Consider the following 107,670-nt stretch of genomic DNA (forward strand, 5'->3'; position numbering starts at 1 on the left):
TCGCTGGCGTTCTGCCGGTCAACCACCGGAGCCATGCGCTTGAGGCTTTCGAGCACCTGCTCCTGGGTGACCACGCCGTGGCGCAGCCAGTTGGCGATGTGCTGGCTGGAGATACGCAGGGTGGCGCGGTCTTCCATCAGGCCGACGTCATTGATGTCCGGCACTTTCGAACAGCCCACGCCCTGGTCGATCCAGCGCACCACGTAACCGAGAATGCCCTGGGCGTTGTTGTCCAGTTCGTTCTTGATCTGCTCCGGCGTCCAGCTCGGGTTGACCGCCAGCGGGATGGTCAGGATGTCATCCACCGAGGCGCGGGCACGCTTGGCCAGTTCGGCCTGGCGGGCGAATACGTCGACCTTGTGATAGTGCAGCGCGTGCAGCGCAGCGGCGGTCGGGGATGGAACCCAGGCAGTGTTGGCGCCGGCCAGTGGGTGAGCGATTTTCTGTTCGAGCATCGCTGCCATCAGGTCCGGCATCGCCCACATGCCCTTGCCGATTTGCGCGCGACCTTGCAGGCCGGTGCTCAGGCCGATATCGACGTTCCAGTTCTCGTAGGCGCCGATCCATTTCTCGGCCTTCATGTCGGCCTTGCGCACCATGGCGCCGGCCTCCATGGAGGTGTGGATTTCGTCGCCGGTGCGGTCGAGGAAGCCGGTGTTGATGAACACCACGCGCTCGCTGGCCGCCTTGATGCAGGCCTTGAGGTTGACCGTGGTGCGGCGCTCCTCGTCCATGATCCCGACTTTCAGGGTGTTGCGCGGCAGGTTCAGCACCTCTTCGATGCGGCCGAACAGCTCGTTGGTGAACGCCGCTTCTTCAGGGCCGTGCATCTTCGGCTTGACGATGTACATCGAGCCGGTGCGGCTGTTCTTGCGCGACGTGTTGCCGTTGAGGTTGTGGATCGACGCCAGGCTGGTGACCAGGCCGTCGAGGATGCCTTCCGGCACTTCGTTGCCATCCTTGTCGAAGATCGCATCGATGGTCATCAGGTGGCCGACGTTGCGCACGAACAGCAGCGAACGACCGTGCAGTTTCACCGGCTCGCCATTGACCCCGGTGTATTCGCGATCGGCGTTCATGGTGCGGGTGAAGGACTTGCCACCCTTGGAAACTTCTTCCGCCAGGTCGCCTTTCATCAGGCCGAGCCAGTTGCGGTAGATCACCACCTTGTCGTCGGCATCCACTGCGGCGACCGAGTCTTCGCAGTCCATGATGGTGGTCAGGGCCGCTTCCATCAGCAGGTCCTTGACCCCGGCGGCGTCGGTCTGGCCGACCGGGCTTGTGGCGTCGATCTGGATCTCGAAGTGCAGGCCGTTGTGCTTGAGCAGGATCGCGGTAGGGGCCGCAGCGTCGCCCTGGTAGCCGATCAGTTGCGCGTCGTTGCGCAGGCCGCTGTTGCTGCCGCCCTTGAGGCCGACCACCAGCTTGCCGCCGACGATCTTGTAGCTCACCGAGTCCACGTGGGAGCCGGCAGTCAGCGGCGCGGATTCATCGAGGAAGGCGCGGGCGAAGGCGATGACCTTGTCGCCGCGGACCTTGTTGTAGCCTTTGCCTTTTTCCGCACCATCGGCTTCGCTGATGGCATCGGTGCCGTACAGGGCGTCGTACAGCGAGCCCCAGCGAGCGTTGGAAGCGTTGAGGGCGAAGCGCGCATTCATCACCGGCACCACCAGCTGCGGGCCGGCCATGTGGGCGATCTCTTCATCGACGTTTTGCGTCGTGGCCTGGAAATCCGCCGCTTCTGGCAGCAGGTAACCGATGTCTTGCAAGAAGGCTTTATAAGCCACAGCGTCATGCGCCTGGCCGGCACGGGACTGGTGCCAGGCATCGATACGTGCCTGGAAGTCATCGCGTTTGGCGAGTAGGGCTTTGTTCTTCGGCGCCAGGTCGTGAATGACCTTGTCTGCACCGGCCCAGAACGAGTCGGCGGTGAGGCCGGTACCGGGAATGGCTTCGTTGTTCACGAAGTCGAACAGGACTCTGGCGACCTGCAGGCCACCGACTTGAACGTGCTCAGTCATTGCTTGCCTCACTCTGCTCAGCTATTTCGCTTTTCAGCTCTTCAAATTAACAATGAAGCCGGCGGCCATTTAAAGCACAACCCTGTTCTCCAGTACATGCCATCGCTGGCGGCTGGGTCCTTCCAATCAACGGCGGAGCCTTGCTGACGGGCTGTTGCGGGGGTTGCGATCAGGCCTTGGCGGACATCGTTCCAACGTTATGTAGTGCGCGCTGCGGCATACTACATGATGAACTGCGGTTGTGAAAATTAGACTAAAAGCGTCGTTCCGCGACTTTAAAGTGCAGTGCGGTCACGCAGGGGAATGCGATGTTCTCAAAAAGCCGGTGGATTGTTCCATATAAATACAAAAAGTTGTACACGATTTGTGTTTTGCCTTGCGCACCCTCGTAGGGGCTGGCTTGCCGGCGAATAGGCCTTCGGGGTTTGCGTCGGCCTTGCGGGCACATTCGCCGGCAAGCCAGCTCCTGCACAAGCTGCTGCCATATGGGCTGGAAGGCACGGGGAATGAGGCTGCCTATACTGGATCTTTCATTGCTCAAAGAGGGCTGCGCCATGGACCATCTCGTTCTCACGGTATTCGCCCCGGACAAGGCCGGCCAGGTCGAGCGCATTGCCCAGTGCATCGCCGAGCATGGCGGCAACTGGCTGGAAAGCCGCCTGTCACGCATGGCCGGGCAGTTCGCCGGGATCCTGCGGGTGGCAGTGCCGGCCGAAGCCTACGATGAACTGGTGGATGCCCTGCAAGGCTTGTCGGCCCAGGGCATTCGCGTGTTGATCGCCGAAAGCGGCGTGGAGCAGTCCTGCACCTGGAAACCCATTGCCATGGAACTGGTGGGCAACGACCGCCCGGGAATCGTGCGCGACATCACCCGGCTGCTGGCCGAGCAGGGGGTGAACCTGGAGCGCTTGGTGACCGAGGTGCGCCCAGCGCCCATGAGCAGCGAGCCGCTGTTCCACGCCGAGGCGATCCTTGCGGTGCCCCTGACCCTGTCCCTGGAAGTGCTGCAGGCGCGCCTGGAAACCCTGGCGGACGACTTGATGGTGGAATTGGTCCTGCGCAGCGAGCCCTGAGCCTTGTGAGGGTTATCCCAGTAAACCGTGCATGTGCCTGTGGATAACCTGTAGAGACCAGGCCCTGGCCCAGAGCCAGCGCGGCGTTGCGCCAGTTGATCAAAAAATCAGCAGTTTCAAGGGCTTGTGCACAAAGGGCGGGGATCAGGTTGTGGATAACCTTGGGAAGAACCGCTGCAAGCCACGAAGAGCGTGGCCTGCAGGGCTTTGTACGTTTATTGATCAGCGACGCCCGCGCAGGCTGAGCCAGGCATCCACGCTGTATACCGCCAGGCCGGCCCAGATAAACATGAAGGCCAGCAAGGTGCTGGAGGACAGGTGCTCGTCGAACAGCAGCACGGCCTGCAGCAGCACCAGGGTGGGAGCCAGGTACTGGAGGAAACCCAGGGTGGTGTAGGGCAGGTCCCGCGCGGCAGCGTTGAAGCACACCAGAGGTACCAGGGTCACCGGGCCGGCAGCCACCAGCCACCAGGCCTGGGAACTGCTCCAGAACTCGGCATGGGCACTGCTGGCATCGGGATGCAGCAGCAGCCAACCCAGAGCGATGGGCACCAGCATCCAGGTTTCCACCACCAGGCCGGGCAGGGCCTTGACCGGCGCCTGCTTGCGGATCAGCCCGTAGAAGCCGAAGCTCAGCGCCAGCATCAGCGAGACCCAGGGCAGGCTGCCTACCTGCCACACTTGCTGGGCCACGCCCACCGCCGCCAGGATTACCGCCAGCCACTGCATGCGCCGCAGGCGTTCGCCAAGAATCAGCATGCCCAGCAGCACGTTGACCAGTGGGTTGATGTAGTAGCCCAGGCTGGCTTCGAGCATGCGCCCGTTGTTCACCGACCAGACGTAGGTCAGCCAGTTGGCGGCGATCAGGGTGCCGCTCAGGGCCAGGATCGCCAGGCGCCTGGGGTTGTCCCGCAGTTCGCGCCACCAGCCGGGGTGCTTCCACACCATCAGCAGCAGGGCGCCGAACAGCGCCGACCAGAGCACCCGGTGGATGATGATCTCGACCGCGGGAACGCTGGCGATAGCTTTGAAATAGAGCGGGAACAGACCCCAGATGATGTAGGCGGTCAGACCCAGGATGTACCCGCGGCGCGGGTTGGCGGCTTGCATGCAGAATCCTTGCTTAGGCAGCTAACAAAGCCGCAATTGTAAGGACAATTGTCTAGACCTGTCCTGACTTTTACCCCGCTGCCCACTGTGGACGCCGGCTTGCCGACGAGGGCAATCTCTCGGGCCCTTTCGCTGGCAAGCCAGCTCCTACGGCTGGCGCCTTTGTGTGGGTACCGGCTTGTCGGCGAAGGTGCTTTCTCGGGTCCCCTTCGCTGGCAAGCCGGCTCCTGCAGGCCGGGTCAGAACAGCTTGAGGGGTTCTTCGTTGAGGGCCGCCAGCTGTTCGCGCAAGGCCAGCACCTGATCGCCCCAATAACGTTCGCTGCCGAACCAGGGGAAACTGTGGGGGAACGCCGGGTCGTCCCAGCGTCGTGCCAGCCAGGCGCTGTAGTGCATCAGGCGCAAGGCTCGCAGTGGTTCGATCAGGGCCAGCTCCCGCGGGTCGAAATCATGGAACTCGCTGTAGCCATCCATCAACTCGGACAACTGGCCCAGGCATTCCTGGCGGTCGCCGGCGAGCATCATCCACAGGTCCTGCACCGCCGGGCCCATGCGGCAGTCATCCAGGTCGACGATATGGAACATCTCGTCGCGGCACATCATGTTGCCGGGGTGGCAGTCGCCGTGCATCCGGATGTTCTGGTGTGGCGTGGCCTGGTAGACCTCTTCCACCCGCTTGAGCAGGTCCCGGGCCACCGACTCGTAGGCTGGCAGCAGGCTCTTGGGGATGAAGTTGCCCTGCAGCAGGGTTGCCAGGGAATCGTGACCGAAGTTCTTCACCCCCAGGGCTTCGCGGTGTTCGAACGGGCGGGTGGCACCCACCGCGTGCAGGCGGCCCAACAACTGGCCGAGACGGTAGAGCTGGTCCAGGTTGCCTGGCTCCGGGGCGCGGCCGCCGCGGCGGGGAAACAGGGCGAAACGAAAGCCCGCGTGTTCGAACAGGCTGGCGCCGTCGTGAATGATCGGCGCCACCACCGGCACGTCGCATTCGGCGAGTTCGAAGGTGAAGCGGTGTTCTTCCAGGATCGCTTCGTTGGTCCAGCGCTGGGGCCGGTAGAACTTGGCGATCAGTGGCTCGCTTTCGTCGATGCCGACTTGATAGACGCGATTTTCGTAGCTGTTGAGCGCCAGCACGCGGGCGTCGCTGAGAAAGCCGATGCTTTCAACGGCGTCCAGGACCAGATCGGGGGTCAGTGTTTCAAACGGGTGCGACATGCTTACTCCTGCGCGCAGCAGGCTGCCGCGTCCGGCCAAGCATGGTAACGCAGACGGGGAGCCAGCGGGGGAGGGTTTGCCGGTGGTTCGGCCGTGCGTCGGGTTCGCAACCCAGCCGGTTCCTGCGGGTGCAGAAGCCGGCCGGGCGCGAGGCGGGGTCAGGCGCCGATGACGCCGCCGTCTTCCCGGGTGATGGCCATGACCGAGGAGCGTGGCTTGCCGTTGGGCAGGTGTTCGGGGAAGGTCGAACCGCCGTTTTCCCCAGGGTGCTGGATACCCACGAACAGGGTCTTCTGGTCCGGGGCGAAGGCGATGCCGGTGACTTCGCAACCCACCGGCCCGACCATGAAACGGCGGATCTCACCGCTGTCCGGGTCGGCGCAGAGCATCTGGTTGTTGCCCATGCCGGCGAAGTCGCCGCTGTTGCTGTAGTCGCCGTCGGTGAGGATCCACAGGCGCCCGGCCTTGTCGAAACCCAGCCCGTCGGGGCTGTTGAACATATTCTGCGGGGTGATGTTGGACGACCCACCCTTGGGTTGGCCGGCGTGCACCCCCGGGTTGCCGGCCACTACGAACAGGTCCCAGGAAAAACTCATGGCACCATGGTCGTCGCCCCCGGTGCGCCAGCGCAGGATCTGCCCGTAGACGTTCTTCTCCCGCGGGTTTGGGCCGCCTACCGGCTGGCCGTCCTCGCCACGCTTGGAGTTGTTGGTCAGGGTGCAATAGACCTGGCCGTCCTTGGGGCTGACCACTATCCATTCCGGGCGGTCCATGCGCGTGGCCTGGACCACGCTGGCGGCCAGGCGAGCCTGGATCAGCACCTGGGCCTGGTCGGCGAAGCCGCTGCTGGCGTCGATGCCGTTCTTGCCGTGGGTCAGCTCGATCCACTGGCCCTGGCCCTTGGGGTGGTCCGGGTTGCCGTCGCCGGCATCGAAGCGCGCCACGTACAGGGTGCCGTGGTCCAGCAGGTCGCGGTTGGCCTTGGGGTTGCGGTGGTTGATCTTGTCGCGGCTGATGAACTTGTAGATGAATTCGCCACGCTCGTCGTCGCCCATGTAGACCACGGCGCGGCCGTCGCGGGTTTCGGCCAGGGCGGCGTTTTCGTGCTTGAAGCGACCCAGGGCGGTGCGCTTGACCGGGGTCGATTGCGGGTCGAACGGATCGATTTCCACCACCCAGCCGTGACGGTTGAGTTCGTTGGGGTTCTTCGCCAGGTCGAACCGCGGATCGTGCAGGTGCCAGTTGATCTCCTTGCTGGCCACCACGGCGCCGTAGCGCTTCTGCGCGGCGTCGAATTTCTGCTCGGCGTTGCTGCTGCCGAAGCAGTCGGTGAAGTTCTCTTCGCAGGTCAGGTAGGTGCCCCATGGGGTCTTGCCGTTGGCGCAGTTCTGGAAGGTGCCGAGGACTTTCCTGCCCTTGGGGTCGGCGCTGGTCTTGAGCAGATCGTGACCGGCTGCGGGGCCACTCAGGCGGATCGGCGTGTTGCCGTGGATCCGTCGGTTGTAGCGTGAGCCCTGGACGAACTGCCACTGGCCATTCTTGCGCTGCACTTCAATCACCGACACGCCTTCGCTGGCCTGGGCCTTGCGCACGTCTTCGGCGGATTGCGGCAAGCCGCCATGGGGGTAGAGGTAGCGGTAGTTGGTGTATTCGTTATTGATGGCCATCAGCGCGCGGTGGCGGTCGTCCGGGAAGGCGAACAGGCTCATGCCGTCGTTGTTGTCGCCAAACTGCACTTCCTGGGCCCGGGCGGTGCCATTGCCGCTGGGGTCGAAGGCCGGGCCGTTCTTGGCCAGGGGCTGGCCCCAACTGATCAGTACCGAGGACTTGTAGCCAGGTGGCAAGGTGATGCTGTCGCTGGTGGCGGCAGGGATGCCGGCAAAGCCCAGCAACTGGCTGGTGCCGGCGCTGACGCTGGCGGCCAGGGCGCTGCGGCTCAACAGGTTGCCGCCCAGGAACAGCGCTGCACCGCACAGGGCGCCGGCACCGATGAAACCGCGGCGGCTGAGGCCGACCAGCTGTTCCAGGTCGGTGGGTTGGTCTTCTTCTAGTAACAGGCTCATATCAGGCTCCCTGCAGGTTTTTGCAGCCACCTTAATGAGCCCCCATGACGAATATGTTGCAGTGAAATGGCGGTGGAGCCTTGGTCAGAGCGGGGTTCCGATCAGCACGTGGGACGGTGAGAACTGCACCTGGACGGTCGAGGACTCCTTCAACTCCAGGGTCTTGAGCAGCAACGGCTCGGCCAGGGCGCACAACGTCTGACCATTGGGCAGGGCAATTCGCACCTCGCAGGGGCCGTCCTCGGCGTCGAGAATCTGCTCGATCGTGCCCCTCAGGCAATTGTGTCCAGTTGTTACTTGGGCGCCCGCGGCTTGTACGTCCAGCCAGCCAGCCTTGATCAGTGCCACCACTTCGATCCCCGGCAGCAGTTCCAGGCGCAGGGTGCTGTCGTGGGTGATCTGCGCCTGGAGTTGCAGGCCCTCGGGCAGCTCCAGGACGATCAGGTCGTTGCAGCCCTGGCTTTCGACAGCCCGGACCCTGCCATGCAACTGATTGCGCGCGCTGGTGCGCAGCATCAGGCGGCTGAGCAAGTCGAGGTCGCTGGTGTCTTCCGCCGCTTCCAGTACCTGGGCCTGCAGAGCTTGCAGGCGCTGGTAAAGACGCAGCACTCGCTCGCCCTCGGCGGACAGCTTGGCGCCGCCGCCGCCCTTGCCGCCGACGCTGCGCTCCACCAGCGGGCTCTGGGCCAGGTTGTTCAGTTCGTCGATGGCATCCCAGGCTGCCTTGTAGCTCAGGCCGGCGCTTTTTGCCGCGCGGGTGATGGAGCCTTGTTCGGCGATGTGTTGCAGCAAGGCAATGCGTTGCGGGCGGCGGACGATGTGCTGGGTCAACAGAGTGGGCAAGGACATGGCGGGGGGCGCTTTGAACACTGGGGGTGGACTGGGAGTTTGCGGCTTGGGCGACGAGAGTCAAGTCAGTCGCCGGTGCCGGGGCTTGGGGTCCTGGCCAGGCAGTAGATATCCACCCGACGGGCACCGGCGTTGATCAGCAAACGGGCAAGGGCCTGGGCGGTGGCTCCGGTGGTCAGGACATCGTCCACCAGGGCCAGGTGTCGTCCTGCAACCTGGGCCTGATCTGCAAGGGCGAAGGCCTGGCGCAGGTTGCGCTGGCGGGCCCGGGCATCCAGGCCCTGCTGGGCGGGGGTGTCTTGGGTGCGCAGGAGGAGCTTGGGTTGCACCACCAATTGCAACGAAGCGCCCAGCCACTGGGCCAGCATGCCTGCCTGATTGAAGCCGCGCTGGCGCAGCCGCCTGCGGGACAGTGGCACCGGCAGCAGGCAATCAGGCCGTGGCAGGCCTTCATCGAAGCGATAGTGGAGGAACTGGCCGAGAAGTTCGGCCATCAGCCGGCCAAAAGGCCATTTTTCATGGTGCTTGAAACGGCTGATCAGGCTGTCCACCGGGAAATCGTAGCGCCAGGGTGCGATCACCCGCTGAAACGCCGGCGGCTCTTGCAGGCACTGGCCACAGGTGAGGCCGGGCCCAGGCAGGGGCAGGGCGCAGACTGAACACTGGGCGCCGAGCCAGGGCAGCTCGTCCAGGCAGGGAGCACACAGGGCCAGGGCCGAATCGCTGGGTTCGTCACACAATAAACATGCCTGATTGTTTTTTAACCAGATGTAAACCGGTCCTTTGTATCTGGGTTGACAGTGCATGACTCTTCCTTAAATATGCCGAACATCCGTGTCGCGGCTGTGGGCTTTCCTGTCCTGCGCCGCTTGCCAAGCATAATCAAGGAATCGCCCATGAGCGCCAGCACCACCGCCACCCTGCGTCATGACTGGACTTTGGCTGAAGTCAAAGCCCTGTTCGTCCAGCCTTTCAATGACTTGCTGTTCCAGGCGCAGACGGTGCACCGCGCGCATTTCGACGCCAATCGGGTCCAGGTTTCCACGCTGCTGTCGATCAAGACCGGCGCCTGCCCGGAAGATTGCAAATATTGTCCGCAGTCCGGTCACTACAACACCGGCCTGGAAAAGGAAAAGCTCCTTGAGGTGCAGAAGGTCCTGGAAGAGGCCGCCCGGGCCAAGGCCATCGGTTCTACCCGTTTCTGCATGGGCGCGGCCTGGAAGCACCCTTCGGCCAAGGACATGCCCTATGTGCTGGAGATGGTCAAAGGCGTGAAGGCCATGGGCCTGGAAACCTGCATGACCCTGGGCCGTCTCGATCAGGACCAGACCGAGGCGCTGGCCAAGGCCGGCCTGGACTACTACAACCACAACCTCGATACCTCGCCGGAGTTCTACGGCAACATCATCACCACCCGCACCTACAGCGAGCGCCTGCAGACCCTGGCCTATGTGCGTGACGCGGGCATGAAGATCTGTTCCGGCGGCATTCTCGGCATGGGCGAATCCCTGGATGACCGCGCCGGCCTGCTGATCCAGCTGGCCAACCTGCCGGAGCATCCGGAGTCGGTGCCGATCAACATGCTGGTGAAGGTGGCGGGTACGCCGCTGGAAAATGCCGAAGAGGTAGACCCCTTCGACTTTATCCGCATGCTCGCGGTGGCGCGGATTCTCATGCCGCAATCCCATGTGCGGCTATCGGCCGGCCGTGAGGCGATGAACGAGCAGATGCAGGCCCTGGCGTTCTTCGCCGGCGCCAACTCGATTTTCTATGGCGACAAGTTGCTGACCACCGCCAACCCGCAGGCCGACAAGGACATGCAGTTGTTCGCGCGCCTGGGCATCCAGCCCGAAGCCCGCGAAGAACACGCCGACGAGGTGCACCAGGCCGCCATCGAACAGGCCCTGGTGGAGCAGAAAAGCAGCGAGCAGTTCTACAACGCCGCCGTCTGACCTTCTGCCGTAGGAGCCGGTTTGCCGGCGAATCTCGCGAGCCTCATGGATTTCGCGTCGCCTGCTTCGCCGGCAAGCCAGCTCCTGGCGATGAACTGTCCGTAAGCCAATATCGAGGCCTGCATGTCTTTTGATCTCGCCGCGCGCCTTGCTGCCCGCCGTGCCGAACACCTCTATCGCCAGCGCCCGCTGCTGCAGAGCCCCCAGGGGCCGCAAGTGGTGGTCGACGGTCAGCCATTGCTGGCCTTTTGTAACAACGACTACCTGGGCCTGGCCAACCATCCGCAAGTGATCGAAGCCTGGCGCTCCGGTGCCAGCCGCTGGGGCGTGGGCGGCGGTGCTTCCCATCTGGTGATCGGCCACAGCACGCCCCATCACGCCCTGGAAGAGGCGCTGGCCGAACTCACTGGCCGCCCTCGGGCGCTGTTGTTTACCACCGGCTACATGGCCAACCTGGGGGCGGTGACGGCGCTGGTGGGGCAGGGCGATACGGTGCTGGAGGATCGTCTCAACCATGCGTCGCTGCTCGATGCGGGGCTGCTTTCCGGCGCGCGCTTCAACCGCTATCTGCACAACGATGCGCACAGCCTGGCCAAGCGTCTGGAAAAGGCCACCGGCAATACCCTGGTGGTCACCGATGGGGTGTTCAGCATGGACGGCGATGTCGCCGACCTGCCGGCCCTGGCTCGGGCAACCAAGGCCCGTGGCGCCTGGCTGATGGTGGACGATGCCCATGGTTTCGGGCCGCTGGGGGCCAATGGCGGCGGGCTGGTGGAGCATTTCGGCCTGGGGCTGGATGAGGTGCCGGTACTGGTGGGCACCCTGGGCAAGGCTTTCGGCACCGCCGGGGCCTTTGTCGCCGGCAGCGAGGATCTGATCGAAAGCCTGATCCAGTTTGCCCGGCCTTATATCTACACCACCAGCCAGCCGCCAGCCCTGGCCTGCGCCACCTTGAAAAGCCTGGAGCTGCTGCGCAGCGAGCATTGGCGGCGCGAGCACCTGGCGGCCTTGATCCGTCAATTCCGCCAGGGCGCCGAGCAGATCGGCCTGCAGCTGATGGACAGTTTCACCCCGATCCAGCCGATCCTGGTGGGCGACAGTGCTCGGGCCGTGCGCCTGTCGCAGATGCTGCGTGAACGGGGAGTCATGGTCAGCGCCATTCGCCCGCCTACCGTGCCGGCCGGCAGCGCGCGGCTGCGGGTGACCTTGTCCGCGGCCCACAGCGAGGCCCAGGTGCAGCTATTGTTAAGCGCGTTGGCAGACTGTTTCAGTGAACTGCAAGCGGAGCCGAGCCATGCGTGATCGACTGATTCTGTTGCCGGGCTGGGGCTTGGGCGTGTCGCCGCTGGAACCTCTGGCGGCGGCCTTGCAGGGGCTGGATGAACACTTGCGGGTGGAGATCGAGCCCTTGCCGGAGTTGACCTCCAGCGACCCGCAGGACTGGCTGGACGAACTCGATGACGCCGTGCCGGACAATGCCTGGCTGGGTGGCTGGTCCCTCGGCGGCATGCTGGCTTCGGAACTGGCGGCGCGCCGTGGTGAGCGCTGCTGCGGCCTGCTGACCCTGGCCAGCAATCCCAGTTTTGTCGCCCATGAACAATGGGCCAGTGCCATGGCCGGGGAAACCTTCGACGGCTTCCTGGCCGGCTGCGCGGCCGATCCGCGAACCACCCTCAAGCGTTTTGCCTTGCTCTGCGCCCAGGGCGCCGCGGACACGCGAGGCCTGTCGCGGTTGCTCCTGAGCGGCGCGCCGACCACGGCGCCGGCGGTGCTGATGGCCGGGCTGGAGCTGCTGGCGCAGTTGGATACCCGCGAAGCCTTGCAAGGCTTTCGCGGGCCGCAGTTGCACTTGTTTGCCGGGCTCGATGCTCTGGTGCCTGCCGAGGCGGCCGGTGAATTGCTGGCCTTGCTGCCGGATATTGAAGTTGGCCTGATTGAACACGCCAGCCACGGATTTCTCCTGGAGGACCCCCATGGAGTGGCGGGAGCGATCCAGGCTTTCTTGCATGAGTCCGGTGATGACTGATCTTTCTCTGACTGCCTTTCCCGGTCGCCTGCCTGACAAGCGCCAGGTCGCGGCTTCGTTCTCCCGCGCGGCGGCCAGCTACGACAGTGTTGCGGAGCTGCAGCGTGCGGTCGGGCAACAATTGCTCAGCCGTCTGCCCCCGGGCCTTGAGCCACGGTGCTGGCTGGACCTGGGCTGCGGCACCGGGCATTTCAGCCGGGTGCTGGGGCAGCGTTTCAGTGCTGCCCAGGGGCTGGCCCTGGATATTGCCGAGGGCATGCTCAATCACGCCCGGCCTTTGGGTGGCGCGGACCATTTCATCGCCGGGGACGCTGAACGCCTGCCGTTGCAAGGCGACAGTTGCCAATTGATCTTCTCCAGCCTGGCGGTGCAGTGGTGCGACGATTTCTCTGCCGTGCTCAGTGAAGCGATGCGGGTGCTCAAGCCGGGCGGCGTGCTGGCTTTTGCCAGCCTGTGCGTGGGTACTTTGCAGGAACTGCGCGATAGTTGGGCGCAGGTCGATGGCCAGGTTCACGTCAATCGCTTCCGTGAGTTCGAACGTTATCGACAGCTGTGTGAAGCCAGTGGCTTGCAAGTGCGCAGTCTGGAAAAGGCGCCCCATGTCCTGTATTACCCGGATGTGCGCAGCCTGACCCATGAGTTGAAAGCCCTGGGCGCGCACAACCTCAATCCCGGACGCCCGGGCGGCTTGACCGGACGGGCGCGGATCGCCGGGTTGATCGATGCCTACGAGGGTTCCCGACAGGCCAAGGGCCTGCCGGCGACTTATCAAGTGGTCTATGCCGTGCTGGAGAAACCGCTATGAGCCCTGCCTACTTCATTACGGGTACCGATACCGATGTGGGGAAAACCACCATTGCGGCCGGCTTGCTGCATGCGGCGCGTCTGGCCGGCCTGAGTACTGCTGCGGGCAAGCCGGTGGCTTCGGGTTGCGAGCTGACGGCCAAAGGCTTGCGCAACGCCGATGCCCTGGCATTGCAGGCGCAGTCTTCGTTGCCGTTGGCCTATGCAGAAGTGAATCCGGTTGCCTTCGAACCGGCCATCGCCCCTCATCTGGCAGCGCGAGAGGCCGGGGTGGCGCTGACCGTGCAGTCGCTGTTGACGCCCATGCGCCATCTGCTGGCCAAGGGCGCGGACTTCACGCTGATCGAAGGCGCGGGTGGTTGGCGGGTACCCCTGGCAGACCAGGACAATCTGTCGGATCTGGCCATGGCGCTGGGGCTGCCGGTGATCCTGGTGGTGGGCGTGCGTCTGGGTTGCATCAATCATGCGTTGCTGACGGCCGAAGCCATCGCTCAGGACGGCCTGCAACTGGCGGGGTGGGTGGCCAATATCATCGATCCAAAGACCTCTCGTCTGGAGGAAAACCTCGCAACCCTGGCCGAGCGCTTGCCGGCCCCGTGCCTGGGCAGGGTGCCGAAACTCAAGCCCGCCAGCGCCGAGGCGGTGGCCGAGCATTTGCAACTGGATCTGCTGGACTAGATTTTGCCTATTGCAAGGCATATTGCCATTAGTGTTTTTGACGGGTGTTTTCTTGACGGGTCTGCTTCAATGACACCTGTCACTCATTCTCAAGGTCGAGTTCTCCCATGCAAATCTCCGGGAACACCGCTTTCTACGCCGGGCTGAACGCTATCCAGACCGGGCAGAATCGCGTCGATCAAGCCGCCGGCCAGATTGCCAGCACTGCAGTTGAACGCTCTGCCGGCAGCCAGTCGTCGGATGTTCAGGTTGACCGCCTGCGCGCTGTGGATCGCAGCCAGGAATCGGATCTGGCCAGCAGCATGGTGGAGATGTCCATGGGCAAGATCCAGGCAGAACTGGGCGTCAATGTCGCCAAGGCCTCGGATGAAGTCCTCGGCACCCTGATCGATACCTACGCCTGATTACCCTCTGCAAAAGCCCGGCCTCCCAAAGAGACCGGGCTTTTTCATGCCTTTTCCGTTGATAGCGGCTCTCGCTGATTCCTTTCCCTGACTGATTGCCGGTGCGTCGGCTCCTACACTTCATGGCAGTGCCGTGGGTGTTCGCCTGCGTATGCATTTTGTTTCGATGACGAAAGGCATTGGCGCGACGCTTGACAAGATTTGGGCGTAAACGTATGTTTCAAACAACTGTTTGACCGCTATAAAAACTCAACGCGGTTGTTCATTCCCGGTTACATCAGCAGAGGTTTATCGCTATGCCTGACTACAAGGCCCCCTTGCGTGATATTCGCTTCGTTCGTGACGAGCTGCTCGGCTATGAGGCGCATTATCAGAGCCTCCCGGCTTGCCAGGACGCCACTCCGGACATGGTTGACGCCATTCTCGAGGAAGGTGCCAAGTTTTGTGAGCAGGTGCTGGCTCCGCTGAACCGTGTGGGCGACCTGGAAGGTTGCACCTGGAGTGAATCCGGCGTTAAGACCCCTACCGGCTTCAAGGAAGCCTACAAGCAATTCGTCGAAGGCGGCTGGCCAAGCCTGGCTCACGACGTTGAGCACGGTGGTCAGGGCCTGCCTGAATCCCTGGGCCTGGCGGTCAGCGAAATGGTTGGCGAAGCCAACTGGTCGTGGGGCATGTACCCTGGCCTGTCCCATGGCGCGATGAACACCATTTCCGAGCACGGTACTGCCGAGCAGCAAGAGGCCTACCTGACCAAGCTGGTGTCCGGCGAATGGACCGGCACCATGTGCCTGACCGAGCCGCACTGTGGCACCGACCTGGGCATGCTGCGCACCAAGGCCGAACCTCAGGCCGATGGTTCCTACAAAGTCACTGGCACCAAGATCTTCATCTCTGCCGGTGAACACGATATGGCCGACAACATCGTCCACATCGTTCTGGCCCGCCTGCCGGACGCACCGGCCGGTACCAAGGGTATTTCGCTGTTCATCGTGCCCAAGTTCCTGCCTAACGCTGATGGCAGCGTAGGTCAGCGCAACGCCGTGAGCTGTGGTTCCCTGGAACACAAGATGGGGATCCACGGTAACGCCACCTGCGTGATGAACTTCGACGCGGCCACCGGTTTCCTCATCGGCCCGGCGAACAAAGGCCTGAACTGCATGTTCACCTTCATGAACACCGCGCGCCTGGGTACCGCTCTGCAAGGCCTGGCCCATGCCGAAATCGGCTTCCAGGGCGGCCTGAAGTACGCTCGCGATCGCCTGCAAATGCGCTCCCTGACTGGCCCGAAAGCGCCGGACAAGGCTGCCGACCCGATCATCGTGCACCCTGACGTGCGCCGCATGCTGCTGACCATGAAGGCCTTCGCCGAAGGCAACCGGGCAATGGTCTACTTCACTGCCAAGCAGGTCGATATCGTCAAGTACGGTGTGGATGAAGAAGAGAAGAAGAAAGCCGACGCACTGCTGGCGTTCATGACTCCGATCGCCAAGGCGTTCATGACTGAAGTTGGTTTTGAATCCGCCAACCACGGTGTGCAGATCTATGGCGGCCACGGCTTCATCGCCGAGTGGGGCATGGAGCAGAACGTTCGCGACAGCCGTATCTCGATGCTGTACGAAGGCACCACCGGTATCCAGGCACTCGACCTGCTGGGCCGTAAAGTGCTGATGACTCAGGGCGAGGCTCTGAAAGGCTTTACCAAGATCGTCCACAAGTTCTGCCAGAACAACGAAGGCAACGAAGCCGTCAAGGAATTCGTCGCACCCCTGGCTGCACTGAACAAAGAATGGGGCGAGCTGACCATGAAGGTCGGTATGGCTGCCATGAAAGATCGCGAAGAAGTCGGCGCGGCCTCCGTGGACTACCTGATGTACTCCGGTTATGCCTGCCTGGCCTACTTCTGGGCCGACATGGCACGCCTGGCGGCTGAAAAGCTGGCAGCCGGCACCACCGAAGAGGCGTTCTACACCGCCAAGCTGCAGACTGCGCGTTTCTACTTCCAGCGCATCCTGCCGCGTACCCGCACTCACGTTGCAACCATGCTTTCGGGTGCCAACAACCTGATGGACATGAAGGAAGAAGACTTCGGCCTGGCTTACTAAGCCCGACCGCAGTGGTTCGAAAAGCCGTTCGCCCCTTGGGGCGAGCGGTTTTTTTATGCCCGCAGAATCTTCATGAAAATTCCCGACTAAATCGCTAAGCAGAAGCGATTTCCTGCCGTTAAAGAGATGGCAATGTGATGTCCATCACACCGCGTGTGCTTAACTTCAACAAATGAAGGCACAATGCCATTCATTGATCAGCCGGGTCGGAGTTTTACCCTTGCCGCGTTCTTTCGCTGTACGTTTCAGTCACTTTGTACCGTCTTTACTGCTTCTGCTTGCGGGGCTGGCGGCCGCCTACGTCAAGGACCTCAACGTCTTCTTCACCTCGCTGTTCAACGTGCTGCCAACCTTGGTGCTGTTGCTGGGCGGGGCGTATTGCGCGGTGTATCGGCGCCAGCGCGAACTGTTCTTGATGGTCACCGTGTACATCGCCTATTTCCTGCTGGACACCCAGACCGACTACTACCGGGACAACGGCAGGGTCCGGGAAGACGCGGCGGTGGTGTTCCATCTCTGCTGCCTGTTGCTGCCCCTGTTGTTCGGCCTGTTCGCTGCCTGGCAGGAGCGCACGCACCTGTTCCAGGACATGGTGGCGCGTTTTGCCGTGCTGCTGGCTTTCGGCAGTGTGGCTCTGGGGCTCGAGCAGAGTTACCCGCAGGCTCTGCTTAACTGGTTGGCGGAGATCCGCTGGCCGGCCCTGCATGGCAGTTGGATGAGTTTGATCCAGTTGTCGTATCCAGTGTTCTTCGCAGCCTTCCTGCTGCTGGCGATCCAGTACTGGCGCAGCCCGCGTCCGCTGCACGCGGCGCAGCTGGTGGGGCTTCTGGGGCTGTTCTGGATGCTGCCCAAGACCTTCATCCTGCCGTTCACCCTGAACATCATGTGCAGCCAGGTGATGCTGATGATCGCTGCTGCTGTCGCCCACGAGGCCTACCAGATGGCGTTCCGCGACGAGCTGACCGGCCTGCCGGGACGCCGCGCGCTTAACGAGCGCATGCAGCGCCTGGGGCGCAACTATGTGCTGGCGATGACCGACGTCGATCACTTCAAGAAATTCAATGACACCCACGGGCACGATGTGGGCGACCAGGTGTTGCGCCTGGTGGCCAGCAAGCTCTCGAAAGTCACCGGAGGCGGCCGGGCCTACCGTTACGGAGGCGAGGAGTTTGCCGTGGTGTTCGCCGGCAAGACCATGGACGAATGCATGCCGCATCTGGAGATGATTCGCGAGATCATCGCCACCTACAACATTCAATTGCGTAATCAGGACAACCGCCCTCAGGACGACCAGCAGGGTCGCCAGCGTCGCGGTGTCGCTGCCGCGTCCAGTGTCTCGGTGACCATCAGTATCGGCGTCGCCGAGCGGTTGGCAGAGCACCGGACTCCGGAGGAAGTGCTCAAGGCTGCAGACCAGGCGCTCTACAGCGCCAAGGGAGCGGGGCGTAACTGTGTCATTGCATTCGGGCAGAACCGCCGCGGTGCGGTGCGCATGGATACAGCTGCGGGTTGAGTGATGATGGCGCATTCAGCGCCTGCACAGTCATTGGCAGGCTGAGGGCGGCGGCAGTAGGTTGGTCTGATCTGCTGCCGGAGAAACCACCATGCCCGAGTATCAAGCCCCCTTGCGCGACATGCGCTTTCTGATCGATCACGTCTTCGACTTTCATGCCAGTTACGCGGCGTTGGGGGCCACTGACGCCAGCCCGGACATGGTCAGTGCCATCCTCGAGGAAGGCGCGAAATTCTGCGAAAACGTCCTGGCCCCGTTGAACCGTTCCGGTGACGAGGAAGGTTGCCACTTTGATAACGGCGTGGTCACCACGCCCAAGGGCTTCAAGCAGGCCTTCGCCCAGTACGTTGAAGGCGGCTGGCACGGGTTGGCCGCCGATCCGGCCTATGGCGGCCAGGGACTGCCCCACTCGCTGGGGCTGGTCATCAGCGAGATGGTGGGCTCCAGCAACACCTCCTGGGGCATGTACCCGGGCCTGACCCACGGTGCCATGTCGGCTATTCATGCCCACGGCAGCGCGGAACAGAAGCAGTTGTACCTGGGCAAGCTCACCGCCGGGCAATGGACCGGCACCATGTGCCTGACCGAAGCCCATTGCGGCACTGATCTTGGCATCATCAAGACTCGCGCGGTGCCCCAGGCAGACGGCAGCTATGCGGTGACGGGGAGCAAGATCTTCATCTCCGCCGGCGAGCACGACATGAGCGAGAACATCGTTCACCTGGTGTTGGCCAAGCTGCCGGACGCGCCGGCCGGAACCAAGGGTATTTCGCTGTTCATCGTGCCCAAGTTCCTGCCGGATGCGGCAGGTGAGGCCGGCGAGCGCAATGGCGTGAGCTGCGGCTCCATCGAGCACAAGATGGGGATCAAGGCGTCCGCGACCTGTGTACTGAACTTCGACGGTGCCAGGGGCTTTCTGATTGGTCAGGCCAACAAAGGCCTGAACTGCATGTTCACCATGATGAACCACGCCCGCCTGGGGACCGGAATGCAGGGCCTGTGTCTGGGTGAAACCAGCTTCCAGGGGGCGATCAGATACGCCAACGATCGTTTGCAGATGCGGTCGCTGACCGGCCCCAAGTCTCCGGACAAGGCGGCGGACCCGATCATCGTCCACCCTGATGTGCGGCGCATGCTGCTGACCATGAAGGCGTTCAACGAAGGCAACCGGGCCCTGGCCTACTTCACCGCCCAGTTGCTGGATGTGGCGCATCTGAGCCGCGATGAAGCCCAGCGCCAGGACGCCGAGAACCTCCTGGCGTTCCTCACCCCGATCTGCAAGGCCTTCATGACCGAGACCGGGCTGGAAGTGACCAACCACGGCATGCAGGTGTTCGGCGGTCATGGGTTTATTCGCGAATGGGGCATGGAGCAGTTGGTACGTGATTGCCGCATTGCTCCGATCTATGAAGGTACCAATGGCATCCAGGCCCTGGACCTGCTGGGCCGCAAGGTGCTGGGCAGCCAGGGCAAGCTGCTGCTGGGCTTTACCCGGATTGTGCACAAGTTCTGCAGCGCGCATGCCGAGCATCCGCAGCTCCAGGCTTATGTCGCGCAACTCGATGCCTTGAACCGTCAGTGGGGCGAGTTGACCACCAAGGTCGGCATGGCAGCCATGAACAACCCCGACGAAGTGGGGGCCGCGGCCTTGGATTACCTGATGTACAGCGGCTACATCGTCCTGGCCTATTTCTGGTTGCGCATGGCTCTGGCCGCACGGCAGCAACTGGACGCCGGGCAGGGCGACCAGGACTTCGCCACCGCCAAGCTGATCACCTGCGAGTTCTATTTCAAGCGCCTGCTGCCCCGTACGGGGGCTCATCGGGCGGCCATCGAGGCCGGCAGTGATTGCCTGATGAAGCTTCCCGCGCAGTTGTTCGCCTTGTAACTGCTAGGGCGGCACGAACAAAGCCCGCTGCTGCGGGTTTTTTCGTGCTGGGGAATATCTGTGACTAAAAATTACATAAAGGTCACTAGTTGACCCTATGTGTCGCAAAAGTTGTTCGGGTACACTCTGGTTTTCTAAATGGGTCCGTTTCGGCCCGCTTTTTTAGTTCTTGCGAGGTTTGCCATGGCTGACTACAAAGCGCCCTTGCGCGATATGCGCTTCGTCCTCAATGAAGTTTTCGAGGTCGCCAAACTCTGGGCCCAGTTGCCGGCTCTGGCTGAGACTGTGGATGTCGAGACGGTCGAGGCGATTCTGGAGGAAGCGGGCAAAGTCACCGCCAGAAGCATCGCTCCGCTGAGTCGCGGTGCCGACGAGGAAGGTTGCCACTGGGACAACACCGTGGTGACCACCCCTGAAGGTTTTCCACAGGCCTATCAGACCTACGCCGAAGGTGGCTGGGTCGGCGTGGGTGGCGATCCCGAGTTCGGCGGCATGGGCATGCCCAAGGCGGTATCGGCCCAGGTCGAGGAAATGGTCAACTCCGCGAGCCTGGCCTTTGGTCTGTACCCGATGCTGACTGCCGGGGCCTGCCTGTCGATCAACGCCCATGCCAGCGAAGAGCTGAAAGCCACCTACCTGCCGAACATGTATGCCGGTGTCTGGGCAGGCTCCATGTGCCTGACCGAGCCCCATGCCGGTACCGATCTGGGGATTATCCGCACCAAGGCCGAGCCTCGGGCCGACGGTTCCTATGCCATCAGCGGAACCAAGATCTTCATTACCGGTGGTGAGCACGACCTGACGGAAAACATCATTCACTTGGTGCTGGCCAAGCTGCCGGATGCGCCGGCTGGTCCCAAGGGTATTTCCCTGTTCCTGGTGCCCAAGTTCATGGTCAATGCCGATGGCAGCCTGGGCGAGCGCAACCCGGTGACCTGTGGTTCGATCGAGCACAAGATGGGCATCCAGGCTTCGGCCACGTGCGTGATGAACTTCGATCAGGCCATCGGTTACCTGGTGGGTGAACCGAACAAGGGCCTGGCGGCCATGTTCACCATGATGAACTACGAGCGTTTGGGGGTAGGTATCCAGGGGCTGGCCACTGGCGAGCGTTCCTACCAGAACGCTATTGAATATGCTCGTGATCGCCTGCAGAGCCGCTCGCCTACCGGCCCGCAAGCCAAGGACAAGGTAGCCGACCCGATCATTGTGCACCCGGATGTGCGGCGCATGCTGCTGACCATGAAGGCTGCAAACGAAGGCGGCCGGGCATTTTCCACCTACGTGGCGATGCAGTTGGATACCGCCAAGTTCAGCGAAGATCCGGATACCCGCAAGCGCGCGGAAAGCCTGGTGGCATTGCTGACCCCGGTGGCCAAGGCTTTCCTGACCGACCTGGGTCTGGAAACCACGGTTCATGGCCAGCAGATCTTCGGCGGCCATGGCTATATCCGTGAGTGGGGCCAGGAACAACTGGTGCGCGATGTACGGATTACCCAGATCTACGAGGGCACCAACGGTATCCAGGCTCTGGATCTGGTGGGACGCAAGATCGTCGGGAGCGGCGGTGCGTTCTATAAGCTGTTCGCCGACGAGATCCGCCATTTCACCGCTACGGCGGATGAGCAATGGGGGGAGTTCACCCGCCCGCTGAACGCGGCGCTGGACAATCTGGATGAGCTGACCGCCTGGGTATTGGACCGGTCCGCCAGCAACCCCAACGAAATCGGGGCAGCGTCGGTGGAATACCTGCAGGTATTTGGCTACACCGCCTACGCCTACATGTGGGCACTGATGGCCAAGGCTGCGTTGGGCAAGGAGCAGGAAGACGACTTCTATGCCAGCAAACTGGGGACGGCGCGGTTCTACTTCGCCCGCCTGCTGCCGCGTATCCACTCGCTTAGCGCCTCGGTCAAGGCCGGTAGCGAATCGCTGTTCCTGTTGCAGGCTGAGCAGTTTTAACCCGCAGGGGCGTTTGTAAGTCATCTCTTACATAACGTGCTGCTGATCGTCCATATCGGTAGATGACGGCTGAAGCTAATCTACTTCACATGGACGTCGCGCAGGAAGCGCAAAGCAACAACACGGACACGTAGGATTCCGCCAGGATGGTGGAGTGAAAAGGATGTCAGGGAAACAGTCTGCAAAGCCCCGCTTCGGCGGGGTTTTCTTTTGTCCGGGTTTTTTATTTTGGCGGGCTTATCCCGGCACCTCCACGGCGGAAGTTCCCCCCAGGCGCGGTTCCTGCGCATTCATCGAGTCTTCCAACAAACTGCGCAGCAGCTCCAGCGTCCCCTGTTGACGCTGCAGATCCCGGCAGACCAACCCCACCTTTAGCGGCACCCTGGGCTCGCTCAGTGGTTTCCACAACAGTTCCTTGTTGCCGTGCTGCTGTTGGGAGCGCCCGGGAAGCACGGTGGCCAGCCGTGTATGGGGCAGGCTGTCGAGAATCCCGGCCATGTTGTTCAGCTCCGCCTGCACCTGCGGGCGCCGCCCCAGATTGGCCAGTTGAGCCTGCCAGATCTGGCGGATCTGGAACTCCTCTCCCAACAACAGCATCGGCAACTCTGCTGCCTGGCTCATGGAGACCTTCTTGAACTCGCGCAGCGGATGCTGCTCCGGGATGACCAGAGTCAGTTCATCTTCGTACAGCGGTACCCCATGCAGACCTGGCTGGCGTGGCGGCAAGTAGCTGATGCCGATATCCAGCGAGCCATTGAGCAGGCGTCTTTCGATCTCCAGGCCGGTCAATTCATAGATCTGCACCACAAGATGGGGCTGGGCCTTGCGTACACGCTCAAGCATCTGCGGCACCAGGCTGGTATGCACGGTTTGCAGTACGCCGATCGCCAAGGTGCGCAGCGCCTGGCCCTTGAAGTTGCGCAAGGCTTCGCGGGCCTGTTGCAAGCCGTCGAGCAGGGGCAGGGCGTGGTTGTACAGCGTATGCGCCGCCAGTGTCGGCAACAGGCGTTTACTGCTGCGCTCGAACAGGCTGACGTCGAGGTTCTGTTCCAGCTGGCGGATCTGCTGGGAAAGCGCCGGTTGCGAGATCGACAGCCGTTCGGCGGCACGTCCCACATGACCTTCTTCATACACCGCGACGAAATAACGCAGCTGCTTAAAATCCATAAGTATTTCTTATCGAAAAAGCTTAAAAAACGAAATGGCCCGAAGCCCCTGAGGGGCCTAGTCTAGCGCCTATTCACAAGGCTTACAGGGCCACGAAGGGCGATGAATACCGTTTGCGTCGATGGTGTTTACATAGGCAAGGCAAAAAATCTCGGCCAGGGTCTGGTCAGCGACACTGACAAGTACCCGGTTGCCAACCGACTCTGGTTGTGGCCACAAGGCCTGGGCAGCGATGAGCACGGCGATCCGCGCTTTCACACCGGTCCCGAGCGCGCCTTGCATCATTACCCCGCTGAACACTATGACCACTGGCGCAAACGTTACCCACAGTTCGCCTGGTGCGCGCCGGCCTTCGGTGAAAACCTGTCCACCCGTGGCCTCACCGAAGAACAGGTGTGCCTGGGCGATCTGTTTCGCTGGGGCGGTGCGCTATTGCAGGTCAGCCAGCCGCGTTCGCCCTGCTATCGCCTGAGCCATCGCTGGGGCCTGGCCAATCTGCCGCAACAGGCCCAGGACAATGGTCGTTGCGGCTGGTTTTACCGGGTCCTCAAGCCAGGTTTCGTACAAGCGGATGAACCTTTTGAACTGATTCAGCGCAGTTACCCCGGCCTCACCGTGGCCTGGGCCCTGCGCTGTTTTTTCCAGGAACCTCTGGAGCATGCTGGCTTGAAAACCCTCATTGATTGCCCGGCGCTTTCCTCGCGCTGGCGTGATATCGCTATCAAGCGCATGCGTACTGGCCGGGTTGAAGACTGGTCCGCGCGCCTGCTGGGGCTGCCGCTGGAGGGCCTGCGGGCATGAATCTGTTCAACCTGCGCCGCACTGTGCCGAGCCTGGAAGATCTGGCCGCCGAGCCCTATGCAAACGCTTCGGCCCCGGCCTTTTCCAACGAGTGCCTGATGCCCAGTGTGCAGCGTCCCCAACCGGTCTTCGTGCGCGGCCAGGGCTCTTGGCTGTGGGACAGTGAAGACCGTACTTACCTGGATTTCACCCAGGCCGGGGCCGCCAACAGTCTTGGCCACAGCCCGTCGGTCCTGGTCGCCGCGCTTGCCGAGCAGGCGCAGTCGCTGATCAACCCGGGTTCCGGGTTCTACAATCGGGGCATGCTCAAGCTGGCCGATCGCCTGTGCCGCAGCACCGGCAGCGACCAGGCCTACCTGCTGAGCAGCGGCACTGAAGCTTGCGAGGCCGCAATCAAGCTGGCGCGTAAATGGGGGCAACTGCATCGTGGCGGCGCGGCTGGCATCATCACCGCCAGCCAGAGCTGCCATGGTCGTGGCTTTGCTGCGTTGTCGGCGGCTGGCAGCGGCGCTCCGGGCAATCGTTTCGGCCCCGGGCTGCCGGGTTTCAGCCAGGTGCCGTTCAACGATCTGCCGGCTTTGCACGCGGCGGTGGATGCGCAAACCGTGGCGATCATGCTGGAGCCGATCCAGAGTGAGGCTGGTGTCATTCCGGCGACCGAGCATTACCTCAAGGGTGTCGAGCGCCTGTGCCGTGAACTGGGCATCCTGCTGATTCTCGATGAGGTCCAGACTGGCATCGGCCGCTGCGGCACCCTGCTGGCCGAACAGCTGTATGGCGTGCGTGCCGACATCATCGCTCTGGGCAAGGGGCTCGGCGGTGGCGTGCCACTGGCGGCGCTGCTGGCACGGGGCAAGGCCTGCTGTTTCGAGGCGGGCGAGCTGGATGGCACTCACCATGGCAATGCGCTGATGACCTCGGCCGGCCTGGCGGTCCTGGACAGCTTGCAGGAGCATGGCTTTCTTCAGCAGGCGCGCCATAACGGCCAGTACCTGGGGCAGGAACTGACCCGCCTGGCGAGCCGGTATGCACAGGGCCAAGTGCGGGGGCAGGGTTTGTTCTGGGGCATGACCCTGGCGGATGAGTCCGCCGACGCGGTGGTCAAGGCCGCCTTGCATGAAGGCTTGCTGCTCAGCGCGCCGCAACCGGACTGCCTGCGTTTTACCCCGGCATTGAGTGTCAGCAAAGGCAATATCGACGAGATGCTCCTGCGCCTGGCTCGGGCTTTTTCCCGGGTGCGCACGGCGCAATTGCACTGTCGCAAGGGAGTGGCCGTCTGATGCGTGTACTGATCCTGCAACATTCGCCTGCCTCCGGGCCGGGGCGGATCAACCAGTGGCTGCTGGAGCGGGCGAGCGCCGTGCACATCTGCCATCTGTACGCCCAGGCACGTTTGCCGCGGCTCGACAGTTTCGACCTGCTGATCGCTCTGGGTGGGCCCATGAGTGTGCACGACGAGGCCCAGACTCCGTGGCTGGCTGCGGAAAAACGCCTGTTGCGCAAGGCCCTGTCTGCCGGCAAGCGCGTGCTGGGCATCGGCCTGGGTGGCCAGCTCCTGGCGCAGGCGCTGGGGGCGCAGGTTCGCCCCAGTGCAGCGCGGGAGATTGGCTGGTGGCCTGTGGAAAAGTACCCCAACGCCCAGGACTCGCCTCTGGGGCTGGCCTTGCCGGAACGTCTGATGGCCTTTCATTGGCACGGCGAAAGCTTCGATCTGCCCAAGGGCGCGTTGCCGCTCTATCGCTCGGCGGCCTGCGATCACCAGGGCTTTATCTGGCAGGAGCGGGCCATCGGCTTGCAATGCCTGTTGCAGAGCGACTTGCACAGCATCGAGGCACTTTTGCAGGCGCGCCCCAACGGTTGGCTGAGCGCTGAACACAGCGCCGAGCCCGATAGCGTCGAGGATCAACAGGCGATTCTCGCCGGAATCCCGCATTGCAGTGGTCTGGCACCCACTCTGTTCCGGGTGCTGGATTACCTTTCCGGGCCACATGCGACCTTACGTTGACTGACTTCCTGAACCGTCTCGCGGTATAACGCATCGCCCCGTGTCCGATTTTTCGCACGGGGCGTTTTTTTATCTCCAGCTTTTTCAAACCCCTTCTTTGTTCTTGCAACCTCCTTCAAGTACCGGCTCGTTGTACGGGCGCCATGGCCTTCAAGCTGTTGAGCGTGGTGCAGGAACATGGCCTCCAGATCCTCGCCCGAGTGGCAGCGCGGCCTCGAATTCGCTCTGAACCCTGGCGTATGGCCAAGGTCGATTGCAGGTAAGGCTCATTCGAGCCGATTGTTATCAGGAGCTGCCCATGGACTTGATCCGCATCATCTTTGCCATTCTCTTGCCGCCCCTGGGGGTCTTCCTGCAAGTGGGGTTTGGCGGCGCTTTCTGGCTGAACATCCTGCTGACCCTGTGCGGCTACATTCCGGGGATCGTGCATGCGGTGTACATCATCGCCAAACGCTGATGGTCTGCCCGTTCCAGGGGAACGGGCAGTAGCTGATCAGTGCTGTGCCTGCAACACTCGGCGGTAAAACCGCCACTCCTGCTCCAGGGCGTGGGCCTGGTTGCTGGCCTTGCGAAAGCCGTGGCGCTCATCGGGATAGTAGTGGGCCTCGGCGGCGATGCCCTGGTCCTGTAGTGCCTTGAGCATGTCGCGGGTCTGCTTGGGCACCACCACCGCATCCTGCTCGCCCTGGAAAAACACCACCGGCACACCGATGCTGCTGGCGTGGGCCAGGGGAGTACGGGCCAGATAACGTTCGCTGTCGCGTTCAGGATCGCCGATCAGCCAGTCCAGGTAGTCGCCTTCGAACTTGTGGGTGGCGCGGGCCAGGCTGATCGGATCGCTGACTCCGTAGAGGCTGGCCCCGGCGCAGAAGACCTTGGCGAAGGCCAGGGCGCAGAGGGTGGTGTAGCCCCCCGAGCTGCCGCCGCGTATGAATGCCTGTTGCGGATCGATCAGCCCCTGCTCATCCAGGTGGGCCACCACGGCGCAGGCGTCTTGCACATCCACCTCGCCCCAGCGCAGGTGCAGGGCCTGGCGATAGGCCCGGCCATATCCAGTGCTGCCGCGGTAGTTCAGGTCGGCTACGGCAAAGCCGCGCTGGGTCCAGAACTGGATACGCGGGTCGAGTATCGGGTAACAGGCCGAAGTCGGGCCGCCGTGGATGAACACCACCAGGGGCGGCCGGTTGACACCGTTCATGGCCGGGTAGAAGAAACCGTGGGCCTGGCCGTCGCCGCTGGGGTAGCACAGGGTCTGCGGGCGGCTGATGCGTTCCGCCGGCAGAGGGGCAATCCCTCCCGCCAGGACTTGGACCTGCCGGGTCTTGCGGTCTATGGCGATAACGGCCGAGGGGCTGACAGGCGAGGCCGCGATGCAGTACAGGTAGTGCTGGTCCAGCGCCAGGCTGCGGAAGCGGCTGTAGTTGCCGCTAAAGTCCTGCTGGAAACCGTCGTCCTGACGCAGCCCGAGGCGGCCAAAACCCTGCTCGGTCCAGCTGCCAAACCAGGCATCGCCGCCCAGGGGCAGCCAGGTGCAACCTCCCAGTTGCCAAGGCGCCGGGGCATGGTCCGCGGCGGTGCTGGGCAACGGCCGCAAACCATCGCTCGACTCGGTCCAGGGTTGCCAGAAACCGCCGCGATCGCTGAGACAATACAGATGATCGTGCTGGTCGAAGCGCGGCTGTTGCAGTGACTCTGGCTCGCCATCGCCCGCCACGCAGCGGGGATCCCCCCAGGTCCCGTTGCCCAGGCGCTCAGCAAGCATCAGGCGGGTGCTGGTCCAAGGTTGATGGGGCCGGTCCCACTCGATCCAGGCCAGGCGCAGACCATTGGGGCTGAGGTTAGGAGCGGCATAGAAGTCGGCCCCGGCAGCCAGTAGCCGGCGTTGACCGGTGATGCTGTCAATGCTCACCAGTTGGTGTTGTTCGGCGCACTCCTCGACGGCCAGCACCTGGCCAGCGTGGCATCGCAGGTCACCGTAGCGGCACGTGCCTTGAGTCAAGGCGCTGGGCGCTCCACCGGCCAGGGGCTGGCGATACAGCTGCTGGTCCGCCTCGTTGACGAACAGCAGGGCATCATCGCTGAGGCAGAAGGCGCCACCACCGTATTCATAGACCCTGCTGCGCACGCTGAAGCCGGTTGGCGTCAGGCAGTGGGCCTGGCCCTGATGCCACTGCCAGATTCGGCAGCGGCCGTCCTCGGGACGATATTCATTCCAGAACAGGCCGTGGGTCGTCAGTTGCAGTTCGGCAAAATCGACCCCGGCCGTAGTGGCCTGGCTGGCGCTGAAGGGCTCAACCCTTGGCGATGAGGCGGGAGTTTCGTTCATTGCGAAAAGCCAGTTGCTCGATGGTGTGGGTGGCCGTTTCAGATTCTTCACGGGCCTGGAGGATCATCCCATGGTGTGGCGATTTGCTGCACACCGGATCGGCATTGCTGGCATCTCCGGTGAGCATGAAGGCCTGGCAGCGGCAGCCGCCGAAGTCCTTTTCCTTCTCGTCGCAGGAGCGGCAGGGTTCGGGCATCCAGTCGTACCCGCGAAAGCGGTTGAAACCGAATGAGTCGTACCAGATGTGCTGCATGCTGTGGTCGCGCACATTGGGGAACTGCACCGGCATCTGCCGCGCGCCGTGGCAAGGCAGTGCGGTGCCGTCCGGAGTCACGGTGAGGAAGATGCTGCCCCAGCCATTCATGCAGGCCTTGGGGCGCTCCTCGTAGTAGTCCGGAGTGACGAAGATCAGCTTGCAGGGATGCCCTTGGGCTTCCAGCCTGGCGCGGTATTCGTTGGTGATGCGCTCGGCGCGCACCAGTTGTTCCTTGGTCGGCAGCAGGCCCACGCGGTTGAGCTGGGCCCAGCCGTAGAACTGGCAGGTGGCGAGCTCGACGAAATCGGCTTCCAGGGCGATGCACAGCTCGATGATGCGGTCGATCTTGTCGATGTTGTGCCGGTGGGTGACGAAGTTCAGCACCATCGGATAGCCGTGGGCCTTGACCGCACGGGCCATTTCCAGCTTCTGCGCGAAGGCTTTTTTCGAACCGGCCAGCAGGTTGTTCACCTGTTCGTCGCTGGCCTGGAAGCTGATCTGGATATGGTCCAGGCCGGCTTTCTTGAAGTCGCTGATCTTCTGCTCGGTGAGGCCGATGCCGGAGGTGATCAGGTTGGTATAGAAGCCCAGCTTGCGCGCCTCGCCGATCAGTTCGGCCAGGTCCTGGCGCACCAGCGGCTCGCCGCCGGAGAAACCCAGCTGCGCTGCACCCATTTCCCGCGCTTCGCGAAATACCTTGATCCACTGCTCGGTGCTCAGCTCCTTGCCCTGCTCGGCGAAGTCCAGGGGGTTGGAGCAGTAGGGGCACTGCAGCGGGCAGCGGTAGGTCAGCTCGGCCAGCAGCCACAGCGGCAGGCCAACTTCCGGTTTGCCGGGCAGAACCGCCGGTTCAGGCGAGTTCGATCCAGTGCTGAGCACGGGCGACCTCCATGAACTGCTCGATATCTTCACCGAGCTCGGCCACCCCCGGGAACTGGATTTCCAGCTCGCTGATGATCGCCGCCACGTCACGTTCGCCATCGATCAGGCCGCCAATCAGGGCGGCACTGTCGTTGAGCTTGATCATGCCCTCGGGGTACAGCAGGACGTGGCCCTTTTGCGCCGGTTCATACTGGAAGCGGTAGCCGGGGCGCCAGCGTGGGGTTTTACTGCGGTCGAAACTCATAGGGTGATCCCCTTATGCCAGACCCGCTGATCGGTGACGCTGTGATAGGGCGGGCGGTTCAGTTCATAGGCCATGCTCATGGCGTCGAGCATGCTCCAAAGGATGTCCAGTTTGAACTGGAGAATTTCCAGCATGCGTTCCTGGCCGGCACGGGTGGTGTAGTGCTGCAGGGTGATCGCCAGGCCGTGCTCGACATCGCGGCGGGCCTGGCCCAGGCGGGTGCGGAAGTACTCGTAGCCAGTGGGGTCGATCCATGGGTAATGCTGGGGCCAGCTGTCCAGGCGCGACTGGTGGATTTGCGGCGCGAACAGTTCGGTCAGCGAGCTGCTGGCCGCCTCCTGCCAACTGGCCCGGCGAGCAAAATTGACATAGGCGTCCACGGCAAAGCGCACACCGGGCAGCACCAGTTCCTGGGAGCGCAACTGGTCCGGATCCAGGCCCACGGCCTGGCCCAGGCGCAGCCAGGCCTCGATGCCGCCGTCCTCGCCCGGGGCGCCGTCATGGTCCAGCAGGCGCTGGATCCATTCGCGGCGAATCTCCCGGTCCGGACAGTTGGCGAGGATCGCCGCGTCCTTCATGGGGATGTTCACCTGGTAATAGAACCGGTTGGCGACCCAGCCCTGGATCTGCTCGCGGGTCGCCCGGCCTTCATACATCGCCACGTGATAAGGGTGATGGATGTGGTAGTAGGCGCCTTTGGCGCGCAGTGCCTGCTCGAATTCGGCGGCGGACAGCGGGGTGTCGGTCATGTGTGTTCTCCGGGGGGCAGCCCTTTCGCGGGCAAGCCAGCTCCTACGCAAAGGGACCAAGGCTCGTGGGGCGAGCTTGTGGGCGATTCGCCCTACAGCTCAATACTCATTCCGTCGTAAGCCACTTCCACCTTTCGGCGTACCAGTTCGGCACGTTCGGCGGAGTCTTCATCGAGTATCGGGTTGGTGTTGTTGATATGTATCAGCACCTTGCGCTGGCGGGGCAACTGTTCCAGCACTTCGAGCATGCCGCCGGGGCCGTTCTGCGCCAGGTGGCCCATTTCCCGGCCGGTACGGGTGCCCACGCCACGACGCTGCATTTCATCGTCTTCCCACAGGGTGCCGTCCACCAGCAGCACATCGCTGGCGGCCATGATCTCCAGGAGTGGCGCGTCGACCTTGCCCAGGCCCGGCGCGTAGAAGAGTTTGCCGCCGCTGCGCAGGTCTTCGACGATCAGGCCGATGTTGTCCCCCGGGTGCGGGTCGAAACGGTGGGGCGAATAGGGCGGCGCGGCGCTGCGCAAGGGCAGCGGCGTGAAGCGCAGGTTGGGGCAGGCGGGGATGCTGAAGCTCTGGTCCAGCTCGATGCGGTTCCAGCTCAGGCCGCCGTTCCAGTGGCTGAGCATCTTGAACAGCGGGAAACCGGTGCTCAGGTCTTCATGGACCATGTCGGTGCACCAGACCTGGTGCGGGCAGCCTTCACGCAGGCTGAGCAGGCCGGTGGTATGGTCGATCTGGCTGTCCATGAGGATGATGGCGCCGATGCCGGTGTCCCGCAGTGCGCGGCCCGGTTGCATGGGGGCGAAGCTTTGCAACTGCGCGCGGATATCCGGAGAGGCGTTGCACAGCACCCAGTTCACCCCGTCATCGGAAATCGCGATGGACGATTGAGTGCGCGCCTGGGCCCGCAGGCTACCGTCGCGAAATCCGGCGCAGTTCACACAGTTGCAGTTCCACTGCGGAAAACCACCGCCGGCGGCGGAACCTAGAATCTGGACAAACATGGACGCTCCCTGGGCTCAAGACTGAAAAAAGGACGGAGAACTGAAAATAAAAACGCCCCGGACGGGCCGAGGCGTTGCGCTGCGTTTCTGGCCAGAGGCAGAAATTAGCGGCTGGCGAAGTACATGGTGACTTCGAAGCCGATACGCAGGTCAGTGTAAGCAGGTTTGGACCAGGTCATAAAATTGCTCCTTTGAGGTGGGTGGGACGGGTGTTGCCTATACATATAGTCCACCTCCGGCGGGAGATGTTCAGATGCTTAGGAGGCTATCTTACTAAATTCCCACTAAAGGTTGCCCGCAATTCTGAAGAAAGCTCATTGCAGCGCTGGTAATGATCATTCTGCCACTTGCCAGGGTGCACCCGGGCACGGCCTGTTGGCCAGCGCGCTGCAGCCGCCGGCAGCCTCTCTGAGTTGGCGGGCGGCCTGGATCACGATGGCGGGCGTCAGGGCCTCTATGCAGCCTTGCAACTGCTGCAGGTAATCCGACGAGTGGCCGGCCAGTTTTGCCTGCCACAACAGCTCCATGGCCTGTTCCTGAGGCAGGGTCGCGGGCTGCAACTGTTGAGCCAGGGCCTGTCGCTGATCATTCCAGCTGGGCTCGTCGAGTGCCTGGAGTTGTTCGGGCAGGTGCTCAAGGAATTGTGCGATGTGCTGAAGTATCTCGGTGACTGTCGCGCCGGGGGATTGCACGCCGAACAACAGACCCGTCCGGCCGTTGCGCTGGCGAACGGCACTGAAGACGCCATAGCCCAGTTGCAGCTCCACCCGCAGGCGCTGATAGAACGGGGTCTGGCAGAGCTGGCCGAGCAGGCGCCATGCGGCTTCGTCGGCAAGGCTGGCGCTGGGCACGGGATAGAACAGCAGCAGGGCATGCTCACCGGCACTCCCGGGCAGGTTCTGCCACTGCTGGCCGGTGCCTGCTGGCACCGGCCAGCAGAGGGTGGCGTCCGCTGTGCCGGGCATCTGTTGCAGGGTTCGGCTCAAGGCTTCCTGGATGGCGGCTGGCAGCGCCAGGCCCAGACCGTCCCAGCGAGCGCTGGCCCAGAGTGCTTGCAAGGCCTCTGGGTCGGGCTGGGCCGGGCTGTCGGGCTGTGGCTGTTCGCTGAATGCCTTGAGCAATTGGCGGATCGGCAGCAGGGGCGCTTCAGCATTGACGCTTGCCTGCTCCTGCCAGAACGACTCGGCAGGTCGTCCCAGGGCTTTCAATGCTTGCAGTAGCACTGCGGGCATGGGGGACGGCAAACCGTGCAGTTTCAGCAGCCAGTCTTTGCCACAAGAGGTGAAGTTCAGCTCTACGCCGGCCTGGCGGGCATCGTCGCGCAATGTCGCCAGGCTGCGCAGCAACCGGGCATGCAAGCCCATCGGGGCAGGCGAGGCCAGTTGCCAGCGCAGAGTCAGGGCGCTACCAGAAGGATCTGCTGGCAGCGCCTGGCTGAAGCTCAGGGCCGAGCTTTCCTTGCGGCCCCGGGAGCGATCCTGGGCAAAGGTGCGCAGCCCGCGATGAGCGCTGGTCTGCCCACGAATCAACCCGGCCCGTGGTGCCTCGATCGTGCTGCGCAGAAAGGGGTTGGCAGGAGGCAGGCGCCAGTCGTGGCTGAAGTGGTCCACAGCCTGGGGTTGCAACTGCTTGAGCACCTGCTTGAGGGCGGCCAGCCCCGACTCATCCAGCCCATCGGCAGCTTGGCGGCTGTCGCGTCGGGACAGTTCCAGGGCGCTGGCAACTTCGATCTGGCGCTGTTGCAGCAAGGCATATTCTTCGCGCAACGGTGCCCAGTCGGCCTGGGCACTGAAGAACCCCAGCCACTCTGTCAGCAGCTCGCGTACCTGAACCGGGGCTGATGCCGCCACGCTGGTCAGATCGAACTCCAGGTGCAGCAGGGCCTGGCCGGCGAACTCATACAGGAGCGTTGCCTTGAGGCTGTGAGCCAGTTGGCGCTGCTGGAGTTCCGCCAGCAACCCGCCGGGCTTGGCCGATTGCAGCCAGGTGCAGAGAAAATCCACAGCGGCAGTAGCGCCCGCGGGCAGCCGCTCTAGAGCAAACAGCAGGTCCAGCCGCTGGCCGCTGAGTTGTTGGTAGGTCTGGTTGCCCGTGGCCATTAGGGCGGGAGGCGCTGTCTGCTCAAGGTGTTGACCGCTCGGCAGGCAACTGCCGTAGCGTTCCGCCAGGGCTCGGAGCTCCTCCAGTGGCTGCGGGCCGGCGAGGCTCAAGACCATTTGCCCGGCCTGGTAATACTCGCGATGGAACTGCTGCAAGGCCTGCTGGAAGGCGTTATTGGGCAGGTTCAGGCTGTAGCGGTTGCCGGCATGGAAGGCCCTTAGCGGGTGCGCGTCATTAAGACCGTCAAACAGTGCGAATTGACGCTGCGCTGTCGCATCCCGGGACCAGGCGATGAACTCGGCGTGCAGGACTTCCCGCTCCCGGTGTTGGTCCTCCAGGCTCATGCGCGGTTGAGCAAGCATCTCGCACAGACGTTCCAGGCCACCGGCAAAGGCGCTGGCCGGCAGCTCGAAAAAGAACTCGGTGGCACGTTCGCAGGTTCGCGCGTTCAGTTGCCCGCCCTGGGCCCGTACATAGGCCATCAGCCCCTGTTCGACAGGAAAGCGCTCGGTCCCGAGAAACAGCAGGTGTTCCAGAAAGTGCGCCAGGCCCGGCCAGGCCAGCGGTACATCGTGGCTGCCGGCAGCGACCCGCAATGTCGCGGCGCAGCGTTTCAAATGGGGAGCATGACGCAGGGAAACCTGCAGGCCGTTGGCCAGGGTTTCCAGTGGGGGCAGAGGGTGATTCGGCGCGGGCATGAGCACTTCCAGAACAGAGAAGCGCTCATGCTAGCGGATATCCCCGGATCAGCGCTTGCTCAGGTCGTCGTAAAGCTCGGGGCGGCGATCGGACAGGTAGCGGTTGAGTGCCCGGGATTCGCCCATCAGTTGGCGGTCCAGGGTGCCGATGATCAGGGCCTCGTCGAGACCGGCCAGGGCAATCCGGCTGCCGTCGGGGGCGGCGATGCTGCTCTGGCCGCAATAGCGGATCTGTTCTTCATGGCCACAGTAGTTGGCATAGGCCACGTAGCACTGGTTCTCGAAGGCCCGGGCACGGATCGTCACGTCGGCGACGAAGTCGTAGGGGATCATGTTGGCGGTCGGCACCAGAATCAGCTCCGCGCCTGCCAGGGCCAGGCGTCGTGCATTCTCCGGGAACTCGATGTCGTAGCAGATCAGAAAGCCGAGTTTCCAGCCGTCCAGTTCCACCAGGGGAAAGTCATCTTCGCCGGCGCTGAACATCGAGTGGTCGAGGTCACCGAACAGGTGGGTCTTGCGGTAGTTGCACAGGCGCTGCCCCTGGGCGTCGATCAACTGCACGGCGTTGTAGATCTGGCCGTCGGCGCTGCGCTCCGGGTAGCCATAGAGGATCGCCGTGCCGGCGGCCTGGGCTATGGCGGCGATGCGCTGGGCCGAAGGGCCGTCCTGGGCCTCGGCCAGAGCGCCCACCGCTTCCAGGCCGATGTTGTAGCCGCTGAGAAACATCTCCGGCAGCACCAACAGATCGGCATCGGTGGCTTCCATGGCCACCTGATGCAGGCGTTGCAGGTTGCCGGCCACATCCAGCGGCCGTGGCGGGCACTGATACAGGGCGACGCGCATGGTCTTCACTCCACTCACTGACAGACCGGCCACTGTAGCCGCTGTCGCAGGTTCGTACGACATCCCCGCAGGGCAAGCCTGCGGGGACGAGCGCCTGCCCGGCTGCCGGTTTCAGTCGGCCAGGGCAATCGGCCCGATCTCGTGGAACACATCCCCCGGGCCCGGGTTCTCGGCGTGGGTAGCGCCACCGAAGTGCTTCATGATCCCCCACACCGCGTTCAGCGAGGTCTGCACCGCGCCCTCGACCCAGGCCGGAGTCCAGGAGACATCGTCACCAGCGATGAAGATACCGCGCTGCTCGGCGGGCATGTCGTCCTGCATGAAGTGCGCGTACATCCGCTGGTTGTAGCGGTAGTGGCCCGGCAGCGCGCCCTTGAAGGCGCCGAGGAAATGCGGGTCGGCCTCCCAGGAGACGGTGATCGGGTCGCCGATGATACGGCTGGCGATATCCACCTTGGGGTAGATCTTCTTCAGCGCATCCAGGGCCAGCTTCACGCGTTTTTCCACCGGCTGTGGGAGCATCTTCAGGGCATCGCTCATCCACGAGTAGGACAGGCAGATCACCCCCGGCTTGCCGTCGCCGTTGTCGAACAGGTAGGTGCCGCGGGTCAGGCGGTCGGTGAGGGTCATGCTCATCAGGTCGCGACCGGTTTCCGGATCCTTGTCCTTCCAGAACGGCCGGTCGACCATGACGAAGGTCTTCGACGACTGCATGTAGCGGGTGCGGTCCAGGGCCATCCACATCTTTTGCGAGAACAGCGATTCCTCGCATTCGATCTGGGTGGTCAGCAGCCAGCTCTGGCAGGTGGTCAGCACCGCGGCGTATTCCCGGGTGTCGCCCCAGTTGTCGGTGACGCTGAAACGGCCATCGGCGGCCCGGGCAATGCGCTTGACCCCGGTACGCGGCGCGCCGTGGTGCAGCGAGCTGAGGCTGGTACCGGCCGGCCAGTGGGCACAACGCTCCGGCACGTGGCGCCAGATGCCCAGGGGCACCTGCTCGACGCCGCCCACCACCAGGTGCTGGTGGTCGTCGCAGTTGGTCATGACCACGCGGAAGATTTCCAGCATCGAGTTGGGGAAGTCCGAATCCCAGCCGCCGGTGCCGAAGCCCACCTGGCCGAACACCTCACGGTGATGGAACGACAGCTTGGCGAAGGCCTTGGAGGTGGCGACGAAGTCGTAGAAGGTGCGGTCGTCCCACAGCGGCACCAGGGTGTTCCACAGTTCCTTGAGGCGCGGCACGTCGCGGTCACGGATTGCCTGCTGGATTTCGCTGAAGCGCGAACCATCTTCCAGGGCATCGGCCCAGGCATCGGCGACTTCCTGGAACAGCGCCGGCAGGTCGGCGAGTTTCTGGGCGTAGTGGGTCTGGCCTTCGAGGTCGATGACGGTACTGCCCGAGGCCGGGGTCAGCGGGTTGGGAAAGGGCTTGGTTTCAAGGCCGAGCTTGTCGACGTAATGGTAGAAGGCCGTGGACGACACCGGAAAGCGCATGCCACCCAGCTCGGCGATGACCCCCTCGGCTCCCTCAAAGGCCTGGGAGCGCAGGCGGCCGCCCATTTTCGAGGCTTCATAGACCACTGGCTTGAGGCCCAGCTTCATCAGCTCGTAGGCCGCCACCAGCCCGGCGATACCGGCGCCGACAATCGCCACTTCGGTGCCGTGCCGTGCCTGGGGAATGCTGCCCAGGCCGGCAGGATGCTCGATCCAGTCGTCGAAGGCGAAAGGGAAGTCCGGGCCGAAAATGGTGATCGGCTTCTTACCGTCTGCAGGATGGCGATTGTTCTTGTTCATGGCTGACCTTGGCGGGCGGCTCAGCAGAGTGCTGAGTATAGGAAAAGATGGCAGCCATTCTAGAGAGGGTGAAACACGTAAATAAGACGCAAACTGTCGTCGTTATGCTCGGTTATTTATCGTTATGACGAATTTGTGCGTCAGATTGACTGATTGGCAGGGCGCGCCTTACAGCGCGTGCCCGCGATCGATCTTGCTGCTGAGGATGATCGAGGTGGTGGTTTTCTCCACGCCGTCAACGCTGCCGATCTGGTCCAGCAACTGGTCCAGCTGTTCCGGTGAGTCGGTGCGCAGCCAGGCCACATAGTCGAATTCGCCGCTGACCGCACACAGTTGCTGGACCTGCGCCATGCCGCTCAGGCGCCGCAGCACTTCCTTGCCAGAGCGCGGCTGGACCTTGATGCCGACATACGCCTGCAAGCCGCCATCGACTACCCGCTGCCCCAGGCGCACGCCATATCCGGTAATGACCCGGGTCTTTTCCAGGCGGGCCAGGCGCGAGGTAACGGTGGTGCGGGCGATACCCAACTGCCGGGCCAGCATCGCCACGCTTTCGCGGGCGTTGATCTGCAAGGCTGCGATCAATTGACGGTCGACTTCGTCAAGAACGGGAGGGCGGCTATCGGACAAGGTGGGCTCCAGCACGGCTATCGGGGGAGCGCACATGTTACAGGCTCCCGTGAACACCCGCCGCAGCTCCCTGAGAACATGGCGCAAGCGACAGCTACGCTCTGCAAGTCGGGAATTTTTTTGAAACAAATGACCTGCGACAGATTGTCATAAGTAACTGGTTAGTACATTCTCGCCGTCAGGTTTTGAAGATGGGAGAGTTTTTAAGATGAAAAACACGGGGGCTGCCGCCGGCAGCAAATGGTTGCTCGGGGGGCTGGGTATCCTGATTGCCCTGATTGGGCTGGGCCTGGCCGCAGGCGGGGGTTACCTCCTGAGCCTGGGCGGCAGTGCCTATTTCCTGTTGATGGGCCTGGCGATGCTGGTGTCCGGGCTGTTGATCGCGCGGCGCAACCCGCGTGGTGCCTGGCTGTATGGGGTGGCCCTGGTGCTGACGGCGATCTGGGCGGTCTGGGATGCGGGCCTGGAATACTGGCCGCTGGTCTCGCGGGTACTGACCTTCGCCGTGATCGGCCTGGTGGTGGCGCTGATCTACCCGACCCTGGTGCGTGCCTCCGGAGCCCATGCCGGGCGCGGTGCCTATGGCCTGGCTGGGCTGTTGGGGATCGGTGTGGTCGCGACCCTGGCCTACATGTTCGTGCCGACCCATGTGGTCAAGGCGGACAAGGTGCCAGCGGTCCAGCCGGTGGCTCCCGGGACGGAACAGAAAGACTGGGCCCACTGGGGCAATACCACTGCGGGCAACCGCTTCGCCGCACTGGACCAGATCAACAAGGGCAACATCGACCAGTTGCAGGTGGCCTGGACCTTCCGCACCGGTGACCTGCCCGAAAGCAACGGCGCTGGTGCCGAAGACCAGAACACACCCCTGCAGATCGGCGATACCGTCTACACCTGCACCGCCTACGGCAAGGTGTTCGCCCTGGACGCCGACACCGGCGCCGAGCGCTGGAAGTTCGACCCTCAGGGCTACGCGCCAAACTGGCAGCGCTGCCGCGGCCTGGGGTATTTCGACGCCTCTGCCACCCCGGTAGCCGATGCTTCGGTGCCTGCTGCTCCGGCGGCCTGCACCAAGCGCCTGTTCCTGCCGACCGGTGATGCGCGCCTGATCGCGATCAACGCTGAAACCGGCAAGCCCTGTGAAGACTTTGGCAACCAGGGCACGGTCGATCTGAAAACCGACATGGGCGAGATCAAGCCGGGCTACTACCAGCAGACTTCGACACCGTTGGTGGCGGGCACCGTGGTGATCGTCGGCGGCCGGGTGGCGGACAACTTCTCCACCGGCGAACCGCCGGGCGTGGTTCGGGCTTTCGATGTGCGCAGCGGCGAGCTGATGTGGGCCTGGGACCCGGGCAACCCGGCCACCACCAAGCGCCCGCCGGCGGGTGAAACCTACACCCGTGGCACGCCCAACGTCTGGTCGGCAATGTCCTATGACGCCAAGCTGGGCCTGGTGTACCTGCCCACTGGCAACGCCACCCCGGATTTCTTCGGCGGCCAGCGCACCGAGTTCGACGACAAGTGGAACTCCTCCATCGTCGCCATCGACGTGAAGACCGGCCAGGTTCGCTGGCACTTCCAGACCACCCATCACGACCTCTGGGACTTCGACCTGCCGGCACAGCCGCTGCTGTACGACATTCCGGACGACAAGGGCGGTGTGCAACCGGCGCTGGCCCAGGTCACCAAGCAGGGCGAGATATTCCTGCTCAACCGTGAGACCGGCAAGCCGATTGCCCGGGTGGAAGAGCGCCCCGTGCCCCAGGGCAATGTGCCGGGCGAGCGGTATTCGCCGACCCAGCCGTTCTCGGTGGAAATGCCGTCGATCGGCAACCAGACCCTGACCGAGTCCGACATGTGGGGCGCGACCCCCTTCGACCAGCTGATGTGCCGTATCCAGTTCAAGGGCATGCGCCATGAGGGTGTGTACACCCCGCCGGGCCTGGATCATGCGTTGCAGTTTCCGGGCTCCCTGGGCGGCATGAACTGGGGCAGCGTGTCGGTGGACCCCACCAGCAACTACATGTTCGTCAACGATATGCGCCTGGGCCTGGCCAACTACATGATTCCCCGGGACCAGATCGCCGCCGGTGCCAGTGGCATCGAGATGGGCGTGGTGCCCCAGGAAGGCACGCCGTTCGGCGCCATGCGCCAGCGCTTCCTCTCGGCGGCGGGCATTCCCTGCCAGAAGCCGCCGTTCGGCACCATGTCGGCCATCGACCTGAAGACCCGCAAGCTGGTATGGCAAGTGCCGGTGGGTACCGTGCAGGACACCGGCCCGCTGGGGATCCGCATGCACCTGCCGATCCCGATTGGTATGCCGACCCTGGGCGCGTCCCTGGCTACCCAATCCGGTCTGCTGTTCTTCGCCGGTACCCAGGATTTCTACCTGCGGGCCTTCGATACCGGCAATGGCAATGAGATCTGGAAGGCGCGCCTGCCCGTAGGCAGCCAGTCAGGCCCCATGACCTACGTGTCGCCCAAGACCGGTCGCCAGTACATCCTGCTCACCGCTGGCGGTGCGCGGCAGTCGACGGATCGTGGCGACTACGTGATTGCTTACGCGTTGCCCAAGAAATAAGCGCAGCCTGGCAGCAGCATGAAAAAACCGCGCAATGCGCGGCTTTTTCATGGCCGCAGGGAACGGGCTTCAGCCCCCTTGCGATTTGGGGAAGGCGGGGCATGTTCCGGAAGGGCGTTGGTGGTTGACTGCAGGGGAGTGTAAATAAGAACTGTCTTAGATACTGTTTGTGGGTATTTTGCTAAAAAGCCGCCTTTTCCAGACCCCGAAATAGTGGGAATGAATAAGGATGTCGGCATGACGTACAGGCTGTCTCTTTCAGGCTTTCAGGATGCGGTCGAACATTTCCACACGGTGATCGAGGCCCTGGCCTTCTATGAAAGCCTTCAGGAGAGGGAGGGGGATGCACCTGGCGCAGGCCGTGCAGAATTGCACTGCCTGCAAAGGAATACCTTCGTCGTCCTGCTTCCGGGAATCAGTGTGCAAACCGTCACCGAAGAACTGGAAACCGTGTGGGAGTGGGCGCCGGAAGATCGCCTGAAGATTCGCCCCATGTTGAAAGAGCGCTATCGGACCAAGACTTGATGAGGTTTGCTTTTCAAGCAACAGACACATAAAAGCCGCGCATTGCGCGGCTTTCTTGTTTGGTGGGCCCACACGGACTTGAACCGTGGACCAAAGGATTATGAGTCCTCTGCTCTAACCAACTGAGCTATAGGCCCTCAGTAGGCGCCGGATTATAGCGATGGTTTCTCGGCTGTGCTATCCGAAAAATCGGAAACTCGGATTCGCAGGAAGGTCGTACAGAACTCCTCGGCTTCAAGGGGCAGGCTGACGATATAACCCTGGATCTGTTCGCAGCCTTCCAGGGTGAGGAAGGTCTGCTGCTCCTGGTTTTCCACGCCTTCGGCAATCACCGTGAACTGCATGCTGCGCCCCAGGGCGATGATGGCGCGGACAATCGCCACGTCGTGGGGGTCGTCCGGCAGCCCGCGGACAAAGGACTGGTCGATCTTGAGAAAATCCAGGGGCAGGCGCTTGAGGTAGCTGAGGGACGAGTAGCCGGTGCCGAAGTCGTCGATGGCCAGTTGCACGCCCAGGCGCTTGAGCTGATGCAGCACTTCCAGGGCTTCTTCGGCCTGGCTCATGATGAAATTCTCGGTGATCTCCAGCTGTAGCATTCCGGGCTGCAGGTCATAGTCGCGCAGCAGTTGCTCGATGCGCCCCAGCAGGTTGGGCTGGCGCAACTGGGCGCCGGCGAGGTTCACCGACAGCGGGCCGAAATCCTCAAAGCGCCGGTTCCAGTTGTTGAGTTGCAGGCAGGCCTGTTCCAGTACCCAGTCGCCGATCAGCAGGATCATGCCGTTTTCTTCGGCCAGGGGAATGAAGTGCTCTGGGGGCACATCGCCGAAAGTGGGGTGATGCCAGCGGATCAGGGCTTCGGCGCCCACCAGCTCGTGGTTGCTGAGGCTGATCTTGGGTTGGAAATACAGTGACAGCTCGTTGCGCTCTATGGCTCGCCGCAGCTCGTGCTCCAGGGCTACCCGTTCGCTGGCCTGGGCGGTCAGGTCGCGGGTGTAGCGCTCCACGCGGTTGCGGCCCTTGGCCTTGGAGCGATACATGGCGGCGTCGGCGTTCTTGATCAGGGTGGCGACATCGCAGCCGTCCTTGGGGTACAGGCTGGTGCCGATGCTGGCACTGATGAAGAACTCGTGTTCGCCGGCCTGGAAGGGGGCGGTAAAGCAGTTCAGCAGCTTGGTGGCGATGTGATCGGCATCGCTGGCCTGGTGCAGACCCGGCAGCAGGATGATGAATTCGTCGCCACCCAGGCGGGCCACGGTGTCGATATCCCTCAGCTGTTCCTTCAGACGCACGGCGATGCCCTTGAGCAGCAGGTCGCCCACCGGGTGGCCGAGGCTGTCGTTGATGTGCTTGAACCGGTCCAGGTCGAGGAACAGCACCGCGCCCTGGCTGCCGTTGTCCTGTTGGTTATTGAGGGCACTGAGCAGCCGGCTTTCGAACAGGGTGCGATTCGGCAGGCCGGTCAGGGGGTCGTGGTGAGCCTGGTAGTCGAGCCTCGCCTGGGCGTGCTTGAGGCTGGAAATATCGGCGAACACCGCGACGAAATGGGTGATCTGGTTTTCCCGGTTGCGCACCGCATTGATGGTCAGCCAGTTGGGATAAAGCTCACCGTTCTTGCGCCTGTTGGAGATCTCACCCTGCCAGTGGCCCTCCAGGGTCAACTGATGCCACATCGCGGCGTAGAAGGCGCTGTCATGCAGGCCCGAGGCAAGCAGGCGCGGAGTGTGGCCCAGGGCTTCGCGTTCGCTGTAGCCGGTGATTTCGCTGAAGGCGCGATTGACTGCGCTGATGCGCTGCTGGGTATCGGTGATCATCACGCCTTCGGCCGTGCTTTCGAATACGGTCGCCGCCTGTTGCAGCTTCTCCTGCATCAGGCGTCGGTCTGTGATGTCCCGGGCGATGGTCAGCATGCAGTCGTCACCGCCGATGGGCAGTGGCCGGCTCGACAGCTCGCAGAGGCGGATCTGGCCATCGTTGCGCCGGATATGGCAGTTGAAGTCGCGGACGAAACCATCGCGCTGCAGCAGGTCGAGCATCTGCTTGCGCTCATTGAGATTGACCCAGATGCCCAGGTCCAGGGTCGAGCGGTCCAGCGACATGGCGCTGTTGAAGCCGGTGATGCGACTGAAGCCTTCGTTGACCTCGATCAGTAGCCCGTCGCGCTGACGGGTCAGCAGCAGGCCATCGGGGGAGGCATGGAAGGCCTTGGCGAACTTCTCCTCGGAGGTCTGCAGTTGTTGCTGGGTCTCCTTGAGTTGGCTGATGTCGCGTACCACTACCACCAGCGCCGGCGTGGTGTCGAGGTCGAAGGGCTCGGCGGAGATCAGGCCGGTGAACAACTGGCCGTTATGCCGGCGAAAGGGCATTTCCAGATTGCGGATGCTGCCGGCCTGCAAGCGTTGCAGCAGCCCCGGCCCGACCCCGGGGATGCCCCAGATATTCAGCTCGGTGGCGGTCTGGCCAACCACGCTTTGCGCGCTCAGGCCGATCTGCTCCTCGAAGGCCTTGTTGACTTCCAGCAGGCAGCCGTCGGACAGCCGGGCAATCACCAGGATGTCCGGACATTGCTGGAACACCGAGGCGAACTTCTGTTCGGACAGGCGCAGGGCCTCTTCGGTGTGCTTGGTCTCGCTGATGTCGATCATCAGCCCGCGCATCACCGGTTCGTGGCCATGCTCGATCAGGCTGACGATGTCGCGCACCCAGAGGCAGCGACCGTCGGCGGCGATCACCCGGTAATCGAGGCTGTGATCCCGCCCGGCCTGCACTTCGTGGTCGCAGAAGGCCTGGGCCCGGGTCAGGTCCGCGGGGTGGATGATGTTGCGCCAGAAACCGGGTATCAGCCAATGGGCCAAGGGATAGCCCAGCAGGGCTTCGGCATGGGGCGAGACATAGCTGTAGGTAAAGTCGCTGATGCGCGCTTCCCAGGCAATCGCGGACAGGCTTTCCACCAGGCTGCGGTAGTGGTATTCGCTGCTGCGCAGTTCCTGTTCCAGGGCGACCCGCCGGGAAATTTCCGAGCTCAAGCGGCGGTTGATACGGATCACCACCGCCAGCACGGTCACCAGCAGCAGTAGACCGGGCAGGCCATACATCAGGACATCCGACCAGAAGGTCCTGTGGTCGAGCACGCTGCCCACCCAGTGTTGCTGGATGGTGCTGATTTCCTCGGGGCTGAGGTCGGCGAGCACCTTGTCGAGAATGCTTACCAGGACCTTGTTTTCCCGCGGGACGCCCATCGCCAACTGATAGCGATAGGGGGTTTCGCCGCTGACGTAGAGACCGTCGAGCTTGAGCTGACGCAGGCTCCAGACACTGGAGGCGAGGTCGCCGACCACGGCGTCCACTTCGTCGGTGGCCAGGGCCTGCAGCGCCGAGCTGACATTGGGCATGGCCACCAGGTTCAGGTCCGGGTGGTGGGTGCGCAACAGTTCGTGAGGGGCGTAGTTTTCCACCACCGCTATCTTGAGGCCGTACAGTTCCTTGAGGTTGTGGGGTTGCGCGCCGCCTTCATGGGCGAGGATGACGATGGGGAAGTCCAGGTAAGGCCGGGTGAAGGCCATGTAGCTCTGGCGTTCGGGGGTCGACATGATCCCGGGCAGCAGGTCCAGCTTGCCCTGCTTGGCGTCCTCTAGCACCGCGGTCCAGCTGGCGGGCTCGACGGGCTTGAGGTTTACGGACAGGCGTTCCTGGATCAGGTGGATGTAGTCCGCGGCCAGGCCCTGGTAGCGGCCTTCTTCATCCCGATACTCGAAAGGCGGCCATGACGCGTCCACACCCAGGCGCAGTTCCGGGTGAGTCTTGAGCCAGCTACGTTCTTCGTCGGTGAGAGTCAGCGCGCCAGCCGTTGCGGTCCAGGTGAGCAGCGCCAGCAGGAGCATGGCCGACAGTCTGGGCATAACCGTCTCGTTATGGCACGGGGAATGTTTCGAGTGTAGACCGGCTATGGGGCGGGGAAGGAAAGAAGGACGGGCTGCAAAAAGCAAAACCCCCAGCTGGGCTGGGGGTCTTGGGCTTACTCGTCGAGGAAGGAGCGCAGATGCTCGCTTCGCGTCGGGTGGCGCAGCTTGCGCAGCGCCTTGGCTTCGATCTGGCGGATCCGCTCACGGGTCACATCGAACTGCTTACCGACTTCCTCGAGGGTATGGTCGGTATTCATGTCGATGCCGAAGCGCATGCGCAGTACCTTGGCTTCACGGGCAGTGAGGCCGGAGAGTACTTCGCGAGTTGCTTCCTTGAGGCTCTCAACCGTGGCGACATCGATTGGCGACTGCATGGTCGAGTCTTCGATGAAGTCGCCCAGATGGGAGTCTTCGTCATCACCGATCGGAGTTTCCATGGAGATCGGCTCTTTGGCGATCTTCAATACCTTGCGGATCTTGTCCTCAGGCATTTCCATGCGTTCGCCCAGCTCTTCCGGAGTCGGTTCGCGACCCATTTCCTGCAGCATCTGCCGGGAAATACGGTTGAGCTTGTTGATCGTCTCGATCATGTGCACCGGAATACGGATGGTGCGGGCCTGGTCGGCGATCGAGCGAGTGATCGCCTGACGGATCCACCAGGTGGCATAAGTCGAGAACTTGTAGCCGCGACGGTATTCGAACTTGTCCACCGCCTTCATCAAGCCGATGTTGCCTTCCTGGATCAGGTCGAGGAACTGCAGGCCACGGTTGGTGTACTTCTTGGCAATGGAGATCACCAGACGCAGGTTGGCTTCAACCATCTCTTTCTTCGCGCGGCGGGCCTTGGCCTCACCGATCGACATGCGACGGTTGATGTCCTTGATCTCGGCGATCTTCAAGCCGGTTTCGACTTCAAGAGCGGTCAGTTTCTGCTGGCAACGGATGATGTCCGGCTGCAGGCGGGCGATGGCTTCGGCGTACTTGCTCTTGCCTTTGGCCAGGGCGTCGGTCCAGCTTTCATCCACTTCGTTGCCCGGGAACTGGCGCAGGAAGTCGGCACGTGGCATGCGGGCATCACGCACGCAGAGCTGCATGATGGCGCGTTCCTGCTGGCGCAGGCGATCCAGGGCACTGCGTACACGTTCAACCAGGCCTTCGAATTGCTTCGGAACCAGTTTGATCGGCATGAACAGTTCAGCCAGGGCCAGCATTTCGGCGATGGCTTGCTTGTTCTCGCGGCCGTGTTTCTTCAGCGCCTTGCGGGTGACTTCCATCTGGTCGGCGACGGCGCCAAAGCGCTGTGCGGCGACGACCGGATCCGGACCGCTTTCGGCTTCTTCTTCGTCTTCGGTCGCTTCCGCTTCTTCGTCTTCGCTGTCGTCATCCGCTTTCGCGGTCTTGGTGTCGACAGGCGGTGGCACTTCGGCGGCAGGCGGCGTAATGCCGTCATCCGGGTCGATGTACCCGCTGAGAACGTCGGACAGGCGTCCACCTTCGGTGGTGACGCGAGTGTACTCGGAGAGGATGTGATCAACCGTGCCAGGGAAGTGCGCGATTGCGCCCATCACTTCACGGATACCCTCTTCGATACGCTTGGCGATTTCGATTTCGCCTTCACGTGTGAGCAGCTCTACCGTGCCCATTTCGCGCATGTACATGCGCACTGGGTCGGTAGTGCGACCAATGTCGGTTTCCACAGCCGCCAACGCTGCGGCGGCTTCTTCAGCTGCTGCTTCGTCGGTATCGGCTTCGGCCAACAAAAGGGCATCCGCATCCGGAGCACTCTCGAATACGTTGATCCCCATGTCGTTGATCATGCGGATGATGTCTTCCACCTGTTCCGGATCTGAAATATCCTCCGGCAGGTGGTCGTTGACCTCCGCGTAAGTCAGGTAACCCTGCTCACGTCCACGGCTGATCAACTCTTTGAGGCGAGACTGCTGTTGCGCTTTTCCGGACATAACACCCTATCCACTGAAGGTCTTGGCGGGCAAAAAACAAGCCGAGGATTATACCCGAGCTATGACCTCACGCGCCAGTTGAGGTCGGGTTTGATGCGGGAACATTGCGTTTTAGAAGCTCAACCAGCTGTTTTTTCTCTTCGCTGCTGAGCTCGCTTTGACGCGATTTCCTGAGAAGTTGCTCTAAAACACGCTCGCGTTGGCGAGCTGACAAACTATTAATGGTGTCGAAAAACTGTTGTTCAAGGTTATCTCCGTCGATCAGCCATTCTTTTTCCGCCAGTGCGGTGAGCAGATGCCCTTGCTGGGTGCCGTGCCAGCGCGCCATCAATTGATGAATAGAGCGTAGCTTAGGATTTTTCTGCACGGCTTCGATCAGAGCCACCAGCAACTGGGTATTGGTGTTGTCGTCATCGGCAAAATGCCCGGCATCTTCAACTTTTTCTGCCAGTTGCGGGTGATGCAGCAAAGTGCGCAAGGCTGAAAGGGTCGGCGGTTCCACTGCAGCGGGAATGCGCGGGCCGCGTGGCTGGTCGCGATCGCCCTGGCGCTTGCCCTTGCCGTTCTTGTCCCAGGGTTTGTTTTCCCATTTCTTGCCGCCGGCATTTTTCTTCGGCGTCCACTCTTGTTGTGGGGCGTACGCCTCCTGATGCGGCTCATGGTAGTCGGCATAATCCGGCATTGCGTCGTAATCGATGCCTGCGTCGTAGGCGGGTGGCGCTTCGGGCGGTGCGCTGTGGGCCAGTTGGTTGACCGTTTCGTTGGTCAGGCCGGTGATTTCGCTCAGGCGCTGGCGCATCAGGGTGCGCAGGTTGGCCCCGGGGATTTTCTCGATCAGGGGCGCGGCCAGGGTCGCCAGATGGGCCTTGCCTTCCAGTGAGCGCGGGTCGGCTTCATCGATCAGTTGCTGGAAAAAGTAATCGGCCAGCGGCTGTGCGTGCTGGTTGATTCGAGCGCGGAAGGCATCGGTGCCTTCGGAGCGGACCAGGGTGTCCGGATCTTCGCCTTCGGGAAGGAACAGAAAGCGCGCGCGGCGCCCGTCCTGCAAGCAGGTCAGGGTCGCCTCCAGGGCGCGCCAGGCGGCCTTGCGTCCAGCCTGGTCACCGTCGAAGCAGAACAGTACGTTGGGTACGATGCGGAACAGGCGCTTGAGGTGTTCTTCGCTGGTGGCGGTACCCAGGGTGGCCACGGCGTTGCGCAGGCCTTGCTGGGCCAGGGCGATGACGTCCATGTAGCCCTCGACAACGATGATTTCGTCGAGGTTGCGGTTGTTCTTGCGGGCTTCGAACAGGCCGTAGAGTTCCTGGCCCTTGTGAAAGACCGGGGTCTCCGGAGAGTTCAGGTATTTGGGCTTGTCGTCCCCCAGAACCCGGCCGCCGAAGGCGATGATCCGACCGCGAGTGTCGCGGATCGGGAACATTACCCGGTCGCGAAAGCGGTCATAGCGCTTGCCGGTCTCGGCGTTCTCGATCAGCAGGCCGGCATCGATCATGGCTTTCTGCTGCAGGGTGTCGCTGCTCAGGTGTTTGAACAGGTTGTCCCAGCCAGGCGGAGCGAAGCCCAGGCCGAAGTCCCGGGCGATCTCGCCGGTAAGGCCGCGCCCCTTCAGGTAGTCGACCGCAGCCTTGCGCGCTGGATGGCTTTTCAGGGCCTGGCGGTAGTAGTCGGCGGCGGCGGTGAGCAGCGGATACAGCGGTGAGTCGGTGGGTTGCCGAGGCTTGCGCTGGCCGCGGCTGCTCTCTTCGCGGGGGATTTCCATGCCAGCCGCCTTCGCCAGTTCCTCGACGGCCTGGGGAAAGTCCAGGTTGTCGTGGTCCATGATGAAGCCGAGGGCGTTCCCGCCTGCGCCGCAGCCGAAGCAGTAGTAGAACTGCTTGTCGGGGCTGACGCTGAAGGAGGGGGTCTTTTCCTTGTGGAAGGGGCAGCAGGCGGTGTAGTTCTTGCCGGCTTTCTTGATTTGCAGGCGCGAACTGACGACATCGACGATGTCGGTGCGGTTCAGAAGGTCGTCAATAAAGCTCTGGGGAATAAGCCCGGCCATGGCGTTCTCGTCATCACTGCGCGCAAAGATAGCCCTGGCGACACTGTCGAAAGTTCAGGTGGCGGCCAAGCGTGAGGTTACGCGGCTCGACCCTGGTTTTCGGCGTGATCGCAGTCGGGAAGTGTATCTGCCGAACGTCCACTGACGTTAGTTTCAATCAGTATTCGACTATTTGAAGGTGTTGCGCTGAGTCCGACAGTGGCTTTGGGCTGGCCTCGGATAGCTCATTAAGCGGGCGCTGGAGAAGGGCGCCTTGGGCTGATCGTCTGTAGGAATCAGATAAGGGTGTGCTCGTCAGTAGCCTTGGAAGGCTCGTCAGAAAAGACGTGCACCGCTGGCAAGAAGCCAGGTCTGACGTGGTGAAGCAGAATCGTCTGGGTCGCATGGGCGGCTTCGACGGTGAAGCATCAAGCGTATTCCGCAAATGCCATTAGCCCGGCTGAGGGCCGGGCTTGGCAGAAGCTTGCAACGAACGTCTGTGTATTAGTACAGACGTACGGCGCGGCGCTGTTCGCGCTGAACTTTCTTGGCGTGACGCTTAACAGCAGCAGCTGCTTTGCGCTTACGCTCAGAAGTCGGCTTCTCGTAAAATTCGCGGCTACGAACTTCAGCCAGAACACCGGCTTTTTCGCAGGAGCGCTTGAAACGACGCAGAGCTACGTCGAAGGGTTCGTTCTCTTTAACTTTGACGGCTGGCATCCAGAGCTACCTTCATTCATTACCGGGGTCAACGTTCTCGTCGCAAAAATCGCGGCTGAGGTCGTCGGTTTTTAAGGGTTGCGGATGTTAACCCCTCAACGCTCGGAATGCAAAGCCTCTGATCGAAAACCGCTGGTCGGGCGCGGGAGTGGCGACTATTATGCGCGCCTTCGAATTCAGCCTCTACAAGGCGCAAACCCATGCTAGTACTGGGATTAGAAACGTCCTGCGACGAAACCGGCGTCGCGTTATACGACAGTGAGCGGGGCCTGCTGGCCGACGCGCTGTTCAGCCAGATCGACCTGCATCGCGCCTACGGTGGCGTGGTGCCGGAGCTGGCCTCCCGGGATCACGTCAAGCGCATGCTGCCCTTGATCCGCCAGGTGCTGGCCGAGGCCGACTGCGTGCCTACCGAGATCGACGCGATTGCCTACACCGCTGGCCCCGGCCTTGTCGGTGCCTTGCTGGTGGGGGCTTCCTGCGCCCAGGCGCTGGCCTTTGCCTGGGGCATTCCAGCCCTGGGCGTGCACCATATGGAGGGCCACCTGCTGGCGCCGATGCTGGAGGAGCAACCTCCGCAATTCCCGTTCGTCGCTTTGTTGGTGTCCGGTGGTCATACCCAGTTGGTTCGGGTCGATGGTATCGGCCAATACGAGTTGTTGGGCGAGACCCTGGATGACGCCGCAGGCGAGGCATTCGACAAGACGGCGAAGATGATCGGCCTGAATTATCCGGGCGGCCCCGAGATTGCGCGCCTGGCGACTCAGGGCGTAGCGGGGCGCTTTGTCTTTCCGCGGCCGATGACCGATCGCCCGGGGCTGGATTTCAGCTTCAGCGGCTTGAAAACCTTCGCTTTGAACACCTGGCAGCAGTGCGTCAGCGCTGGAGACGACGGCGAGCAAACCCGTTGCGACATCTCCCTCGCGTTCCAGCAGGCGGTGGTGGAGACTCTGACCATCAAATGCAAGCGTGCCTTGAAGCAGACCGGTCTCAAACGTCTGGTTATTGCGGGAGGTGTAAGTGCCAACAAGGCATTGCGCGCTTCGCTGGAAAAGATGTTGGCTGAAATGAAGGGCAATGTGTTCTACGCCCGTCCCGAGTTCTGCACCGACAACGGAGCGATGATCGCCTTTGCCGGTTGCCAGCGCTTGCAGGCCGGGCAGCAGGAAAGCCTGGCGATCAGCGTACAGGCGCGTTGGCCGATGGAGCAGTTGTCAGCTCTCTGATTTCATGCGGGGAGGCTCGGGCACATCTGAGGGATTCAAAAATGCCGTTCGCGCCCGGCAAACAGGTCGCGTAAATTGCCGCGGTGGCGCCAGACGATCAGCAGTGTCAGCACGCTCATCGGCAATAGCGCCTCCGGTTTCTGCCAGGCCAGCAGTGGCAAGGTCAGGGGGGTGGCGATCAGTGCGGCCAGTGAACTGGTACGAGTGAGATAGAAGGTCAGCGCCCAGGCGGCGATGGCCAGCAGCGCGGCCGGGGGGTAGAGCCCCAGCAGCATGCCGGCGGCGGTGGCGACACCCTTGCCGCCGCGGAAGCGGAAGTACAGTGGAAACAGATGGCCGAGGACGGCATAGAGCCCCACCCAGGCCTGTTGTTGCAGGGACAAGCCCGCGAGGTGGGCGATCAGCACAGGCACCAGGCCTTTGCACAGATCTCCCAGCAGGGTCAGGACTGCGAGCTTCTTGCCGGCCAGGCGCAGCATGTTGGTGGCGCCGGCATTACCCGAGCCACTCATTCGCGGGTCGGGATTACCCGTAAGGCGGCTGAGCAAAATGGCGAAGGACAGAGAGCCGAGCAGGTAGGCGAAAATCGCCAGTAACCAAAACATGCTAACTATTCCGGGCGAGGAAGCCCTGATTCTAACGGCGCATTGCGCCCTTGTCGTGCTGCGGAGAAGAGTGCTTGGACAGAGTGTTTATCGAAGGGCTGGAAGTGGACACCGTGATTGGTGCCTACGACTGGGAGCGCGGCATCCGACAGTGCCTGCGTCTTGATCTGAGCTTTGCCTGGGACAATCGCCCGGCAGCTGCTGGAGATGATCTGACGCTGGCATTGGACTATGCCAGTGTCTCCACCCGGATCCAGGCGTTTGCCGAGCATGCCCAGTACCAGTTGGTGGAAACCTTTGCCGAGCGCCTTGCCGAGGTTCTGATGAATGAATTTCACATCCCTTGGTTGCGCTTGAAACTGACCAAGCCTGGCGCCGTCCCGGCTGCCTCGGGTGTGGGTGTGGAGATCGAGCGCGGATGTCGCTGACTCAGGTGTATCTGGGGCTCGGTAGCAATATCGAGCGTGAAGTTCATCTTCGGGCCGGGCTCGATGCCCTGGCCGGTTTTCTGGTGGATATGCGTTGCTCGCCGGTGTTCGAAAGCCAGCCGGTGGGAATCAAGAGCGGCCCGTTCTTCAACCTGGTGGTGACGGCTTTTACCGACTTGCCTCTGATCGAGCTGGACCGGCGCCTGAAGTTCATCGAGGCCGATAACGGCCGTTATGCCCCTGATCGTAGAGGCCTGCCGCTGGATATCGATGTATTGCTCTACGGTGAACTGACCGGCAATTTCGATGGCCTGATCCTGCCCCGGGCAGAGATTCTGAAGAACGCCTTCGTGCTGTGGCCGCTGTCGCTGATGGCGCCCGAGCGGGTGCATCCGCTGGCGGGCAAGAGCCTCGGGGCGCTCTGGGCCGAGGCGCAGATCGATCAGGTGCTGGCCCCGGTCGCCTTCGAATGGCGGGGCATGCAACTGACCCCTCCAGACCTGTAGCTACCCTCGGCTAATCGCGGACCCGGCGGGGCGGTCCGCGACTCACTCAAGGCGCGTGCTGTTCCTTGTAGGCCTTGATGGCCTTCAGTCGTTCCAGCCTTAGTGCCTCGCCCAGTTGCGGCCCCTTGAACCCCTGTTCCAGCAAGGGTTGAACCGCCACCTTGCGCGCCGCCTCGGCGGCTCCTCGCAGGTAATCGGCCTGCGGATAAGGCCGCGACTCCAGCCCAAGACGGCCGCGAGCATCCATTTCGCATGCCGCTATGAACTCTTCGAAACGCTGTGGGCGTCGGAACACGTCGAAACTTTGCAATAGTTCCAGGAGTGTCGAGGCCTTGAGTTCCAGCGCCTTGTGGCCGTGGGTATGGTACTGGCCCACCAGCAGTGCCAGCTCCTGGCATTCCCGGGGCGCCTTGAAGCGTTCATTGACCGCCTTGATCAGTTCCAGGCCTGTGCGTTCATGGCCAATGTGCCGTGGCCACTCCTCCTCGGGTGTCAGGCCCTTGCCCAGGTCGTGGAGCAGGCAGGCCCAGCGCACGCTGAGGGGTTGCTGATGCAACGCGGCTTGCAGCAGAACGCTGAGGGTGTGCGCGCCGGTGTCTATCTCCGGGTGGTGGACCGGGGGCTGAGGTACGCCGAACAGTGCGTCGATTTCGGGCATCAGCACCGCCAGCGCGCCGCAGTCGCGCAATACCTGGATAAAGACCTGGGGCTGATCCTCCATCAGGGCGCGAGATATCTCTTTCCAGCTGCGTTCGGCCGTCAGGGCCTGAAGCTCACCGGATTCACTGAGTTCGCGCATCAGCTCGAGTGTCTCTGGCGCCACGCGAAAACCCAGCCCGGCGTAGCGGGCGGCGAAGCGGGCGACCCGCAGTACTCGCAGGGGATCTTCGGCGAATGCCGGGGAAACGTGGCGCAATAGCCGCTCTTCAAGGTCCTTCTGACCGTTGTAGGGATCGGTGAGGCGGCCCTGTTCATCTTCGGCCATGGCGTTGATGGTCAGGTCGCGACGGATCAGGTCCTCTTCCAGGGTGACTTCCGGGCTGGCATGGAAGGTGAAACCGCCATAACCCCGCCCACTCTTGCGCTCGGTACGGGCCAGGGCATATTCCTCGCCGCTCTTGGGGTGCAGGAACACCGGGAAGTCCGCGCCCACGGGGCGAAAGCCCTTGGCGAGCATCTCCTCTGCGCTGGCACCCACTACCACCCAGTCGATATCGGTAACCGGCCTGCCGAGCAGGCGGTCGCGCACGGCGCCGCCGACTTTGTAAATCCGCATAAAAAAACCTCCGTTAGCGCGACAGGATAACCCTTGTATCGCGCATCCGGAGGCTTGTTATCGGGCTTAAAGGTGGATAACCGCCAGGTCCAGGCGACCGTAGTCGTTTTCGTTGTGATCACTCTTTGGCGGTACGTGGTGGGTTTTCATCACCTGGTCGCCCTGCAGGGTTTCCAGGTGAATGTCGAAGCCCCAGAGGCGGTGCAGGTGCTTGAGCACTTCGTCGGTGGAATCCCCCAGGGGTTTACGGTCGTGTTGCTGATGACGCAGGGTCAAGGAGCGGTCGCCCCGGCGGTCGATGCTCCAGATCTGCACGTTGGGTTCGCGGTTACCCAGGTTGTATTGCGCGGCCAGGGTTTCACGGATGATCCGATAGCCGCTTTCATCATGGATTGCCGGTACCAGCAGGTCGTCCTTCTGGTCGTCGTCCATGATGCTGAACAGCTTGAGATCGCGGATGACCTTGGGCGACAGGTACTGCAGGATGAAGCTCTCGTCCTTGAAGCTGCTCATGGCGAACTTGATGCTCGACAGCCAGTCGGTGCCGGCCAGTTCCGGGAACCAGCGTCGGTCCTCTTCCGTGGGCTCCTCGCAGATGCGTCGGATATCGCGGTACATGGCAAAGCCCAGGGCATAGGGGTTGATGCCGTTGTAGTAGGGGCTGTCGAAGCCTGGCTGGAATACCACGCTGGTATGGGAGGTGAGGAATTCCATCATGAAGCCATCGGTGACCAGGCCTTCGTCGTACAGATCATTCATCAAGGTGTAGTGCCAGAAGGTAGCCCAGCCTTCGTTCATCACCTGGGTCTGGCGTTGCGGGTAGAAGTACTGGGCGATCTTGCGCACGATGCGCACGATCTCGCGTTGCCAGGGCTCCAGCAGTGGCGCGTGTTTTTCGATGAAATAGAGGATGTTTTCCTGAGGTTCGGCGGGGAAGCGCGCATTGTCCTTGTCGCTGTACTTGTCCGCGCCCTTGGGAATGGTGCGCCACAGGTCGTTGATCTGTTTCTGCAGGTGTTCCTCCCGGTCTTTCTGCCGGCGCCGTTCTTCTTCGGCGGAAATCGGGTAGGGCCGCTTGTAGCGGTCGACACCGTAGTTCATCAAGGCATGGCAGGAGTCCAGCAGATCTTCCACGGCATCGATGCCATGGCGCTCCTCGCATTGCATGATGTACTGCTTGGCGAACACCAGGTAGTCGATGATCGAGCTGGCATCGGTCCAGGTGCGGAACAGGTAGTTGCCCTTGAAGAAGCTGTTGTGGCCATAGCAGGCGTGAGCCACCACCAGCGCCTGCATGCAGATGGTGTTCTCTTCCATCAGATAGGCAATGCAAGGGTCGGAGTTGATGACGATTTCGTAGGCCAGGCCCATCTGGCCCCGGCTGTAGGATTTTTCGGTGCTGAGGAAGTGCTTGCCGTAGGACCAGTGGTGATAGCCCAGGGGCATGCCCACCGAGGCATAGGCGTCCATCATCTGCTCGGCGGTGATCACTTCGATCTGGTTGGGATAGGTGTCCAGGGCATAGCGGGCCGCGATACGGCTGATTTCACGGTCGTAGGCCTGGATCAGCTCGAAGGTCCATTCCGAGCCGGTGGAGATGGGTTGGCGCTTCTGCTCTCTGGCGGTCATGTCACTAACCTGCGCTGGAAGAGTTCACGGAAGACCGGATAGATGTCTCCGGCCGAAACCAGTTGCTGCTGGGCGAATGTATCGGAAAAGGCCTCGGCGATGCGTTCGTACTCGAACCACAGGGCCTGGTGCTCGCGCGGGGTGATTTCCACGTATGTGTAGTACTGCACGAACGGCATGATCTGGTTGATCAGGATGTCGCGGCAGATCGGCGAGTCGTCGTTCCAGTTGTCGCCATCGGAGGCCTGGGCGGCGTAGATGTTCCACTCGTTGCTCGGGTAGCGTTCGGCCATGATCTCCTGCATCAGCTTCAGGGCGCTGGAGACGATGGTGCCGCCGGTTTCCCGTGAATAGAAGAACTCCTCTTCGTCCACTTCCCGGGCACTGGTGTGGTGGCGGATGAACACGACGTCGATCTTGTCGTAATTGCGCTTGAGGAACAGGTACAGAAGGATGAAGAAACGCTTGGCGATGTCCTTGGTGGCCTGGGTCATGGAGCCGGAAACGTCCATCAGGCAGAACATCACCGCCTTGGAGCTGGGGTTGGGCTGTTTCACCAGCAGGTTGTACTTGAGGTCGAAGGTGTCGAGGAAGGGCACGCGGTGAATCCGGGCACTCAGGCGCTCGATTTCCGCCTCAAGCTCCTGGATATCGCCGAAATTGTCCGGTTCTTCCCGCTTCAGGCGCGCCAGTTCTTCCTTGGCTTCGCGCAGCTTGGCCCGGCTGCTGCCGGACAAGGCAATGCGCCGCGCGTGGGCCGACCGCAAGGTACGGATGATATTGATCCGAGCCGGGTTGCCTTCGTTGCTGATCCCGGCTCGTACGGTCTTGAAGGTGTCGGTTCCGGTCAGGTTGCGTTTCACCAGGTTGGGCAGTTCCAGGTCCTCGAACATGAATTCGAGGAATTCCTCCTGGGTGATCTGGAACACGAACTCGTCCATGCCTTCGCCGGAATTGCCGGCCTTGCCCCGGCCGCCACCGCCCCCACCGCCGCCTTGAGGCCTGGCAATGTGCTCGCCGGCAGTGAACTCCTTGTTGCCTGGGTGAACCACGGTCTGCTTGCCGCCACGGCCATGGTGCAGCACCGGCTCGTCGATATCCCGCCCGGGAATGCTGATTTGCTCGCCATGCTCCATGTCGGTGATGGAGCGCCGGCTAACCGCCTCTTCGACGGCCTTTTTAATGTGGTCACGGTAGCGCCGCAGAAACCGCTGGCGGTTTACCGTGCTCTTGTTCTTGCCATTGAGACGTCGGTCGATCACATAGCTCATGGGCCCCTCCGGGGAGCTTCAAGACATAAGCTTCAAGCGGTAGGCAGCGTTGCAGCAGAGCCCGCAAGGACTCTACGGCAAGGTGCCCGCAGCTTGGGGCTAGAAGCTTGCAGCTGCTTTACTGCGACTTTCTGACCCGCAGATACCATTCGGATAGCAGCCGTACCTGTTTGTCGGTGTAGCCGCGCTCGACCATTCGTGTGACGAAGTCGTTGTGCTTCTGCTGATCCTCCTTGCTCGCCTTGGCGTTGAAGCTGATGACCGGCAACAGGTCCTCGGTGTTGGAGAACATTTTCTTCTCGATGACCACCCGCAGCTTCTCGTAGCTGAGCCAGGTGGGGTTCTTGCCGTTGTTGTTGGCCCGGGCGCGCAGGACGAAATTGACGATTTCGTTGCGGAAATCTTTCGGGTTGCTGATCCCGGCCGGTTTTTCGATCTTTTCCAGTTCCTCGTTGAGGGCCACGCGATTGAGGATTTCGCCGGTCTCCGGATCGCGGTATTCCTGATCCTGGATCCAGAAGTCCGCATAGAGCACGTAGCGGTCGAAGATGTTCTGGCCGTACTCGCTGTAGGACTCGAGGTAGGCGGTCTGGATCTCCTTGCCGATGAATTCGATGTAGCGCGGTGCCAGGTATTCCTTGAGGAAGCGCAGGTAGCGCTCGCGGGTTTCTGCCTGGAACTGCTCTTGCTCGATCTGCTGTTCCAGCACGTACAGCAGGTGCACCGGGTTCGCCGCCACTTCGTGAGGGTCGAAGTTGAAGACCTTCGACAGGATCTTGAAGGCAAAGCGAGTCGACAACCCGTTCATCCCCTCATCGACGCCAGCGCTGTCACGGTATTCCTGGATCGACTTGGCCTTGGGATCGGTGTCCTTGAGGTTTTCGCCGTCATACACCCGCATCTTCGAGTAGATGTTGGAGTTCTCCGGCTCCTTGAGGCGCGAAAGCACGGTGAACTGCGCCAGCATCTTCAGGGTGTCGGGGGCGCAGTGGGCCTTGGCCAGGGAGCTGTTGAACAGCAGCTTGTCGTAGATCTTCACCTCATCGGTGACCCGCAGGCAGTACGGCACCTTGACGATATAGATCCGGTCGATGAAGGCTTCGTTGTTCTTGTTGTTGCGGAAGGTGTGCCATTCCGACTCGTTGGAGTGGGCCAGCAGAATGCCGGTAAACGGAATCGCCCCCAGGCCCTCGGTGCTGTTGTAGTTGCCTTCCTGGGTCGCGGTCAGCAATGGGTGCAGCACCTTGATCGGTGCCTTGAACATTTCGACGAACTCCATCAGGCCCTGGTTGGCCCGGCACAACGCCCCGGAGTAGCTGTAGGCGTCGGCGTCGTTCTGGGGGAATTCTTCCAGCTTGCGGATATCCACCTTGCCCACGAGGGCCGAGATGTCCTGGTTGTTCTCATCCCCAGGCTCGGTCTTGGCCACGGCAATCTGGTTGAGGATCGACGGATAGAGTTTCACCACCCGGAACTGGCTGATGTCGCCGCCGAACTCCGACAGGCGCTTGGTGGCCCAGGGCGACATGATGGTGTTGAGGTAACGCCGTGGAATGCCGAAGTCTTCTTCGAGAATCGCGCCATCTTCCGTGGCGTTGAACAGGCCCAGCGGTGATTCGAAGACCGGAGAACCCTTGATGGCGTAGAAGGGCACTTTCTCGATCAGTTGCTTGAGTTTCTCGGCGAGGGAGGATTTACCACCGCCCACCGGCCCCAGCAGATAGAGGATCTGTTTCTTTTCTTCCAGGCCCTGAGCGGCATGACGGAAGTAGGAGACGATCTGATCGATGCATTCTTCCATGCCATGGAAGTCTTCGAACGCCGGATAGCGGCGAATCACTTTGTTGGAGAAGATTCGCGACAGCCTCGAATTGGTCGAGGTATCCAGCAATTCGGGCTCGCCGATGGCCAGCAGCAGGCGCTCGGCGGCCGAGGCGTAGGCGCTTCGATCCTTCTTGCACAGCTCCAGGTATTCCTGCAGCGAAAACTCTTCCTGGCGTGTGGATTCGAAGCGTTGTTGGAAGTGGCTAAAAATACTCATGACGTCACCTCGCTCGATACGTGGAGCCGGCGTCGGATCAGTCAGTCAAGTGCTGGCATGCAGCTGAGTTTCCAGCTGCTGTTTACCCCCCAGAACACTTTCAAAGCTATCGACCTTGAAAGCTAGTACCGATGACCCGCTCGCCGGTGTACCGGCTCTCCCCTGATTTGGATGGCCTGAGGCTAAGGATAGTTCGGAATCCGGGAGGTCAAGGCGAGATGGGGAATTAGTTGCCCGCTACCGTTCGTCTGGTACTGCGTCAGCCCGCGTCGTACGCGGGCTAGAGCGTCGGAAAAAAATTATTCAGGGTTGCCCTGAGCGGTTTCCGCTGGATAAGTGCTGCGCCACAGTTCGAAGCCGCCATCCAGGCTGTAGACATCGGAAAAACCCTGGCTGACCAGGTAGGCCGCCGCGCTCTGGCTCGAGTTTCCGTGGTAGCAAACCACCACTAGCGGAGCGTCGAGGTCAGCAGCACGGATGAAGTCGGAAATGGAGTGATTGTCCAGGTGTTGCGAGCCACTGATGTGGTTCAGCGCGTAGGTTTGCGGATCGCGGATATCCACCACCACGGCACCTTGCTCGCGCAGTGCCTGGGCCTGTTCTGGGGGGATGCGTTTGAATTCGCTCATGGCGGGCTCCTGGAGCTTGATAATCAGCGCCGGCTAGCGCTTTGCCGGTGCCGGCAGGGGTTCGGGGGAAAGAGCGGCGGTGCGGCCCTGGGCATCGCAGTCGCAGGTCAGGCGTACGCCGCTATCGACATTCAGCAGGGTCATGGCCCCGCCCCAGACGCAGCCGCTGTCCAGGGCGAAGATGCCGGGCTCGTTGCAATGGCCTTCCAGGGCTGCCCAGTGGCCGAAGATGATCTTCAGGTCCCGGGTCTTGCGCTCCTTGTGGCTGAACCAGGGGGCGTAGCCCGGAGGCGCGGTGTCCAGGCCCTCCTTGCTCTTGAGGTCCAGCTTGCCGTCGCTGGTACAGAAGCGCATGCGGGTGAAGTAGTTGGTGATGACCCGCAGGCGGGTCACGCCTTTGAGATCACTGTCCCATTTCGCTGGATCATTGCCATACATGCCGTCTAGGAAGGGGTCGAAGAGGTTGTCGTCGCGCAACGCTTCTTCGACCTCGGCGGCACATTTCTGGGCTTTCTTCAGCGACCACTGGGGGGCTATGCCGGCGTGCACCATGGCGATGTTGCGGGCTTCGTCGTAATGCATCAGCTTCTGCTGGCGCAGCCACTGCAAGAGCTCCTCGCAATCGGGAGCCTCCAGGATCTCGCGCAGAGTGTCGGATTTCTTCAGGCGCTCGACGTTGCGCCAGACGGCCAGCAGGTGCAGGTCGTGATTGCCCAGCACGCAGACCAGCGAGTCGCGGATCGAATACAGGTAGCGCAGGGTTTCCAGCGACTGCGGGCCACGGTTGACCAGGTCGCCCACCAGCCACAGGCGATCCCGTGCGGGATCGAAGGCTACTTGTTCAAGCAGGCATTGCAGAGGTTCCAGGCAGCCTTGCAGGTCGCCGACGGCGTAGGTCGCCATCAGTGCAAGGCTCCGGGCACGGCCAGGCGGAAGGGCGCAATGACGGCGTCGAACTGTTTGCCATCCTCGGCGAGCATCTGATAGCTGCCCTGCATGTTGCCAACCCGGGTGGTCATTACCGTGCCGCTGCTGTAGGTGTGGCTTTTGCCTGCGGCGATCAGCGGTTGCTGGCCCACCACGCCGGCACCACGGACCTCTTCGACATGCCCGTCGCCATCGGTGATCACCCAGTGCCGGGACAGCAGCTTGGCTGGAAGCGAGCCATTGTTCTGCACGGTGATGGTGTAGGCGAAAGCGAAGCGGTTCTGCTCGGGTTGCGATTGGTCTGCCAGAAAGCGAGTTACGACGCTGACGTCGACCTGGTAACGAGGATCGGACATGCAAGAGGCCTTTAAAGCAAAGCGGGACGCGGGACAGGACTGATGGAGGTCAGTCTAGGTCAAGTATCGGGTAGTAGACCAGACATCCTGTCTGGCGTCCTACCCGATATCAGCCGAGGGCGTTTCAGTCGGTGGCGGGCTTGGGCTGGTTCGCCAGCTGATCGGCCAGGCGCACGAAGGCGGCCAGGTCCAGTTGCTCGGGACGCAGGCTGCCGTCGACGCCGGCGGCCTCGATCTCGGCGCTGCTGAGCAGTGCCTTGAGGGTGTTGCGCAGGGTCTTGCGGCGCTGGTTGAAGGCTTCGCGGACGATGCGCTCGAGCAGGCGATGATCCTTGGCCGGGTGGGGCAGTACGGCGTGGGGCACCAGGCGCACGATCGCCGAGTCGACTTTTGGCGGCGGATTGAAGGCGCCCGGGCCGACGTTGAACAGGTGCTCCACACGGCAGTGATACTGGACCATGATCGAAAGACGGCCCCAATCACCACCGCCAGGGCCGGCAGCCAGGCGTTCGACCACTTCCTTTTGCAGCATGAAGTGCATGTCGCGGATCAGTCCGGCGTTCTGCAGCAGGTGGAAGATCAGCGGAGTAGAGATGTTGTAGGGCAGGTTGCCGACCACCCGCAGGCTGCCTGGCGCTGCGCCCAGGGTGTTGAAGTCGAACTTCAGGGCGTCGCCCTGGTGCAGGTTGAAGTTGCTCTTGCCGGCGAACTGCTGGTTGAGGATCGGGATCAGGTCCTTGTCCAGTTCCACCACGTCCAGCTGGGCGCCGCTGCCCAGCAGGCCTTCGGTCAGGGCGCCCTGGCCCGGGCCGATTTCCAGCATGCGGTCCTCGGGCTTGGCGTGGATGGACCGCAGGATGCGGTCGATGACGCCAGCGTCATGCAGGAAGTTCTGGCCGAAGCGCTTGCGCGCCCGGTGTTGGTATTGCTCGGTCATATACGGTTCTCGGCCATCTGGTAGGCGGTTTCCAGGGCGACCTGCAGGCTGCCGGTGTCGATCTTGCCGCTGCCGGCCAGGTCCAGGGCGGTGCCGTGGTCGACGGAGGTGCGGATGATCGGCAAGCCGAGCGTCACGTTGACGGCCGCACCGAAGCCTTTGTATTTCAGCACAGGCAAGCCTTGGTCGTGGTACATCGCCAGCACTGCGTCGCAGTGCTCCAGATATTTGGGGGTAAACAGAGTGTCGGCAGGCAACGGACCGCGCAGGTCCATGCCTTCGGTGCGCAGGCGCTCTAGGGTAGGTTCGATGATGTCGATTTCTTCGCGGCCCAGGTGACCGCCTTCACCGGCGTGGGGGTTGAGCCCGCAGACCAGGATGCGTGGCCGGGCGATGCCGAACTTGTGCTGCAGGTCGGCATGCAGGATCCGCGTGACCCGCTCCAGGCGCTCGACAGTGATGGCGTCGGCGATTTCCCGCAAGGGCAGGTGGGTGGTTACCAGCGCCACGCGCAGGCCGTGGGTGGCCAGCATCATCACCACTTGCTCGGTGTGGGTCAGGTCGGCGAGGAATTCGGTATGGCCGGAAAAGGCGATCCCGGAGTCGTTGATCACGCCTTTGTGCACGGGGGCGGTGATCATGCCGGCAAAGTGCCCGTCCAGGCAGCCCTGGCCGGCGCGGGTCAGGGTTTGCAGGACAAAAGCCGCATTGGCCTGGTCCAGCTGGCCGCTGATCACTGGTTTGGCCAGGGGCGTGTCCCAGACATACAGGCTGTTCGCCGGGGCGGGCTCAGTCGGCAGTTGCTCCAGGGTTACCGGCAGCAGATCGACGGTCACGCCCAGTTGCGCGGCCCGCTCTAGGAGCAGGTCGCGGCTGGTAATGGCAATCAGGGGGTGAGGCTGGGGTTGCGAAGCGAGCAGCAGGCACAGGTCAGGACCTATACCCGCCGGTTCGCCGGGTGTCAGAGCGAAACGTCTGGGTTTCACTGTGCGGCCTGTTCAGCGCCGGGCAGCTTGATTTCGACGTAGGCCTCGTCACGGATCTGCCGCAACCAGGTCTGCAGCTCTTCGTCGTACTTGCGGTTACGCAGGACGGTCATGGCTTGCTGTTCGCGGGCCTGGCTGGTGCTGTCGGTGGCGCGACGGCCAAGGACTTCCAGTACGTGCCAGCCGTAAGGGCTCTTGAAGGGCTTGGACAGTTGACCTTGTGGGGTCTTGGCCATCACTTCGCGGAATTCCGGCACCAGGGCGTTCGGGTCGATCCAGTTGAGGTCGCCGCCGTTGAGGGCGGAGCCTGGGTCTTCCGAGTAGCTTTTCGCCAGTTCGGCGAAGTCTTCGCCGGCCTCGATGCGATCGTAGAGTTTCTGCGCCAGGCGCTTGGTCTCTTCTTCGCTGCGAATTTCGCTTGGCTTGATCAGGATGTGACGCACGTGCACTTCGTCACGCACCTGATTGCCGCCGCCACGCTTGTCCAGCAGCTTGAGGATGATGAAGCCGCCAGGGGTACGGGCCGGTTGGGTAATGTCGCCCACGGCCATGGCGCTCAGTTCGCGATCGAATGGAGGGGGCAGTTGAGCCGCTTTGCGCCAGCCCATGTCGCCGCCTTCCAGAGCGTTGTCGCTGCCGGAGCGGGCGATTGCCAGCTGGGCGAAGTCTGCACCCTGCTTGAGCTGCTGGTACACCTCCATGGCCTGGCGGGCAGCACTCTGAATGGCTTCGGAGTTGGCGCTTTCCGGGGTCGGGATCAGGATGTTGGCCAGGTGCAGTTCTTCGGAGAGCTGCATCTTGCCCAGGTCCGAGGCCAGGAAGTTCTTCACTTCCTGTTCCGATACCTGGATGCGTTCGGCCACACGGCGCTGGCGCACGCGGCTGATGATCATCTCGCGGCGAACCTGGTCACGGGCGTCCTCATAAGAGAGACCATCGTGGGCCAGGGCGGCACGGAATTGCTCGATGCTCATGCTGTTGCGCTGGGCAATGGTGCCGATCGCCTGGTTCAGTTCTTCATCGGTGATGCGGATGCCGGAGCGTTCGCCAATCTGCAGTTGCAGGTTTTCAACGATCAGGCGTTCCAGAACCTGTTGCTCCAGGACGCTGGTAGGCGGTACACCACCGCCACGCTTGGCGATGGTTTGCTGGACTTCGTGAACCCGTTGGTCCAACTGGCTCTGCATGACCACGTCGTTGTCGACGATGGCCACGACCTTGTCGATGGACTGTACTGCGGCGCTGGCCGCAGTACTCAGGAACAGCGCGCCCAGCATCAGCGGGCGCAGACAATCAGAAAGCTTGGTCTTCACGTTCACGATAACCTTGGATGCCTTTGTCGAGGAAGCTCTCTACTTTGGTGCCCATGACGCCACCGAGACCCTTCAGAACAATTTGGAGGAAGATGCCGCGGTCGCCTTTTTCGTTCTCCGGAGCGTTCTGACTGAACTCGTCATACTTGACCCAGTAACGGCTGATCAGGCGCAGTTTCCAGCAGCAGTTGTCGTATTCGAAACCACCGAAGGCCTCGAGCGTGCGGTTACGGTTGTAGTCGTACTGCCAACGGCTGATGGCGTTCCATTGCGGCACGATCGGCCAGATCACCGAGAAGTCATGCTGCTGGATCTTGTAGTAGTCCTTCACGTAGCCAGGCTGGCCTGGAGTGCCGTAGTCGCCACCCATTTTCCAGGTACCGCTGTTCTGGTCGTAGCGAATCTGGTCGTTACGATAGCGATAGCCGGCGTTGACCACCTTGTTCGGGTTGTCTTCAGGCTGATAGTGGAACATCGCACTGCCGGAACGCGGGCTGTGGCTGTCCGGATCCCAGTTGTAGTCGGCAGTCGCACGCCAGTCGCGGTTGTAGCGATATTCGTACTCAAGTGCGTAAGGCGAGACGTTCGAGGTGGCGTCCGCGCGGGTACGGTAATCGATGCCCGGGAGCTGGACGGTACGGTCCTTGAAGTACAGAGCCTGGCCGACGCTGATGCGCTGGCGTTGGAAACCGTTGTCTTCGATCCAGCGGCTGGTCACACCCAAGGACAGCTTGTTCTCGTCGCCGACACGGTCAGAGCCGGAAAAGCGGTTGTCGCGGAACAAGGAGGCGTAGTTGAACGTGGGCTCGCCAGTATCGAATACCGGGATGTCTTTCTGATCCTCTTCAGGAACGTAGAGGTAGAACGCGCGTGGTTCCAGGGTTTGACGATAGTTCTTGCCAAACCATTGGGTGTTGCGGTCGAAGTACAGGCCACCGTCGAGGCTGGCAATCGGAACGCTGCGATTTTGTGAACGGTTATAGGTTTCCCCTACAAGCAGGCTGTCCTTACCCTTTTGGTCCAGATCAAGATTGTACTGGGTGTACATGTACTTCAAGGATGGCGTCAGGTAACCGTAGCTCCAGTTCAGCGGCAGGCTGACACCAGGCTTGAGATTCAGGCGATCACCATTCGAACGGGCCAGGCCTGCAACGTTCTCGTCCAAGCGTGTATTACCGATCGGGAAACCGCTGCTGTCGAATGGGCCACCATCCTTATCAAAATAGCGGCCTTTTAGCAGATCCCGCTCAAAGCGCACCAGCTCGGTCTCATAGGTGAAGTCCAGACCTTGCGGATGGTATGGCAGCGCACCGTTGAAGGTGATCTGCGGCAGGCGGTTGTACGGAGTGATGTTGGCCACGCTGGCCAGCTCGTACGCCTGTACGTTCAGGCGTGCGGTGTAGCTGTCGCCACGGTAGGTCACGGCACCTTGCTGGTTGACGTAATCGGTGGACTTCACGCCGATCTGGTCGGTCTGCAGGTCCTGGAAGTAGTACGGATCGCTGATCTTGGTGTAGTCGACTTCGGTCATCAGGCGCGAATCAAGCCCGCCCTTGTGCTGCCAGTTGAGCATGTAGCGGGTTTTTTCGTAGTCGGTCTGCTTCTTGCGATCGGTGTCGTCGTCGTTGAGGTAGGCCGCGCCGAACTGACCTTCGCTGCTTTTGGTCAGGTAGCGGAACTCGCCTTCCATCAACAGGCCGCGCTTGGCCATGTAGCGTGGGTACAACGTGGCGTCGTAGTTGGGCGCCAGGTTGAAGTAGTACGGGGTCACCAGCATGAAGCCGGTATCGCTGCCGGTACTGAAGCTAGGCGGCAGGAAGCCGGACTGGCGACGATCGTCGATCGGGAAGTAGATATACGGGGTGTAGAGCACCGGAATATCTTTGACCCGAAGGGTCACGTTGGTCGCGGTACCGAAGCCGGTGGCCGGGTTCAAGGTGATGTTGTTGCCCTTGAGCTGCCAGGCGTTGCTGTTCGGCTCGCACGTGGTGTACGTACCATCCTTGAGGCGGATGATGGCGTTTTCCGCACGCTTGGCGTACAGCGCATTACCGCGGACGCGGGATTTGTGCAGTACGTACTCGGCGTTGTCGACCTTGGCTTCACCGGTATCCAGCTGGATGTCGGCGTGGTCGCCCACCAGCAGCGCGCCATTGTCGCGCACGCGTACGTTGCCGCTCAGTTCGCCGCGGTTCTCGGCCTGGTACAGGCTGGCCTCGTCGGCCTCGACCTGCATGCTGCCCTGGCGCATGACCACGTCACCGGCCAGGGTCGCCACCTGTTCTTCCTGCTGATAGCGGGAAGCCTTGGCGCCGATAAAGGTCGGAGCGTCACTTTTATTCGTCTTGTCATTCATGCCAGGACGAATCGGTTCGATATAGGAACCAGAGCAGTAAGGACCGGTCTCGGCCAATTGAGCGGCGGTGAGCTTCTCACGCGGTACCCAGTCGAGGTGGCTGTAGTCCGCACTGCGGGACTTCAGGCCACGGCCCTTGGCCTCGGTCACCAGCTTCGACTTGTCGCCGCTGGCTTCTTCGCCCGTAGCATCGGCTGCCGTGGCAACGCTGGAGCTGACCGAGTTGGCGTCGTGGACCGGGCGCGGCGGCAGTTGGGCGGCGCTGGTTTTCGGCGCACAGGCCCAGCCACCCGAAGCAGAGACTGAGCAGTCATACTGTTCCGCGGCGACCACGAAGGAAGTGGCTAGAGGTTGCAGGGCCAGCAAACTGCCAGTAACCAGCAACGGAAATTTTTTACGAAACGCGGGGGATTTCAATGCCATCTTATTAGTCCGGGCTTCCTGCGTGCCATCTGCCCGCGGTGTGGGCCGCACGCCTCTCGATGGTCTGAAAAAGATGCTGGATAATAAAGCATGACCCGCTTGACGGCTAGCGCCGTCGGAGACCCTTGTAATGCCTGACCAAGATGTACGCTTGCAACACCTGAAAGTTTGGCTCGATGAGCAGTTGGCGATTGTTTATGCAGCACAGGGCTGGGGTGAAGTGCCCCCGGCAACATTGACCGCAGCCAGCAGCGACGCGAGTTTCCGTCGTTATTTCCGTTGGCAGGGCGCGGGTCGCAGCTTCGTGGTGATGGACGCTCCGCCCCCCCAGGAAAACTGCAAACCCTTCGTGGATATCGCCCGTTTACTGGCGACTTGCGGCATCAACGTGCCGAAAATTTATGCAGAAGATTTGCCTCGCGGCTTCCTGTTGCTCAATGACCTGGGCAATCAGACCTACCTGGACGTGATCAACGAACATAATGCCGACGCACTGTTCGAGGATGCATTCCAGGCTTTGCTGGCCTTCCAGCAGTTGCCGATGGACGCGCCCCTGCCCAGTTACGACGTAGCCCTGCTGCGCCGTGAGCTGGAGCTGTTCCCCGAGTGGTACATCGGCCGTGAGCTGGGCATCAGCCTGAGTCCGCAGCAGCGCGAGCAATGGCAGCGTGCCAGCGACCTGCTGATCGACAGCGCCCTGGCGCAACCCAAGGTGCTGGTGCACCGCGACTATATGCCACGCAACCTGATGCACAGCGAGCCGAACCCCGGCGTGCTGGACTTCCAGGATGCGGTCTACGGCCCGGTGACCTATGACGTGACCTGTCTGTTCAAGGATGCCTTCCTCAGCTGGCCGGAGTCCCGGGTACAAGGCTGGCTGAGCCAGTACTGGCACCAGGCGCGGGCGCGGGGTATCCCGGTGCAGGACGACTTTGACGAGTTTCTGCGGGCCAGCGACCTGATGGGCGTGCAGCGTCACCTCAAGGTGATCGGTATCTTCTCGCGGATTTGCCACCGCGATGGCAAACCACGCTACCTGGCCGACGTGCCGCGCTTCTTTGCTTATATAGAGGCGGTGACGTCCCGACGCCCCGAGCTTGCAGAGCTGTCGCAACTGCTGCTCAGCCTGCGCCAGCCGGCGGGAGCCCATGCATGAAGGCGATGATCCTGGCAGCCGGCAAGGGCGAGCGCATGCGCCCCCTGACCCTGACCACTCCCAAACCCTTGCTGCCTGTAGCGGGCATGCCGCTGATCGAGTACCACCTGCGGGCCCTGGCGGCGGCAGGTTTTCGCGACATCGTCATCAACCATGCCTGGCTCGGCCAGCAGATCGAGGATGCCCTCGGCGATGGCCAGCGCTGGGGCCTGAACATTCAGTATTCGGCCGAAGGCCAGCCGCTGGAAACCGGCGGCGGGATTTTCCAGGCATTGCCCTTGTTGGGGGACGCGCCGTTCCTGGTGGTCAATGGCGATATCTGGACCGACTACGATTTTGCCGCCCTGCGCCGGCCCCTGGCCGGGCTGGCTCATTTGGTGATGGTGGACAACCCGCCGCACCACCCCAGTGGTGGCGACTTCTGCCTGGTAAACGGCCAGTTGCACGACCGCCAGCCAGGCGCAGCGGCGCTCACGTTCAGCGGCATATCGGTGCTGCATCCGCGGTTATTCCAGGGTTGTGTTGCCGGTCCGTTCAAGCTGGCGCCGCTATTGCGCGAAGCCATGGCCCAAGGCCAGGTCAGTGGCGAACATATGCAGGGGCACTGGGTCGATGTCGGCACCGTCGAGCGTCTGGCCCAAGTTGAACACTTGCTGCAAGCGAGTCGCTGATATGTGGTGGCCAGGGACTCTGATCGGAGCCGGAGCTGGATTTGCAATCGCCAGTATTCCGGGGGCCATGCTCGGTGCGTTGCTGGGGCAGGCGCTGGACCGGCGTCTGCAACTGCACAGCTGGGCGCAGGTGCGTGAACGCCTGGGCGGCCGCCCGGCGTTGCGCAATGATGAATTGCTGTTCGTGCTGCTGGGGCGGCTGGCCAAGAGTGATGGCCGGGTGATGGACGGGCATATCCAGCAGGCGCGCCAGGAAATGCGCTCGCTGGAGATGAACGATGCGGCCCAGCGCCGGGCGATTGCCGCGTTCAATCGCGGCAAGTCGGGCAATGACCGTCTGCGCGGCTATCTGCGTCGCCTCGCGGCCCAGCCCCATGCCGCCGAAGGCGTGCTGCGGGCCTGTTGGCGCATGGTCTGGGCCGACGGCCGGGTCGGGCCGGCGGAGCGCGAACTGATCCAGCTCTGGGGCAAATGGCTGGGCTGGACCCGTGAGCAGGTGCAGGCGCTGGCGCAGGACTACGGTCCGGCGAGGAAGTCACTGGCCGAAGGCGCCCTGACTTATCAAGAGGCGCTGCGCCTGTTGGGGGTTGCAGCTACCAGCGAGCCGGCGCAGATCAAGCGGGCCTATCGGCGCCTGCTCAGCCGCCATCACCCGGACAAGATCGCCGGCAACGGCGCCAGCGAGGCACAGGTGCGTGAGGCTACGGAAAAGACCCGGGAGCTGCACAGCGCCTATGCCCTGATACGCCAGCGCCGGGAATTCCGCTGAGGGTGCAGGCCGCGATTGCCGCTGCGGCAGTCGCGGCCTGTGAGCTCAGCTATCGGTGTTCTGAGGGTTCAACCAACCGCGTACCCGGCGAAACAGCTGCTCTTGCTGGGCGGTGTTGTTGCCGGGCAGGGCCTTGAGGGGAATCTGGCTGAAGTTCGAGTGCTTCAGGCGCTTGCTCGCTTGCAGTCGCTCCAGGGCGGCTTTTTGCGCCAGAGGCTTGTCGACATAGAAGAAGTCGGCAGTGGCCAGCTTCAACGTAGGCGTGATCTCCACCAGTTGCGGTTTGCCATTGGCCGGGGACTGGGCTGCTACCATCACCAGCTTCTGTACCTGGGCCGGCTGTTTCTCGCTGAGGTAGCGTGCGGCCCAGTAGGCACCCGTACCATGACCCAGGAGCACGATACTGCGGGCATTCTGCTGTTCGGCAAAGGCCAGGGCAGCATCGACACGGGTGAAGATGCGCTCGGCATCCGCCTTGACCTGCTCTTCCGTGCTTTCTGCTACTACCCGGTCGGCCACGTCGGCTTCGCCGCCAGCGACCTGCTCGATCGGCTTGGCCTCGGTGCTGGCATCCTTGGCGGTGTTGGCCTTGTCCGTAGGGGCCGGTGCGGCTTCGACCACCCGTGGTTGCGCGGCCTCGCTGAGCATGTCGGGCAGGGTCAGGCTCAGGCTGGCCCACTCGGTGTCCGGCAATTTGTTGCGCAAAGGTGCAATGGCTTGCGGCCAGTCAGCGGTTTCACCCGCTCCCGGGAGGATAATCACCACGCCCTTGGGGTCGCTGGTGTTGGCCGGCTTCCACAGGGCCAGGAAGGTATCGCCGCCGGCTTGCAACTGCTGCTGTTCCAGGGCGGGCAACTGGCGCTCCAGGGCGGCGGCGTCTTCCTGGCTACGCTCAGGCAGGGGTTGGCGTTGCGCCGGTTGTTCCTCGGGAGTCTTGGTTTCTGGAGCCGGGTCGGCAGCTTGCACAGAAAAGGTCCAGGGCAGGATCAGCGACAGGCACAATGCGGGCAGTGCCGAGCGGTGGACAAGGGGCATCGGATATTCCAGGCCAGAAGTAATTCCGGCAGCCTAATGGGTTGGTCAGTATTTGTCAGGGTGTGAGACTTCAGATGATGCGTTTTCGCTGCCTTCTGCTTATCGGCTGTCTGTGCCTTCCCTTGATAGGCCGTGCGGCCCCGGCGCCCCAGGTGCCGACTGCGCCCTTGAGCCTGGAACAGCGCCAGTGGCTGGCGCAGCACCCCGAGTTGCGGGTTGGGCTGGTGCTGCAGGCGCCGTTCGCCCAGTACGACCGGCGCCTGCAACGGCTGTCCGGGGCCAATGTCGAGTTGATGCAAGCCCTGGCCAAGGCGCTGAACATCGAGCTCAGCTGGCGCAACTTCCCTGACCAGGCACAGCTGGAGCGGGCCCTGCGCGACGGCGAGGTGGACATGGCCCCGGGCCTGACCCAGACCCCGGCCGGTCTGCGCCTGTGGTTGTTCAGCGACCCCTATATGCGCGTGCCGCAGCTGGTGGTCGGGGAGCGCAAGGGCGCAGGTGCGGTGGAGCTGGAAAAACTCGACAGCCAGGCCCGGGTCGCCGTGCGCATGCCCAGTGCGGTGGCCGATTACCTGCGCCTGACTTACCCCAACCTCAACCTGCAAGGGGTGCCGCTGGAGCGCCAGGCCCTGCAGTTGCTGCTGAGCCAGCAGGCCCGCTACGCGGTGGTGGACGAGGCTCAGCTCAGTCGCCTTTCGGGGGAGGCGGAGTTCGCCGGGCTGGCCGTGGTGGGGGATATCGGCCTGCCGCAATTGCTGCGGGTAGCCACCCGCCGCGATTGGCCGGAACTGGCGAGCATTGTCGAAGCGGCCTTGCATGCGATCCCGGCCAAGGAGCTGGAGCAGCTCCATGGCCGCTGGCTGCAGCCCAAGTACCCGCGGCTTGGCGAGTCCCCCGGAGTCTGGCAGAACCTCAGCCTGCTGTTGGTGATCCTGCTGCTGGCGAGTCTGGCGATCGTCTTCTGGCAGCGCCGCCAGCAGCGCAGCCTGGAGCAGCGCCTGCTGGCGGCGCGGGAGGACATCGCCTTGCGTGCCGCCAGCGAGGAAGCCCTGCGCCTGACCCAGTTCTCCATCGATCAGAGCACCGTGGGCATTCTCTGGGTCAATTGGGACAGCCATGTGCGCTACGCCAACCGGGCAGCCGAAGAGATGCTCGGTTACCCGGCGGGCGGGGTGATCGACCGGCCGCTGATCGATTTCGAGCCCAACCTGCATATGGATCGCTGGCTCAACCTGTGGAAGCGGGCCCGGGCCAGCGAGGAGGGCGTGCAAAGTTTCGAGACCCAGTGTGTGCGCGCCGATGGCAGCATCCTGCCGGCGGACGTGTCCCTGAGCTTCCTGCGCTTTCGCGACAGCGAATACCTGGTGGTTTACCTCAATGACGTGACCGAGCGCCGTCGCGCGCTGGCGGCCCTGCGCGAAAGCGAGGCGCGTCTGCAGGGGATTGCAGCCAACGTGCCGGGCCTGGTGTTCCGCCTGGAGCGGGCGCCGGTCACCGGGCAGATCGACTTTGCCTATATCAGCGAAGGCAGCGAGACCCTGGTGGGCTACTCGCCAGCAGTGCTGGCCCACCGGGACAAGGGCCTGCGCAGCCTGGTGCACCCGGACGACAAGGCCAGCTATCACCAGACCCAGGACCAGGCCCTGGACACCGACAGCGACTGGTCCTGGCAGGGTCGCATCCTCACTCGCCAGGGCCAGCAGCGCTGGGCCGAGATCAAGGCCATCACCCGGCGCCTGGATGACGGCGCGTTTGTCTGGGACGGCATTGTCTGGGACATCAGCGAAAGCAAGCGCATCGAGCTGGAACTGGCCAGCTCCCGTGAACAGTTGCGGGAGCTGTCGGCACACCTGGAAAGCGTGCGCGAAGAGGAAAAGGCCCGCATTGCCCGGGAAGTCCATGACGAACTGGGGCAGATGCTGACTGTGCTCAAGCTGGAAACGTCCATGTGTGAGCTGGCCTATGCCCAGCTCGACCCGGGCCTGCATGAACGCCTCAACAGCATGAAGCGCCTGATCGCCCAGCTGTTCCAGCTGGTGCGGGATGTGGCTACCGCACTGCGGCCGCCAATCCTCGATGCGGGCATCGCCTCGGCCATCGAATGGCAGGCCCGCCGGTTCGAGGCCCGCACCCAGATCCCCTGCCTGGTCCAGGTGCCGGACAACCTGCCGCGCTTGAGCGACGCCAAGGCCGTCGGCCTGTTCCGTATCCTCCAGGAGGCCCTGACCAATGTCATGCGCCATGCCCAGGCGCATACTGTGGAACTCACCCTGACCCTGGAAGCACACGAGCTGTGCATGAGCATCAGCGATGACGGCCTGGGCTTCGACACCGCTTCGGCGCGCCCGACGTCCTTTGGCCTGGTAGGCATGCGCGAGCGGGTGCTGATCATGGGCGGGAGCCTGTCGCTGCACAGTGAGCGGGGCGAAGGCACCACCCTGAGTGTCCGGGTGCCCCTGGACCAAGAACAATAACGAGGAGACGCGCGTGATCCGTGTACTGGTAGCCGAAGACCACACCATCGTTCGCGAAGGCATCAAGCAACTGATTGGCCTGGCCAAGGACCTGGTCGTGGTGGGCGAGGCGAGCAACGGCGAGCAGTTGCTGGAGACCCTGCGTCAGGTGCCCTGCGAAGTGGTGCTGCTGGATATCTCCATGCCCGGGGTGAACGGCCTGGAGGCCATTCCGCGGATCCGTGCCCTGAGCAACCCGCCGGCGATCCTGGTGCTGTCGATGCACGACGAGGCGCAGATGGCCGCCCGGGCGCTGAAGATCGGCGCTGCCGGCTACGCCACCAAGGACAGTGATCCGTCGCTGCTGCTGACGGCCATTCGCAAGGTGGCATCCGGCGGCCGCTATATCGACCCGGACCTGGCTGACCGCATGGTCTTCGAGGTCGGCCTGACCGATACCCGGCCCTTGCATTCGCTGCTTTCCGAGCGTGAATTCTCGGTTTTCGAGCGCCTGGCCCAGGGCGCCAATGTCAACGACATTGCCCAGCAACTGGCCCTGAGCAGCAAGACCATCAGTACCCACAAGGCGCGGCTGATGCAGAAACTCAACATCACCTCCCTGGCCGAACTGGTGAAATACGCCATGGAGCACAAGCTGCTCTGACACCCTCTGCGGTGCTCTCCCGCCCCTTGGGGGAGGGCACTTATCCATTTGCGACATTCCGCGCTTTCAGGCTTTCGCCGTTTCTTGCCGCTTGCAGCCTGCCGTTTGCCTCCGCCCTTATCCAATCGCGCCATTCTTGTAGGGCAATCCCTACACGCAACCTTCCAGAGGGCTGAGGCGAATCTCTCCTGGCCCCCGATTTGCGCGCTCTGCAGGCTCCTCTAGGCTTGTTCCACAGCCGTCTAAAACAAAAGGTGCGGGTATGAGCGAGGTCGTTTCAAGTGCTGGGGCCAACGATGTTCTGGTCAGCTTTCGTGGTGTGCAGAAGAGCTACGACGGCGAGAACCTGATCGTCAAAGACCTCAACCTGGAAATTCGCAAAGGCGAGTTCCTCACCCTGCTGGGGCCGTCCGGTTCCGGCAAGACCACCAGCCTGATGATGCTGGCCGGTTTCGAAACCCCGACCGCCGGCGAGATCCAGCTGGCCGGGCGCTCGATCAACAATGTGCCGCCGCACAAGCGCGACATCGGCATGGTGTTCCAGAACTACGCGCTGTTCCCCCACATGACCGTGGCCGAGAACCTGGCCTTTCCGCTGTCGGTGCGCGGCCTCGGCAAGACCGACATCAGCGAGCGGGTCAAGCGGGTGCTGAGCATGGTCCAGCTCGACGCTTTCGCCCAGCGCTACCCGGCCCAGCTGTCCGGCGGCCAGCAGCAGCGGGTGGCCCTGGCCCGGGCCCTGGTGTTCGAGCCACAGCTGGTGCTGATGGACGAACCCCTTGGTGCCCTCGACAAGCAACTGCGCGAACACATGCAGATGGAGATCAAGCACCTGCACCAGCGCCTGGGCGTGACCGTGGTCTATGTGACCCACGACCAGGGCGAAGCCCTGACCATGTCCGACCGGGTGGCGGTGTTCCACCAGGGCGAGATCCAGCAGATCGCGCCGCCGCGCACTCTCTACGAAGAGCCGAAGAACACCTTCGTCGCCAACTTCATCGGCGAGAACAACCGCCTCAACGGCCGCCTGCACAGCCACAACGGCGAGCGTTGCGTGGTGGAGCTGGGGCGTGGCGAGAAGGTCGAGGCGCTGGCGGTGAATGTCGGCCAGGTCGGCGGCCCGGTGACCCTGTCCATCCGCCCGGAGCGGGTGAGCCTCAACGGTTCCAGCGAAAGCTGCGTCAACCGCTTCTCCGGCCGGGTGGCGGAATTCATCTATCTGGGCGACCACGTCCGGGTGCGCCTGGAAGTCTGCGGCAAGAGCGACTTCTTCGTGAAACAGCCGATTGCCGAGCTCGATCCTGCGCTGGCAGTAGGTGACGTGGTGCCGCTTGGCTGGCAAGTCGAGCACGTTCGCGCGCTCGACCCGCTTCTAGAGGCGAATTGATCGCCCCCTGCAACACCAACCTGCACGTGGAGAACACAATAAATGTTGAGATCCCTGAAATTCACCGCCCTGGCACTGGGCATGATGGGTGCGGCGCACGCCATGGCGGCGGGCCCGGACCTGACCGTGGTGTCCTTTGGCGGGGCGAACAAGGCGGCCCAGGTCAAGGCCTTCTATGCCCCTTGGGAAGCGGCGGGCAAGGGCAAGATCATCGCCGGCGAATACAACGGCGAAATGGCCAAGATCAAGGCCATGGTCGACACCAAGAGTGTGTCCTGGGACCTGGTAGAAGTGGAGTCCCCGGAACTGTCCCGCGGTTGCGACGAGGACATGTTCGAGCAACTGGACCCGGCGCTGTTCGGTAACAGCGAAGACTACGTCAAGGGCGCGATCCAGCCGTGCGGCGTGGGCTTTTTCGTCTGGTCCACGGTACTGGCCTACAACGCCGACAAGCTGAAAACCGCTCCGAGCAGTTGGGCTGATTTTTGGGACGTCAAACAGTTCCCGGGCAAGCGCGGCCTGCGCAAGGGCGCCAAGTACACCCTGGAGTTCGCCCTGATGGCCGACGGCGTCGCGCCCAAGGACGTGTACAAGGTCCTGGCCGGCAAGGATGGCCAGGACCGTGCCTTCAAGAAACTCGATGAACTCAAGCCCTACATTCAGTGGTGGGAAGCCGGCGCCCAGCCGCCGCAGTACCTGGCTTCCGGCGACGTGGTCATGAGCTCGGCCTACAACGGCCGGATCGCCGCGGTGCAGAAGGAAAGCAACCTGAAAGTGGTGTGGAACGGCGGCATCTACGACTTCGACGCCTGGGCCATTCCCAAAGGCCTGGACAAGGCTCGCGCCGAAGCGGCGAAGAAGTTCATCGCCTACTCGGTGCAACCGCAGCAGCAGAAGACCTATTCGGAGAATATCGCCTACGGCCCGGCCAACACTCAGGCCGTGCCGCTGCTGGCCAAGGACATCCTCAAGGACATGCCGACCACTCCGGAAAACATCGCCAACCAGGTGCAGATCGACGTCAGCTTCTGGGCTGACAACGGTGAGCAACTGGAACAGCGCTTCAACGCCTGGGCAGCCAAGTAACCACCCCCTGCCGTTGTAGGAGCGAGCTTGCTCGCGAAGGCGTCATCAGCATCAACCTTGATGTTGAAGCACAGCCTTCGATGCGCGGCCAAGCCCGCTCCTGCCGCCTGGTGGTTTGTATTCGAAAGATCGATTCGCGGAGTTTGTCATGACCATCACCGTTCCCCTGAACGCGGTCACCGGCCCGACCCTCAAGCAGCGGCTGGCCCGTGCCGAGCGGGTCAACCGCTGGAAGGCCCAGGCGCTGATCGCGCCCCTAGTGCTGTTTCTGCTGCTGGTGTTCCTGGTACCGATCGTGGCGCTGCTGTACAAGAGCGTCGGCAACCCGGAAGTGGTCGGCGGCATGCCGCGTACTGTGGCGGCCGTGAGTGCCTGGGACGGTCGTGGCCTGCCCGCTGAAGGGGCCTACAAGGCGTTGAGCGAAGACCTGGCGGACGCCCGCAAGAATCAGACCCTGGGCGACCTGTCCAAGCGCCTGAACATGGAGTTGGCCGGCTACCGCAGCCTGCTGACCAAGACCGCTCGCGCCCTGCCGTTCAAGGCCGAGCCCGAATCCTATAAAGAAGCCATGGAAAGCCTGGATGAGCGCTGGGGCGACCCGGCCTACTGGCAGGCGATCCGCCGCAACACCAGCAGCCTGACCCCGTACTACCTGCTGGCGGCGGTGGACCATCGCATCGACGACCTGGGCGAACTGGCGCCGGCCACCCCGGACCAGTCCATCTACCTGGACATCTTCGCCCGCACCTTCTGGATGGGCCTGGTGATCACCGCCATCTGCCTGGCCCTGGCCTATCCCCTGGCGTACCTGCTGGCCAACCTGCCGGCGCGCAAGAGCAACCTCCTGATGATCCTGGTGCTGCTGCCGTTCTGGACCTCGATCCTGGTGCGAGTGGCGGCGTGGATCGTGCTGCTGCAATCGGGTGGCCTGATCAACAGCGCGCTGCTGGCCATGGGGGTGATCGACAAGCCCCTGGAACTGGTGTTCAACCGTACCGGGGTCTACATCTCCATGGTGCACATCCTGTTGCCGTTCATGATCCTGCCGATCTACAGCGTGATGAAAGGCATCTCGCCGACCTACATGCGTGCGGCGATCTCCCTGGGCTGCCATCCGTTCGCCAGCTTCTGGCGGGTGTATTTCCCGCAGACCTACGCCGGGGTCGGCGCCGGTTGCCTGCTGGTGTTCATCCTGGCGATTGGTTACTACATCACCCCGGCATTGCTGGGCAGCCCGAACGACCAGATGGTCAGCTACTTCGTCGCCTTCTATACCAACACCAGCATCAACTGGGGCATGGCCACGGCCCTGGGCGGCCTGCTGTTGCTGGCGACCATCGTGCTCTATCTGATTTACAGCTGGCTGGTGGGCGCAAGCCGCCTGCGCCTGAGCTAAGGAGAGAATCGAAATGCTGAGCCCCTACATGTCGCCCGTCGAACGGGTCTGGTTCTACAGCTTGCGGATTCTCTGCGGCTTGATCCTGTTGTTCCTGGTGTTGCCGGTGCTGGTGATCATCCCGCTGTCGTTCAACTCCGGCAGTTTCCTGGTGTACCCGCTGCAGGGCTTTTCGCTGCACTGGTACCAGGACTTCTTCGCCTCTGCCGAGTGGATGCGCGCGCTGAAGAACAGCGTCATCGTGGCGCCGGCCGCAACCTTGCTGGCCATGGTCTTCGGCACCCTGGCGGCCATCGGCCTGACCCGCGGTGATTTCCCCGGCAAGGCGCTGGTGATGGCCCTGGTGATTTCGCCGATGGTGGTACCGGTAGTGATCATCGGTGTGGCCAGCTACCTGTTCTTCGCCCCGCTGGGCATGGGCAACAGTTTCTTTTCGCTGATCATCGTGCACGCGGTGCTTGGGGTGCCTTTCGTGATCATCACCGTGTCGGCAACCCTGCAGGGCTTCAACCACAACCTGGTGCGGGCCGCGGCCAGTTTGGGCGCCTCGCCGCTGACCACATTCCGCCGGGTGACCTTGCCGTTGATCGCCCCCGGGGTCATCAGTGGCGCGCTGTTCGCCTTCGCCACCTCGTTCGATGAGGTGGTGGTGACCCTGTTCCTCGCCGGCCCGGAGCAGGCCACCCTGCCGCGGCAGATGTTCAGCGGCATCCGCGAGAACCTCAGCCCGACCATCGCCGCTGCGGCCACGTTGCTGATCGCCTTCTCGGTGATCCTGCTGCTGACCCTGGAATGGCTGCGTGGGCGCAGCGAGAAACTGCGCACGGCTCAGGCCTGAGCCCCTCGGGCGGCCTTGTACTAAGGTCTGGGCCGCCCCGTCCCCTCTGCTTGTCGTTCACCCGTAAACTGCGCGCTTCCCATGCTTACTGTGGAGTCGCGGGTGAACTTCAACGATGCCAGTTTCGAAGAGCTGCTCAATGCGCTGCATGACGGCGTCTACATCACCGATGGCCAGGGCCAGACCCTCAAGGTCAACCAGGCCTACGAGCGCCTCACCGGCCTGAACGGCGCCGAGCTGCTGGGGCGGCCGATGCAGGAGCTGGTGAAGAGCGGGGTGATTTCCCAGTCCGCTTCACTACGGGTACTGCAGGACGGTCGGCCGGTGTCGGTGATGCAGAGCCTCAGCCACGGCAAGAAGTTGCTGGTCAGTGCCACGCCGATCCTCGCCGCCGACCAGAGCATTCGCTATGTGGTCAGCACCGTGCGCGACATGACCGAGCTGCTGCGCATCAAGCGCGAGCGCGACGAGTTGCAGCAGCTCAAGCAGCTGCGCACCAGCACTGCGCGGCTGCATGCGGGCCAGCGTGACGACCTGTTGCAATCACCGCTGATGGCCGACCAGGAGGTTTCCGGGCGGGTCTTTGCCCAGGCCCGGCAAGTGGCCGACTGCGACGTGAAGGTGCTGTTGCAGGGGGAGACGGGTGTGGGTAAAACCCTAGTGGCGCAATTTATCCACAACGCCAGTGCTCGTGCCCGCGAACCGTTCCTGGCCCTCAACTGCGGGGCGCTGCCGGAGAACCTGATCGAGGCCGAGCTGTTTGGCTATGCCCCGGGTGCCTTCACCGGTGCCGGCAGCAAGGGCAAGCGCGGGCTGCTGGAACTGGCACACAACGGTACGCTGTTTCTCGACGAGATCGGCGATCTGCCCCTGGCGGTGCAGGTCAAGCTGCTCAAGGTCATCGAAGAGAACCGCTTCATTCCGGTGGGCGGCCTGGAGCTCAAGGAGGTGGATGTGCGCATCATCAGCGCCACCCATCACGACCTCAAGCAGCGGGTGGCCGAGGGCAAGTTCCGCGCCGACCTGTATTACCGCCTGAATGTGGTGCCCATCGCGATCCCGGCCCTGCGCGAGCGCAGCGAGGAAATCGGCCCCTTGCTGGAGTACTACCTGGAGCACTTCAACCAGCGCTATCAGCGTGAGGTGCAGTGGAGCCTGGAGGCCCTGGAACTGCTGGGCGAGTATGCCTGGCCGGGGAACATCCGCGAGCTGATCAACGTGGTGGAGCGCCTGGTGGTGACCTGCTCCGGCCAGGTGATAGAGGCCCTGGACCTGCCGGAGGACCTGATCGAGCAACAGGCCCGCAACACCGATGACAGCCGCCTGCCGCTGCGCAAGGTGCTGGAGAACGCCGAGCGCCAGGCGATTCGCGCGGCCCTGCAACTGCACAAGACCACCCGCCTGGCCGCCAAGGCGCTGGGGGTGAGCCAGGCCACGGTGGTGCAGAAGATGAAGCGCTGGGAACACTCTGATTAGGATTCTGATCAGAGCTGCCTGCAGCGATCAGCAATTCAATCGCGACGGCCCGGTCATTCCCCTGGATTTCCTTCCAGAGCCTTGTAGATCAAGGCTTTGCGTATCTTGGCACAGCTTTCGCTCTACAGCCTGCGAGCCCATTCGAGAGTGGCCGCCTGACGGCGCTCTTGCCACAACAATTAAACAAGGCCGAGCTGATGAGTATCTCTGCGTTCAAGATTGCCAACAAACTGATTACCGGCCAGGGCGCCATCGAACAGCTGGACGCCGAACTGGCGCGCCTGCAGATCAGCAACCCGCTGATCGTCACCGATGCGATCCTGGTCAAGTCCGGCACCGTCGATCTGGCCCTGGCCCACCTGGGCGGGCGCGCCTACCGGATCTTCGACGAGGTCCAGCCGGAGCCGGAAATCGCCATAGTCCAGGCCTGCACCCAGGCTTACCGGGCCGGTGGCCACGATGGCCTGATCGGCCTGGGCGGCGGCAGCGCCATTGATATCGCCAAGGCGGTGGCCGCGTTCGCCGGCCATGAAGGCGCGCTGGAAGAGCTGTTCGGGGTGGATCAGGTGCAGCGCAAGGGGCCGCCGCTGATTGCCATTCCTACCACTGCGGGCACCGGTTCGGAGGTGACCAACGTGGCGATCCTCTCGGACAAGGTGGCCCAGTTGAAAAAGGGCATCGTCAGCGATTACCTGCTGCCGGACGTAGCGCTGGTGAGCCCGGTGATGACCCTGACCTGCCCGCGCAGCGTTACCGCCGCCAGTGGCGCCGACGCGCTGGTGCATGCGGTGGAGTCCTACCTGTCGCTCAACGGTTCGCCGATCACCGACTCCCTGGCCCTGGGCGCGATCCGCCTGATCGTCAGGGCGCTGCCCAAGGCCTACGCCAACCCGGCCAACCTGCAGGCCCGGGAAGACATGGCCACCGCCAGCCTGATGGCCGGCATGGCCTTCGGCAATGCCGGAGTCGGTGCAGTGCATGCCCTGGCCTATCCCCTGGGCGGGCGCTTCAATATCGCCCACGGGGTGAGCAACGCGCTGCTACTGCCCTACGTCATGGCCTGGAACAAGATGGCCTGTGTCGAGCGCTTTCGCGATATCGCCCAGGCCATGGACCTGCCGATCGCCGGGCTCAGTGATGGCCAGGCCGCAGAGCAGGCGGTCCAGGCCATGGCTGCGCTGTGCGCTGCGGTGGACATCCCCACGGGCATGCGCAGCTTCGGTGTGCCCGAGGACGCGATCCCGGCCATGGCCGTGGAAGCGGCGGGTATCCAGCGGCTGATGCGCAACAACCCGCGCCAACTGAGCCCCGGCGATATCGAGCAGATCTACCGGGCTGCCTATTGATCGATCCTTGCCCGTGCCAACTGGCGCGGGCCGCTTTACACCGCCACCAATACCAATAAGACAGGTGCAGTTGATGCCAACGCCTTCCGACACTCGGCACGAAACGCCGTACATCGCCCTTGGCCCGTTCAAGGTGCGTTTGCCCTTTATCCACTACAAATTCGAGCTGCCGGACTACCTGCAAGGCTTGCTGATGTGCGCCGTCGACCTGGCGGCCATTCCACTGATGACCGAGTTCCTCGGCATGCCCTTCGAGATGGCCCTGGCCGTGGTCATGCTCAACGGCCTGTTGTACCTGGCCCACCACCTGCTGGGCGACCCCGTGGTGCCCGGCTGGATCACCCCGGCGGTGCCGCTGCTGATGGCCTATTGCGCGCAGTTTCCCGTGGGCCCGGAGCGTGTCCACGCGCTGATTGCCTTCCAGCTGATGCTCGGGGTGTTCTCCATCGCCCTGGGGGCCACCGGCATGGCGCGCAAGGTGGTGGGCTTCGTGCCCTCGGCGATCAAGTCGGGAATCATTGTCGGCGCCGGGCTCAGTGCGGTGACCGCGGTGTTCCAGGTGGGCGGCAAGTTCGACAGTTTTCCCTGGACCATTTCCATCGCCATCGGCATTGCCTTCTACCTGATCTTTTCCCAGCACTTTGCCCAGCTCAAGCTGCGCAACCGCTTCTGGTGGAACTTCGCCAAGCTGGGCATCCTGCCGATCATCCTGCTGGCGGTAGTGCTGGCGCCGCTGTTCGGTGAAGCGCCGTGGCCGACCATCCAGTGGGGCCTGAGCAAGCCGGACTTCATCGGCCTGTGGAACAACTACACGGTGTTCGGCCTGGGCATGCCGCCGCTGTCGATGTTCATCAGCGCGCTGCCGACCATGCTCGCGGTGTACATCATCGTCTTTGGCGATGTGCTCAGCGCCAAGGTGCTGCTGGACGAGGCCGAGCAGATCCGCACCGACGAAAAGGTCGACTACGACCCGGACCGCTCGCACCTGATCTTCGGCGGGCGCAACGCGTTCATGAGCATCTTCGGTCCGGACATTGCCATGTGCGGGCCGAAATGGGCGGCGATGCTGGTGGTGGTGATCGAGCGCTTCAAGGGCGGGCCCAAGGCCATGAAGTCGATTTATGGCGGCATGGGTTCGTTCCGCTGGGGCACCAACACCGGCTTGCTGTTGTTGCCGGTAGTGACCCTGGTGCAGCCGATTCTCGGGGTCGCGCTGGCGCTGACCTTGCTGATCCAGGGCTACGTCAGCGTGCGCCTGGGCATTCTCGAGGCCCGTAGCCAGCGTGACCTGGGCATCGCAGGGGTGATCGGTGCAGTGCTGGCGATCAAGGGCGCCAGTTGGGGCTTTGCCATTGGCGTGGTGCTGTGCCTGCTGATCTACGGCAAGAACTTCTTCAAGGGCGAGAACGACCGGACTTTCAGCAAGGACCTGGGCGCCGCGGACGCAACTGCCGTCCCGGATGCCCAGCCAGGGCCCCAGGCCAAGCCCGCCCGGGCGGTGGAAAGCGAGGTGGCCTGAGCCTTCGCGGGTAACGTGAGCACTGTCGTGATGCCGATCGGGCATCGCGACAGCCCGGTTGCGCAATCCCCAGCTACGCTTGTGCCGGCTCCCACCTTTATATAAGAGGCTGCGCACATGAGTATTTCCTCTTTCAAGATCGCCCATAAATTGCTGACCGGCAGCACCGCCATCGAGCAACTGGCTGCCGAGCTGACCCGCCTGGATGTCGATAACCCGCTGATCGTCACCGATACTGCCCTGCTCAGGTCCGGCACGGTGGAGCTGGCGCTGGCCCACCTGGGGGAGCGCAGTTACGAAGTCTTCGACCGGGTGCAGCCCGATCCGGAAATCGCCATCGTCGAGGACTGCATGCAGGTGTACCGCGAGGGCGGGCATGACGGGCTGATCGGCCTGGGCGGCGGCAGCGCCATCGATATTGCCAAGAGTGTCGGGGCCTATGCCGGCTATCACGGCGCCCTGGAGGACCTGTTCGGCATCGACCAGGTGCCGCGCAAGGGGCCGCCGCTGATCGCCATTCCCACCACCGCAGGCACTGGTTCGGAAGTGACCAATGTGGCGATCCTCTCGGACCGGGTCGCGCAATTGAAGAAAGGCATCATCAGCGACTACCTGCTGCCGGACGTGGCCCTGGTCAGCCCGCAGATGACCCTGACCTGTCCACCGCGTGTCACCGCGGCCAGCGGCGTCGATGCCCTGGCGCATGCCATTGAGGCTTACCTGTCCCTCAATGCTTCCGCGATCACCGACTCCCTGGCCATCGGCGCCATCAAGCTGATCGTCAAGGCTTTGCCCAAGGCCTTTGCCAACCCGGCCCACCTGCAGGCCCGGGAGGACATGGCCACCGCCAGCCTGATGGCCGGCATGGCCTTCGGCAATGCCGGGGTCGGTGCGGTGCATGCGATGGCCTATCCCCTGGGCGGACGCTTTCATATGTCCCACGGGGTCAGCAATGCCTTGCTGCTGCCCTATGTCATGACCTGGAACAAGATGGCCTGCGTCGAGCGTATGCAGGATATCGCCGAGGCCATGGGGGTAAAGACCGCGCACCTGAGCGCCAGCGAGGCGGCCGACCGGGCAGTGGAGGCCATGGCAGCGTTGTGTGCGGCGGTGGAAATTCCCAGCGGCTTGCGCAGCTTCGGCGTGCCCGAGGATGCGATCCCGGCCATGGCCGTCGAGGCCGCGGGTATCGAGCGCTTGATGCGCAACAACCCGCGCCGGCTGAGCCCCGCCGATATCGAGAAGATCTATCGCGCGGCCTACTGATCATCGCGGTTACGGTGTGCGCTCCAAAGCATGAGGTATACAATGCGCGCCATCGTGATTCTGCTCAAAAAAGGTGCGTCATGCAGCCCTTCGCTATTGCTCCGTCGATTCTCTCCGCCGACTTCGCCCGTCTGGGCGAGGAAGTGGACAATGTCCTGGCCGCCGGCGCCGACATCGTGCATTTCGATGTCATGGACAACCACTATGTGCCGAACCTGACCATCGGCCCGATGGTCTGCGCTGCGCTGCGCAAGTACGGGATCACCGCGCCGATCGATGCACACCTGATGGTCACTCCGGTGGACCGCATCATCGGTGACTTCATCGAAGCGGGCGCCACCTATATCACCTTCCACCCCGAAGCCACGCTGCATGTGGACCGTTCCCTGCAGATGATCCGCGAAGGCGGTTGCAAGGCCGGCCTGGTGTTCAACCCGGCAACTCCGCTGGACGTGCTCAAGTACGTGATGGACAAGGTCGACATGGTGCTGCTGATGAGTGTCAACCCGGGCTTTGGCGGGCAGAAGTTCATTCCGGGCACCCTCGACAAGCTGCGTGAGGCTCGTGCCTTGATCGATGCCTCCGGGCGGGATATCCGCCTGGAAATCGACGGTGGGGTGAACGTGGGCAACATCCGCGAAATCGCTGCCGCAGGCGCCGATACCTTTGTGGCAGGCTCGGCGATCTTCAATGCGCCGAACTATCAGGAAGTCATCGAGAAGATGCGTGCCGAACTGGCGTTGGCGCGACCATGAGCGCCTTTGAGCAGCTGTTCCAGGGGCGCCTGCCACGGCTGGTGATGTTCGACCTGGATGGCACCCTGGTCGATTCGGTACCGGACCTTGCGGCCGCCGTGGATCAGATGCTGCTCAAGCTGGGGCGCAAGCCTGCCGGTGTCGAGGCGGTGCGTGAGTGGGTTGGCAACGGTGCGCCCATGCTGGTGCGCCGGGCCCTGGCCAACAGCCTGGAGGCCCAGGGTGTCGACGATGTCGAGGCCGAGTATGCGCTGGAGCTGTTCAATACCGCCTACGAGGACAGCCACGAGTTGACCGTGGTCTATCCCGGTGCGCGCGAGACTCTCAAGTGGCTGCACAAGCAGGGCGTGGAAATGGCCCTGATTACCAACAAGCCCGAGCGTTTCGTGGCCCCCTTGCTGGACCAGATGAAAATCGGTCGGTATTTCCGCTGGATCATCGGCGGCGATACCCTGCCGCAGAAGAAACCCGACCCGGCGGCGCTGTTCTTTGTGATGAAGATGGCCAGCGTGCCGGCCTCGCAATCACTGTTCGTCGGCGATTCGCGCAGTGACGTGCTGGCAGCCAAGGCGGCGGGGGTCAAGTGCGTCGCCCTGAGCTACGGCTACAACCACGGCCGGCCGATTGCCGAGGAGTCGCCGGCGCTGGTGATCGACAACCTGCGGGCGCTGATCCCCGGTTGCTTAGAACCTGCCGCTGAGATAACGTTGCCCGACGCTGTTCCATCCCATTCTGGAAACTCCATCGTGGTGGTCACTCGCAAACTCTGGATGAAAGTCATCAAGGCCCTGGCCCGCTGGCGTTGGCGCGCCTGATTTTTGTCTGGCCGGCCCCGCCGGCACGTTTGCATACCTGACTGTTAGACCCTCAAGCCACGAGGCACCCCATGATTCGCGAAGAATTCCTGCGTTTGGCCGCAGCCGGTTACAACCGTATCCCGCTGGCCTGCGAAACCCTTGCCGACTTCGATACCCCGCTGTCGATCTACCTGAAACTGGCCGACCAGCCCAACTCCTATCTGCTGGAGTCGGTGCAGGGCGGTGAGAAGTGGGGGCGTTACTCGATCATCGGCCTGCCGTGCCGCACTGTGCTGCGGGTGCACGGCTTCCAGGTCAGCGTGACCCATGATGGCGTGGAGATCGAAAGTCACGAAGTGGCCGACCCGCTGGCCTTCGTCGAGGAATTCAAAGCCCGCTACAACGTCCCGACCATTGCCGGCCTGCCGCGTTTCAACGGTGGCCTGGTGGGCTATTTCGGCTATGACTGCGTGCGTTATGTCGAGCCGCGCCTGGGCCCGTGCCCGAACCCGGATCCGATTGGTGTGCCGGATATCCTGTTGATGGTCTCCGACGCGGTAGTGGTGTTCGACAACCTGGCGGGCAAGGTGCACGCCATCGTGCTGGCCGACCCTGGCCAGGACAACGCCTTCGAAGCCGGCCAGGCACGTTTGCAGGAATTGCTGGCGCAACTGCGCCAGCCGATCACTCCGCGTCCGGGCCTGGATTTCAGCAAGCAGCTGGCCGCCGATCCGCTGTTCCGCTCCAGCTTTACCCAGGCTGACTATGAGCGGGCCGTGGACACCATCAAGGAATACATCCTGGCCGGTGACTGCATGCAGGTGGTGCCGTCCCAACGCATGTCCATCGATTTTTCGGCGGCGCCCATCGACCTGTACCGGGCGCTGCGCTGCTTCAACCCGACCCCTTACATGTACTTCTTCAACTTCGGTGATTTCCATGTAGTGGGCAGCTCGCCGGAAGTGCTGGTGCGGGTCGAAGACAACCTGATCACTGTGCGGCCGATTGCCGGTACCCGCCCGCGGGGCGCCTCCGAGGAAGCGGACCTGGCCCTGGAGCAGGACCTGCTGTCGGACGCCAAGGAGATCGCCGAGCACCTGATGCTGATCGACCTGGGACGCAACGACACCGGTCGGGTCTCGGAAATCGGTTCGGTGAAACTCACCGAAAAGATGGTCATCGAGCGCTATTCCAACGTAATGCACATCGTTTCCAACGTCACCGGCCAGCTCAAGGCCGGGCTGACGGCCATGGATGCGCTGCGGGCGATCCTGCCGGCGGGCACTCTGTCCGGCGCACCGAAAATCCGTGCGATGGAAATCATCGACGAGCTGGAACCGGTCAAGCGTGGGATCTATGGCGGCGCCGTGGGTTACTTCGCCTGGAACGGCAACATGGACACCGCCATTGCCATTCGCACGGCGGTGATCAAGAACGGCGAGCTGCATGTACAGGCCGGCGGCGGGATTGTTGCCGACTCGGTGCCGACCCTGGAGTGGGAAGAGACGCTGAACAAGCGTCGCGCAATGTTCCGTGCCGTGGCACTGGCGGAACAGACCCCTGCATCCAAGGCTTGAGGAGTTGCTGTCGTTGATTGGTTTTATGAGGATCCTGATGTCTATCAGGTCCTCATGAAATCCAGTGCTGTGGTGTATATCAATCGAGCGCGGGAGCGATAAGCGCCCATTTGCTGCGCTGATGAAGGCCCCGAGCATTGCGCCCTAAGGTCTTAGGCCTGCCTGATATTTTCCTGCGGTTTTTCGAAGGCAACGAACAGTTGGTCTGCGGTGATAGTGCCAAGGTCCAGGCGCATGTTGGCTTCAAGCATGGCGAACAGGCGGGTGAATACATCGAATACCTTGCAATGTTCTTCCATGCCTGAGAACGGGTTGTCGATCTTCTCGGCGATCAGCGAGCTTTCCTGTACGGCGTCATAGACCTCACGCAAGGTGATATCGCTGGCTGGGCGTGCGAGGGTCAGGCCGCCGTGGGCGCCGCGCCATGACTTCAGAATATTGGCTTTGACCATCAACGACACGAGACTGCGTACCCGGGTGGGATGAGTCTTGACCCACTTGGCAATGGTCTCGGTACGCAACCTCTGCGGCGCGTTGGCCGCTACGAACGAGAGGATGTATGAGGCGGTGATCAGGCGGGTCGACTGACTCATCTAGTTTGAATTCTCTCTTCAGTGGTAGGGCAGTAGCGACATTCCGATCTGCCCCTTCGAACCGATAGTACTGACAAAACCCCGCCTAGCAAGAGCCTCGCTCGTAAAGAAAAGGGGATTGGCAGCGACCTGTTTTTGAGCTTAATGTATTTGTCACGATGACAATTACAAATATTTTGCATCAGTGCGTGCGAGGTCGGCTGAATCCTTTTCTCTGCGGTTCAACAGAGGCAATGCCATGAGCGATAACAACAACAAAATAACTCAAGCGATGCACGACAGCGGCCTGCCGCGTCGGGATTTTCTCAAATACAGCGCAGCGGCGGTTGCCGTGGCCGGGGCGTTTTCAATGGGCTTGCCGCAACGCGGCTGGGCCGGGGAGGCCACCCCGAAAGCGGGCGGCGTGCTACGCATGGGCCTGGCCGGTGGCAGTACTACCGATTCTCGTGATCCAGGTTCATGGAGCGACACCTTTACCTTTGTCGGTTTCTCGGCGGTGTACAACACCCTGAGCGAAATCGGCGTCGATGGTACGGCGATCCCCGAGCTTGCCGAGCGCTGGGAATCCAGCCCCGATGCACGCATCTGGACCTTCACATTGCGCCAGGGGGTGACCTTCCATAACGGCAAGACTCTGGATGCCGGCGATGTGGTCGCCTCAATCGGGCATCACCTGGGCGACAAGTCCACCTCGGCGGCCAAGACCGTGCTCGGCGATGTTGCCAAGGTCAGCGCCCAGGGCAATGACACCGTGGTGTTCGAACTGCATTCGGGCAATGCCGACTTCGCCTACGTGGTGGCCGATTATCACCTGGTGATCATGCCCGCCAAGGACGGCGCCGCCGACTGGCAGGCAGGGATCGGCACCGGCGGTTATCGCCTCAAGGGCTTCGAACCCGGCGTGCGCATGGACCTTGAGCGCAGCCCGGATTACTGGAAAGCCGGCCGCGCGCATTTCGCCAGCGCCGAGTTGCTGGCCATCGCCGATGGCGCCGCGCGGGTCAACGCCCTGGTCACCGGCCAGGTCGATGTGATCAACAAGGTCGATCTCAAGACTGTCGCCTTGCTCAAGCGCAACCCCAATCTGGTCATCGAAGAGACCAAGGGCGCCCAGCACTACACCTTCCCGATGCTGACCGACAGCCAGCAGTTCCAGGACAACAACATCCGTCTGGCGCTCAAGCACGCGATCAACCGCGAAACCCTGCTGGCCTCGGTGCTTTATGGCTATGGCCAGATTGGCAACGACCACCCGATCCAGCCCGGTAGTCGCTTCATCAACAGCGCCCTGGAGCAGCGTGGCTATGACCCGGACAAGGCGCGTTTCTACCTGCGCCAGGCCGGGGTCGATTCGCTCAAGGTGCGCCTGCAGGCCTCCGATGCCGCTTACACCGGAGCGGTGGATGCCTCGGTACTGTTCAAGGAGCAGGCACGCCAGGCCGGTATCGACATCGACGTGGTGCGCGAACCTGCCGACGGCTTTTTTTCCAATGTGTGGATGAAGCAGCCCTTCACCACCTCGTTCTGGTACAGCAGCCTGACCGCCGACCGCATGTTCAGCATCGGCTACGCCAAGGGCGCGGCATGGAACGAGACGCACTGGGACAACGCCCGTTTCAACCAGCTGCTCAACGCCGCTCGCGGCGAGATGAACGCGCCGCTGCGCCAGGAGATGTACAACGAAATGCAGGCCCTGTGCCGTGACGAGGGCGGGGCGATCGTGCCGCTGTTCGCAAGCTCCGTGGCCGCACGCTCCAAGCGCGTGGCCCACGGCGGGCTGACCGCGCCCTACGGCGAGCTCGATGGCCTGCGCTTGATCGAGCGCTGGTGGCAGGCGTAAGCCCGACACTTTTTGCACCTTTCTTCGTTGATCCTGTTCGAGGAGCTGTACGGTGAATAGCCTTTGCAAACTATTGCTCCAGCGCCTGGCCCTGGGCCTGTTGTCGCTGTTGGCGGTGTCGGTGATCATCTTCCTGGCCGTTGGCATGCTCCCGGGCGATGTCGCCCAGGCCATGCTCGGCCAGGCGGCAACTCCCGAGACCGTCGCTGCCTTCCGTGCCCAACTGGGCCTGGACCTGCCGCCGCTGACCCGCTTCGGCCACTGGGCCTGGCAACTGCTGCACGGTGACCTGGGCCTGTCGCTGGCCAACCAGCGGCCGATTGCCGAGCTGATCGGCACGCGCCTGGGCAACACCTTTACCCTGGCCTTGCTGGCGGCGCTGGTGTCGGTGCCGGTAGCCTTGCTGCTGGGCATGCTCGCGGCGCTGTACCGCAACAGTTGGTTCGACCGCCTGCTCAACACCAGCGCCCTGAGCGCGGTGTCGTTCCCGGAGTTTTTCGTCGCCTATATCCTGATCCTGGTGTTCGCGGTCAAGCTCAACTGGTTGCCGAGTATCTCCAACCTGGCCCCGGGGGCATCGTTCGCCGAGGTGCTGGAGCGCTCGCTACTGCCGGTGCTGACCCTGAGCCTGGTGGTGGTCGCGCAAATGATGCGCATGACCCGCGCGGCCTTGATCAACGTGCTGGCCAGCCCCTATATCGAGATGGCCCGGCTCAAGGGCGTCAGCCAAGCGCGGATCATCTTCCACCACGCCTTGCCCAATGCCCTGGCACCGATCATCAACGTGGTGGCACTGAACCTGGCCTACCTGGTGGTCGGCGTGGTGGTGGTCGAGGTGGTGTTCGTCTATCCGGGGCTCGGCCAGTTACTGGTCGACTCGGTGTCCAAGCGCGATATCCCGGTGGTGCAGGCCTGCAGCCTGATCTTCGCCGCCACCTACATCCTGCTCAATACCACGGCCGACGTGCTGTCGATTGCCAGCAACCCACGCCTGATGCATCCGAAGGGGTAAGCCATGAGCCTGATCAAAGCGTTGTTACGGGCGCCCATGAGCGCCCAGTTCGGCCTGCTGGTGATTGTTGCCTACATCCTGGTGGCGCTGTTCGCGCCGTTGCTGGCGCCGTATGGCGAGACTGAAGTGGTCGGCGAAGGTTTTGCGCCCTGGGGCGGGCAGTTCCTGCTGGGTACCGATAACCTGGGCCGCGACATGTTCAGCCGCCTGGTGTATGGCGCGCGCAACACCCTGGGGATTGCCTTCCTGACCACGCTACTGGCCTTTGCCGTCGGCGGTTTCTGCGGGCTGCTAGCGGCGATCAGGGGCGGCTGGATCGACCAGGGCCTGTCGCGGCTGGTGGATATCCTCATGGCCATCCCGCAGCTGATCTTTGCCTTGCTGATCCTCAGCGTGGTCGGCACCAACGCCACCTCGCTGGTGCTGGTGATCGCGCTGCTGGATGCCACCCGGGTGTTTCGCCTGTCACGGGCGGTGGCGATGACCGTGGTGGTCCAGGACTTCGTCGAGGCCGCCCGGCTGCGTGGCGAAGGGCTGTGGTGGCTGGTCAGCCGCGAGGTGCTGCCCAATGCCGCCGCGCCGCTGATTGCCGAGTTCGGCCTGCGTTTTTGCTTTGTGTTTCTGTTCATCAGTGCGTTGTCGTTCCTGGGCCTGGGCATCCAGCCGCCGACCGCCGACTGGGGCAGCATGGTCCGCGACAATGCCGTGCTGATCACCTTCGGCGATATCAGCCCGCTGCTGCCGGCCCTGGCAGTGGCGCTGATCACCGTCAGCGTCAACTTTGTCGTGGACTGGGTGCTGCATCTATCCAGCGGCCTGAAGGAGTGCTGAGCATGACCGTTCATTCAAGTGACAAGCCGCTACTGGAGATCCACGACCTGCGTATTGAAGGCCATTATCAGGGCGCTTGGCACCCGCTGATCAAAGGCATCGACTTGAGCCTGCAGCGGGGCGAAGTACTGGGCCTGATTGGTGAATCGGGGGCGGGCAAGTCGACTCTGGGTCTGGCCTCCATGGGTTATGTGCGCGACGGTTGCCGTATCACGGGTGGCTCGGTGCGCTTCGATGGCCAGGAACTGGTGGGCGCCAAGCCCGAAGCCCTGCGCAAGCTGCGCGGCCTGCGTATCGCCTATGTCGCGCAAAGCGCGGCGGCCTCGTTCAACCCCGCGCACCGGCTGATCGACCAGCATGTCGAAACCGCGGTAAGGAACGCTGGTATCGACCGTGCCAAGGCACAAGCCGAAGCAGTGGAGCTCTACCGCATACTGCGTCTGCCCAACCCCGAGCAGATCGGCCAGCGCTACCCGCACCAGGTCTCCGGCGGTCAGTTGCAACGGGTGATGACCGCCATGGCCATGGCCTGCCACCCGGACCTGATCATCTTCGACGAACCGACCACGGCGCTGGATGTCACCACCCAGATCGAAGTGCTGGTGGCGATTCGCGATGCGGTGAAAACCTACGGGAGCGCCGCCTTGTACATCAGCCACGACCTGGCAGTGGTGGCGCAAATGGCCGACCGCATCATGGTTCTGCGTCACGGCAAGCTGGTGGAGGAGGCCGACACCCGGACCATGCTCGACGCCCCACAGCAGGATTACACCAGATCGCTTTGGGCAGTGCGTAGCTTGCGCACCGAACCCAAGCCGTGCCCACCGCAGGCAACACCGCTGCTGGAGGTACGCAAGGCCAGCGCCAGCTACGGCCATCAGCCGGTGCTGCATGATGTCTCGCTCAAGCTCTATCGTGGCCAGACCCTGGCGGTGATCGGCGAGTCGGGCAGCGGCAAGAGCTCTACGGCACGCTTGATCACCGGGTTGTTGCCGCCGACCAGCGGCCAGGTGTTGTATGACGGAAAAGCGCTGCCAGCTGATTATCGCCAGCGCAGCAAGGAGCAATTGCGCCGATTGCAGATGATTTACCAGATCCCCGACACCGCGCTCAACCCGCGCCAGCGCATCGTCGACATCATCGGCCGGCCGCTGAGTTTCTACCTCGGCCTCAAGGGCCAGGCGCTGCGCCAGCGGGTCGCCGAGCTATTGGAGATGATCGAGCTGGACCCGGCGTTGTACATGGATCGCCAGCCCCGCGAACTGTCTGGCGGGCAGAAGCAGCGGATCTGTATCGCCCGGGCTCTGGCGGCCGAGCCGCAACTGATCATCTGCGACGAAGTCACCTCGGCCCTCGACCAACTGGTGGCCGAAGGCGTTCTGAAGCTGCTCAACCGCATCCAGCAGCAACTGGGCGTGGCCTACTTGTTCATCACACACGACGTCGCCACCGTGCGCGCCATTGCCGACGAGGTACTGGTGATGCAGCGTGGGAAGGTGGTCGATCACGGCTGCCGGGAGGAGATCTTTACCCCGCCGTACCGCGACTACACCGGCTTGTTGTTCTCCAGTGAGCCAGAAATGGATCCGGACTGGCTCGACCATTTGCTGGAGAAAAGGGCGCTGGTTTCCTGACTTGGCCATGGCAAGAAAAGCGCCCCTTTGATCAAGTGGCCGTGCTTCTGGGGCCAGAAGAGGCGGAACGCCCCTTGAGCCGCACGGCTAAGAAGGCGCAAACAGGCTGCCACCACCTTAAAGAGCGCCGTTTCGGTGATGGACTTGTGGCGTTTAAAGGGCCTCCAAGCCATCTGCCGAGGCGGGCTGCGTAACGCGGTGCGCATGTCGTGCCCCCGCCTTTGCAGTGCGCGGCGTGCACGGGACCGGCCATGCATTGCGCTCCAACGGAGTGGGGCAGGTATCAACCAGCGGAGTGAGTGCCGCAAGACCCAGCGGCAAATTGCAATCGACGCAGCCCCTTGATGAACGGTACAATCGCGCCTCGAAGCTCGGCTGCGGAACGCCGTCGAGTGCTCAATTACGGTTAGGTCCTATGCTTTGCATTGCAACGATTCGTTTTAGTCAGTGGTGGCGCTTCCAATAGGAAGCGGCACGTCGTTGCGGTTTTTTAACCGAACCCTGCCGCCGTAATCGGCAAGCAGGGATCAAGGATCTAATAGCTCTCCGGCACGGCGGCTCCAAACCCCAGGAGAACGCTGCATGCCAATCAGTCTCCCCACGCAGTACACCTTCGCCCGGCGGCAATGCCATCGGGTGCATCGTCATGCCCAACGTTCTGCCGGCTTGCGCTGGCGATGGCCGACGATGGCGTGGCGAGCTGAGCGACATTGCATAGATAAGGCGGTTCAATTCCATCACCTTGTCTGCCCTGCCGACAGCTTGCAGCATTCGGGTGCGCAAGCTCGCCCGGCACGCTCCACTGCGCTCGTGTATATCAATGTGCATATCGACACCCTGAGTTGCATGCACACCTACTTTAAAATCAATAAGTTGGAGCATGTATGCTGCTGATGATTGATAACTACGACTCCTTCACCTACAACGTCGTCCAGTACCTGGGCGAGTTGGGAGCTGAGGTGAAGGTAGTGCGCAATGACGAACTGACCGTGGCTCAGATCGAGGCGCTCAAGCCCGAGCGCATCGTGGTCTCGCCCGGGCCTTGCACGCCGACCGAAGCCGGTATTTCCATCGAGGCGATCAAGCATTTCGCCGGCAAGCTGCCGATTCTCGGCGTATGCCTGGGGCATCAGTCCATCGGCCAGGCCTTTGGCGGCCAGGTGGTGCGTGCCCGGCAAGTGATGCACGGCAAGACCAGCCCGGTGTTCCACCGCGACCTGGGGGTGTTCAACGGCCTGAACATGCCGCTGACCGTAACCCGTTACCACTCGCTGGTGGTCAAGCACGAGAGCTTGCCCGAGTGCCTTGAAGTCACGGCCTGGACCCAGCTGGAAGACGGCTCCGTCGACGAGATCATGGGGTTGCGCCACAAGACGCTGAATATCGAGGGGGTGCAATTTCACCCCGAGTCTATTCTCACCGAGCAGGGCCACGAGCTGTTCGCCAACTTTCTCAAACAGAGCGGCGGCACGCGCTAAGGACTTTTCATGGATATCAAGACTGCCTTGAGCCGTATCGTCGGCCACCTGGACCTGAGCACCGAAGAAATGCGTTCGGTAATGCGTGAAATCATGACCGGCCAATGCACCGATGCGCAGATTGGCGCCTTCATGATGGCCATGCGCATGAAAAGCGAAAGCATCGACGAGATCGTCGGTGCGGTGTCGGCAATGCGCGAGCTGGCGGACCGGGTCGAGCTGAAAACCCTGGATGGCGTGGTGGATGTAGTGGGCACCGGCGGCGACGGGGCGAACATCTTCAACGTGTCCACGGCTTCCTCCTTTGTGGTCGCAGCGGCCGGTTGCACTGTGGCCAAGCACGGCAACCGCGCGGTGTCCGGCAAGAGCGGCAGCGCCGACCTGCTGGAAGCGGCCGGGATCTATTTGAACCTGACCCCGGTCCAGGTGGCGCGCTGCATCGATAACGTCGGCATCGGCTTCATGTTTGCCCAGTCCCATCACGGGGCGATGAAATATGCCGCCGGCCCGCGTCGCGACCTTGGCCTGCGCACCCTGTTCAACATGCTCGGCCCGCTTACGAATCCGGCCGGAGTCAAGCATCAGGTGGTAGGCGTGTTCACTCAGGCGTTGTGCCGGCCCTTGGCCGAAGTCTTGCAACGCCTGGGCAGCAAGCACGTTCTGGTGGTGCATTCCCAGGATGGTCTGGACGAGTTCAGCCTGGCTGCGCCCACCTATGTGGCCGAACTGAAGAATGACCAGATCACCGAGTACTGGGTACAGCCCGAGGATCTGGGCATGAAGAGCCAGAGTCTGTTCGGCCTGGTGGTGGAAAGCCCGGCGGCGTCCCTGGAGCTGATCCGCGATGCTCTGGGGCGCCGCAAGACAGAGCATGGCCAGAAGGCCGCCGAAATGATTGTGCTCAATGCGGGTGCGGCGCTGTATGCCGCCGATCATGCCAGTAGCCTGAAAGAGGGCGTGGCCCTGGCTCACGACGCCTTGCACACCGGCCTGGCCCGGGAGAAGCTCGAAGAGCTGGGTGCCTTTACCGCGGTGTTCAAGCAGGAGAATGAAGGATGAGTGTGCCGACAGTTCTGGAAAAAATCCTCGCCCGTAAAGCCGAGGAGGTTGCCGAGCGCAGCGCCCGCGTCAGCCTGGCCGAGCTGGAAACCCTGGCGCGTGCTGCCGATGCACCACGGGGTTTCGCCCGGGCCTTGCAGGATCAGGTCAAGCTCAAGCAGCCGGCAGTGATAGCCGAGATCAAGAAGGCTTCGCCGAGCAAAGGCGTGATCCGTGAGAACTTCGTTCCGGCGGACATTGCCAAGAGCTACGAGAAAGGCGGTGCCACTTGCCTGTCCGTGCTGACCGATGTCGATTACTTCCAGGGTGCCGATGCGTACCTGCAGCAGGCCCGCGCCGCCTGCAAGCTGCCGGTGATCCGCAAGGACTTCATGATCGATCCGTACCAGATCGTCGAAGCCCGCGCCCTGGGCGCCGACTGCGTATTGCTGATTGTCGCTGCGCTGGATGACGCGCGGATGGCGGAGCTGGCGGCGGTGGCCAAGGGGGTTGGCCTGGATGTGCTGGTGGAAGTGCATGATGGTGATGAGCTGGAGCGGGCGCTGAAGACCCTCGACACACCGCTGGTTGGGGTCAACAACCGCAACCTGCACACCTTCGAAGTCAATCTGGAGACCACCCTCGACCTGCTGCCACGCATTCCCCGCGAGCGCCTGGTGATTACCGAGAGCGGCATCCTCAACCGTGCCGATGTCGAGCTGATGGAAATCAGCGATGTCTATTCGTTCCTGGTGGGTGAGGCGTTCATGCGTGCCGAAAGCCCGGGCAGCGAATTGCAGCGTCTGTTCTTCCCTGAGCGCGGCGTGCCGGTCAGCGGCTCGACCCTGGACTGAACCCGTGACAATGAACAAGCCGGCGATGCCGGCTTTTTCATGCCTATCGCCAAGGATTTCTACTGCCATGACTCAACCCCTTGCCTTGACTGTCGAAGCCGGCCTGCAGGCCGAGCAAGATCTGCTGGCCCTGGTGTGTACCGGTGAACAAGAGTTCGGCCTGCTGTTCTGGCAGCCCAGTGACCGGGCGCTGGTGATGCCTCGGCGCTTGAGCCGCCTGCCTGGATTTGAACGGGCCTGCGAGGAGTCGGCCGCCAACGGCTGGCCGGTGCTGCTGCGCGAAACCGGCGGCGAGCCGGTGCCGCAGTCGGCGGCCACGGTGAACATCGCCCTGGTCTACGCCCCGCCGCGCAGCGAAGGGGATCAGGGCCGGATCGAAACCGCGTACCGGCGCCTGTGTCAGCCGATCTGCGACCTGCTCAGCGAACTGGGGGGCAACCCGTCATTGGGCGAAGTGGAAGGGGCGTTCTGCGATGGTCGCTTCAACGTCAACCTGGACGGGCGCAAGATGGTCGGCACCGCCCAGCGCTGGCGTCAGAGCAAGGGTGGCCAGCGGCCAGTGGGCCTGGTGCATGGTGCCTTGCTGCTGGATAACGAACGCGATTCGATGGTGAGCGCGGTCAATACTTTCAATCAGGCCTGTGGCCTGGAACAGCGCTGCCGGGCCGAAAGTCATATCGCCCTGCACGAGGCCTTTGCGGCGCCCGATGCGCTAGTGCGGTTGGAGAGCCTGTACCGGCAGATGCTCAAGGGCTTCCTGGGGGATTAGCGGGTGCCGAATACCACCATGGTCTTGCCCTTGACGTGAACCAGGTTGCGTTCTTCCAGATCCTTGAGGACGCGACCGACCATTTCCCGTGAACAACCGACGATCCGGCCGATTTCCTGGCGGGTGATCTTGATCTGCATGCCATCCGGGTGGGTCATGGCGTCCGGTTGCTTGCACAGCTCCAGCAGGCAGCGGGCCACCCGCCCGGTCACGTCGAAGAACGCCAGGTCGCCGACCTTGCGCGTGGTGTTGCGCAGGCGCTGGGCGATCTGCCCGCTGAGCACATAGAGGATGTCCGGGTCGTTCTGCGACAGTTCGCGGAACTTGGCGTAGCTGATCTCGGCAACCTCGCACTCTACCTTGGCGCGTACCCAGGCGCTGCGCTGCTGCTCATGGCCGGCCTCTTCGAAGAGCCCCAGTTCGCCGAAGAAGTCTCCGGCATTGAGGTAGGCGATGATCATCTCCCGACCGTCATCGTCTTCGATGAGGATGGTCACCGAGCCCTTGATGATGAAGTACAGGCTGTCGGACACATCACCGGCGCAGATGATGTTGCTCTTGGCCTGATACCGGCGGCGTTGACAGTGCATGAGCAACTTGTCGAGATTTTTGATCTTGGGGGTGGGGGCAATAGCAACCATGGTTGTATCCCGAAAAGACTGCACGGTATGAGGTGTTTTTTTTATGGGGCGTAAAACGAAGGTGTTGAACGCTGGCGATGCGCCAGTCATTTGGCGTCAGCTTAACAGACACGTCCTTGGCTCAATTAAGATTTTTCTTATCGAAAACCGGTAATGAGGGACAAACGGTCAAAGCGCTGTGGCTGGAAAACCCTGTGCTAAGCTGGCGACCCTTTTTTAACAGTGGAGTCTTGGCGATGAAGGCACGCATCCAATGGGCTGGCGAAGCCATGTTCCTCGGCGAATCGGGCAGTGGCCACGTAGTGGTGATGGACGGCCCGCCGGAAGCCGGTGGCCGCAACCTGGGTGTTCGCCCTATGGAAATGCTCCTGCTCGGCGTGGGCGGTTGCAGCAACTTCGATGTGGTCAGCATTCTCAAGAAGTCGCGCCAGGCGGTTGAAAGCTGCGAGGCGTTCCTGGATGCCGAGCGTGCCACCGAAGACCCCAAGGTCTTCACCAAGATCCACATGCATTTCGTGGTAAAGGGCCGAGGCCTCAAAGAAGCCCAGGTCAAGCGGGCCATCGAGCTGTCTGCCGAGAAATACTGCTCGGCGTCTATCATGCTCGGCGCGGCCGGTGTGGCCATCACTCATGATTACGAAATCGTCGAGCTGGGCTGAGCCCGCGCGGATTCTGGCGGTAAAAGAAAAGGGCGCTTCGATAGCGCCCTTTTTGATGCCCGTGGTTTGGAATCAGATCCGGTAGGTGCTCTTGGTCATGACCTTGGCCAGCAGGCTCATGCCGAATTTCACCGGCGCCGGGAAGCGGAACCCGCCGGCTTCGAGCGCGGTTTCAGCGTGATGTTCTTCGTCGATGCGCATCTGTTCGAGAATCGCTCGGGACTTTTCGTCTTCGGCCGGCAGTTGCTCCAGATGCTCGTTCAGGTGCTTGCACACCTGGTCTTCGGTGGCGGCAACGAACCCCAGGCTGACCTTGTCGCTGATCAGGCCTGCCGCGGCGCCGATGCCGAAGGACAAACCGTAGAACAGCGGGTTGAGCACGCTCGGGTGGCTGCCCAACTGGCGGATGCGCTGTTCGCACCAGGCCAGGTGGTCGATTTCTTCTTCGGCGGCATGTTCCATGGCCTGGCGTACCTGAGGCAGCTTGGCGGTCAGGGCCTGGCCCTGGTACAGCGCCTGGGCGCAGACTTCCCCGGTGTGGTTGATGCGCATCAGGCCGGCCACGTGCCGGGTGTCCTCGTCACTCATCTGCGCTTCCGGCTGCACGATGGCCGGCGACGGGCGATAAGGTTGGCCGCTGAAAGGCAGCAGCGTGCGCATCGCCATATCGGCTTGCAACAGCAGGCGGTCGATCGGCGAGTAGTGACGTTGGGTAGTCATGCTTATCTCCGGGAGAAATCTCGGCGACCAGTTTACTCCAATCAAAGGAGCGAAAACTGCGCTGGATCAGCGCACCCTCGTCCTCGATGGTCCGAGAGGGCGCGGCGCAAGGGGGGGGGTGGGGGCAATCAGCCCGGCGGCCAGTTCATCTGGCGCTGACCCAGCACGTGCATGTGAATGTGATACACGGTCTGCCCACCCAGCTCGTTGCAGTTCATGACGACCCGGAAGCCGTCTTCGCAGCCTTGCTCCTTGGCCAGGCGCTGGGCGGTGAACAGAATGTGTCCGGCCAGGGTCTTGTCGTCCTCGGTGAGGTCGTTGAGGGTACGGATGGGTTTCTTCGGGATCACCAGGAAATGCACCGGCGCTTGCGGGGCAATATCGTGGAAGGCCAGAACCTGGTCGTCCTCGTAGATGATCTTCGCGGGTATTTCTCTGTTGATGATCTTGGTGAACAGAGTATCCACAGCTGTTTCTCCATTGGGTTGGTCCGGGCCGAGTGTACTCAGGTGCACAAGGTGCGCCCAGCCCCGACTCTTAACGTGGGCAGTAGGCCCGATTGACGTAACCGACGATCTTGCGGGTCAGCCAGCGTGAACTCAGGCGGGCGCTGAAGGCCATCCAGCGGTTCAGGCGGCCGGGAATGATGATGGCGCGGTTCTTTTCCAGGGCGCGCACCGCATACAGCGCGACCTCCTCGGGGCTCATGAGCAGCTTGCTGTCCTTGAGTTTGGTGGTGTCCATTTGTGCGGTGCGGAAAAATGCGGTGCGGGTCGGCCCCGGGCAGAGTACCGAGACCTTCACCGCGCACTTCTTCAATTCTTCGCGCAACCCTTCGGAGAAATGCAGGACATAGGCCTTGCTGGCGTAGTAGCTGCTCATCCAGGGGCCGGGATAGAAGGCTGCCACCGAGGCGACATTGAGAATCTGCCCGCCACCCAGCAGCGCCATGCTGTTGCCCAGGGCATGACACAGGCGGGTGAGGGCGAGGATGTTGACCTCGATCAGGTCCTGCTCGGTCATCCAGTCCTGGGCCAGGAACGGGCCGCTGGTGCCGATGCCGGCGCAATTGACCAGCAGGTCGATCTGCCGGTCACCCTCCTCCAGCTCCAGCAGGAAACCGGACAGGCGCAGTGGTTCGCCCAGGTCGCAGGCGCGGAACAGCACTTCGACGCCGAAGCGCTGGGTCAACTCCAGGGCGATGCATTCCAGCTGATCACGCTGACGGGCCACAAGAATCAAGTTACGGCCGCGCCGGGCCAGTGCTTCGGCCAGGGCCAGGCCTATGCCGCTGGAAGCACCAGTGATCAGAGCGTAACGGGTCATGCATTTCTCCATCGCAACGGCCGGCGGCCTGCGACGGGGAGGGTCGCAGGCTCGGGCGCGTTTATTCTTGCTCGGACTCGGATTCTACAGGGGCGGCGATATCGGCGGGCTCGGCATCTTCATCGGCGCTGCTGGAGTCGATGCTTTCGCTGTAGCTGGTTTCGCTGTAGCGATCTTCCAGGGAGCTCAGACCGCCGGCCACCATGCCCACGATCAGCACGACGATCAGGACGACCCACATCCAGGACAGCACCTTGACGGCGGTGGTGTTGGGCGGTGGTGGGGCGCCGTAGCGGTTGGCCACGTTGCTGCCCGGGCTGACCATCAGCACCAGAGGGAAGATGCTGCCGACGATGGGCACGAAGTTCAGCAGCCACAGCCAGCCCGACCAGCCGAGATCGTGCAGGCGCTGCACGCTGATCTGAATGCTGACCACGAGGAAGCCGATGAAGACCACGATGCCGCCGACAATCCCCAGGCCGGTGAGCAGGGTGGAATTGAACACCGCCGCGGACAGGATACCGAAGAAGGCGCCTACCCCGACCACGGCCAGCATGGCCACCGTCAGGACCAGAGTCCAGGCCAGGTAGCGCAGGCGACCGATACGGCCTTCGAAGCTGAATACGTTGAGTGCGGCGTATTGTGGGATTGCATCGCCTACTACTGCTTGCGGGGGCGCATAGGGCGACTCGCTGAGGCTGCTGGCCCTGGGTGTGGGGGTTACTGCGTCTAGATCCAGCTTCAGGGCCTGCTCGGATTCGATGCGGGCATCGATCCCGGCGTTCTTCAATGCTTCCAGATAGCGCTGGGCGTCGGCCTGCGTCAGGTCGCGCTTGAGCTCCACCTGCTGGCCGCTGAACAGGCGTTCTACGGCGGCCGCATCGCTTTTGAACAGTTCGGCGAGGTTCAGTTGGGCAGTGGCTTTTTCCACGCCGGGCAGCAATGTGCCGTCGAAAACGATCTTGTAGCGGGTTTCGCTCATGGGGGCATCCCTGTCACTTGAAAAGAAGGTTTACATAAAAGACCGACAGTTTAAGGCCAGCGCCCCTCGGCTGGCCAAAAAACTAATGAGAACGGGTTAACGTGGCCAGCGTTTGCTCAGTTGGCTGGCGCGTTGCTGGGCCGCCTGATATTCGCTGTCCAGGCGCGCGATCAATTGGTCGACGCTGGGCAGGTCGTCGATTTCACAGACCCCCTGGCCTGCGGACCAGACGGTTTTCCAGGCTTTTGCCTCATCGCTGATGGGTTTGAGCTTGGAGCCGAAGTTGATCTCACCTTTGCCTTGCAGGGCGGCCAGGTCGAAACCTGCGTTCTCCAGGCTTTGGCGCATGAAGCTGGCAGGTACTCCAGAAACCGCGGCGGTATGCACGATGTCGGCGGCTCGAGAGCTGAGTAGCATCTCTTTATAGGCATCCGGTGCGTGGCTTTCGGTGGTACCGATAAAGCGGGTGCCCAAGTAGGCGAGGTCGGCGCCAAGCAGCTGTGCGGCAAGAATCTCGTGGCCCCGGTTCAGGCAGCCAGCCAGTAGCAGGGTCTTGTCGAAGAACTGGCGGATCTCGGCGACCAGAGAGAAGGGGCTCCAGGTGCCTGCATGGCCACCCGCTCCGGCTGCGACGGCGATCAGCCCATCGACACCCGCCTCGGCGGCTTTCTCTGCGTGCCGGCGGGTGGTCACGTCATGAAATACCAGGCCGCCGTAGCTGTGCACGGCGTCCACTACTTCCTTGACCGCGCCGAGGCTGGTGATGACGATCGGTACCTTGTGCTCGATGCAGATCTGCAAGTCGGCCTGCAGCCGTGGGTTACTGTTGTGCACGATCAGGTTCACGGCGTAGGGAGCAGGGTTCTCCAGCTTGGCCAGGCCCGCTTCGATCTCCTCCAGCCAGGCCTTGAAACCGCTGCTTTCGCGCTGATTGAGGGCGGGAAAGCTACCCACCACACCATTGCGACAGCAGGCCAGGACCAGCTCCGGGTTGGAGATCAGAAACATCGGCGCGGCCACCAGGGGCAGGCGCAGACGTTGTTCGAGCAAAGCGGGCAGTGACATTGGAGTACCCCCAGGGAAGCGACTAGTTAGAGTTAGAACGGCCGTACAACGACCAAAATTACAATAGCCAGCAATATCAGAACCGGTACTTCATTGAGCCAGCGATAAAAGACATGGCTGCGGGTGTTTTCGCCACGGGCGAAGCGCTTCACTTGCGCGCCGCACATGTGGTGATAGCCGATGAGGATGACCACCAGGGTCAGTTTGGCGTGCATCCAGCCGCCCTGGCCGAAATACGCGCTGGGGTTGAGGCTGATCAGCCAGATGCCAAAGATCAGTGCCGCGATCATCGCAGGCCCCATGATGAAGCGGTACAGCTTGCGTTCCATCAGGCAGAAGCGCTCGCGGCTGATGCTGTCCTCGCTTTGGGCGTGGTAAACGAACAGGCGTGGCAGGTAGAAAAGGCCGGCAAACCAGCAGACCACGCTGACGATATGAAAGGCTTTGAGCCATAGATAGAGCATTTTTAGTTATTCCCAGGTTCACGGTGGCGAAGATAGTAGAGGGTAGAGCGTCCGCACGTCACCTTGACGGTTGTCGCAGGGGCGCGCCGCCCCTATTATCGGCAGCTTTCCAGTGGGTTCGTTGAGGGCAGGTTTATGGTCAAGGTCGGTATCGTCGGCGGCACGGGTTACACCGGTGTCGAACTGCTGCGTCTGTTGGCACAGCATCCGCAAGCGCGAGTGGAAGTCATCACTTCGCGATCCGAGGCTGGCCTGGCCGTTGCCGACATGTACCCGAACCTGCGTGGCCATTACGACGGCCTGGCGTTCAGCGTGCCGGATATCAAGACCCTTGGTGCCTGTGACGTGGTGTTCTTTGCCACCCCCCATGGCGTGGCGCATGCACTGGCTGGCGAGCTGCTGGCTGCGGGGACCAAGGTCATCGACCTATCGGCAGACTTCCGCCTGCAGGATGCCGATGAGTGGGCCAAGTGGTACGGTCAGCCTCACGGTGCTCCCCAATTGCTGGACGAAGCGGTCTACGGCCTGCCGGAAGTCAATCGCGAACAGATCAAGAAAGCCCGTTTGATTGCGGTTCCTGGCTGCTATCCAACCGCAACCCAGCTCGGTTTCCTGCCGCTGCTGGAAGCCGGTCTTGCCGACACTTCCCGGGTGATCGCCGACTGCAAATCCGGTGTCAGCGGTGCTGGCCGTGGCGCCAGCGTCGGGTCACTGTACTCGGAAACTTCCGAGAGCATGAAGGCCTATGCGGTCAAGGGGCACCGTCATTTGCCGGAAATCCGTCAGGGCCTGCGCCGGGCAGCAGGCAAGGAAGTTGGCCTGACGTTCGTACCGCACCTGACGCCGATGATTCGCGGTATCCACTCCACGCTCTACTCCACGGTGGTGGATAAGTCGGTGGATCTGCAGGCGTTGTTCGAGAAGCGTTATGCCAATGAGCCGTTTGTCGATGTAATGCCGGCCGGCAGCCATCCGGAGACCCGCAGTGTGCGGGGTGCCAACGTGTGCCGGATTGCCGTGCACCGGCCGCAGGATGGTGATCTGGTAGTGGTACTGTCGGTCATCGACAACCTGGTCAAGGGCGCTTCGGGCCAGGCGGTGCAGAACCTCAATATCCTGTTCGGCCTGGATGAGCGTCTGGGGCTGTCCCACGCGGGCATGCTGCCTTAACGTCGTTTTTGCGTGAACAAAAAGGCCCGTCTGACGGGCCTTTCTGCTTTATACGGGTGGCTGTACGACTATTGATATACCGTAACAATAGTTGACCGCTTTTCTGGGAGAAGCGGATAATGCGCGTCATTACGCAGTATGGCGGCTTAACGCCGGGAGATAGTCAGCATGAGCGTTGAATCCTTCACCCCCACGGCTTTGCAATTCACTCAAGGTGCAGCGCACAAGGTGAAGACCCTGGTCGATGAAGAGGGTAATGATCGCTTGAAGCTGCGCGTATTCGTTACGGGCGGCGGTTGTTCGGGGTTTCAGTACGGTTTCACTTTCGATGAGGAAGTGGCCGAGGATGACACCATCGTCGAGCGCGAGGGCGTGAGCCTGGTGGTCGATCCGATGAGCTTCCAGTACCTGGCCGGTGCTGAAGTGGACTACCAGGAAGGCCTGGAAGGTTCGCGGTTCGTGATCAAGAACCCCAATGCCACCACTACCTGTGGTTGCGGGTCGTCGTTCTCGATCTGATTAGCCGGCAGCCGCTATTCGCCGAACGCCGCAGGGGCCTGGGATCCTGCGGCGTTTTGCTGTCTGCTGTTCAAGCCGGGTAGATGGCGCCTAGTACACGCAGGCCACGGGCGCCGGTGACGCTGGGCCGGTTGGCAGCGATGCCTTCCAGGCAGCAGTGGGCCAGCCAGGCAAACGCCATAGCCTCTACCCAGTCCGGATCTACGCCATACGCCGCAGTGCTGCTGACCCGTGTTTGCGGGAGGAGGGCTGCCAGGCGGCCCATGAGCGCTGCGTTATGCGCGCCGCCACCGCACACCAGCAGCTCCTGGGTGTCACTTTGAGCGCTCTGCAGCGACTCGACGATGGTTAGAGCTGTCAGCTCCAGAAGGGTAGCCTGCACGTTTTCGGCGGCAATAGCACCCCGTGCCCTCAGATGCCGCTGTAGCCAATCAAGATTGAATACCTCGCGCCCGGTGCTCTTCGGGCCTTGGGTGGCGAAGAACGGGTCGCTGAGCAGGGCTTGCAGTAGGGGCGGATCAATCTGGCCGCTGGCAGCCCACTGGCCATTGCGGTCGAAGTTCTCTGCGCGTTTGGCCTGGATCCAGGCATCGAGCAGGACGTTGCCCGGGCCACAGTCGAATCCGGCCAGCGGCTTGGCGGTTTCGATCAGGCTCAGGTTGCTGAACCCGCCGACGTTCAGCACGGCGCGGTTTCCCGGGCGCTGGTCGAACAGGGCTTCGTGAAAGGCCGGAACCAGCGGCGCGCCTTGCCCGCCCGCTGCCACGTCGCGGCTGCGGAAGTCGCTGACGACAGTGATCCCGGTCAGCTCAGTGAGCAGGGCCGGGTTGCCGATCTGCACCGTGAACCCGCGGCTTGGCTCATGACGCACGGTTTGTCCGTGGCTGCCGATAGCGCGAATGTCTTGAGGGTGCAGTTGCTGTTGTTGCAGAAGCTGGTTGATGCCCTGGGCGGCCAGTTCGACCCAGTGCTGTTGGGCGATGGCGGAACGGGCGATCTCGTCGGGGCCACTGGCGCACAAACCCAGGAGTTCGGCGCGCAGGGTATCGGGCATGGGGATGTAGCGAGTGGCGACCAATCTGAGCGCCGGGCTTTGCTCGATCAGGGCGATGTCCAGGCCATCAAGGCTGGTACCGGACATCACACCTATATAGAGCGCCATGGCTTAGCGCTTGCTCGAGGCCAGCATCGTGGCCTTTTCCTGATCCATCCGGGCCATCAGAGGCTGGCTCTGCTGCAGGAAGCGTGCACGTTCGGCCTTGGCGATCGGGTCGGCCATGGGCAGCTTCTGGCCCAGCGGATCCACGTGGACACCGTTGACCTGGAACTCGTAGTGCAGGTGCGGTCCGGTGGACAGCCCGGTGGTACCGATATAGCCGATGACCTGGCCCTGTTTCACCGAGCCGCCAGTCTTCACACCCTTGGCAAAGCCCTGCATATGGCCGTACAGGGTGCGGTAGGTGTTGCCGTGCTGGATGATCACGGTATTGCCATAACCGCCACGACGGCCAGCTAGCAGCACCTTCCCATCACCGGCAGCCTTGATTGGCGTGCCCCGTGGCGCGGCATAGTCCACGCCCTTGTGGGCACGGATCTTGTTCAGGATCGGGTGCTTGCGGCCCATGGAAAAGCGCGAACTGATGCGAGCAAAGTCCACCGGTGTACGGATGAAGGCCTTGCGCATGCTGTTGCCATCAGCGGTGTAGTAGCTGCTGGAACCCTGTTTGTTGGTGTAGCGCACTGCGGTGTAGGTCTTGCCACGGTTAGTGAAGCGCGCGGAGAGGATATTGCCTGTGCCGACTACCTTGCCGTTGGCGACTTTTTGCTCATAGATCACGTCGAATTCGTCACCCTGGCGAATATCCTGGGCGAAGTCGATGTCGTAGCCGAAAACGTTGGCCATATCCATGGTCAGGCTGTGGGACAGCCCGGCGCGTGCGGCAGACTGCGAAAGCGAGCTGTTGATGACGCCGTGGACATAGGCAGAACGAACCACTGGCTTGGTGATCACGCGGCTGAACGTAAAGCCCTTGGGGCCTTTGGTCAGGGTGATGGTTTCCAGGTCGCTGACCTTGCTGTGCAGGTTGTTCAGTTGGCCATCAGGCGTCAGCTCGAACTCCAGCTTCTGGCCATGCTTGAGCTGGGAGAACTGCTTGGCCTGCTTGTCGCTGGCCAGTACTTCATGGACAGAAGTGGCTGGCAGGCCAACCTTTTCAAAGAGTGTGGAGAGGGTGTCGCCCTTGGTGACCAGAACTTCCCTGTGGCCGGGGGCTTTTGGCTCCTCCACGGCAGCAGGCACAGGTGCGGTTTCTGCGGTTTGCGTGGTGTCTTCGGCGGTGTTTTCGATCTGTGCGAAAGGTGAGGCAACGGCCTCGCTTGTGGCTTGTTCGGTGGATGCGGCGTCTTGATCTTGTGTCAGTTGCTCGATCGGGCTTTCCAGATCAAGGCTCAATGTCGTTTTTTTTGCTTCTACATCACTGGATGGAAATACCAGAAGGGCCAAGCTGAGAAGGGCCGCGATGCCACTTGCGGCGAGCAGGTGGCTCTTCGGATAAAGCGGTGGCGCTTTAGACGGTTCGGTGGTCATAGGTAATTTGACTTTGAAAAGATGAAATGGAAAAGATGAATGACATGATGAAGATGAAATAACTGTATAAAATATAACCAAATCATCTGTGACGCAAGGGCGCGGGGACTCTGCTTTCGGAATGCTCCCGTACGCCGGGCAAAACTTGTAATTAGTCCATGATCTTGTATGGTTGGTTCCCTTTTGAATCTGAGCCTTGCGGGTCTGTTATGAAGTCGGTTGAAGAGCAGCTAGCGCTGATCAAACGTGGTGCGGAAGAGTTGTTGGTCGAGTCCGAGTTGATCGAGAAGCTCAAGCGCGGCGAACCGCTGCGCATTAAGGCTGGCTTCGATCCGACGGCGCCGGATCTGCATCTCGGGCATACCGTACTTATTAATAAGCTGCGTCAGTTCCAGGACTTGGGTCACCAGGTAATCTTCCTGATTGGCGACTTCACCGGCATGATCGGTGACCCCAGTGGCAAAAGTGCCACGCGCCCACCCTTGACTCGCGAGCAGGTCCTGGAAAACGCAGAGACCTATAAAAGCCAGGTCTTCAAGATTCTTGATCCTGTCAAGACTGAGGTGGCTTTCAACTCCACCTGGATGGACAAGATGGGACCGGCGGACTTCATTCGTCTAACTTCCCAGTACACCGTTGCACGGATGCTCGAGCGCGACGACTTCGACAAGCGCTATTCGACCAATCAGCCGATTGCCATTCATGAGTTCCTGTATCCGCTGGTGCAAGGCTATGACTCGGTGGCATTGCGCGCCGATGTCGAGTTGGGCGGTACCGACCAGAAGTTCAACCTGCTGATGGGGCGTGAGCTGCAGCGCGGTTACGGTCAGGAGGCTCAGTGCATTCTGACCATGCCATTGCTCGAAGGGTTGGATGGCGTCAAGAAGATGTCCAAGTCTCTGGGTAACTATGTCGGTATCCAGGAGGCGCCTGGCGTGATGTACGGCAAGCTGGTGTCCATTCCTGATGCGTTGATGTGGCGTTACTTCGAGTTGCTCAGCTTCCGCTCCATGGATGAGATCAATGCATTCAAGGCGGATGTAGATGCTGGCGCTAACCCGCGTGATATCAAGATCAAGCTGGCCGAAGAGATTGTTGCGCGCTTCCATGGTGAAGAGGCTGCTGCAAATGCTCACCGTGCCGCAGGTAACCGCATGAAAGATGGCGAGCTGCCTGATGATCTGCCGGAAATCGAGCTGGTTGCTGCCGAGGATATGCCGATTGCGGCTGTCCTTAATAAGGCAGGGCTGGTGAAGAACGCCGCAGTGGCTCGGGATCTTCTAGGTTCGGGTGGTGTGCGGGTGGATGGTGAGGTTGTCGATCGCACCTATATATATGCAGTAGGTTCAACCCATGTGTGCCAAGCCGGCAAGAAGGCATTTGCACGTATTACGCTTAAATCCGAATAAAACTGAAAATAGGTGTTGACGGCGAATTATATCTCTCTATAATTCGCCCCACTTCCGGCGCAGTCGAAACGGAAAACTCCTTGAGATTCAACGAGTTACGCAGTTTTCGACA

Annotated in this window: 92 protein-coding genes and 1 tRNA gene (1 of these 93 cut by a window edge); 48 read left to right on the forward strand and 45 right to left on the reverse strand. The window is 62.3% G+C overall.

Translation table 11 applies throughout. From position 1 onward, the window contains the following. Positions 1-2,021: the 5' portion of a malate synthase G gene (locus ACUXVH_RS03460; RefSeq protein ID WP_445493929.1), read on the reverse strand. Its footprint begins 157 nt before the window's first position; the window shows 2,021 of its 2,178 coding nt (coding positions 1-2,021); the start codon lies at positions 2,019-2,021; its stop codon lies off the left edge, out of view. A gap of 554 nt (positions 2,022-2,575) precedes the next feature. Here ACUXVH_RS03460 and ACUXVH_RS03465 point away from each other — a divergent pair. Continuing rightward, positions 2,576-3,094, forward strand: coding sequence for a glycine cleavage system protein R (locus ACUXVH_RS03465; protein ID WP_011063874.1), 519 nt, complete (start codon positions 2,576-2,578; stop codon positions 3,092-3,094). Between the two features lie 222 nt (positions 3,095-3,316). Here the strand turns inward: ACUXVH_RS03465 and rarD are convergent, their stop codons facing one another. The 5 genes from rarD to ACUXVH_RS03490 form a co-directional block, all read right to left on the reverse strand. Beyond that, a complete protein-coding gene (gene rarD / locus ACUXVH_RS03470) occupies positions 3,317-4,204 on the reverse strand; it encodes an EamA family transporter RarD (RefSeq protein WP_011063873.1) in 888 nt (295 codons plus the stop codon). A gap of 239 nt (positions 4,205-4,443) precedes the next feature. Then, positions 4,444-5,418: a serine/threonine protein kinase gene (locus ACUXVH_RS03475; RefSeq protein ID WP_011063872.1), complete on the reverse strand. Its 975-nt coding sequence runs from the start codon at positions 5,416-5,418 to the stop codon at positions 4,444-4,446. A gap of 158 nt (positions 5,419-5,576) precedes the next feature. Further along, positions 5,577-7,481: a PhoX family protein gene (locus ACUXVH_RS03480; protein WP_019094533.1), complete on the reverse strand. Its 1,905-nt coding sequence runs from the start codon at positions 7,479-7,481 to the stop codon at positions 5,577-5,579. A gap of 84 nt (positions 7,482-7,565) precedes the next feature. After that, positions 7,566-8,330, reverse strand: coding sequence for a TOBE domain-containing protein (locus ACUXVH_RS03485; protein WP_445493933.1), 765 nt, complete (start codon positions 8,328-8,330; stop codon positions 7,566-7,568). Positions 8,331-8,395: 65 nt separating this feature from the next. Continuing rightward, the gene (locus ACUXVH_RS03490; RefSeq protein WP_015637275.1) at positions 8,396-9,136 is read right to left on the reverse strand and encodes a ComF family protein; all 741 of its coding nucleotides are present in this window, start codon (positions 9,134-9,136) and stop codon (positions 8,396-8,398) included. Positions 9,137-9,226: 90 nt separating this feature from the next. On the opposite strand from ACUXVH_RS03490, the gene bioB reads away from it, so the two are divergent. From bioB to ACUXVH_RS03540, 10 genes are all read left to right on the forward strand, one after another. After that, positions 9,227-10,282, forward strand: a complete 1,056-nt coding sequence (gene bioB, locus ACUXVH_RS03495; protein WP_011063868.1) for a biotin synthase BioB — start codon at positions 9,227-9,229, stop codon at positions 10,280-10,282. A gap of 123 nt (positions 10,283-10,405) precedes the next feature. Next, on the forward strand, positions 10,406-11,584 hold the full coding sequence (bioF, locus tag ACUXVH_RS03500; RefSeq protein WP_019094531.1) for an 8-amino-7-oxononanoate synthase: 1,179 nt from the start codon (positions 10,406-10,408) through the stop codon (positions 11,582-11,584). Beyond that, positions 11,577-12,308, forward strand: coding sequence for an alpha/beta fold hydrolase (locus tag ACUXVH_RS03505; RefSeq protein ID WP_041120124.1), 732 nt, complete (start codon positions 11,577-11,579; stop codon positions 12,306-12,308). Before bioF ends, ACUXVH_RS03505 begins: the two co-directional genes overlap by 8 nt. Next, entirely contained in the window at positions 12,301-13,113 is an 813-nt protein-coding gene (gene bioC / locus ACUXVH_RS03510) for a malonyl-ACP O-methyltransferase BioC (RefSeq protein ID WP_065365123.1), read from the forward strand. Before ACUXVH_RS03505 ends, bioC begins: the two co-directional genes overlap by 8 nt. Next, positions 13,110-13,790, forward strand: coding sequence for a dethiobiotin synthase (bioD, locus tag ACUXVH_RS03515; protein ID WP_011063864.1), 681 nt, complete (start codon positions 13,110-13,112; stop codon positions 13,788-13,790). Before bioC ends, bioD begins: the two co-directional genes overlap by 4 nt. Before the next feature lie 107 nt (positions 13,791-13,897). After that, the gene (locus tag ACUXVH_RS03520; RefSeq protein ID WP_011063863.1) at positions 13,898-14,194 is read left to right on the forward strand and encodes a hypothetical protein; all 297 of its coding nucleotides are present in this window, start codon (positions 13,898-13,900) and stop codon (positions 14,192-14,194) included. A gap of 296 nt (positions 14,195-14,490) precedes the next feature. Then, complete coding sequence (locus ACUXVH_RS03525) at positions 14,491-16,296, forward strand: phenylacyl-CoA dehydrogenase (protein WP_015637270.1); 1,806 nt, start codon at positions 14,491-14,493, stop codon at positions 16,294-16,296. A 220-nt stretch (positions 16,297-16,516) separates the two neighbouring features. Next, the gene (locus tag ACUXVH_RS03530; RefSeq protein ID WP_011063861.1) at positions 16,517-17,809 is read left to right on the forward strand and encodes a GGDEF domain-containing protein; all 1,293 of its coding nucleotides are present in this window, start codon (positions 16,517-16,519) and stop codon (positions 17,807-17,809) included. Between the two features lie 91 nt (positions 17,810-17,900). After that, complete coding sequence (locus ACUXVH_RS03535; protein ID WP_065365124.1) at positions 17,901-19,697, forward strand: acyl-CoA dehydrogenase C-terminal domain-containing protein; 1,797 nt, start codon at positions 17,901-17,903, stop codon at positions 19,695-19,697. Between the two features lie 183 nt (positions 19,698-19,880). Then, positions 19,881-21,659, forward strand: a complete 1,779-nt coding sequence (locus ACUXVH_RS03540) for an acyl-CoA dehydrogenase C-terminal domain-containing protein (RefSeq protein ID WP_019094528.1) — start codon at positions 19,881-19,883, stop codon at positions 21,657-21,659. 237 nt (positions 21,660-21,896) lie between these two features. Here the strand turns inward: ACUXVH_RS03540 and ACUXVH_RS03545 are convergent, their stop codons facing one another. Continuing rightward, positions 21,897-22,826, reverse strand: a complete 930-nt coding sequence (locus ACUXVH_RS03545) for a LysR family transcriptional regulator (protein ID WP_011063858.1) — start codon at positions 22,824-22,826, stop codon at positions 21,897-21,899. A 102-nt stretch (positions 22,827-22,928) separates the two neighbouring features. Here ACUXVH_RS03545 and ACUXVH_RS03550 point away from each other — a divergent pair, with 102 nt between their 5' ends. The 4 genes from ACUXVH_RS03550 to ACUXVH_RS03565 all read left to right on the forward strand — a co-directional run bounded on the left by ACUXVH_RS03550 (position 22,929) and on the right by ACUXVH_RS03565 (position 26,089). Continuing rightward, positions 22,929-23,627 (forward strand): MOSC domain-containing protein, encoded by a 699-nt coding sequence (locus ACUXVH_RS03550; protein ID WP_065365125.1) that lies wholly within the window; start codon positions 22,929-22,931, stop codon positions 23,625-23,627. Next, positions 23,624-24,907: an aspartate aminotransferase family protein gene (locus ACUXVH_RS03555; protein ID WP_041120116.1), complete on the forward strand. Its 1,284-nt coding sequence runs from the start codon at positions 23,624-23,626 to the stop codon at positions 24,905-24,907. The genes ACUXVH_RS03550 and ACUXVH_RS03555 overlap by 4 nt, the downstream gene beginning before the upstream one ends. Then, positions 24,907-25,632, forward strand: a complete 726-nt coding sequence (locus ACUXVH_RS03560) for a type 1 glutamine amidotransferase (RefSeq protein WP_011063855.1) — start codon at positions 24,907-24,909, stop codon at positions 25,630-25,632. Before ACUXVH_RS03555 ends, ACUXVH_RS03560 begins: the two co-directional genes overlap by 1 nt. 298 nt (positions 25,633-25,930) lie before the next feature. Further along, entirely contained in the window at positions 25,931-26,089 is a 159-nt protein-coding gene (locus ACUXVH_RS03565; RefSeq protein WP_011063854.1) for a YqaE/Pmp3 family membrane protein, read from the forward strand. Between the two features lie 36 nt (positions 26,090-26,125). Here the strand turns inward: ACUXVH_RS03565 and ACUXVH_RS03570 are convergent, their stop codons facing one another. The 10 genes from ACUXVH_RS03570 to ACUXVH_RS03615 form a co-directional block, all read right to left on the reverse strand. Further along, positions 26,126-27,958, reverse strand: coding sequence for a S9 family peptidase (locus ACUXVH_RS03570; RefSeq protein WP_065365126.1), 1,833 nt, complete (start codon positions 27,956-27,958; stop codon positions 26,126-26,128). After that, the gene (pqqE, locus tag ACUXVH_RS03575; RefSeq protein ID WP_019094523.1) at positions 27,924-29,093 is read right to left on the reverse strand and encodes a pyrroloquinoline quinone biosynthesis protein PqqE; all 1,170 of its coding nucleotides are present in this window, start codon (positions 29,091-29,093) and stop codon (positions 27,924-27,926) included. Before pqqE ends, ACUXVH_RS03570 begins: the two co-directional genes overlap by 35 nt. Then, positions 29,065-29,340 carry a pyrroloquinoline quinone biosynthesis peptide chaperone PqqD gene (pqqD, locus tag ACUXVH_RS03580; protein WP_011063851.1) on the reverse strand — a complete coding sequence of 92 codons (276 nt, stop codon included), beginning with the start codon at positions 29,338-29,340 and terminating at the stop codon, positions 29,065-29,067. The genes pqqE and pqqD overlap by 29 nt, the downstream gene beginning before the upstream one ends. Beyond that, the gene (gene pqqC / locus ACUXVH_RS03585) at positions 29,337-30,089 is read right to left on the reverse strand and encodes a pyrroloquinoline-quinone synthase PqqC (protein WP_011063850.1); all 753 of its coding nucleotides are present in this window, start codon (positions 30,087-30,089) and stop codon (positions 29,337-29,339) included. The genes pqqD and pqqC overlap by 4 nt, the downstream gene beginning before the upstream one ends. A 92-nt stretch (positions 30,090-30,181) precedes the next feature. Further along, the gene (gene pqqB / locus ACUXVH_RS03590) at positions 30,182-31,093 is read right to left on the reverse strand and encodes a pyrroloquinoline quinone biosynthesis protein PqqB (protein ID WP_011063849.1); all 912 of its coding nucleotides are present in this window, start codon (positions 31,091-31,093) and stop codon (positions 30,182-30,184) included. 104 nt (positions 31,094-31,197) lie between these two features. Continuing rightward, the gene (gene pqqA / locus ACUXVH_RS03595; protein WP_003194766.1) at positions 31,198-31,272 is read right to left on the reverse strand and encodes a pyrroloquinoline quinone precursor peptide PqqA; all 75 of its coding nucleotides are present in this window, start codon (positions 31,270-31,272) and stop codon (positions 31,198-31,200) included. A gap of 156 nt (positions 31,273-31,428) precedes the next feature. Next, a complete protein-coding gene (gene pqqF / locus ACUXVH_RS03600) occupies positions 31,429-33,891 on the reverse strand; it encodes a pyrroloquinoline quinone biosynthesis protein PqqF (protein WP_065365127.1) in 2,463 nt (820 codons plus the stop codon). Between the two features lie 48 nt (positions 33,892-33,939). Continuing rightward, a complete protein-coding gene (locus ACUXVH_RS03605) occupies positions 33,940-34,734 on the reverse strand; it encodes a carbon-nitrogen hydrolase family protein (RefSeq protein ID WP_019094519.1) in 795 nt (264 codons plus the stop codon). Positions 34,735-34,845: 111 nt separating this feature from the next. Further along, the gene (locus tag ACUXVH_RS03610) at positions 34,846-36,528 is read right to left on the reverse strand and encodes a flavin monoamine oxidase family protein (RefSeq protein WP_065365128.1); all 1,683 of its coding nucleotides are present in this window, start codon (positions 36,526-36,528) and stop codon (positions 34,846-34,848) included. Positions 36,529-36,696: 168 nt separating this feature from the next. Then, complete coding sequence (locus tag ACUXVH_RS03615) at positions 36,697-37,158, reverse strand: Lrp/AsnC family transcriptional regulator (protein ID WP_011063845.1); 462 nt, start codon at positions 37,156-37,158, stop codon at positions 36,697-36,699. 208 nt (positions 37,159-37,366) lie between these two features. Here ACUXVH_RS03615 and ACUXVH_RS03620 point away from each other — a divergent pair, with 208 nt between their 5' ends. Both ACUXVH_RS03620 and ACUXVH_RS03625 read left to right on the forward strand, forming a co-directional pair. Continuing rightward, entirely contained in the window at positions 37,367-39,742 is a 2,376-nt protein-coding gene (locus tag ACUXVH_RS03620; RefSeq protein WP_011063844.1) for a glucose/quinate/shikimate family membrane-bound PQQ-dependent dehydrogenase, read from the forward strand. 219 nt (positions 39,743-39,961) lie between these two features. Then, positions 39,962-40,267 carry a hypothetical protein gene (locus ACUXVH_RS03625; RefSeq protein ID WP_169892525.1) on the forward strand — a complete coding sequence of 102 codons (306 nt, stop codon included), beginning with the start codon at positions 39,962-39,964 and terminating at the stop codon, positions 40,265-40,267. A gap of 60 nt (positions 40,268-40,327) precedes the next feature. On the opposite strand, the gene ACUXVH_RS03630 is transcribed toward ACUXVH_RS03625, so the two are convergent. From ACUXVH_RS03630 to rpsU, 5 genes are all read right to left on the reverse strand, one after another. Continuing rightward, positions 40,328-40,404: transfer RNA gene (locus ACUXVH_RS03630), tRNA-Ile, on the reverse strand. A gap of 15 nt (positions 40,405-40,419) precedes the next feature. Then, a complete protein-coding gene (locus tag ACUXVH_RS03635) occupies positions 40,420-44,163 on the reverse strand; it encodes an EAL domain-containing protein (RefSeq protein WP_065365130.1) in 3,744 nt (1,247 codons plus the stop codon). A gap of 116 nt (positions 44,164-44,279) precedes the next feature. Continuing rightward, entirely contained in the window at positions 44,280-46,127 is a 1,848-nt protein-coding gene (gene rpoD, locus ACUXVH_RS03640; RefSeq protein WP_065365131.1) for an RNA polymerase sigma factor RpoD, read from the reverse strand. Between the two features lie 67 nt (positions 46,128-46,194). Beyond that, the gene (gene dnaG / locus ACUXVH_RS03645) at positions 46,195-48,168 is read right to left on the reverse strand and encodes a DNA primase (protein WP_019094980.1); all 1,974 of its coding nucleotides are present in this window, start codon (positions 48,166-48,168) and stop codon (positions 46,195-46,197) included. A gap of 483 nt (positions 48,169-48,651) precedes the next feature. Then, positions 48,652-48,867, reverse strand: a complete 216-nt coding sequence (gene rpsU, locus ACUXVH_RS03650; protein ID WP_002551877.1) for a 30S ribosomal protein S21 — start codon at positions 48,865-48,867, stop codon at positions 48,652-48,654. 200 nt (positions 48,868-49,067) lie between these two features. Here rpsU and tsaD point away from each other — a divergent pair, with 200 nt between their 5' ends. Continuing rightward, on the forward strand, positions 49,068-50,093 hold the full coding sequence (gene tsaD, locus ACUXVH_RS03655) for a tRNA (adenosine(37)-N6)-threonylcarbamoyltransferase complex transferase subunit TsaD (RefSeq protein WP_011063838.1): 1,026 nt from the start codon (positions 49,068-49,070) through the stop codon (positions 50,091-50,093). A gap of 35 nt (positions 50,094-50,128) precedes the next feature. Here the strand turns inward: tsaD and plsY are convergent, their stop codons facing one another. Beyond that, positions 50,129-50,698 (reverse strand): glycerol-3-phosphate 1-O-acyltransferase PlsY, encoded by a 570-nt coding sequence (gene plsY / locus ACUXVH_RS03660; protein WP_065365132.1) that lies wholly within the window; start codon positions 50,696-50,698, stop codon positions 50,129-50,131. 74 nt (positions 50,699-50,772) lie between these two features. Between plsY and folB the strand changes: the two genes are divergently transcribed. Together folB and folK are read left to right on the forward strand one after the other, a co-directional pair. Beyond that, positions 50,773-51,126 (forward strand): dihydroneopterin aldolase, encoded by a 354-nt coding sequence (folB, locus tag ACUXVH_RS03665; RefSeq protein ID WP_011063836.1) that lies wholly within the window; start codon positions 50,773-50,775, stop codon positions 51,124-51,126. Beyond that, positions 51,117-51,632, forward strand: a complete 516-nt coding sequence (gene folK / locus ACUXVH_RS03670) for a 2-amino-4-hydroxy-6-hydroxymethyldihydropteridine diphosphokinase (RefSeq protein WP_065365133.1) — start codon at positions 51,117-51,119, stop codon at positions 51,630-51,632. Before folB ends, folK begins: the two co-directional genes overlap by 10 nt. Positions 51,633-51,678: 46 nt before the next feature. Here the strand turns inward: folK and ACUXVH_RS03675 are convergent, their stop codons facing one another. From ACUXVH_RS03675 to ACUXVH_RS03725, 11 genes are all read right to left on the reverse strand, one after another. Then, positions 51,679-52,908 (reverse strand): multifunctional CCA addition/repair protein, encoded by a 1,230-nt coding sequence (locus ACUXVH_RS03675; protein WP_065365134.1) that lies wholly within the window; start codon positions 52,906-52,908, stop codon positions 51,679-51,681. A 66-nt stretch (positions 52,909-52,974) separates the two neighbouring features. Beyond that, positions 52,975-54,537, reverse strand: a complete 1,563-nt coding sequence (locus ACUXVH_RS03680; RefSeq protein WP_011063833.1) for a SpoVR family protein — start codon at positions 54,535-54,537, stop codon at positions 52,975-52,977. Next, positions 54,534-55,808 carry a YeaH/YhbH family protein gene (locus ACUXVH_RS03685; protein ID WP_011063832.1) on the reverse strand — a complete coding sequence of 425 codons (1,275 nt, stop codon included), beginning with the start codon at positions 55,806-55,808 and terminating at the stop codon, positions 54,534-54,536. The genes ACUXVH_RS03680 and ACUXVH_RS03685 overlap by 4 nt, the downstream gene beginning before the upstream one ends. 118 nt (positions 55,809-55,926) lie before the next feature. Beyond that, complete coding sequence (locus tag ACUXVH_RS03690) at positions 55,927-57,849, reverse strand: PrkA family serine protein kinase (protein WP_011063831.1); 1,923 nt, start codon at positions 57,847-57,849, stop codon at positions 55,927-55,929. Positions 57,850-58,148: 299 nt separating this feature from the next. Beyond that, a complete protein-coding gene (gene glpE / locus ACUXVH_RS03695) occupies positions 58,149-58,478 on the reverse strand; it encodes a thiosulfate sulfurtransferase GlpE (RefSeq protein WP_011063830.1) in 330 nt (109 codons plus the stop codon). 33 nt (positions 58,479-58,511) lie between these two features. Further along, complete coding sequence (locus tag ACUXVH_RS03700; RefSeq protein ID WP_015637253.1) at positions 58,512-59,381, reverse strand: symmetrical bis(5'-nucleosyl)-tetraphosphatase; 870 nt, start codon at positions 59,379-59,381, stop codon at positions 58,512-58,514. After that, on the reverse strand, positions 59,381-59,761 hold the full coding sequence (gene apaG / locus ACUXVH_RS03705; RefSeq protein WP_011063828.1) for a Co2+/Mg2+ efflux protein ApaG: 381 nt from the start codon (positions 59,759-59,761) through the stop codon (positions 59,381-59,383). The genes ACUXVH_RS03700 and apaG overlap by 1 nt, the downstream gene beginning before the upstream one ends. Before the next feature lie 124 nt (positions 59,762-59,885). Beyond that, on the reverse strand, positions 59,886-60,698 hold the full coding sequence (gene rsmA / locus ACUXVH_RS03710; RefSeq protein WP_065365135.1) for a 16S rRNA (adenine(1518)-N(6)/adenine(1519)-N(6))-dimethyltransferase RsmA: 813 nt from the start codon (positions 60,696-60,698) through the stop codon (positions 59,886-59,888). Next, positions 60,695-61,684 carry a 4-hydroxythreonine-4-phosphate dehydrogenase PdxA gene (pdxA, locus tag ACUXVH_RS03715; RefSeq protein WP_065365136.1) on the reverse strand — a complete coding sequence of 330 codons (990 nt, stop codon included), beginning with the start codon at positions 61,682-61,684 and terminating at the stop codon, positions 60,695-60,697. The genes rsmA and pdxA overlap by 4 nt, the downstream gene beginning before the upstream one ends. Further along, positions 61,681-62,997: a peptidylprolyl isomerase SurA gene (gene surA, locus ACUXVH_RS03720; protein WP_036997049.1), complete on the reverse strand. Its 1,317-nt coding sequence runs from the start codon at positions 62,995-62,997 to the stop codon at positions 61,681-61,683. Before surA ends, pdxA begins: the two co-directional genes overlap by 4 nt. Beyond that, the gene (locus ACUXVH_RS03725) at positions 62,978-65,776 is read right to left on the reverse strand and encodes an LPS-assembly protein LptD (RefSeq protein ID WP_065365137.1); all 2,799 of its coding nucleotides are present in this window, start codon (positions 65,774-65,776) and stop codon (positions 62,978-62,980) included. The genes surA and ACUXVH_RS03725 overlap by 20 nt, the downstream gene beginning before the upstream one ends. Before the next feature lie 130 nt (positions 65,777-65,906). Here ACUXVH_RS03725 and ACUXVH_RS03730 point away from each other — a divergent pair, with 130 nt between their 5' ends. From ACUXVH_RS03730 to ACUXVH_RS03740, 3 genes are read left to right on the forward strand one after another with little or no spacing between them, the layout of a single operon-like run. Continuing rightward, positions 65,907-66,932 carry an aminoglycoside phosphotransferase family protein gene (locus ACUXVH_RS03730; RefSeq protein WP_011063823.1) on the forward strand — a complete coding sequence of 342 codons (1,026 nt, stop codon included), beginning with the start codon at positions 65,907-65,909 and terminating at the stop codon, positions 66,930-66,932. Continuing rightward, the gene (gene murU / locus ACUXVH_RS03735; protein WP_065365138.1) at positions 66,929-67,603 is read left to right on the forward strand and encodes an N-acetylmuramate alpha-1-phosphate uridylyltransferase MurU; all 675 of its coding nucleotides are present in this window, start codon (positions 66,929-66,931) and stop codon (positions 67,601-67,603) included. Before ACUXVH_RS03730 ends, murU begins: the two co-directional genes overlap by 4 nt. Before the next feature lies 1 nt (position 67,604). Continuing rightward, positions 67,605-68,372, forward strand: coding sequence for a TerB family tellurite resistance protein (locus ACUXVH_RS03740; RefSeq protein WP_011063821.1), 768 nt, complete (start codon positions 67,605-67,607; stop codon positions 68,370-68,372). A 45-nt stretch (positions 68,373-68,417) separates the two neighbouring features. Here ACUXVH_RS03740 and ACUXVH_RS03745 read toward each other — a convergent pair whose 3' ends face one another. Then, complete coding sequence (locus ACUXVH_RS03745; RefSeq protein WP_065365139.1) at positions 68,418-69,407, reverse strand: alpha/beta hydrolase family protein; 990 nt, start codon at positions 69,405-69,407, stop codon at positions 68,418-68,420. Between the two features lie 74 nt (positions 69,408-69,481). Here ACUXVH_RS03745 and ACUXVH_RS03750 point away from each other — a divergent pair, with 74 nt between their 5' ends. The 13 genes from ACUXVH_RS03750 (at position 69,482) to trpE (ending at position 85,967) form a co-directional block, all read left to right on the forward strand. Continuing rightward, the gene (locus tag ACUXVH_RS03750; protein WP_041774507.1) at positions 69,482-71,881 is read left to right on the forward strand and encodes a PAS domain-containing sensor histidine kinase; all 2,400 of its coding nucleotides are present in this window, start codon (positions 69,482-69,484) and stop codon (positions 71,879-71,881) included. 13 nt (positions 71,882-71,894) lie between these two features. Next, positions 71,895-72,524 (forward strand): response regulator, encoded by a 630-nt coding sequence (locus tag ACUXVH_RS03755; protein ID WP_011063818.1) that lies wholly within the window; start codon positions 71,895-71,897, stop codon positions 72,522-72,524. A 262-nt stretch (positions 72,525-72,786) separates the two neighbouring features. Further along, a complete protein-coding gene (locus ACUXVH_RS03760) occupies positions 72,787-73,911 on the forward strand; it encodes an ABC transporter ATP-binding protein (protein ID WP_011063817.1) in 1,125 nt (374 codons plus the stop codon). Positions 73,912-73,953: 42 nt separating this feature from the next. Beyond that, positions 73,954-74,997, forward strand: a complete 1,044-nt coding sequence (locus ACUXVH_RS03765; RefSeq protein ID WP_011063816.1) for an ABC transporter substrate-binding protein — start codon at positions 73,954-73,956, stop codon at positions 74,995-74,997. A 148-nt stretch (positions 74,998-75,145) separates the two neighbouring features. Beyond that, complete coding sequence (locus tag ACUXVH_RS03770; RefSeq protein ID WP_011063815.1) at positions 75,146-76,393, forward strand: ABC transporter permease; 1,248 nt, start codon at positions 75,146-75,148, stop codon at positions 76,391-76,393. A 13-nt stretch (positions 76,394-76,406) separates the two neighbouring features. Then, complete coding sequence (locus tag ACUXVH_RS03775; protein WP_011063814.1) at positions 76,407-77,231, forward strand: ABC transporter permease; 825 nt, start codon at positions 76,407-76,409, stop codon at positions 77,229-77,231. Between the two features lie 102 nt (positions 77,232-77,333). Beyond that, positions 77,334-78,707 carry a sigma-54 interaction domain-containing protein gene (locus ACUXVH_RS03780; protein ID WP_053160230.1) on the forward strand — a complete coding sequence of 458 codons (1,374 nt, stop codon included), beginning with the start codon at positions 77,334-77,336 and terminating at the stop codon, positions 78,705-78,707. 197 nt (positions 78,708-78,904) lie between these two features. After that, positions 78,905-80,053, forward strand: coding sequence for an iron-containing alcohol dehydrogenase (locus ACUXVH_RS03785; protein ID WP_065365140.1), 1,149 nt, complete (start codon positions 78,905-78,907; stop codon positions 80,051-80,053). A 73-nt stretch (positions 80,054-80,126) separates the two neighbouring features. Continuing rightward, the gene (locus ACUXVH_RS03790; protein ID WP_065365141.1) at positions 80,127-81,572 is read left to right on the forward strand and encodes a hypothetical protein; all 1,446 of its coding nucleotides are present in this window, start codon (positions 80,127-80,129) and stop codon (positions 81,570-81,572) included. Positions 81,573-81,689: 117 nt separating this feature from the next. After that, positions 81,690-82,838, forward strand: coding sequence for an iron-containing alcohol dehydrogenase (locus tag ACUXVH_RS03795; protein WP_123397715.1), 1,149 nt, complete (start codon positions 81,690-81,692; stop codon positions 82,836-82,838). A gap of 80 nt (positions 82,839-82,918) precedes the next feature. Beyond that, complete coding sequence (rpe, locus tag ACUXVH_RS03800; protein ID WP_011063809.1) at positions 82,919-83,593, forward strand: ribulose-phosphate 3-epimerase; 675 nt, start codon at positions 82,919-82,921, stop codon at positions 83,591-83,593. Next, positions 83,590-84,408 (forward strand): phosphoglycolate phosphatase, encoded by an 819-nt coding sequence (locus ACUXVH_RS03805; RefSeq protein WP_011063808.1) that lies wholly within the window; start codon positions 83,590-83,592, stop codon positions 84,406-84,408. Before rpe ends, ACUXVH_RS03805 begins: the two co-directional genes overlap by 4 nt. 71 nt (positions 84,409-84,479) lie before the next feature. After that, on the forward strand, positions 84,480-85,967 hold the full coding sequence (gene trpE / locus ACUXVH_RS03810; protein ID WP_011063807.1) for an anthranilate synthase component I: 1,488 nt from the start codon (positions 84,480-84,482) through the stop codon (positions 85,965-85,967). Positions 85,968-86,119: 152 nt separating this feature from the next. Here the strand turns inward: trpE and ACUXVH_RS03815 are convergent, their stop codons facing one another. Further along, positions 86,120-86,560, reverse strand: a complete 441-nt coding sequence (locus ACUXVH_RS03815; protein ID WP_015637243.1) for an Rrf2 family transcriptional regulator — start codon at positions 86,558-86,560, stop codon at positions 86,120-86,122. Between the two features lie 238 nt (positions 86,561-86,798). Between ACUXVH_RS03815 and ACUXVH_RS03820 the strand changes: the two genes are divergently transcribed. The 8 genes from ACUXVH_RS03820 (at position 86,799) to ACUXVH_RS03855 (ending at position 96,016) form a co-directional block, all read left to right on the forward strand. Beyond that, positions 86,799-88,400, forward strand: a complete 1,602-nt coding sequence (locus tag ACUXVH_RS03820) for an ABC transporter substrate-binding protein (RefSeq protein WP_011063805.1) — start codon at positions 86,799-86,801, stop codon at positions 88,398-88,400. 52 nt (positions 88,401-88,452) lie between these two features. After that, positions 88,453-89,412, forward strand: coding sequence for an ABC transporter permease (locus ACUXVH_RS03825; RefSeq protein WP_065365143.1), 960 nt, complete (start codon positions 88,453-88,455; stop codon positions 89,410-89,412). A gap of 3 nt (positions 89,413-89,415) precedes the next feature. Next, positions 89,416-90,243: an ABC transporter permease gene (locus tag ACUXVH_RS03830; protein ID WP_065365144.1), complete on the forward strand. Its 828-nt coding sequence runs from the start codon at positions 89,416-89,418 to the stop codon at positions 90,241-90,243. Positions 90,244-90,245: 2 nt separating this feature from the next. Then, positions 90,246-91,877, forward strand: coding sequence for an ABC transporter ATP-binding protein (locus ACUXVH_RS03835; protein WP_065365145.1), 1,632 nt, complete (start codon positions 90,246-90,248; stop codon positions 91,875-91,877). 884 nt (positions 91,878-92,761) lie between these two features. Further along, positions 92,762-93,355 carry an aminodeoxychorismate/anthranilate synthase component II gene (locus ACUXVH_RS03840; protein ID WP_011063801.1) on the forward strand — a complete coding sequence of 198 codons (594 nt, stop codon included), beginning with the start codon at positions 92,762-92,764 and terminating at the stop codon, positions 93,353-93,355. Positions 93,356-93,364: 9 nt separating this feature from the next. After that, positions 93,365-94,414 (forward strand): anthranilate phosphoribosyltransferase, encoded by a 1,050-nt coding sequence (trpD, locus tag ACUXVH_RS03845; RefSeq protein ID WP_011063800.1) that lies wholly within the window; start codon positions 93,365-93,367, stop codon positions 94,412-94,414. Next, positions 94,411-95,247, forward strand: a complete 837-nt coding sequence (gene trpC / locus ACUXVH_RS03850) for an indole-3-glycerol phosphate synthase TrpC (RefSeq protein ID WP_011063799.1) — start codon at positions 94,411-94,413, stop codon at positions 95,245-95,247. Before trpD ends, trpC begins: the two co-directional genes overlap by 4 nt. 67 nt (positions 95,248-95,314) lie before the next feature. Then, positions 95,315-96,016, forward strand: a complete 702-nt coding sequence (locus ACUXVH_RS03855; protein WP_065365146.1) for a lipoate--protein ligase family protein — start codon at positions 95,315-95,317, stop codon at positions 96,014-96,016. Here ACUXVH_RS03855 and crp read toward each other — a convergent pair. After that, entirely contained in the window at positions 96,013-96,657 is a 645-nt protein-coding gene (crp, locus tag ACUXVH_RS03860) for a cAMP-activated global transcriptional regulator CRP (RefSeq protein WP_011063797.1), read from the reverse strand. The two genes, ACUXVH_RS03855 and crp, sit on opposite strands and share 4 nt — an antisense overlap. Before the next feature lie 236 nt (positions 96,658-96,893). Here crp and ACUXVH_RS03865 point away from each other — a divergent pair, with 236 nt between their 5' ends. Further along, a complete protein-coding gene (locus ACUXVH_RS03865; RefSeq protein ID WP_009045862.1) occupies positions 96,894-97,316 on the forward strand; it encodes an OsmC family protein in 423 nt (140 codons plus the stop codon). Positions 97,317-97,388: 72 nt separating this feature from the next. Here the strand turns inward: ACUXVH_RS03865 and coq7 are convergent, their stop codons facing one another. The 6 genes from coq7 to hemJ form a co-directional block, all read right to left on the reverse strand. After that, complete coding sequence (gene coq7 / locus ACUXVH_RS03870) at positions 97,389-98,036, reverse strand: 2-polyprenyl-3-methyl-6-methoxy-1,4-benzoquinone monooxygenase (RefSeq protein WP_011063796.1); 648 nt, start codon at positions 98,034-98,036, stop codon at positions 97,389-97,391. Positions 98,037-98,164: 128 nt separating this feature from the next. Beyond that, positions 98,165-98,503, reverse strand: coding sequence for a histidine triad nucleotide-binding protein (locus ACUXVH_RS03875; protein WP_011063795.1), 339 nt, complete (start codon positions 98,501-98,503; stop codon positions 98,165-98,167). 70 nt (positions 98,504-98,573) lie between these two features. Next, positions 98,574-99,362 (reverse strand): SDR family NAD(P)-dependent oxidoreductase, encoded by a 789-nt coding sequence (locus ACUXVH_RS03880; RefSeq protein ID WP_019092760.1) that lies wholly within the window; start codon positions 99,360-99,362, stop codon positions 98,574-98,576. A gap of 61 nt (positions 99,363-99,423) precedes the next feature. Further along, positions 99,424-100,344, reverse strand: a complete 921-nt coding sequence (locus ACUXVH_RS03885; protein WP_065365147.1) for a DUF805 domain-containing protein — start codon at positions 100,342-100,344, stop codon at positions 99,424-99,426. Positions 100,345-100,440: 96 nt separating this feature from the next. Beyond that, positions 100,441-101,409 carry an NAD(P)H-dependent flavin oxidoreductase gene (locus tag ACUXVH_RS03890; RefSeq protein ID WP_019092762.1) on the reverse strand — a complete coding sequence of 323 codons (969 nt, stop codon included), beginning with the start codon at positions 101,407-101,409 and terminating at the stop codon, positions 100,441-100,443. Positions 101,410-101,441: 32 nt separating this feature from the next. Further along, complete coding sequence (gene hemJ, locus ACUXVH_RS03895; protein WP_065365148.1) at positions 101,442-101,873, reverse strand: protoporphyrinogen oxidase HemJ; 432 nt, start codon at positions 101,871-101,873, stop codon at positions 101,442-101,444. 135 nt (positions 101,874-102,008) lie between these two features. Between hemJ and argC the strand changes: the two genes are divergently transcribed. Together argC and erpA are read left to right on the forward strand one after the other, a co-directional pair. Next, on the forward strand, positions 102,009-103,043 hold the full coding sequence (gene argC, locus ACUXVH_RS03900; protein WP_445493973.1) for an N-acetyl-gamma-glutamyl-phosphate reductase: 1,035 nt from the start codon (positions 102,009-102,011) through the stop codon (positions 103,041-103,043). A 168-nt stretch (positions 103,044-103,211) separates the two neighbouring features. After that, on the forward strand, positions 103,212-103,562 hold the full coding sequence (gene erpA / locus ACUXVH_RS03905; RefSeq protein ID WP_011063789.1) for an iron-sulfur cluster insertion protein ErpA: 351 nt from the start codon (positions 103,212-103,214) through the stop codon (positions 103,560-103,562). Positions 103,563-103,632: 70 nt separating this feature from the next. On the opposite strand, the gene ACUXVH_RS03910 is transcribed toward erpA, so the two are convergent. Together ACUXVH_RS03910 and ACUXVH_RS03915 are read right to left on the reverse strand one after the other, a co-directional pair. Continuing rightward, complete coding sequence (locus ACUXVH_RS03910) at positions 103,633-104,724, reverse strand: anhydro-N-acetylmuramic acid kinase (protein ID WP_065365149.1); 1,092 nt, start codon at positions 104,722-104,724, stop codon at positions 103,633-103,635. Positions 104,725-104,727: 3 nt separating this feature from the next. Beyond that, complete coding sequence (locus tag ACUXVH_RS03915) at positions 104,728-106,149, reverse strand: peptidoglycan DD-metalloendopeptidase family protein (RefSeq protein WP_011063787.1); 1,422 nt, start codon at positions 106,147-106,149, stop codon at positions 104,728-104,730. A gap of 209 nt (positions 106,150-106,358) precedes the next feature. Here ACUXVH_RS03915 and tyrS point away from each other — a divergent pair, with 209 nt between their 5' ends. Continuing rightward, positions 106,359-107,558 (forward strand): tyrosine--tRNA ligase, encoded by a 1,200-nt coding sequence (tyrS, locus tag ACUXVH_RS03920; protein WP_065365150.1) that lies wholly within the window; start codon positions 106,359-106,361, stop codon positions 107,556-107,558. Positions 107,559-107,670: the final 112 nt, after the last annotated feature.

This window comes from Pseudomonas sp. 8(2025) (assembly GCF_052665325.1).

Bases quoted from the DNA above. Each gene is read 5' to 3' on its own strand.
- ACUXVH_RS03745 (WP_065365139.1), bottom strand. From the start codon at position 69,407: ATGCCCCTTGTCCACCGCTCGGCACTGCCCGCATTGTGCCTGTCGCTG.
- bioB (WP_011063868.1), top strand. From the start codon at position 9,227: ATGAGCGCCAGCACCACCGCCACCCTGCGTCATGACTGGACTTTGGCT.
- pqqF (WP_065365127.1), bottom strand. From the start codon at position 33,891: ATGCCCGCGCCGAATCACCCTCTGCCCCCACTGGAAACCCTGGCCAAC.
- ACUXVH_RS03540 (WP_019094528.1), top strand. From the start codon at position 19,881: ATGGCTGACTACAAAGCGCCCTTGCGCGATATGCGCTTCGTCCTCAAT.
- ACUXVH_RS03820 (WP_011063805.1), top strand. From the start codon at position 86,799: ATGAGCGATAACAACAACAAAATAACTCAAGCGATGCACGACAGCGGC.
- dnaG (WP_019094980.1), bottom strand. From the start codon at position 48,168: ATGGCCGGGCTTATTCCCCAGAGCTTTATTGACGACCTTCTGAACCGC.
- ACUXVH_RS03880 (WP_019092760.1), bottom strand. From the start codon at position 99,362: ATGACCCGTTACGCTCTGATCACTGGTGCTTCCAGCGGCATAGGCCTG.
- ACUXVH_RS03885 (WP_065365147.1), bottom strand. From the start codon at position 100,344: ATGAGCGAAACCCGCTACAAGATCGTTTTCGACGGCACATTGCTGCCC.
- trpC (WP_011063799.1), top strand. From the start codon at position 94,411: ATGAGTGTGCCGACAGTTCTGGAAAAAATCCTCGCCCGTAAAGCCGAG.
- rpoD (WP_065365131.1), bottom strand. From the start codon at position 46,127: ATGTCCGGAAAAGCGCAACAGCAGTCTCGCCTCAAAGAGTTGATCAGC.
- rpsU (WP_002551877.1), bottom strand. From the start codon at position 48,867: ATGCCAGCCGTCAAAGTTAAAGAGAACGAACCCTTCGACGTAGCTCTG.
- murU (WP_065365138.1), top strand. From the start codon at position 66,929: ATGAAGGCGATGATCCTGGCAGCCGGCAAGGGCGAGCGCATGCGCCCC.
- tsaD (WP_011063838.1), top strand. From the start codon at position 49,068: ATGCTAGTACTGGGATTAGAAACGTCCTGCGACGAAACCGGCGTCGCG.
- ACUXVH_RS03760 (WP_011063817.1), top strand. From the start codon at position 72,787: ATGAGCGAGGTCGTTTCAAGTGCTGGGGCCAACGATGTTCTGGTCAGC.
- ACUXVH_RS03675 (WP_065365134.1), bottom strand. From the start codon at position 52,908: ATGCGGATTTACAAAGTCGGCGGCGCCGTGCGCGACCGCCTGCTCGGC.
- bioD (WP_011063864.1), top strand. From the start codon at position 13,110: ATGAGCCCTGCCTACTTCATTACGGGTACCGATACCGATGTGGGGAAA.
- ACUXVH_RS03550 (WP_065365125.1), top strand. From the start codon at position 22,929: ATGAATACCGTTTGCGTCGATGGTGTTTACATAGGCAAGGCAAAAAAT.
- ACUXVH_RS03915 (WP_011063787.1), bottom strand. From the start codon at position 106,149: ATGACCACCGAACCGTCTAAAGCGCCACCGCTTTATCCGAAGAGCCAC.
- ACUXVH_RS03555 (WP_041120116.1), top strand. From the start codon at position 23,624: ATGAATCTGTTCAACCTGCGCCGCACTGTGCCGAGCCTGGAAGATCTG.
- ACUXVH_RS03865 (WP_009045862.1), top strand. From the start codon at position 96,894: ATGAAGGCACGCATCCAATGGGCTGGCGAAGCCATGTTCCTCGGCGAA.
- ACUXVH_RS03685 (WP_011063832.1), bottom strand. From the start codon at position 55,808: ATGAGCTATGTGATCGACCGACGTCTCAATGGCAAGAACAAGAGCACG.
- ACUXVH_RS03775 (WP_011063814.1), top strand. From the start codon at position 76,407: ATGCTGAGCCCCTACATGTCGCCCGTCGAACGGGTCTGGTTCTACAGC.
- pqqD (WP_011063851.1), bottom strand. From the start codon at position 29,340: ATGAGTTTCGACCGCAGTAAAACCCCACGCTGGCGCCCCGGCTACCGC.
- ACUXVH_RS03785 (WP_065365140.1), top strand. From the start codon at position 78,905: ATGAGTATCTCTGCGTTCAAGATTGCCAACAAACTGATTACCGGCCAG.
- ACUXVH_RS03790 (WP_065365141.1), top strand. From the start codon at position 80,127: ATGCCAACGCCTTCCGACACTCGGCACGAAACGCCGTACATCGCCCTT.
- ACUXVH_RS03635 (WP_065365130.1), bottom strand. From the start codon at position 44,163: ATGCCCAGACTGTCGGCCATGCTCCTGCTGGCGCTGCTCACCTGGACC.
- ACUXVH_RS03700 (WP_015637253.1), bottom strand. From the start codon at position 59,381: ATGGCGACCTACGCCGTCGGCGACCTGCAAGGCTGCCTGGAACCTCTG.
- ACUXVH_RS03605 (WP_019094519.1), bottom strand. From the start codon at position 34,734: ATGCGCGTCGCCCTGTATCAGTGCCCGCCACGGCCGCTGGATGTGGCC.
- tyrS (WP_065365150.1), top strand. From the start codon at position 106,359: ATGAAGTCGGTTGAAGAGCAGCTAGCGCTGATCAAACGTGGTGCGGAA.
- ACUXVH_RS03795 (WP_123397715.1), top strand. From the start codon at position 81,690: ATGAGTATTTCCTCTTTCAAGATCGCCCATAAATTGCTGACCGGCAGC.
- ACUXVH_RS03855 (WP_065365146.1), top strand. From the start codon at position 95,315: ATGACTCAACCCCTTGCCTTGACTGTCGAAGCCGGCCTGCAGGCCGAG.
- hemJ (WP_065365148.1), bottom strand. From the start codon at position 101,873: ATGCTCTATCTATGGCTCAAAGCCTTTCATATCGTCAGCGTGGTCTGC.
- ACUXVH_RS03770 (WP_011063815.1), top strand. From the start codon at position 75,146: ATGACCATCACCGTTCCCCTGAACGCGGTCACCGGCCCGACCCTCAAG.
- apaG (WP_011063828.1), bottom strand. From the start codon at position 59,761: ATGTCCGATCCTCGTTACCAGGTCGACGTCAGCGTCGTAACTCGCTTT.
- glpE (WP_011063830.1), bottom strand. From the start codon at position 58,478: ATGAGCGAATTCAAACGCATCCCCCCAGAACAGGCCCAGGCACTGCGC.
- pqqB (WP_011063849.1), bottom strand. From the start codon at position 31,093: ATGTTTGTCCAGATTCTAGGTTCCGCCGCCGGCGGTGGTTTTCCGCAG.
- ACUXVH_RS03475 (WP_011063872.1), bottom strand. From the start codon at position 5,418: ATGTCGCACCCGTTTGAAACACTGACCCCCGATCTGGTCCTGGACGCC.
- trpE (WP_011063807.1), top strand. From the start codon at position 84,480: ATGATTCGCGAAGAATTCCTGCGTTTGGCCGCAGCCGGTTACAACCGT.
- ACUXVH_RS03690 (WP_011063831.1), bottom strand. From the start codon at position 57,849: ATGAGTATTTTTAGCCACTTCCAACAACGCTTCGAATCCACACGCCAG.
- trpD (WP_011063800.1), top strand. From the start codon at position 93,365: ATGGATATCAAGACTGCCTTGAGCCGTATCGTCGGCCACCTGGACCTG.
- ACUXVH_RS03625 (WP_169892525.1), top strand. From the start codon at position 39,962: ATGAATAAGGATGTCGGCATGACGTACAGGCTGTCTCTTTCAGGCTTT.
- bioC (WP_065365123.1), top strand. From the start codon at position 12,301: ATGACTGATCTTTCTCTGACTGCCTTTCCCGGTCGCCTGCCTGACAAG.
- argC (WP_445493973.1), top strand. From the start codon at position 102,009: ATGGTCAAGGTCGGTATCGTCGGCGGCACGGGTTACACCGGTGTCGAA.
- folK (WP_065365133.1), top strand. From the start codon at position 51,117: ATGTCGCTGACTCAGGTGTATCTGGGGCTCGGTAGCAATATCGAGCGT.
- ACUXVH_RS03505 (WP_041120124.1), top strand. From the start codon at position 11,577: ATGCGTGATCGACTGATTCTGTTGCCGGGCTGGGGCTTGGGCGTGTCG.
- erpA (WP_011063789.1), top strand. From the start codon at position 103,212: ATGAGCGTTGAATCCTTCACCCCCACGGCTTTGCAATTCACTCAAGGT.
- crp (WP_011063797.1), bottom strand. From the start codon at position 96,657: ATGGTTGCTATTGCCCCCACCCCCAAGATCAAAAATCTCGACAAGTTG.
- ACUXVH_RS03565 (WP_011063854.1), top strand. From the start codon at position 25,931: ATGGACTTGATCCGCATCATCTTTGCCATTCTCTTGCCGCCCCTGGGG.
- bioF (WP_019094531.1), top strand. From the start codon at position 10,406: ATGTCTTTTGATCTCGCCGCGCGCCTTGCTGCCCGCCGTGCCGAACAC.
- ACUXVH_RS03805 (WP_011063808.1), top strand. From the start codon at position 83,590: ATGAGCGCCTTTGAGCAGCTGTTCCAGGGGCGCCTGCCACGGCTGGTG.
- ACUXVH_RS03545 (WP_011063858.1), bottom strand. From the start codon at position 22,826: ATGGATTTTAAGCAGCTGCGTTATTTCGTCGCGGTGTATGAAGAAGGT.
- coq7 (WP_011063796.1), bottom strand. From the start codon at position 98,036: ATGACTACCCAACGTCACTACTCGCCGATCGACCGCCTGCTGTTGCAA.
- ACUXVH_RS03525 (WP_015637270.1), top strand. From the start codon at position 14,491: ATGCCTGACTACAAGGCCCCCTTGCGTGATATTCGCTTCGTTCGTGAC.
- rarD (WP_011063873.1), bottom strand. From the start codon at position 4,204: ATGCAAGCCGCCAACCCGCGCCGCGGGTACATCCTGGGTCTGACCGCC.
- ACUXVH_RS03535 (WP_065365124.1), top strand. From the start codon at position 17,901: ATGCCCGAGTATCAAGCCCCCTTGCGCGACATGCGCTTTCTGATCGAT.
- ACUXVH_RS03620 (WP_011063844.1), top strand. From the start codon at position 37,367: ATGAAAAACACGGGGGCTGCCGCCGGCAGCAAATGGTTGCTCGGGGGG.
- ACUXVH_RS03765 (WP_011063816.1), top strand. From the start codon at position 73,954: ATGTTGAGATCCCTGAAATTCACCGCCCTGGCACTGGGCATGATGGGT.
- rpe (WP_011063809.1), top strand. From the start codon at position 82,919: ATGCAGCCCTTCGCTATTGCTCCGTCGATTCTCTCCGCCGACTTCGCC.
- ACUXVH_RS03910 (WP_065365149.1), bottom strand. From the start codon at position 104,724: ATGGCGCTCTATATAGGTGTGATGTCCGGTACCAGCCTTGATGGCCTG.
- ACUXVH_RS03680 (WP_011063833.1), bottom strand. From the start codon at position 54,537: ATGACCGCCAGAGAGCAGAAGCGCCAACCCATCTCCACCGGCTCGGAA.
- ACUXVH_RS03815 (WP_015637243.1), bottom strand. From the start codon at position 86,560: ATGAGTCAGTCGACCCGCCTGATCACCGCCTCATACATCCTCTCGTTC.
- ACUXVH_RS03490 (WP_015637275.1), bottom strand. From the start codon at position 9,136: ATGCACTGTCAACCCAGATACAAAGGACCGGTTTACATCTGGTTAAAA.
- ACUXVH_RS03520 (WP_011063863.1), top strand. From the start codon at position 13,898: ATGCAAATCTCCGGGAACACCGCTTTCTACGCCGGGCTGAACGCTATC.
- ACUXVH_RS03560 (WP_011063855.1), top strand. From the start codon at position 24,907: ATGCGTGTACTGATCCTGCAACATTCGCCTGCCTCCGGGCCGGGGCGG.
- ACUXVH_RS03480 (WP_019094533.1), bottom strand. From the start codon at position 7,481: ATGAGCCTGTTACTAGAAGAAGACCAACCCACCGACCTGGAACAGCTG.
- ACUXVH_RS03730 (WP_011063823.1), top strand. From the start codon at position 65,907: ATGCCTGACCAAGATGTACGCTTGCAACACCTGAAAGTTTGGCTCGAT.
- ACUXVH_RS03890 (WP_019092762.1), bottom strand. From the start codon at position 101,409: ATGTCACTGCCCGCTTTGCTCGAACAACGTCTGCGCCTGCCCCTGGTG.
- ACUXVH_RS03835 (WP_065365145.1), top strand. From the start codon at position 90,246: ATGACCGTTCATTCAAGTGACAAGCCGCTACTGGAGATCCACGACCTG.
- ACUXVH_RS03830 (WP_065365144.1), top strand. From the start codon at position 89,416: ATGAGCCTGATCAAAGCGTTGTTACGGGCGCCCATGAGCGCCCAGTTC.
- ACUXVH_RS03725 (WP_065365137.1), bottom strand. From the start codon at position 65,776: ATGGCATTGAAATCCCCCGCGTTTCGTAAAAAATTTCCGTTGCTGGTT.
- ACUXVH_RS03485 (WP_445493933.1), bottom strand. From the start codon at position 8,330: ATGTCCTTGCCCACTCTGTTGACCCAGCACATCGTCCGCCGCCCGCAA.
- ACUXVH_RS03750 (WP_041774507.1), top strand. From the start codon at position 69,482: ATGATGCGTTTTCGCTGCCTTCTGCTTATCGGCTGTCTGTGCCTTCCC.
- plsY (WP_065365132.1), bottom strand. From the start codon at position 50,698: ATGTTTTGGTTACTGGCGATTTTCGCCTACCTGCTCGGCTCTCTGTCC.
- ACUXVH_RS03610 (WP_065365128.1), bottom strand. From the start codon at position 36,528: ATGAACAAGAACAATCGCCATCCTGCAGACGGTAAGAAGCCGATCACC.
- rsmA (WP_065365135.1), bottom strand. From the start codon at position 60,698: ATGACCGAGCAATACCAACACCGGGCGCGCAAGCGCTTCGGCCAGAAC.
- ACUXVH_RS03465 (WP_011063874.1), top strand. From the start codon at position 2,576: ATGGACCATCTCGTTCTCACGGTATTCGCCCCGGACAAGGCCGGCCAG.
- ACUXVH_RS03570 (WP_065365126.1), bottom strand. From the start codon at position 27,958: ATGAACGAAACTCCCGCCTCATCGCCAAGGGTTGAGCCCTTCAGCGCC.
- pqqC (WP_011063850.1), bottom strand. From the start codon at position 30,089: ATGACCGACACCCCGCTGTCCGCCGCCGAATTCGAGCAGGCACTGCGC.
- ACUXVH_RS03840 (WP_011063801.1), top strand. From the start codon at position 92,762: ATGCTGCTGATGATTGATAACTACGACTCCTTCACCTACAACGTCGTC.
- ACUXVH_RS03740 (WP_011063821.1), top strand. From the start codon at position 67,605: ATGTGGTGGCCAGGGACTCTGATCGGAGCCGGAGCTGGATTTGCAATC.